The sequence below is a fragment of the Sphingomonas sp. UYEF23 genome (assembly GCF_040546165.1).
Lineage (GTDB): Bacteria > Pseudomonadota > Alphaproteobacteria > Sphingomonadales > Sphingomonadaceae > Sphingomonas > Sphingomonas glacialis.
The window spans coordinates 1-109,050 of the sequence record NZ_JBEPNG010000005.1 but is presented as its reverse complement, the minus strand read 5'-3'; the positions used below and the strand labels follow the sequence as shown (position 1 = coordinate 109,050).

Genomic DNA, 109,050 nt, shown 5'->3' with positions numbered 1-109,050 from the left:
CCAGGTGATTGGCTAATGGCGTCCTTAGCGTGATCGATCAAAGCGGGGTCTGGGTTCACTCTCTTTGCCATAAAGGAAAAGTAGAACGAAAAGGGAACGAATGGCAACCGATTCGATGGTTTGTGGTGAGCACTCGCGGTCATGCCGAAAGCCGATTATCCGCTATCGGGCGGGAACGCGGACGGGTAGGAAACGCCCACTTGCGGACGTCAATAATGCGCCTAACACCGGGACATTCTGCGAAATGGGAGGCTGGCTTTGTTGACGTTTGCTGTTGCTCTAGCGATTTCGGCTCTGACCCCTATTCCGCTGAAAGCTGGCAATAACCCGATACGCAACATCGCCGGAGACGGGGTGGATGGGAGCATCTCTCTTGAATGGCGCGACAATGATAATGCGTGGGGCTACAGCATCATGACGGTTAGGGTGGGAGGGTCGATCGCATCGGTTGATGAAAAAGACAGATTCGTAGATAGGCCGCATACGGACGGAGACGCCATTACTTCAGCGCGTTTCGCCCGAGCCCGCTACAAAGGCCGATTGACTACCTTCGCCTTCGTCGCTGATCGCCAAATAGTGGAGAGCGTTCCCGCTCCTGCAAGTACAATTATAAAGAGCTATGTTCTCGTTCGGAACTTAAACGGGGTGGGAACGCCGTATCAGTTCGTGCAAATCCGTCGTTCGCAGCCCATAACGCTCTACTGCAGCGCTGATATGGCCCTGAAGTCAGAAATTGGGTTTCCATTGCGTCCAAGTTATTCGGGGCCAAAGACACCTGACGGCTGCTATAGGTAACGTCTGCTCTCCACCAGATTTGGACTTTCGGACACTCAAAAATGCCCCCTCCGCATGTGTGAGGATGACCAGAAAAGTTGGGTCCTGACTGAATCGACCGGATTGCGGCCCCGTCGATCTATCTAGGTCCTCGGCTTATCACGGGTGCCGCTAACAGCCATGCGGCTCGGCAACCGGTTGTCGTTATCGTTGGCTAGAACGTTTTGACCCGATTTGAGCACGCAAACCTGTAGGCCGTGCGAAAGGTCTTCGCGTCGATATCAATGCCGGACATCGCTTCGCCCTCGATCATGTTCGGTGCATCTGAATTGGGGGAGGCGATAAAGCGTTTGAAGCCGGTATAGCCGCCAAACGAGTTTCTCGAATTGACTTCGCCGCAAAGCATCTGCGCGCCACTTGCCAGCCCGCTAACAAACTCGTTCCGGAATGTGGCGGATTCAGCGTCCTTAAGCCCAGCCTTAAGGTTCATTTCCGCCTCGACCTTTGTATCGATCTCTTTGACCCCCGGCGCAGGCGCGTCAATCGCAGCCACGATCGGCGCTGGCGCTGGCACGGGCGTTTTAGATGGCTCTGCAGGATTGAAGATCAACCATATTATTAGCACCACAGGGATGGCCGCGAATGTCCCCCAGCAAACGTTTTTCACGGATTGCGGCGTATCGAAGCAAAGTTCCCAAAACGTCTGCCGTCCCTGCTTATCCATATTGCCCCACTTTTAACGGGCAGCAACCGCGCCCCAAATGCGACCCGTTATGTCCCCATCATGGGGACGCTGACAAGTAGGGATATCTGCACTGCCTCATAATGACTGGGGCAACGAATGCAGCGCGGATGGGTGGTTTCACCCGACTATCGAACGCTAATCGACACGCTGGCATTGCTTCGTCGCGAGCTTGGTATCAGCCAAAGGGAGCTAGCCCGGCGCATTGGCAAGCCACCCTCGTTTATTAACAAAACCGAATTGTTTGAGCGTCGGCTCGACGTGTTAGAATTCATCGTCATCGCGGAAGCGATGGACCGCAAGCCGGACCAACTTCTTGGTGCCTTGCGGACAAACCTTTCCGGTGTGATCAAACTGTAATCGAACCGGAGCGCCTAAGGCTATGATGGGGCCGAGCGCTTTTCGATCCGCTGAATCGCCGCACGAGATACTCCGTGTGCATTCGCTAGGACGCCCAAGGAGATGCCCTGTGCGCGCTTAGCGAGGATTTCAGCCTGCTCGGCCTTAGATAGCGCCTGTGGCCTTCCTAGGGCCTTCCCTGCGGCTTTCGCGCGCGCAAGGCCCGACTGTGTTCGCTCGATCAAAAGGTCGCGTTCAAACTCTGCAACCGCAGCGATAACGCCCATCGTCATCTTGCCCGCCGCACTGGTAAGATCGACGCCACCGAGGGCTAGGCAATGAACGCGTACACCTTCCCCTTCAAGGCGCTCGACTGTGGTACGCACGTCCATAGCGTTCCTGCCTAGGCGATCCAATTTTGTGACGATCAACACATCGCCATGCTCAAGCCGATCGACCAGCTTGGCGAACCCCTTGCGCTCAAGCGCCGCCACCGATCCGGAAACAGTTTCGGTGATGATACGCTTGGCATCAACGGCAAACCCTGCGGCTTCAATCTCACGAACTTGGTTGTCGGTCGTTTGGTCGCCCGTGCTGACACGGCAATATGCAAAAACACGGCTCATAGTCGTTACCCTGTATCGAATCGGTGTAACGGAACTAGCTGGTGTATCGAAAAGAGTCTAGGCAATATTCGATACAGTCAGCGTCGATGTATCGAAACCGACCGAATCCGAGCCTCTTATGTGTGCCTATGAGACTCAGGTCCGGATGCGTGCTATTCAACCGACTTGCTACGTTTCGGTGGAATGCCCCCTCGCCTCTTCATTTTGAATGCAACCCGAAAGATGTCAGGAAAGTTAATTTTCCCATTGGATCTTGTCTCCAAAACGCTGATGAGTTCTAAACTCTCGATGAGTGCAGCCTCATCAGAGTCCAAACGCTCTGCCAAAGATGGGGGTAACGCTTCAATGTTAGATCGAAGAGCCAGAAAAAGAGGAAGAGGGCCCATCTTGTGGCTGGCAGATTTCAAGCGATCTGCTGTGTTGGAGTCCTTCCAAATGGCCATCAAAACGTCACGATAGATAGGTGTCTCGACGCCTGCTAAAGGCCCTTTAATATAATCGATCCACCAGTAATCTTGTTCAAGGTCTGCTACTCGATTTACCGACGCTTCAGCAACGCCATTGGAAATACCTTTGTAGTCTATAACATTTTCCGAACCAATTGTTTCGTATTCAGCAGCCTTTCGAACTGCGGTTAAAAAGCCTCGGGGTGTCGTCTCGCCACTAGCATCGGCGAGATGCTGAATAAGCCAGGAATAAGTGGCACCGCGCTTTTTATCGCGCCCCATCCATTCGCCAGCCATCCGATTGAATATCTGGCGCTGAATGTCAGGATACTGGACCAGATCAGGCCGAAACTGGCCCGATGTTTCTCTAAAAAGCCTGACCGGCTGTCCAATAAACTCTAAAAGAGCCGCACGAGTCTCAGGCTCCCTCCACAGATGAAAAAACATAAGCGCATAAAGATCTCGAAAAGACCACTCGATTGCTACACGCTCAGCACGAAGTTTTGAGGCATCCGGAAATCGGAATAGTGTTGTATCCTCAAACTGGTCAGGCCTCATAAAGATTTTCATCTTCGTGTTCCTAAGACTCTTGGCGATCACAGCCAATCGCAACAATCCCTCGGTCCGCGTGCGTATTTGCGACCAATCACCGCCCAGCGTGTCCAAAGCATCGAACATAACGACCAAAGGACGCCGCTCACGCTCCGCGTCTAACTCGCGAAGCAGATTATCGCCCTTTTCCGCATTATCGCTAAGCCATTTGGTCAAACCTACCAAATCACTAGTGATGCCAAGATCCGAATTTTTCCCGTAAGCGCGAAGTAGTACCGCCTTCCATACGGTCAGCGCGTCCTGTCCACCCTCTAAGGCCGCTGTTAAGACGTCGGTCGATGGGGCGTGCTCATCAGCAAACGCCCCCCGAAAACCAAAAACGGCTTCGATGTTACGAAGTTCGTCCAGTCCATAGGTCGAGGCGGCTACACCCCTACCCTCTTTGGACCACAACGCATGAGACCAGAAGGTTTTGCCAACACCTCGATTGCCCACGACAATCGCACGGGTTAAATCGAATACATTGCGATGCCCGCGCGGCGCAAAGATCTCGTTCGGGCGCGGAACGCTGTTCGCCTTCCAAGCTGCCCCCGGAGGGAGCCTAAGCAGTGCCTCTCGCAGCATTTCGGTCGGCGTCACAACTCCAAGTCCACTTCTTCGTCAATCTTCCGAGCGTCGAGTCCCAATGCAGCAGATGCATTTGATAAGAACGTACCGAACGAGGCGGTATAATAGTCTGCTTGAAGAAGCCCCCTGTCTCTTACCGGGTCAACGTCGACAAATGATCCATTTAAGAAAATCGGCCACGCAGAATGTGGAGCATCTTCATCATCTAAGCTGTAGTTGAAAACACCAGAGTCATAGTCATATTCATAAAATGTTTCAGCGAGAACGTCGTATAACGCGTCGTTAAATGAAACTCGCGCTTCTTCGGAAACTCCTGCCTTCGCATGCACAAAAGCGACACGCTCCCGCCAATCATCGCCCGCGTCAACAGGAAGGGTTGATAGGTGCCCAAGCAGATAGCGATAGCCCTCAAATGTATGGGGATGATTTGTCCCGAAGAACAGGTTTACTCCTCCCAGCGCCAGTAGTGGCCCAGCAGTAACCTCGGCGAGCCCTGCACGGGCATCTACAAGTATCGCGTCATAATGGCCTTGGTTGGCGAAACGCTCGATCATATCGCGAACCTGCTCTCCTAACGATGCAGTCCCCCCATCCTTTTTTGGTTTTTCGAGCAATGCACGAGATAGCTTGGGTATCATCCCGGCCGGGTTATCCATCGTACGCTGCCCAGCCGCTGGGATAAGGTCTACTCGCCCCTGTCCGGCAGACCTGTCAGTCAGAATGCTAAGACCGACAAAATTACCAAGATCGCGGTCATCAATTCCATTGAGTCCTAACTCAGTCAAGTAATCAATAACACCAAAATCAGGACGTTCGTCGTCAGAAAACAGCATCGAAGCCAGTCCTGGGGCCTCAAGATCTAGGTCAACAAGAAGAAGGTTTTTACCCTGCTGAGACAGGTACAGAGCCAATGCAAAAAGTGCGGTCGTCCTTCCAACGCCACCTTTCAAGCTGCTGAACACCATAATCGGAGGCAGCGATTTGCTATGGAGAGCTGGCGTCCTTAGCCAGTCCCGACCGTAAAAGCGCCGATCGACTAGTTTTATGGTTTCATATTCGGCGCTCATGTCATTCAAGACTATTGCGTCAGTTTTGGTCGCGCCAGCGACAATCACAGCACCCGGCGCGTCAGGCAGCTGTAGCAGCCCGCCAAAAGAAATGTGATTGCCAAACTTATCGGCAGCCCGCTTGTTGAACTGCTTTAAATCTCTGACACCAATCTTCTTTTCGGAATAGAACGACAGACGACCAAAACCATCCCGGAGAAATACTCCATTACGATAAATAGATTCGTCAAGATTACTCCAAATATAGTTAGCAATGACATCTATCGCGCTATCAAAACTGATATCATCAAGCATCGTCATATGCCAACCTCACCAAAAACCTGGTTCGTTTGCTTAAACCACTTATCGTATTGACGCTTTGTCTGAGGGGCGGATGGCTGATCTCGATACCGCATCTTGACCGTCCACCCCTGCAAAAAGGATTTATCGCCCACGAGTTCGAGCATGCGGCCAGCTAATATACCCTCGCCTTGCGCTAGGAGAGCAGGTCCAAGTTCGGGAAAATGCAAGTAAAGAGGATCAGGCCCAACATCGGCTTTCTTCCTACTTTTTAGGCGGCGTTGGCGCACAAGGGGAAACCCGGATACTTGTAAATGGGCCTTTAAGGCGCATTCGGCCGCCAAGCCAATAAGATAGCTAGCCTCTCCGTGCTCCTTGGTATGACAAAGCTTCTCGGCGCATCGCTTGTGCCGCGCAGCTGCCCTACCCAAGTCCATCGAAACTCCCGTTCTTCGTTGCTGTCAGCCTCGGCGAGGGTAGAGCAGAAATGTGACGCTTTCGCAAAGCTCCTACCGCGACGCCATAGGATAACGTGCCGCACGAGCGCGCTCAACCTCGTCAGCGACATGTTGGACGCATTGATGGACGGATATTACGGACCGCAAAATTATATTGTATCTTCAGCTACTTGCGGCAGCAGCTGGCGGAGACGGAGGGATTCGAACCCTCGGTACCAGTAAACCCGGTACGGCGGTTTAGCAAACCGCTGGTTTCAGCCACTCACCCACGTCTCCGGATCACGGCGAAGGCGGGCTATAACCGCGCTTTGCTGCCACGGCAACCGCTTGTGCGCATGTTGCTCGCCGCGGAATCGATTCCGCTGGTCGCGACGGCGCCGCTCGTTCATTGGCGCGACAGCCAGGACGGCGCTATCATGGCGCAATTGCAGCCCCGGGGGAGAATGACGATGCACTTGCGCTGGACCAGCGCGCCGAGGATTGGCGCTGCAATCCTGCTCACGCTGGCGACCGCGGGAGCCCCGCTTGCGGCACAAGTGCGCACGATCGATCCCAACCAGGCGATCGATTCGGATCTGCGCCAGACGCAGCCGAAAGCGCAGCCGCAGCGCCGGACGCCCGCCCCGCCCCCCGCTCAAGGCGATCCTGTCCCGCTGGCCGACACGCCGCGCTATCCCGACGCGCCAGGATCGACCGAGCCGGTCGAGTCCGGATCCAGCGGATCGTCCGCGGGCAGCCCCACGGGAGCGCCGGCAGGTACGAACGGATCGGCACAGGACGTCGCGCGCGACGGGGCAGAGGTCGAATCGGCCGACAGCCAGACCTTCCAGAAGCAGGAATTGCTGCGCGCCGCCGAAGGCACCTTCGGCAAGGGCGCATCGGGGCTCGCCGGCATCCTCGAGCGCACGCTCAAGGAGCAGGGCTATCCCAACGCCTATATCGCCGGGCGCGAGGCGTCGGCGGCGGTCGTCGTCGGCCTGCGCTATGGCAAGGGCGAGATGTTCCACAAGGTCGAGGGGCGCCAGCCGGTCTATTGGACCGGCCCGTCGGTCGGCTTCGATCTGGGCGGGGATGCCAACAAGGTGTTCGTGCTGGTGTACAACCTCTACGACACCGCGGACCTGTTCAAGCGCTTCCCGGCGGCCGAGGGTCGTGTGTATTTCGTCGGCGGGTTCGCGGCGACCTATCTGCGCCGCGGCAACACGGTGCTGATCCCGATCCGGCTCGGCGTCGGATGGCGGCAGGGCGTCAATCTGGGCTATATGAAGTTCAGCCGGACCTCGAAATGGTTCCCGTTCTAAGCGCAGCGCGGCAGGCCGCAAAAGCGGCCTGACTCGCGCAAGCTCGGCCGGCGGGGCCCGCCCCGACCGACGGCATGGGCTTTGCCCATGCCCGACAAGCGCGTAACGTCCCCTGCGTGACCACCACCCGCCAGATCCTCCGCGCCCTGCTCGCCGCCGCTTATCTCGCCGCTGGCATCCTGCACGTGTTCGTGCCCAAACCCTTTCTCGGCATCACCCCGGACTGGGTCCCCTTCCCCGCCCAGGTGATCCTGCTGACCGGCCTGTGCGAGATCGCCGGGGCGATCGGCCTGTTCGTGCCGCGGCTGCGCTGGTGGGCGGGCGTTGGCCTCGCCGCCTATGCGGTGTGCGTCTATCCCGCGAACGTGAAGCACGCGCTCGATTTCATCGAAACCGGCCGCGGCGGGCTCGGGCTATGGTACCATATCCCGCGGCTTGCGTTTCAGCCGGTGATCGTGTGGTGGGCGCTGTTTGCCGGTCGCGTGATCGACTGGCCCTTCCCGCGACGGAGCGCAGCATGAGCGATATCGACGACACCATCATCGACACGCCCGAGGGTCCGATGACCTGGGCCGCCTGGAAGAAGAAGAACCCGGTGCAGATCCCGTCGCGCCGCACCAAGGGCAAGGACCTGCCCGTCAAGGTGAAGCGCTTCACCGAACCGAAGTGACGCTCGGTTAGCCGATGAAGCGCCAGCCGAGCGTCTGGCCGGCGTGGAACGGCACGACCGCAGTGTCACCCGCGCCGATCAGTTCAGGAACCGCCTCCTCGCGCCGCTCGAGCGTGATCGTGCCCTCGTTGAGCGGCAAACCGTAGAAACGCGCGCCGTGTTCCGAGGCGAAACCCTCGAACCGGTCGAGCGCATTTTCCTCATCGAACACTGCGAGATAGCTTTCGAGCGCGTACGGCGCGTTGAAGATGCCCGCGCAGCCGCAGGACGCTTCCTTGCGCGCGCGGCCATGCGGGGCGCTGTCGGTACCGAGGAAGAAGCTCGGCGACCCCGACACCGCCGCCGCGCGTACCGCGAGGCGATGGCGTTCGCGCTTGATCACCGGCAGGCAATAGGCGTGCGGCTGGAGCCCGCCATCGAACATTGCGTTGCGATTGAGATGGAGATGCTGCGGCGTGATCGTCGCGGCGATGTTGGCCCCCGCGTCGCTCACGAACGCGGCGGCCTCGGCGGTCGTGATATGTTCGAGCACGATCTTCAGCGCAGGATAATCGCGCACCAGCGGCGCCAGCGTCCGCTCGACGAAGATTGCCTCGCGATCGAAGATGTCGATTTCGCGATCGGTCACTTCGCCGTGGATCAGCAGCGGCATGCCGATCCGCTGCAGTGTCTCGAGCACCCCCGACAGCGCGCGGATGTCGGTGACGCCGTGCGCGGAATTCGTGGTCGCATGCGCCGGGTACAGCTTGCACGCCGCCCACACGCCCTCAGCATAGCCGCGTGCGATCTCCTCGGCGTCGGCCGCATCGGTGAGGTAGCAAGTCATCAACGGGGTGAAATCGGTCCCCGCGGGCAAGGCGGCGAGGATCCGCTCGCGATATGCCTCTGCCGCCGCGATCGTGGTCACCGGCGGGGTCAGGTTCGGCATGACGATCGCGCGCGCGAACTGGCGCGCGGTGTACTGCGCAACCGCGGCGAGCATCTCGCCATCGCGGAGGTGGACATGCCAGTCGTCGGGGCGGCGGATCGTGAGGCGCTCGGTCATGCCGACCGCCTAGCGCGCGGCGCGGCGAATCGCCAGCCGCGTATTGCCGCTACCCCTCGCCGCCCCTACCTCCATGCCATGAATGCCACCATGCTCGCCGATCGATCGCTCCTCCGCCTGTCGGGGGAGGATGTCCGCGGCTTCCTGCAGGGGCTCGTCACCGCCGACATGGCCGGCCCCTTCCCGGCCTGGGCCGGCTTGCTGACGCCGCAGGGCAAGGCGCTGTTCGACTTCGTCGTCTGGACCGACGGCGACGACGTCCTGCTCGATTGCGAGGCGAGCGTTGCCGAGGCATTGCGGCGGCGGCTGTCGATCTATCGCCTACGCCGCGCGATCACGATCGAGCAGACCGATGGCGCAGTGCATTGGTCGCGCGAGCCTGGCCAGGGCGTGCCCGATCCCCGGCTGGCCGCACTCGGCTATCGCTGGCTGGGCGAGCCGGGCGAGGCAGCAACCGGCTGGCATGCGCATCGCCTGTCGCTAGGCGTTGCCGAAGGCGAGGCCGAGCTCGGCAGCGACAAGACGCTGTGGCTCGAGGCGAACGCGCGCGAACTGAACGGCGTCAGTTTCACCAAGGGCTGCTATGTCGGCCAGGAGAACACCGCGCGGATGCACCATCGCAGCAAGGTCAACCGCCGGCTGGTGGTGGCACCGCTCGGCGAGCCGGGCGAGCGCACCCGCGCCACCTATCCCGACCTCGGCCTGATGGTCGAACTGCGCCGCGTCGAAGCGCTCGGCGATGCCGTGGTGCCCGATTGGCTAGCGACGGCGTTAGCGCACGCCGACGCCTAACGCCAACCGCCCCGTCACCGCCCGATCGAGCTGTATGCGAACCCGGCGCGCTCGGCATCGCTCGGCGGATAGACGTTGCGCAGATCGACCATCACCGGCGCCGCCATCGTCGCCGCCAGCCGCTTGAGATCGAGCGCGCGGTAGATGTTCCACTCGGTCACGATCACGACCGCGTCAGCGCCCTGCGCGGCGGCATAGGCGTCGCCGCAATAGGTGATGTCGGGCATCATCGTCTTGGCGATCTCCATCCCTTCGGGGTCATGCGCGCGCACCGTGATGCCAGCGTCGAGCAAGCTCTGGACGATCGCCAGGCTCGGCGCATCGCGCATGTCGTCGGTATTGGGCTTGAACGTCAGCCCCAGCACCGCGACGGTCTTGCCGCGCACGCTCGTCCCGTCGCCGCCGCCGAGCGCCGCGATCACCTTGCGCCCCATCGCACGCTTGCGCGTATCATTGACCTGGACGACCGCCTCGACGATCCGCACCGGCGTTTCGTAATCCTCGGCGGTCTTGAGCAAAGCGAGCGTGTCCTTGGGGAAGCACGAACCGCCATAGCCAGGCCCGGCGTGGAGGAACTTCGAACCGATCCGGTTATCGAGCCCGATCCCGCGCGACACGTCCTTGACGTTCGCGCCGACCGCTTCGCACAGATCGGCGATCTCGTTGATGAAGGTGATCTTGGTCGCCAGGAACGCATTGGCGGCATATTTGATCAGCTCGGAGGTCCGTCGCCCAGTGAACAGGATCGGGCTCTCGTTGAGATACAGCGGGCGATAGACATCGCGCATCACTTGCTGCGCGCGCGGATCCTCGGTGCCGATCACGATCCGGTCGGGCCGCTTGAAGTCGCCGATCGCGGCGCCCTCGCGCAGGAACTCGGGGTTGGAGACGACCGCGATCGGAAAGTCGCCGGCGAGTTCGGTGAGAATCTCCTCGACCTTGTCGCCGGTGCCGACGGGAACGGTCGACTTGGTGACGACCACGACCGGCCCGTCGATCGCCTCGGCGATCTCGCGCGTTGCGGCGAACACATAGCTCAGGTCAGCATGGCCGTCGCCACGGCGCGACGGTGTTCCCACCGCGATGAACACCGCATCGGCCCCGGCGACCGCAGCCTTGAGATCGGTCGTGAAGCGGAGCCGCCCCGCCGCGACATTGCTCGCGACGAGCGTATCGAGACCGGGCTCGAAGATCGGCATCTTGCCCGCCTCGAGTGCCGCAATCTTGGTCTCGTCCTTGTCGACGCAGATCACGTCATGGCCGAAATCCGAAAAGCATGCCCCTGATACCAGGCCGACATACCCCGAGCCGATCATCGTAATCCGCATGAAAAGTCCTCAAATCTCGCAAGCGCACCACAGTCCGGAGGCACACAGAGGGGCGCTCCACAACTGCCGCTCTAGCCGATCATGGCGGTATTGCCAGCCCGGCGCGATCGCTCGCCGGCCTCACATGTACCGTGCCACCGGCGCACAAAAAAGGGGAGACCGGCTTGCGCCGATCTCCCCGATTTCTGACCAAGGTCAGGTCTGGGCTTAGTTGCCCGAACCCGGACCGTAGGACACTTCGACGCGACGGTTCTGCACTTCGCGAACGCCATCGGCGGTCTGGACGCGCAGATGGGCGGGATCTTCACCGAAGGCTTCGGTGCCGATCGAGCCATCCGGGATCGAATGGGCGGTCATGTACGCACGAACCGCGTCGTTGCGGCGCTGCGACAGGCCGACGTTGTACTTCGGCGTACCCGAACGGTCGGTGAAGCCAGCAAGCATGACCTTTGCGTTACCGCAGTTCTGGTACTGCGCGATTGCGCCGTCCAGGATCGAGGCTGCCTCAGGCGTGACGTCCGACTTGTCCCACTCGAAGAACACGATGAACGGTCCAGGCGAGCAAGGCGTCGCGACAACCGGAGCCGGCTCAGGCGGCGGCGGGGGAGGCGGCGGCGGGGGCGGCGGCGGCGGCGGCGGAGCAGCAGGCTCGCCGAAGTTGTACGTCAGACCTGCGAGCAGGCTGTGCGTACGATAGCGACCGTTGTAGCCACGACCCGCGACGTCGACCAGCTTGACGTTGTCGGCGGTGAAGAAGCGATACTTGATCGACGCATCGACGTGCTTCGTGATCGGCGCGCGAACGCCGGCGAGGCCCTGATACGCGAAAACCGTGTCGCTGTCGTTGAGCAGGTTCTGCAGGCTGTTGATGCCGAAGCGCTCCTTGACGCGTGCAACACCGACACCGCCGCCGACGAAGCCCTGGATGCCATCATCGTCGCCGAAGTCGACAAGGCCGTTGACCATGAAGCTCAGTGCGGTCGTGCGACCACGAGCGAACTGGTACGTGCCAGCCGGGTAGTTGCCAACTGCGCCCGACGGGATGAGACCCGGGGTCCTGACCGACGAACGATAGTCATCGACCGATGCGCTCTTGTAGCCCACTTCGGCTTCGAGGCGGAACATGCCAAGGTCGTAACCGATCACGCCATCGACGTCGTAGCCGTAGCGATGATCGACGGTACCGGCGCTCTTCACGTTGTTGATATCGAACTTGATATCTTCCACGAGCACTGCACCACCGTCGACGCCGACATACCAGGACTTATCCCGGGCCAGCGCTGGTGTGGTAACGAGAGCAGTGGAGGCAAGCGCTATGGTAACGGCTAGCTTCCGCATAAAAATCCCCTTCATCTGGTTGTCACTCGGACAGCGCAAACCCTCTACCGAATGGAAGGTTTCCACGCAAGCGCACAAATGTCCGGACTGTTGCTGATTTAACACAGATTTAGTGGGAACCGTCAGCGATTTTCGATGCTACGCGGCAGCAATGAGTCCAAGCGTTTGAAGTGCCGCCAGAATCGTTGTGATCGTGGTGCGCGCCTCGGCGTCGATCGTGCTGCCGTTCGCAGGTGCAGCAATGGCCGGCCGCGGGGGCCCGAGCATCGCAAACCCGCCGAGGATGAGGTGCGACGCAGCAAGCGTTCCGACCGTCCAACGGCTGCCATCGAAACGCGCATCGGTCCGATCGGCTTTGCTCCACACCAGCATCCCGGGTTGCGGCGCAACGAACCGCCAGCCCCCCGCGGTCCAGCCGGCCAGCGCCTGCGCCTGCCCGCGCCAAGCGCCGCGCGGGGCTGCGCCAACGATCCAGCATGCGCCCGGCAACAGCGCCTCTGGCGGCGTGTCGAGCCCGACCGCCTCGACGCTCGCCTGCACCGCCATGTCGAGCAACGTCAGGGCCTCGTTGTGCGAAAGCTCCTTCTGCGCCTGCCCGGGCTGCAGCAAAGGCAGGCCCAGGCGCGTGCTTGTCTCATCGCTCATGCAAATCTCCTGTCATCCGTTCCCGTCGGGAATCGTGATCGTTGCGCCGTCGGATTCGCCGTGTGTGCCGATCTGGACGACGCGCAACACGACCCCGCCCCCTCGGTCCGCGGACGCCACGACGACACGCGGTTCGTGCGTCTCGATCAACGTCGTAGCGCCATCGCCGCGCAGCAGCGTGACGCGATACGCTTCGCGCTCTTCGCCTTGCGGAACATCGATCCCATCGCTCCAGCGCCACCCGTTTCTGCTGCGCCGCACCCAAGTTACATGCGCATCGCCCGCCCCGCTTTCGCGCCAGCGGAGATGGACGGGGGACGGCGGCACGACCGAAGTTCCGCGCACCGTCACGCGCGTCGCAACCGGTCCGTCGATGTCGCCGGTCCCCGACGCGAGAAGGCGAAGGTCGACTCCCAACGCGGCGAGCGGCAGGTCGAGCGAAAGAGCCGATTCGGCCTCGATCAGCACGAAGCGATCGCCGATCGCCTGCCCCCCCATCGCCGCCTCGGTCCCCCGCCGCCCGCGCCACAGCCCCGCCAGCCGCCAGCGCCGCGCGCCGATCTGGGTCGCGGTCGAAAATTGCAGCAGTTCATTGCCCACCAGCGCGAGATTGGCGCCCGCGTCGAGCGCGCGCGGATCGGCGCTTTCGAGCGTCATCGCCGGGTAAGCGAGATCGACCTCGAACGCCTGCGCCTGATCGGCGATCGCACTCGACCCGCGCCCCGGTAGGCTCGCCAGCCGCCCCATGGTTCCTGGCGCTGCGGTCGATCCCAGCGGCGTCCAGCGCGCCCCGCCGTCAAGGCTGTAGAGCAACGCCGCACGCCGCCAGCCCGGCTGCGTTCCGCCGGCGACGATCGTCACGCGCGGTGCCGACAGCAGCGCGTCGTCGAACGGCAAGCTCTCGAACACCTCGATCACCGTGGTTCCCGTCACCACATCGGGCGCCGCCAGCACGCGCCCCGGGCTCGCCGCCACCGGCAGCGTCCCGCCCGCGAGCCGCACGCAGTCGAGCGACAGAACCATCTTTTCGAGCGACCAGCCCGTGACGCGCCACACCCCCGCCACTCCGGCGATCGTGACGCACGCGCCGGGCACCACGTCGAGCGCGTCCCAGCCGAGCGTCACGCTACGCCGCTCGCGCCCCGCCTCGCCGCGCGCGAGGATGCCTTGCGCAAGCGTCTTGGCGGTTCCCGCATCGATCGCGGCGGGCAGCTCGATTCGATCCTCGCGCCGGCCCGCGCCGGGCCGCCGCACACTTTGCAAACCTATCTGGTACTCCCGCGCCGGATCGTAGTGTGACAGCGTCACTTGCCGCGGCACGCTGTCAATCGCAGCGACCGCGCGGTGGGGCTTGCCGGTCGAAGCGCCCGCACCGCGCGTCTCGCCATTGGCGATCTCGCGCTCGGGCATGGTCCCTGCGCGCATCGCCACCGCCCCGCCGATCGGCGCGAACCATGCGCCCCCGGCCTGGGCCAGCGTATCGAGCACGCTGCCGACACTGTCACCATACGCCGCAAAGCCATCGAGTGGCTGGACCGCGTCTGCCGCGATAACGCTCCCGTCGGACAACGCCTCGGCGATCATGCCGACCGACACCGGCGCACCATCGCCGATCACTTCGAAGGTCAGCGACGGAATGCGATTGCCATAATCGGCGAGCTGGAGCGTCTCGAACACCGCATAGGCGATCCCGCGGTGCGCCGCCGCGAACCCCACCCCCTCGGCCGCGGCGATCAGCGGATCGACCGGCTGGTCCTCGCCCCCCAGATGCAGCCGAAACCCCGTCGAAACCTTGAAGTCGCCGCCACTGCCGCGCAGCAGATTGCCATCCGCCCAGATCCGCCCGACCCCGACGATCGGCCGCCCCGACAGCGCTACCGCGAACGATGCCGCATAGCTGTAACGCGTGACGCTCGGCTGGCCCTTGCCGGTGCTGCTCTTCGATCGGCTCTCGATCAGATCGGTCGACCAGATCACGCACCCGCCGACGCGCATCGTGCCGAACACCTTCTGCAGCGGCGTGCCGTAATTCGACGTCTGCAGGTGCAGCGACGCCAGCCGCGGCCCCTCCACGCCCTTGGGCCGCATCAGCACGTCGCGATCGACCACGCCGCCGAGCGCCGCACCGAGCACCGCCCCGATCGGCCCGCCGAGCGCGCGGCCCACCACCGAAAGCACCAACGTCGCCATTTCAGTCTCCTGTCACGCGCCAGCAGCCGAGCATCGGCCACGGCGCCGCCCCCGGCCGCGCGACGACTCGCCGGAGCACCGCATCGGCATGGATCAGTCCGCCAGGCACGAGCACGGCCAGATGAAATTGCGCCGGCCCCGCCGCGAACAGCGCGATATCCCCCGGCGCCGGGTCGCCCACACGCGCCAGCCCGCTCGCGTCGAAGCGCGCGATCAGTGTAGCGGCGTCGCCGCCCCGCAGCGCGTAATCTCCCGGAATGTCCCCGTCGAAGCCACCCGCCCGCGCCGCGAGCGCCGCCACCCCAACGCAGTCGAGCCCATGCGCGGGAACACGCCCCTGTAACCGAAACCCGACCCCGATCAGCGCCTCCGCCGCCGCCACGACAGCCGCCGCGCGCGTCATGCCCCGGGATAGCGCGTCAGCAAGTCGATCCCCGGCAGGAACGGCTCGCCGCGGAAGTTGACGGCATTGGCAAAGCGCCCGGCACAGGTCGCCAAGCTCTTGTCGCACCCCTCGATCAGCTCGACCAAATCCCCCACCACAACCGGCAGCGCGGGGTCGATCCGCAGCGTGACGCTGCTCCCGTCGGACACCGCAATCGCCCCCTCGAGCCCCGAATTCTCCCCGCCGATCCAGCGCAGCAGCCCCCCGCCATACGCGTTGGCGACCGGCTCGGCGGCGTCGAGCGTCACCCCCCGCTCGTTCCACGCAACCACCCGCGCATAGCGCCGCCGCCCCGCCATCGCGACGCGACAGCGCGCGTCGCCGAGTTCGGCACGACATTCGGGCGAGGTCGCCTCGACCACGGGCCGGTCGAGCGCCGCGGTCGCACCGCGCAATTCGGCGGTAAAGCCGTGCGCGTCGCTCTCGACCGCACCGATCGTCCCCTCGCCGAGCGGCACGCGGCGCGGATCCGCCCCGCTCCAGTCTACCGCGAACAGCTGGACGCGCGCGCCATCCCACCGCCCGGCGAGCAAATCACGCGCGCCGATCGCCGCACTGGTCAGCGCGCCGGTAATATCCATCGTATCGGCATCGAGCCCGTCGCTGCGCTTGATCGCCGAGGGCGTCATTCCCGGCGCGGCGGCATGGACGAGCCCGTCGATCGCCAGATCGCGGTCATGATCGGTCAGCCCGATCGCCACGCCATCGCGCCGCTCGATCCGCCAGCACAAGGCGAGCGTGGTGAGGGGGCCGGTGAGCAAGGACATGAAGTGTCTCCAGAATCCCTCTCCCTTTGGGAGAGGGTGGCCGAGCGCAGCGAGGTCGGGTGAGGGCGGTCCACGCCGGGAGGCCCCACACGCGCACTGCACGCTACTCCCGCACCTCGATCAGCGGCACGCTGGTCGTCGCGCCCGCCAGGAACGTCGTCCGAGTGACGCTCAGCGTATCCTCGGCAAAGCGCACCGCCACGTCGAACAAAAACCCCGCGCGCACCGCCACCCCCACGCCCGGCGCCGCATCGAGCATGACACGCCCCCCCGCCGCGAGCGTGAACCGCGTCGTCTCGACCCCATCGACCGCAACGCGCACGCTCCCCGCGACCGGCCGCGTGATCCGCCGCACCGCGTCGCCATAGTGTTTGACGAGCGCGAAGCTGACCGTGACGCCGTCGCCCTCCCCCAGCAGCTGATCACTCGCCCCAAAGCTCGCCCCGCTCGAGGAAAAATCGAACGGATCGCGCAAGCGAAACCCACGCGCCGGCCCCATCCGCGCCCGAAAGAAGCCGAGCAACGTCGCGATATCCGCCTCCGATCGCACCCCCGGCGCAACATCGTAGCGCGTCCGCGCCTCGGCCCAGCTCGCATTGCGCATTTCCTGCCCGCCCGCGCTCGTGACGATCGCAGTCGAGAATTGCGGCGTCACCTCGGCCTCGCGGCCCAGCGCAAGCGGGAACAGCACATCGTCGAACGGCACCACCGCATCCTCCTCGGTCTCGAAATGGACGAACCCGTCGCGCAGCACTTGCGGCAGCGCCCAGACGAAGGTCGCCGCCACCCCGCGCGCGCGCGCCGCCTCGGCCGCCGCCGCAATCGCCCGCCACTGCGCCCGCTGGTCGCTGCGCAGCACGAAGCCCGCAAAATAATGCGTCTGCGCCGCCGCATAGCCGAGCCGCGCCTGCGCCACCGCGACCGCGCGCGCCGTGCCCGCGACATCCCCCGCGGTCACGAAATCATAATCCTCGAGCTGCAGCACATCGAACGCCGGCCACGCCCAGCCGAGCGGCACGTTGGCGCGCTTCAACTCGGGCGCATCACGCGCCAGCACGCTCGGCAAATAGACCAGCAGATGCGTCTCGACCGCTGGCGCCACCGCCCTCACCGCCGCGACCAGCGCCGCGGTCGAGGCCGCGAGCAACGCCCCAGCGGCATCGAGCAGGTCGCGCTGCGCCGCGTTGCTCACCGCATGGACGCCGGCAATCTCGACAGCCCCGCCCAACGCCTCCCGAGCGCTCGCATCGTAGAGACACGGCCGCCCGTCGGCGAGCACCCACCACCACGGCTCGCCAACCTGGAACTTGGGCGCGAGCCCCGCCGCGAGCGCGATCTCGATCACCGCCACCGCAACCGCGCGCAAATACGCCATCGCCCCCGTGCTCGCTGGCGACAGCAGGCACGACGGCGGATCCCATCCGGTCAGCGCCGGCGTGCCATCCCAGGCGCGCTGCTTCCAGTCGCTCCAGCAATGCGCGTCGAACAGTTCATAGCTGATCGACCAGATCACCTCATACCCGAGCGCCTTCGCGCGCACCGCGAAATCGCGCTGCCACGCCGCCGCCGCGACATTGAGCACGCCCCCCGCCAGGCTCACGTAAAAGCCGCCCGAACTGGCCTCGACCCGCAGGAAGTGGCTCATCCCGAGATAGTGGACGATGCGCCCGCGATAGCCGAGCAGCAGCGCGTTCCGCAGCAGCCGCTCGGGCGTGAGATTATAGCTGTCGTCATACCCGCTCGCGATCTGCAGCCCGTGTTCGGGCACCACGACATCGCCGATCGCGATCACCGCACCCGCTCCCTCGCAGCGAAGCGCGCTCAGCTCGACCCACGCCTCCACCGGCGCGGGCAACGCCGCACTGCCGCGTTCGACGAATCCCGGCGGCACGAGCGAAACGAACATCCGGTCGACATCGCCCGCCCACACCGGATCGGCTTCGTCGGGCAGCCGATAGCCGCCGTCGAGCGCCGCGAAATCGAGCGTGATCGTCGCATCCTCGGGCGTGCCGTTCGCATAATTCCACAGCCGCACATACCAGGCGCGCGCCGCGCCGCTCGCATCGCGCCCCTCGATCGTCAGCACCGGACCGTTGACTTGATCGAGCGCCACCACCCCGTTCGCACGCCAGCGGAACGACAGCCGACAGCCGCGAAAATCGCGCGCCGTCTCATAGCGCAGCAGCGAATGATCGTGGCTATCCTCGGCCTCCCAGATCAGCCCCGCCAGATCCCCCGCGGTGTAGAACACCGCATCGACACGCAAAGCGTCGGCGGCGGTGGTGGTCACCGCCGCCATCATCGGCCGCGGAAAATTGACCGTCCAGAAGCGCGGATCGAAGCGTGTCATCACGCTCTCGCTCTGGATCGTGCGGTCCCGTGCAAGCCAGAATGGCATAAAAAGCCCCTCCCCTTCAGGGGAGGGGTTGGGGTGGGGCCGTAAAGACCCCGACCACCCAGCACGTCCCCACCCCCAGCCCCTCCCCTGAAGGGGAGGGGAGTCGATCTTACGAAAGCGCCGCCTTCACCGCGCGCGCCACCTGCCGGCTCGACGCGGCGAGCGCTTGCGGCGCATCGCTCCCGCCCTGCACGGTGATCGACACGCGCACATCGCGCGGCCCACCCGCGCCGCCGCTTGCGACGATGCTCCCGCTCGTCGTGGGCACGAACAGTTCGGGCCCACGCTCGCCGACGATATAGGGCCGCGCCGGCGACACCGGCCCGCCCGTCGCACGCCCGGGCGATCCGCCGATCAGCCCGCCAAGCACGCCCAGCAGACTGTCGCCCCCACCCCCACCCCCGCCGAGCAAGGCGCTCAACCCGCTCCGCACCGCCGCCGCGGCGATATCGCCCAGCACCGACAGCGCGACCTTGCGCAGATCCTCGAAGCCGAGGCTCCCGCCCGCCAAAGCCTTGCCCAGCGTGGCCTCGATCGCGCGCCCGGCGCGGTCGACCCCACTCACCAGCGGCCCGTCGAGGCTCGCGCGCATCGCATCGATATCGCGCGCAAAGCCCACCGTATCGGCGCGCACGCCGACGACCAGCCGTTCGATTTCATCGTCCATCGGGAAACGCCTCCTGCAATCGCGCGCGCGTCGCGGCATCGGGCGGATCGACCGCCGCATCCCCGCCGCGCAGCACCGCCACCACACCGGCCAGTTCAGCGGGTGTCGCACGCCAGAAACGGTCGGGGCTCCACCCCAGCACCGCACCCGCCAGCCCCGCGAGCCGCGCCGCGGCATCGGCGAAGCACGCCATCACCGCCCCGCCAGGATCTGGCCGAGCAACACGCGCAGCACCGGCGTCGCCGCGGCGAGCCCCTGCTCGACCAGCGCCTCGCCGAACTGCGCGCGCGTGATCGCGGCGGGCGTCTCCCCCCGGCAATGCCAGAACAAAGCGACCAGCTCGCCGAGCGACAAGGCCCCCGCCGCCGCGCGCTCGACCAGCGCGAACAGCGGCCCGATCTCGCCCTCGGCAGCGACCAGTGCCGCAAAGCTCGGCCGCAGCACGATCGTCTCGCCCGCGATCCGCACCTCCGCCTCGCCGCGCACCGGGTTTGCGAGCGCGCTCATGCCGCCACCACCGCGCCCGAACTCTCGAGGCTCAGCGTGTACGACCGCTCGCCATTGTAATCCCCGGCATAATCGAGCCGCGTGACGAGGAACTTGCCCGACAGCGTCTCGCCGCTCTCGAAGCTCAGCCGATAGTCGTCGATCACTCCGGCGAGGGCATTGCCCTTGATCCGCAACTCGGCCGCCGAGCCGGTAAAGATCCCCGCCCCCGACACGCTGACGCTGCGCACCCCCGCCCCCGACAGCAAGTCGCGCCACCCGCCCGAATCCTTCGAGGTGATCGCCACCATCTCGCCATTGAGGCTCAATTGCGTCGTCCGCAGCCCCGCCACCGTCGCATAGACGATCGGACTGCCGCCATTGCCGACCTTCAACAAGAAGGCGCTCCCGCGTTCTGCACTCATTGCTGTATCTCCTTATGATGTTCGACATGCCGCTCGTGCGTCGCGTGGAATGGGTTCGCGCGGAGACGCGGAGACGCGGAGATGACGCGCCCGGCTCGGACCGGACGCGTCCCAAAATCGTTGGTGGCAGGCACGCCGGGCACCCCAAGCGCGACATCTCCGCGTCTCCGCGTCTCCGCGCGAACAAAACCGCTGTCGAAACGCGGAACCGCCGAGCGGCACCCTACCCCTCCGCCAACACCCGCACGCGATATTCGACGCTCGCGCTCCAGGCGCCGGGCGCGCCGCCCCCGATCCGCGATCGCACCAGCACCACGCTCGCCAGCCGCCACCCGGCAAGATCGCGCGGCAGCGCCTCGATCGCGGCGCCGACCGCCGCGCACAGCGTATGAAGCCGCGCCGGCGCGTCGCCCGCATCCCGCAAAGCGACCAGCACCCGCAGCTCACGCCCGGCGCGATCCTTGACGCTCCAGTCGCCGCTCATCAGCTCGCCGAGCATCGCATAAGGCGGCGTCGCCTTGACGGGCGGACCGAGATACACGCCGTTGAGCCCCGCCACCCCGCGCAGCGCGTCGAGCGCCGCCGCCTGCACCACGCTTTCCGCGCTCATGCGAGCAGACTCCCGATCCAGCGCAGTCGCGGATCGTCGGGCGCGATCCGCCCCGACAGCACGACATGCTCGCCCTCGATGCTGATCGCGACGCCCGGCAAAGCGCTGCGCAGCGCCTCCGCCACGCGCACCCGCGCGCGCTCGGCCGCCACCGCACCCGCCGCGCTCCCGCGCGCCTCGAGCGCGCTCAGCATCGCACCGACCCGCGCAGCGTCACGCGCCGAAACGGCCGCCACAACGCCGTCACCGCAGCCGGCGGCGCGACACTCGCATCGCGCTCATCGAACAGATACGCCGCGAGCAACGCGACACCCTGCCGCAGCGGAGCAGGCAGCCCCGCCCACTCCACCGCGATCCCCGCCGCATAGCGCACGACCACCAGCCCCCCGCCCCCCACGCGCACCCAGCCATCCCCCGCCGCATCGATGTCGATCGCATACCGCTCAGCCGAGAGCGCACTCCCACCGCGCGTCTCGACCGCGCTGATCGCGCGCACCGGCCGCGCGCCGAGCCGCTGCCAGCCGCCTCGCGCCGTCACGCTCTCGCGCAAGGCCCGCGCGATCATCACGCGGCCAGTGAATTGCTCGGCGAGCCCCAACGCACTTTCGGCAAAGGCGGCGATGAGATCATCCTCATCGCCACTCGCCACGCGCAGAACCGCCTTGACCGCCGCCACCGCCAGCGCACGGTCGTCCGCCCCAAGCGTCACCGCGCCCGGGCCATTGTCATCGATCATGGAATGTCTCCTCTCTCCCTCTCCCAGCGGGAGAGGGAAGGGGCCCGCTCGGCGCAGCCGAGTGGGAAGGGTGAGGGCAGATCGGGCGCGCCACGTCCCCGCCCTCACCCGACCTCGCTGCGCTCGGTCACCCTCTCCCACCGGGAGAGGGAAACCGGCTCAGCTCACCGCGAACTTGAGCAGCTTGATCGCCTCGCTGTTCGCCACGCACCCGCCGATCCGCTTGGTCGCGTAGAAATTGACGAACGGCTTGTTGGTGTAGGGATCGCGCAGGATCACCGTCTCGCTCCGCTCGGCGATGAGATACCCCGCCTTGAAATTGCCGAACGCGATCGCACAGCTGTTCGCCGCAATATCGGGCATGTCCTCGGCCTCGATCACCGGATAGCCGAGCAGGCTCGCCGGCGTCCCCGCGACGAGGCTCGGGCTCCACAGGAACGCGCCGTCGCTGGTCTTGAACTTGCGGATCCGCGCGAGCGTGCTCGCATTCATCACGAACACCGCGCCCTGCCGGTATGGCCCGCGCAGGGCCTGGACGAGATCGACCAGCCGATCCTGCGGGTTCGCCGCGAAATCGCCCGCCGCGCCGCTCGCCAGATATTGCAGCGTCCCGAAGGCACGCGCGGCATCGCCGGTCGCCGCGATCGGCGCCTGCAGGAAGCCCTTCGGCCGGTTGACGCCCGATCCACTGACGAACGCCGCCCCCTCGGCCCGCGCGAATTCGGTCGCGATCTCGCCCGCCAGCCACTCCTCGACATCGAACGCGGCGTCGTCGAGCATCGCCTGGCTCGCGCTCGGATTGGCGTAGAGCTCGCCCATCGGCGGCGCGATCTCGGTGAAGCTCGGCGTTCCCGTGCCGCCGCGCGCATCGGTCTCCGCCGCCCAGCCCGACGGCGTGCCGCCCGTGGTCACGAGCTTGCGATACCCCGCACTTCCCACGCGCACGACATTGGCGACGCCGCGGATCGGCGAGATCGCGGTGAGCGTCGCGTCGATCTGCGCGTCGATCTCGCGCGGGATCGCATAGCCGCCGGCATCGCCGCTGACGCTGCTCAGCGCCTTGATCTCGAGCGTCGCGCCCGAGCGGACGAACCCCGCAAACGCGCCCTCGCCCCGCGCTCCTGCCCGCTCGAGCAACGGCCGCTGCATCGCCTCCATGTCCTGCGCCGCAAAGCTGTCGAGCGCGTCGTGCGTATCGGTCATGCTGGTCTCCTTGGTGTTGAAAAGGATCGGGCGACCACGTCCTCGGTCACCGCGCACGAAAAAGGGGCGCCGCAAGCGCGACGCCCCTTCTGCTGAACTCGAGCGGTGCCTCGGCACCGCATCATGCCATCACGCTTGCTTGACGTTCTCCGCGCGTGGCCCCTTCGGCCCCTGGCCGACGTCGAACGTGACCTTCTCGCCCTCGCGCAGATCCTCGTAGCGCACGCCCTCGACGCTCGACATGTGGAAGAACATGTCGGTGCCCGATGCGTCGGCGATGAAGCCGAAGCCCTTGTCGGTCAGTCGCTTGATGGTGCCTTCAGCCATGATCGTTCCTTCGCTCCGCGCGCCGCCGCCCGGGATCGGGAACCGCGTCGGGATGCATCGGCGTAGCAGCATCGGCGACGCGATGCACTCGCGCGGCGGGGTGCATCGGCGATGCGACCAGGCTGACTTCGACCAGCTCGAGCGCGGTCAGCTCGCGCACCCGCCCCCCGCCCAGCCGCGGCCGCACGCCGCGCGCGCGTTAGCCGATCGACAACCCCGCCACCGCCCCGCTGCGCACCAGCCCCGCAAGCTGCGGATCGTCGACTCGCGCGACCACGCGCAGCCCACGCGCATCGGTCGCGATCCGCTCGATCGCACCGACCGGGACGCCGCGATGCTGCCACAGCAACGGCACGCCCGCGCTCACCCCGGCAAACGCCCCCGCGCGGATCACGTCACCCCCGCGATCGACCGTATCGAAGATCGCGGCATAGCCCGCAAAGCGCACGCCGTCGCTCACTTGACCAGATCCCAGAACCCGAACTTGACCGCGAGCCCCGTCAGCAGCAGCGCCGCCGCGATCCGCACCACCCAGCCGACCACCGCCTTCCACACCGAGCGCTTGGCATCGCGCCACGCGCCGAGCAGCGCGCGCAATTCGGCCATGTCCTTGGCGGCATCGGGGTCATCGAGCCCGAGCCGCGCCAGCGCGCGCGCCGCCGCCAGCTCGCCGCCTTCCTCGGCGATCGCGCGCAGCGTCGCCAGATCGGCGCCTTCCTGCGCGCCCTGCGCCAGCAATTGCGCCAGCAGCGTACCCTCTGCGAGTGCCATAAAGAATCCTTTCGAAACGCCCTCTCCCATCGGGAGCGGGAAGAGGCCCGCGCCGAAGGCGTGGGAAGGGTGCGGGCAGAGGTCAGGGATCGAAGGTCCGCGCGCGAGGCGCCCCCTCACCCCCCGATCGCCCCGCGCTGCGCCCCGCCGTCGCCCGGAGCGGGCTGGGTTCCGAGCCCGACCATCGCGCGCTGTTCGTCGCGCGTCAGGAACGGCGCCGCGCTCACTTGCGCCCACAGCCGTTCGCGATCCTCGGCAAGCGCCGGCACGCGGTCGAGCGCCACGCCAAGCGTCGCTCCCGCGAACCAACCCTCGACGCCTTGCGCGAGCCCGGCGAGGATCGTCCCCGCGAGCGGCAGGATCGCCTGGCGCCACAAGGCGCGGTTGGCTTCCTTGTAATTGGCATAGGTCGCATCGCCCGGCAGCCCGAGCAGCATCGGCGGCACGCCGAAGCCGCACGCGATCTCGCGCGCCGCCGCCGCCTTCATCTCGGCAAAATCGAGATCGGCCGGCGTCAGGCTCAGCGCTTGCCATTTCAACCCGCCTTCGAGCAGCATCGGCCGCCCGGCATTGCGCGCGCCGGCAAAGCTCGCATCGAGCTCGTCGCGCAACCGCGCGAACTGCTCGCCCGACAGCGCCGATCCGTCGCCCGGATCATAGACCAGCGCCCCCGATGGCCGCGCGGCATTGTCGAGCAGCGCGGTGTTCCACGCCGCCGCGGCATTGTGCAGCGCGATCGCGCCCGCCGCCGCGCCGAGACAGCCGAGCCCGTAATGATCGTCGAGCGGATGGAACGCCTTGATATGGACGATCTGCGGCCGCGGATCGTCGGCGACCAGCCGCACCGATTGCGTGCCCACGCCGTAGCGATACGCGACCGGCCACCCCCCGGCATCGGCCTCGACCGTGACGCGCTCGGGCCGCAACGCGAACAGCTCGACCAACCGCCCCTGCGCGTCGGTCAGCAGTTGGACATAGGCATTGCCGTGGAGCAGCAACTGCGCGGCGAGCGTCGCAGTCAGCGCTTGCCCGGCCGAGCGCGCCTGCACCAGCCGCACCAGCTCGGGCGTCCCGTCGAGCGGCGCCTCGCCGAGCGCATCGGCGATCATCCGCACCGACCGCTGCGCGACCGCGTTGCGCAGATACAGCGCGCGCACCTGTTCCTGGTAACTCGCCGGAATCGCGCCCGCGCCTTCAACGAAGCGCGAACTGCGACGCGCCTCGAGCACCGGACGCGACTCATCGCGCCCGGCCTTGCGACCGAACAATTTCATGCTGATCTCCTGCTGCTTCGCCCGCCCGCGTGCGGGAGGGGCGCCTTCTTGCTCCCCTCCCGCAAGCGGGAGGGGCTGGGGGAGGGCCTGTCCTTACCCTGCGCGTGGCGCCCGCGCGGCTACCCCCGCGTCGCGAACCAGATCACGTGGCGCGGCCCCTTGCCGTTCTGCCGCGCCTTGACGACGACTTCCTCGACATGGAACCCCGCCCCCTTCAACCGCGTGACGAAGCGCGGATCGGGCCCGGCCGACCACACCGCGAGCACACCCCCCGGCCGCAGCGCCTCGCGCGTGATCTTCAGCCCGCGCGGCGCATACAGCCGGTTGTTCTCCGCGCGCACCAGCCCGTCGGGACCGTTGTCGACATCGAGCAGGATCGCATCATAGCCCCCCGCCCCCTCGCTCGCGCCCGCCGCGATCGCGGCGGCGACATCGCCCTCGAACACGCGTGTGCGCGGATCGTCGAGGCAGCCGTCGGTCACCGCCGCCATCGGCCCGCGCGCCCAGGCGAGGATCTCGGGCACCAGCTCGGCGACCGTCACCTCGGCCTTCGGCCCGACCTGCCCGAGCACCGCGCGCAGCGTAAAGCCCATGCCGTACCCGCCGATCAGCACGCGCGGCGCGGCGACCTTGGCGATGCGCGCGCACGCCAGCGTTCCCAGCGCCTCTTCGGAGCCGTTCATCCGCGTGCTCATCAATTCGTTGCGATCGACCACGATCATGAAGTCCGCGCCGCGCGCATAGAGCGTCATCACGTCCCCACCGGGGATTTGCGCGCTGTCGATCAATTCCCGCGGCACCATCGCTGCGCTCCTTCATGCTCGGGCCAAGCCTGGCCGGGCCGCCGGGCCATAAGCCCAGAACCCACGAAACGAAAGGCACCGAGCGCGCCAGGCCACATACCCATGCTCCCGATCGGCCGATCGTGCGGCTGCGGCAGGCTGCGTTTTACAGTCCCGTCGCCCGCCTCCCGGCCCCCTCGAGCCCATGGCGCAACCCCGCCGCCCCGCGGTGCCAAGGCCGCACCCCGCCGACTCACCACGGCCGCACCCGCGCCACCTTGCGCTTGACGATCATCAGCTCGGTCAGCGCCCACACCAGGGCATCCGCGCGATCGGGCGATCGCCCCGGCCCGCGATACGCCCCGCCGACCACCAGCCCGCACAATTCGGCCTCGAGCGCGGCAAACACCCCGACATGCGCCACCTTGCCGCGTTCGTAGAGTGTCGCGACCGGCTCGGCCCGCGCGCCCTTGCCGAGCTTGGCATGGACCAGCGCGAGCGGCAGCGCGGCATCGGCGGCGAACAGCACGCTCGCCACCATCTGCCCGCCCTGGTTCTTCTCGGCGATCACGCGGTCGGCGCCGTGCCGCGCCGCACACGCCACCACCGCGCGCGCCCACCCCTCGGGCGAAAGCCCCGCAACGCTCGCATCCTCGAGCACATAGCCACGCCCGTCGCGCCCGAGCGCGACCGCGACGATCCCGCACGCGTCGCCGCTCCCATCGGCACTCCCCGCCGGCGGATCGACCGCGACCACGACGCGCACACTCTCTGGCGCGGCATCGACCCGGCAATCGTCGAGCATCGCGCGCGTCCACAGCGCACCGTCGAGATCCTCGATCAGCTCGCCCGCAATCTCCTGCCGCCCGAGCCGCGTCCCGCCGTATTGCGCCTCGATCGCCGCGAGAAAGGCATCGGGCAAATGCGGGTTGTCATGGCTGCTGCCCCGCGTCTCGACCGTCCCCGCCGCGCCCATCACGCGCTGCAGCAGCGGGACGGAGCGCGGCGTCGTCGTCACCACGACGCGCGGATCGCTGCCCTGCCGCATCCCGAGCATCAGATTGTCCCACGCCGCATCGCCGTAACGCCACTTGGCGAGCTCGTCGCACCACGCGATCTGATGCTCGGGCCCGCGGAGTTTCTCGGGTGCCGCCGCCGAGAACACCGCCGCGACCGCCCCTGACTCGAATTCGACGACGCCATCGGCGCGGCGATAGGCGGTCCGCTCGCCACCATGCGCGACGCTGAGCAACCCCGCCTCGCCCTCGATCATCACGCGCCGCACATCCTCCTCGGTCGCGCCGACCAGCGCGATCCGCGCCTTGGGATGCGCGCGCGCCATCGCGCTGACCCATTCGGCCCCGGCGCGCGTCTTGCCGAAGCCGCGCCCTGCGCGGATCAGCCAGACGCGCCACGCACCCGGCGGCGCGAGCTGTCCGGGATGCGCCCAATAGCGCCACGCATTGTTCAGCGTGCGCAATTGCGGGCGGCTCATGCGGTCGAGGATGGAAATCTGGTCGGCACGGTCGAGCGCGGCGAGCTGATCGAGCAGCGCGTCGAGATCGGGGCCGGCATCTGCGCGCCTGCGCTTTGCCCGCGTCATGCCAGGCCACTCCGCGCGCGCCGCCGGGCGCGCGCCGCAAGCTTGGCGAGCAAGGCATCGCGGACTTCCTCGATCGTCGTATGCTTGAAGGCGAAGGGGGTGCGGCGCCGCGCGTTGTGCGGCGTGTCCGCGGCACGCATCGCCTGATGCTGGCGCACCAGCTTGAGCGCCGCATCCGGATCGATGGGCGCCGCCGCGACCGCGTCCGGGTCGCCGATCATCGATCCGTCGTCGCGCTGCCCGAGCGCGAAAGCGAGCACTTTGGTCTCGAGCAGCTCGTATCCGAGGTCGATCGCCTCGCGCCACTGTTCGGCGAAGGCGGCGTCGCGGCGGCGCAGCGCATACACTCCGCTCGCCGAACTGCCGACCGCCTTGGCCGATTGCGCGATATTACAGGTCGCAGCGAGATGATCCAGGAACGCCACGCGCCTGGCGATGGTCCATCCGTCACCGCGCGTCGTGTAAACACGGCGCGGCTTGCCCGTGGTTGCAAGCGTGCCGAGCGTATCCGTACCCAGCGCCTCAGCGTCCTTACCGGTCGCCTCCCCCGTCATCGCGCTCTCCCATCGCTGCCGCAGCGCCAAACAAAAGGGGCCGCAGGCGTTTCCGCCCCGGCCCCTCAAGGTCGCAATTCTGCATCGTTCCTGTTATGTACCAAAACAGCGCGACGATGTCAAGCGGTTTGTACCGCTTTGGTTCGCTTTAGCGGCAGCGGACCTCGCTGTTGTTCTGGTCGACGCTCTTGCCGAGCACGCCACCGGCAATCGCGCCGAGGATCGTGCCGACGCCGCGCGAATGGCCGCCTGCAATCACGTTGCCGAGCGCACCGCCACCGACCGCGCCGACGATCAGGCCCGTCGTGCCGTCGTTGCGCTTGCAGTAATAGCGGTCGTCGCTGCCGCGATAGATGCGGTCGTCGCTGCTCAGCACACGCTCCTGATAGCGCGTCGGATCGGCGCGATAGTAGCGCGTCGGGTCATAGCCCGCCTCATAGCGGTCGTCGTAGCGCGGATCGGCATACCTCGGGTCGGCATAGCGCGAGTCGTTATAGGCCGGGCGAACGTCGCGATACCCACGCGCGCGCGCTTGCTGGTAGCGATCGAACTCGGCCCGGAAGATGCCGAGCTCGGTGTCGAGACGCTGCTGCGCCTGGGCGAAGCGCTGATCTTCGGCCTGGGTCTGGGCGAGCGCAGGCGTAACGCCGGCAAGCAACAGCGCGAACGCGGGGACAAGAGAAGCGAGACGGCGCATAGGGACCTCCAATTGGTTACGGCACGATAACGACTCGACCCCGCTTTGGTTGCGACCGAACCGGCCCAATCTCAGACGATCGCGTCGACCACCCCGCGCCACGCCGCGACTTCATCGTCATGGCGCGTCGTCACGGTGACGGGCCCGGCTGTGCGCGTCGCGAGATGAATATCGACCGAACCGAGCCATTCGACCGTCGCATTGCCCGAGAGGCGCACCATCCCGTCCTCGCGCGCCTCGGCACGGACCAGCCCGCCGCGATTGTGCACCGTGATCTCGGTGCCGAAGCCGCAGCGCCGCGTCAGGCACGCGGCATAGGTCGATGCCGCCATCGCGCTGCCGCAACTGTCGGTGAGGCCGACGCCGCGCTCGAAGGTGCGCACGAACAGCAGATTGGCGCCGCGCACTTCGACGAACGAGACGTTGGCGCGGTTGGGCAGCCAGTCGGGCGCCGCCTCGCATTGCGTGCCGAGCGCGACGAGCTCCGCCTCGTCGATCGTCTCGACGAAGCAGACCAGATGCGGGTTGGGAATCGCCACTGCGGTAAACACGCGCTCGCTGCCGAGCGGCGCGATCGGCGCCTCGACGATCCGCGCGACGCCGATGTGCATCGGCCAGTGCGACACGTCGAGATCGACCGGGCCGGCCACCTCGCGGATCGTCACCACGCCCGCGGCAAGATCGGGATCGCGCGAGACGTGCGCGTCGGACGTCTTGAGCCGCACGCGCGCCTCGTCGATCCCCAATGCCTCGAAACCGGCGCGCGCGACGCAGCGCAAGCCGTTGAGGCACGTCTCGGCCTCGCTCCCGTCCGAATTGAACATCCGCATCCCGAACTCGTGCGTCGCATCGCCCGCGGTGAGCAGCAGTAATCCGTCGCCCCCCACACTCCCGCCGCGATCCGCGAGCGCGACCGCGACGCGCGCCCATTCGTCTTCGGACAGCGCGAGGTCGCGCGCGTCGATCAGCGGGAAATCATTGCCCGAACCGTGGCATTTGAGAAAGTCGATCTGCATAGTCAGCGCCTTAGCGGGTGCACGGGGACGGCAACAAGCCGCGCGCGACGACTCGCGCGCAACGGACGGCGAGCGCCGCGTGGGTCAGAGCCGGACGCAATAGCCGATGTCGGGCTTCGCTTGTCCCGCGACCTGCAACCGCCAGATCCGCTGGAGCGCATCGATCCCGCTGTCCTCGGCGACTTTCACCAGCCCCGCCGCAAGCTCGACAAAGCCGTCCCACTGCGCCGCGACCGCCACGTTGAACGCGTCCTGCCCGATCTCGCCGATCAGCGTCGTCGCGGCGTCGGGCGCAAAGAACCAGACGGGCTTGGGCGCGAGCGGCAGCGGGGACGCGGTGGCGGCGTCGTGATGCGTCACCCCGACGCGCAGGCTGTGCGCGATCCGCCCCGCCAGCCGCGCATAGACCGCCTCGAGCACGGCGGCATCGCCGGCAAAATCGATCAGCACGCTCGGTCCCGTCGGGGCGAGCGTATCGATCGCATCATAGGCGAGCATGCTGTCGTACAGCCCGGTGCCCTCGACAAAGGCAACGTTGGCCGCTGCGGTCAGCCCGATCCGCTGCAAGCCGGGGCTGCGCGCCCGCAACACATAGGCGGCGGCGAGCGCGGTCTTGCTCGATGCGCTCGTCAGCACGACGCTGTGCGCGCCGTGGTGGTCGGCACGGCGCAGCGCGTCCTCAATCAGGAAGCTTGTCAGGAACAGCGGCTCGAACAGCATCCGCAGCGCCTCGCGCTCGGGCGTCGCGGGCAGTTCGGCGCCGAGCCGGCGATATTGGTTGTAGACCGCGCTCATCGGCTGGCGGTGCGGCGCCATGTCGCGGAACAGCCCGCGGCCGATCTTGCCGGGCGTGACGAGCAGGTGCGATGCCATCGGCATGAAACCATAGACGCGCTCGCCGACCGCGATCTCCGCGCAGCGCGACGCGACGACGCGCGCAAAGCCCCAGGCCGGCACCACGCCCCACCCCTCGGGCGCGGGGAAGAATTTCCAATAGCCGACGGTCTCGCCGACCACGCCGTAGGTCACGGTATTGGCGGTGATCGCGATCGCCTCGACCTGGAGCAGCACCTCGCCCGCGCCCGGGTCCGACACGAGCGTCTCGTTCACCGCCAATTGGTCGAGCGCATCGCGGCGCACCAGCATTTCGCGCTTGATCGGCATGGCAGTCTCCTCGTTGCGTCGGCGCACCTTGGCGTGCCGCGCGGTGCGAGGCCAGCGTTATACCGGGTGCGTAACGTCGTGCAGCATCGGCACCCCATAGGACCATGCCGCGGCTGCGCACCTTGGCGTGGGCCTCGTCGGCTGGAGCTCCTGCGCCAGAGCGAGCTGCTCGGCCAACACCAGCGCGACGAGTTGCGAGCGGTACAGCTTTTCGAGATCCTCGTGCATCGCGCGAATCGAATCGCACAGTGCCAGTCCGGCCAGCTCGAGCTGCGTGTTGATCTGGTGTTGCAAGTGCGCGGCATGGGTCGACAAGGGCATGCCGCGGGTTTCCGTGATAGGAATGAGGGAAACGTGCGCGAGCGTGGTTAAGAGCCGCGCCACGCCGCTTCATCGCAGACCGTAGAAATCGGCCAGCCGGTCGAGCGCGAGCGTCAGCACCAGCCGCCCCGCGCGCTGTGGCCAGCCGAGCGCCTTTTCGGCGACCGGCAGCCCCTCGCCCGCGCACACCACGCGCCAGAGTACATCGCTCAACCCCTTGCCGACCGCCGCGATCGCCGCGTCGAATCGCCGCTTGGCGGCGATCTGCGCAAGCGTCGGGTCGAGCGCATCGCTCCCGCCATCGACGCGCGCACTCCAGGTCATCGTGACTCGCGGCGCAATCGCCGCGCGCTCGTAATCGGCGCGCAACCGCTCGCCCGCCTCGAACTGCCGCGCGTCGACCAGCCCCCGCGCCCGCAGCCAAGCGAGCGGCGACTCGGCCTGGTTGACCGTGACCCGGCGCCCTCCCTTCGCCGCTGGCGCGTCGCCCACCACACCGTCTATGAAATTGCGCTCAACCAGCTCCCGCATCGTTCCGCTCCTTGCTCGAGTCGCGTAGGGGATTGCCATGCGCGCGCGCTTGTAGGACAGCGAAAAAACCGATCTGGTTAGGAGCTTGCCGATGATCACCGCGATTCGCGAAGTCCGTCGCGCCAAGGGGATGACGCTCGACGACGTCGCCCGCGCCTGCGTCCCGCCAACCACCGCCCAGACGATCGGCCGCCTCGAAACCGGAACGCGCACAGTTTCCGTCGCCTGGCTAAACCGTATCGCAGCAGCACTCGGCGTTCAGGCGGCCGATCTCGTCACGCTGCCGGACCGCGCCGACATCGCCGTCGCTGCGCTGCTTGATCCAAGCGGCGCGCACGCTCCGCGTCAGCCCGCGACGATCGTCCCACCAACCGCCGCGCCAGCGCATGTCGCGGTCAGTGTTCAGGCCGGGGTTGGCGAATATCGCGCGGGCGACCAGATCTGGTGCGCGCGGATCGCACCCGATCGCTTTGCCAGTGCACTCAATCGCGACGTGCTCGTCCCGCGCCCCGCCGGCCGCTTCCTGTTCGGGCGACTGATCGGACGTGAGGGGCCAGAACCAGCCGGCGGCGGCGGCAAACTGCATCTGCTCCCGCTCGGACCGGGGTCGCGCCAGCAAGTCGTCGCCGACCCGGCATGGATCGCGACCGCCGTCACCTTGGTGCGCAGCCTGTGATGCGCGCTCTGCTGCTCGCCGCCCTCGCCGCGCTGCAAGGCGCCGCCGCGCCCGCGCCCGTCGCCACGCCTGCGCCGATCACGCCCGAACCGGCGCGCATCCTCGCAAACTATCCGCACGACACCAGCGCGTTCACCGAAGGCCTGCTGATCGACCGCGGCACGCTTTACGAAAGCACTGGCCGCGAGGGTCAATCCGACATCCGCCGCGTCGACTTGACGAGCGGTCGCGTCCTCGCCCGCGCGAAGCTCCCGCCCGCGCTGTTCGGCGAGGGGATCGTCGCGTGGCGCAACGACCTTTTCAGCGTCACCTGGCACGGCGGCCAGGGCTTCCGCTGGAGCTTGCCCGCGCTCAAGCGCAGCGGCGGCTTCCGCTATGACGGCGAAGGCTGGGCGATGACCGAGGACGGCCGCAACCTGATCCTGTCCGACGGGACGCCCGTGCTGCGCTATCTCGATCCCAAGACGCAGAAGGTCGTGCGCCGGCTCACCGTGACGCTCGGCGGGCGACCGCTCGAACGGCTCAACGAGCTCGAATATGTCGATGGCGAGATTCTCGCGAATATCTGGATGACGCGCTACATCGTGCGGATCGATCCCGCCGACGGGCATGTCCGCGGCGTGATCGACCTCGCGCCGCTGATCGCGCAGGTGGGCATAACCGATCGCGATTCGGTACCCAACGGGATCGCGTACGATCGTGCCGCGCATAAGCTCTACGTGACGGGCAAGAACTGGCCGCGCCTGTTCGAGATCGCACGGCCCCAGCGCCCGTCGTAACGCACGCCGGGAAGGCGGGAACGGCAACGCCGCCCCGCCCCATCCCCTCAGCAGCTGCAGCCGAAGCTCTTTTTGAGGATGAGCTTGCCGGCGACCGACAGCGTGACCTGGACGCCGCACGGGATGCCCCATTTGGTGCAAATGTCGAGGCACGCCTGCACCGCGGTGCCCTCGGGCACCCAGGCAGGAACGGTGAAGCACTTGCTGCCTATGCCGAGCGGCAGGTTGATGCAGACCTTGTGGTTCTTGACCGTGACACTGATGCACTGCGCCCCGATCATCATCGCGCCGTCGGTCAGTTCCATCGCGCCGGGGGCCAGGCTTGCGTGCAGCTCATCGCTATGCGCCTTCGCGGCCGCCAGCGATTGCTTGATGATCTCCGAATCGAATGATGCATGCTCGTGCGTCGCCATGATGATCCTCCTTGTTTTTGCCAGGTTTTGGCAGCGACAAGTCTATCAAGGCTTTGAACACGACTGAGCGGAGACGCACCCATTTCGGCGGGAAGCGACGCGCGTGTGGCAAGGGGAGGCGGTGGGAATGGTGGGCGATGACGGGCTCGAACCGCCGACATTCTCGGTGTAAACGAGACGCTCTACCAACTGAGCTAATCGCCCCAATCGCGCTTTGGCGCGTCGGTGGAGCGCGACTGCCACGCCTTGCGGCGCAAGGCAAGCCGGCCGAGCGCCAAAGCTGCTAGCCGAGCGCCATCCCAGCGGCCCGCAATGCCGCGAAATAGTGCCGCATCCCCATACTCGCGCGCCGCGAAAGGCCCATGAACGCGCGGCGGCGGTCGAAGGGATCGGGACGGCGTTCGAACAGCCCCGCTTCGGTCATCCGTGCGATCCAGCGCAGCGCGGTCGTCGGCGCCACCGCCGCGGCGATGCACAGGCTCGATACCGAGACTTGCGCTCGCTCCAATTCGGCGGCGAACAGATCGAGCAGCATGTCCCAGGCAGGGTCCTCGAACAGTCCTGCGCCGAAATGCTGGTCGCGCAAGCGTCGCGCGCGAATCGCCTTGCGGATGTCGCGGGCGGCAATCTCCACGGGCGGCGCGTCGATCGACTGCGTGCGATACGACAGCGTCGGCTCCTCGACGCTGCGCGCGAAGCCAGGATCGGCATGGGGTGCCGGGTCATCGCGCGTCAGCCGCGCGAGCGTTTCGGCAATCCGCGCGACTTCTTCGTGCAGGCGCCGCAGTCGCGTGGCTTCGCTCTCGCGCACGACGTCATAGGCGCGCTCGCCGTGCCCGCTGGCGGCCAGACACAGCGCGACGACGCGATCGGCGAGTGTCGGGCCACATAGCAGATCGACGCCGGCCCCGGTCAGCGCCCCTGCAACCAGATCGATCTGGCGCGGTTCGATTGTCGCGACGATGCGGGTGGTGTCGCGACGCGCGATGCCGTCGAGCACCGGCAGCACATGGGCGAGCACCGCATCGTCGACTCCGGCAGCTTCGGCGAGCACGATTCCGACCGCGCCTTGCTGCTCGAACCGGTCGAGCGCGTCATCCCAGCCAACGCGGGCGAGCAAGCGTCCTTGCGCCGCGGCGACCGCATCCTCGGCGTTTCGGACTGCGTCCTGGTCCGCGATGATCAACACGCCCCCGCCCGAAGCGCCGCGGGCGGACCAGTTCGTCGATTGCGTGATCGCCATCATGCTCGCCCGCCCCCAATGCCCGGCGGATGCCGTGCCGACATCCGCAAATTACGCATTACTCCGAAACGGGGTAGCCTAAGTCACGCCGATTCGGGGGTAACCGCCGCGGTGCTCAGGGATCGAAGCAGCAATCAGATCCGAAACGGACGAGACCGCTTTGGAACGCCCCAGACAATCCCGCCGGATCGGCGCGCCCGCTATTCGATCGCCTTGACGATTTCCTCGACCATCTTCTTGGCGTCGCCGAGCAGCATCATCGTATTGTCCATATAGAACACGTCGTTGTCGACGCCGGCATAGCCGACCCCGCCCATCGAGCGCTTGATGAACAACACGGTCTTGGCCTTTTCGACGTCGAGCACGGGCATGCCGTAGATCGGCGAGGTCTTGTCGGTCTTGGCCGCCGGGTTGGTGACGTCGTTGGCGCCGATCACGAAGGCGACATCGGTCTGCGCGAATTCGGAGTTGATGTCCTCGAGCTCGAACACGTCGTCATACGGCACGTTCGCCTCGGCGAGCAGCACGTTCATGTGCCCAGGCATACGTCCCGCCACGGGGTGGATCGCGTATTTCACGCGGACGCCATGTTCCTTGAGCTTGTCGCCCATCTCGCGCAGCACGTGCTGCGCCTGGCTCACTGCCATGCCGTAGCCCGGCACGATGATGACCTGTTCGGCCTGGCCGAGCAGGAAGGCGGCGTCCTCGGCCGACCCGCGCTTCCACGGCCGGTCGCTCGCCGCCGCGGCAGCACCGCCCGCGCTATCCCCGCCAAAGCCGCCCGCGATCACGGAGATGAAACTGCGGTTCATCGCCTTGCACATGATGTAGCTGAGGATCGCGCCCGACGAGCCGACCAGCGCACCGGTGATGATCATCGCCGTATTGTGCAACGTGAATCCCATCGCCGCCGCCGCCCAGCCCGAATAGGAATTGAGCATCGACACGACGACCGGCATGTCCGCGCCGCCGATCGGGATGATCAGCAGGAAACCGATCACGAAGCTCAGCAGCGTGATCGTCCAGAAGATCCACGGGGCTTGGTCCTGCGTGAAATAGGCGATCAGGCCAAGGATCGCGGCGAGCACGCCGAGGTTGATGACATGGCGCCCCGGCAGCATGATCGGCTTGCCGCCCATGTTGCCGTTGAGCTTGAGGAAGGCGATCACCGAGCCCGAGAAGGTGATCGCGCCGATCGCGACGCCGAGACCCATTTCGATCCGGCTGACCGGGAAGATGTAGGCGAGCGGGACGCCGGTGTCGGTGACAAGCATCTGCGCGATGCCGAACGCACCGGGGTTGAGATAGGCAGCGCACGCGACGAGCACTGCAGCCAGACCGACCAGCGAATGGAACGCCGCGACGAGCTGCGGCATGTCGGTCATCGCGATGCGGCGCGCCGTGGTCACGCCGATCACCGCGCCGATGCCGATCGCGGCGAGGATCTCGACGAAGGTCAGCGCATCGATGCGCGACAGCATCGCGACATAGTCGAAGCCGGTGTCGGTCGTCCCGACCGCGAGCGTCTGGATTGTCGGGACGTGCGTGATGAGCGTCGTCACCACCGCGATGGTCATGCCGATGATGCCCATGCGGTTGCCGCGCTGCGAGGTCGCCGGGCTCGACAGCCCGCGCAGCGCGAGGATGAAGCACACCCCGGCGACGAGATAGGCGAGCGATGCCCAGGGATTGACCGTTAAATGTTCCACGTGTTCGAACCCCTTACCGTCACCCCGGACCTGTTCCGGGGTCCACCGCGCCATTTGCCCCAGCGTCAGTGGATGAGTGGACCCCGGCACAAGGCCGGGGTGACGAAATTAGTGTTTCGCCGCCGCCGGCGCCTTCTTCTTGTACATCGCCAGCATCCGCGCAGTGACCGCAAAGCCGCCGAAGATGTTGACGCTCGCCAGCACCACCGCGAGCAGCCCGAGCCATTTCGACGTAGCCCCCCCGCCGCCGATCCCGGCCGCGGCAGCTGCAATCAGCGCGCCGACGATGATCACCGAGGAGATGGCATTGGTCACCGCCATCAGCGGCGTGTGGAGCGCCGGCGTGACCGACCAGACGACATAATAGCCGACGAAACAGGCCATTACGAAGATCGAGAGAATCGAGATGAAGTCCATAGTCAGTCCCCCAGTCGGTCAGGCGGCGGCGCGGCGGGGTTGCGGGACGGGACGCCCCATTTCCCGCGCCGCCTCGATCCAGCACCCGATCGCGTCGTAGATATTGTCGAGCGCCTCTTGCGGGGTCTCGCCGTCGGAACGGCAGCCCGGAAGTTCCGGGGCAACCGCAGTATAGCCGCCGCCATCCGCGGCGGAGAGCGGCAGGATGTCGACTTCGTAATCGAACGGATTCATCTCCGTAATCCCTGCACTGCGTCGACGAACCGTACGAGCTCCCGAATGTAGATCGGCTTGATCGGCCGATGCGCCGGGATCGTCAGGATTTCGGGTCGCTCGACATGCTTCACCTTATAATGTGACCCCTTGCGCGGTGGCGTGCAAGCGATCCCGAACCCGTCGCACAGCGCCGCCACATCCTCGATCCGCCAATCGCGCGGGTTGGCGCGCATGCGCTCGAGGAGTTTGTCGGCATTGGCCACGAGCCCGCATCATCCCAGCAACCGCGCGTTGACGACCTTGCCACCCTGCGTCAGCCGGATCGCATCGCCGATCTCGGTGTCGAGCACGGGCTTGCCGGCCTCCTTGTCCCAGAAGGCATTGAGGAAATTGTACAGGTTGCGCGAGAACAGCGCCGACGCATCGGCCGCAAGCCGCGACGCCACGTTGCGATAGCCGACGATCGACACGCCGTTGACCACGACCACCTCGCCCGCAACCGCGCCCTCGACATTGCCGCCCGCCTCGACCGCGAGATCGACGATCACCGAACCCGGCTTCATGCTCGCCACCTGCGCCGCCGAGATCAGCCGTGGCGCGGGGCGCCCCGGGATCAGCGCGGTGGTGATGACGATATCCTGCTTGGCGATATGGCCGGAGACCAGTTCGGCCTGCGCCGCCTGATATTCGGGGCTCATCTCGCCGGCATAGCCGCCCGAGCCCTCGCCCTCGATGCCAGCGACGTTCTCGACGAAGATCGGCTTGGCGCCGAGCGACTGGATCTGCTCCTTGGTCGCCGAGCGCACATCGGTCGCCGAGACCTGCGCGCCCAAGCGCCGCGCGGTCGCGATCGCCTGCAGGCCGGCGACGCCGACGCCCATCACGAACACCCGCGCGGCCGAAACGGTGCCCGCCGCGGTCATCATCATCGGGAAGGCGCGGCCATAGACGCCCGCGGCGTCGAGCACCGCCTTGTACCCGGCGAGGTTCGACTGCGACGACAGGATATCCATCGACTGCGCGCGCGTGATGCGCGGCATAAACTCCATCGCGAGCGCTTCGAGCCCGGCGGCGGCATAGCCGTCGATCCGCGCGCGGTCGCCAAACGGGTTGAGCCCGGCGACGAGCCAGGCGCCCGGCGCCACGCCCGCGAGCGCATCGGCCGCAGGCCCCTGCACGCCAAGCACGATCTCGGCCCCCGCGAGCGTCGCCGCGCGATCAGCGACGGTCGCGCCAACCGCCGTATAATCGGCATCGGCGATCGACGCGGTCGCGCCCGCGCCGATCTCGACGGCGACGGTCGCGCCGAGCGCCAAGAATTTCTTGACCGTTTCTGGGGTCGCGGCAACGCGGCGCTCGCCCTCGACGGTTTCGCGGAGGACGGCAATCTTCATTCTACTTGCCCGAAACCAGCCACACCACCACGAAAGCGATGATGAAGACCGCGACCGCGCCATATTTCATGACGCTCATGACCTTGTCATAGGTCGCGCGGTGGACCTGCATGTCATTCTCGGCAGCCATCGTTCCATCCCCTGCAAGACGGGGTAGTCCCCCGGTTCGTCCTTGTGCTTAGCTTGCACACGCCTGCGCCTCAACCCCCGCGCATTCGCATTGCCAAACGCGCGTTTGTGTCCCGCGCGTCCCATGGCGGGGCGTTTAAGGGCGCTTTCACACCTTGGCGGTATGCTTTGCACTGGATTTGACACGAATGGGATGGACGCATGACGCGTAACAGACAGCGGCTGCTGATGTTGATCGACGACGAGCCCGCACAGCGGCGGCTCGTCGCGGCGATCGCAGCGCGGCGCGGCTGGCGGGCGGTGTTCGCCGCCGATGGCGAGATGGCGATCGCGATGCTCGGTACGCAGGACGGGATGCAGCTCGACGCGATCCTGCTCGACCAATGGGCGCCCGAAGCCGACCCGACCGCGCTGATCGACGAGATCCGCCGCCGTCGCCCCGCGCTCCCGCTGCTGCTGCTCACCGCCAACGGATCGGTGGCACAAGCCGTCGCGGCAATGCGCAGCGGCGCGACCGATTTCCTCGTCAAGCCACTCGCCCCCGAGCGGCTTCTCACCGCGCTCGACGCCGCGGTCGCCGGCAAGGCGGCAGGCGAATTGCGCCCGCTCACCGAAAAGATCCCCGCTTTGCTCGCGTTCGACGAGATCGTCGGCTCGGCGCCCGATTTCCGCGCCGCGCTCGCCATCGCCGCCAAAGCGGCCCGCGCCCGCGTTCCGGTGCTCGTCGAGGGCGAGAGCGGCGTCGGCAAGGAAGTCGTCGCCGAGGCGATCCACGCCGCGTCCCCCCGTGGTAAAAAGGCGATGGTCGCGATCAACTGCGGCGCGCTGCCGCCGAACTTGATCGAGTCCGAGCTGTTCGGGCACGAGAAGGGCGCGTTCACCGGCGCGTTCGAGCGCAAGATCGGGCGCTTCCAGGAAGCCGATGGCGGCACGCTGTTCCTCGACGAGATTGGCGAGATGCCGCTCGAGGCGCAGGTCAAACTGCTCCGCGTGCTGCAATCGGGCGAAATCCAGCCGATCGGCGCGCGCCACACGCGCGAGGTCGACGTCCGCGTCATCGCCGCGACCAACAAGCGGCTGATCGAGGAAGTCGAGGCCGGCCGCTTCCGCGAGGACCTCTATTATCGCCTCAACGTCGTCCAGGTGACGATCCCGCCGCTTCGCGAACGCGCCGGCGACATCCCGGCGCTCGCGCGCCATTTGCTCGCGCGGATCGCCGAGCAGCCGGGGCTTCGCCCGCTCGGTATCACCGACGATGCGCTGGCGCTGCTCGGGCGATACGATTGGCCGGGCAACGTCCGACAGCTTCAGAACGCCCTGTTCCGCGCGGCGGTGCTGTGCGACGGCGCGGCGCTGACGCGCGTCGATTTCCCGCAGATCGCAGCGCTCGGCGGACAGCGTCACACCACGCCGACCCCCATGCCGATGGCGACGAGCGGCGGCGTTACGCTGTTCCACGCCGATGGCAATCTGCGTGCGCTCGAGGAGATCGAGGCCGATGTCATCCGCCTCGCGATCGGCCATTATCGCGGGCGCATGACCGAGGTCGCGCGGCGGCTCGGGATCGGGCGATCGACGCTATATCGCAAGCTCGGCGAGCTCGGAATCGACAATCCCGCCGCCTGACCTGCCTTTCGCCACAACGATTCGTCGCAAATTTCGTCCCGCTACGGACACACCCGCGCCTCGGAGAGTTGGTACGGGAAAGGAGTATGTATTCTCATGCGTAACAAACTGATCCTCGCCGCGCTGACCGCTGCCACCCTCGTCCCCAGCATGGCACCTGTCGCCGCGTCTGCGCAGAGCTACGACGATCGTCGCGACGACGATCGTCGCTATGACCGTCGCGACGATGACCGCCGCGACAACCGCCGCGACGAGCGTACCTATCGTGGCCAGGATGGCCGCTATTACCCCTGCAAGCGCAGCAGCGGCACGACCGGCGCGGTTGCCGGTGGCGTTGGCGGTGCGGTTGCGGGGAATGTGCTCGGTGGCGGTCTGCTCGGGACGGTCGCTGGCGGCGTCGGCGGCGCGCTGCTCGGCAGGACGCTCGACAAGCGTCATGACGCGGCCCAGAACCGCAAGAACGGATGCTGATCGGATCCGGGTGGTAGCCTGAGGCTACCGCCCGACCAGGGCGCGGTCACGCAGACCGCGCCATACTCGCATCGCCTGGACGGTTTCGGGTACATCGTGGACGCGCAGCAGCTGCGTGCCCGCCATCACCCCCGTCAGCGCGAGCGCAATCGATCCCCCCAGCCGCTCGGTTGCCGGTGCTTCGTTCGACAAAGCTCCGATCATGCGTTTGCGGCTCGCGCCGAGCAGGATCGGACAGCCGAGCCCGTGAAAGATGGTCAGCGCATTCATCAGCGCCAGATTATCGGCGAGCGATTTGCCAAAGCCCACGCCCGGATCGACGATGATCCGCGACCGCGCGACCCCGCCCGCCACCGCCGCGGCAATCCGCGCCTCGAGCCAGTCGAACACCTCGACCACGACATCGCGATAGCCCTCCCCGCCATGCGGTCCCTTGGCCGGATCGGGTGAGTGCATCAGTACCACCGGACACCCCGCCTTGGCGACGACGTCGAGCGCGCGATCATCCCACAGCAATGCCGCGACATCGTTGACGATCGCCGCCCCCGCCGCGAGCGCCGCCTCCATTACTGCGGCCTTGCGCGTGTCGATCGACACCAGCGTACCCGCGCGCGCGAGTCGTTCGATCACAGGCACGACGCGCGCGATTTCGTCGCCCTCCCACACCGTCGCCGCGCCCGGCCGTGTCGATTCGCCGCCGACGTCGATCAGCGCCGCCCCCGCCGCCGCCATTGCGACACCGGCGCTCGCTGCTGCTGCAGGATCGTCCGACACGCTTCCGCCATCGGAGAAACTGTCGGGCGTCACGTTGAGGATGCCGCACACCGACGGCTGATCGAACCGCAGCGTCCGCTCGCCGAGCGTGAGCGCGGCGCGCGGGGCGATAATCGCTGCGTGCAGCCGCGCCGCGCGGTCGTCGCGCAGCAGCGTGGCGAGATCGGCGATCGGCACCGTCCGGCGATGCCCGTCCTCGATCACCTCATAGGCCGAGAACCACAGCATCCCGCCAGCCAGCCGCGCGACCTCGCCGTCGCGGTCGACCGGCGTGTCGACGAACTGGATCGGGCGGAGGTGGAGACTGCTCATAGATCATCCCGTCGCCCCGGCGGAGGCCGGGGCCGCTGCGTTTGACGCGAAACCCCTGTTGACGCGAAACCCCTGTTGACGCGAAACCTCTGTCGCGCGCAACTGCCTGGCGGCCCCGGCCTACGCCGGGGCGACGCCTAGATCTGCGTCGCCAGCAGATAGGTCTGCCGCAGCGTATCGATCGGCTTAAGCCCCTCGGGCGTCTCGTGATGCCAGAAGGTCCAGCCATTGCACGCCGGCGCCCCCTGCAACACCGAGCCGAGCTTATGGATCGACCCCGTCTGGTCGCCACTGATGACCGAGCCATCGGCGCGCACCGTGACACTGTAACGGCGCTTGGCATCGACCAGCACTGCGCCCGCGACCAGCATACCATTCTCGACGATCGTACCGAAGGCGACGCGCGGTGCGGCCTTGGGGCTCTGCATCGTCTTGAGGGCCGATTCATCGAGCGGCAGCGCCGCCGCGATGCGTTCTTCGGCCGCCGCGATATAGTTGCTCTCGCGCTCGATCCCGATCCAGTGCCGGCCGAGCCGCTTGGCGACAGCCCCCGTGGTGCCGGTACCGAAGAACGGATCGAGCACCACGTCGCCGGGCTTGGTGCACGCCAGCAAGATACGATAGATCAGCGCTTCGGGCTTCTGCGTCGGGTGAACCTTGACGCCGTCGCGCTTCAACCGCTCCTGCCCGCCGCAGGTGGGGAATTCCCAGTCGGAGCGCATCTGCAGCTCGTCATTGAGCGTCTTCATGCTGCGATAGTTGAAGGTGTAGCGCGACTTCTCGCCCATCGACGCCCAGATCAGCGTCTCGTGCGCGTTGGTGAAGCGCGTGCCCTTGAAATTGGGCATCGGGTTGGTCTTGCGCCAGACGATGTCGTTGAGGATCCAATAGCCCAGATCCTGGATCGCCGCGCCGACCTTGTAGATGTTGTGATACGATCCGATCACCCAGATCGCGCCATTGTCCTTGAGGATGCGCTTCGCCTCGGCGAGCCATTCGCGCGTGAACTTGTCATAGGCGCTGAGCGAATCGAACTTGTCCCATTCGTCGGTGACCGCATCGACATGGCTGCCATCGGGCCGCGACAGGTCGCCGCCGAGCTGGAGGTTGTAGGGCGGATCGGCAAAGATCAGGTCGACCGACTTGGCCGGCAGCGCGCGCATCGCAGCGATGCAATCGCCGCGCAGGATCTGGTCGAGCGGGAGCTGCACCGGTGCCTCGACCGCGCGCGGCGCTGCCGTCCTAATCTTCTCCAAAACCCCCATCGTCGTCGTCCCTTCGTGTGTGACGGGCATCCCTGCCAGCAACGAGACTCGCGTCAAGCGAACATTGGTTAACGAAAACCTCTGCCAAAAGGTTAATTTGTTGGAACATTTCGGGAAATGATCCAGATATTGAGTCCGCACTTATCCACAGGCGCAACCGCTGGGGTGTGACGCAAAAGACTCGGGCGATGCTATTTCCGCGGCGATTTCGCGCGCGCCGCGTCGATCACCGCGTCGACCTCAGCGACGACGCGCTCTGGCTTGATTCGGTGGATGTAATGCGAGGTGCCATCGACGATGCGGTTGGTGCCGATCGTCGACAGCGCAGCCAACCGATCATGCTCCGCCCCCCAGATCGCGGCCATGCGTGGCAATTCGGCGCGCGCGGCGACCAGATCGGGCGGCAGGTCCGGGCCATCCGACGCGGTCAGCACGCGCAGCGGCATCGCGCCATAGCGTCGGTGCGGATCGACCATCATCGCGCTGCTACGGTCGAACGATTCGCTCAGCGAGACCTGCGTGGCGAAGCGCCTTGGATCATAACTGAGCGCGGTAATCGTAGCACTAAGAAGCGGCGAAAAATCCGCCGGATACTTAACGCAGCGCCCGATCTCGGTCGAACTGTGATCGGGCTTGGCGACCAGGTCGGCACAATGCCGCATCGCGCGCAGGCCGCCCGCTTCATATTCGGCACCGGCAGCGGTAAAGCCCGGAAGCTCGCGCGCGAACCGCGCGCCCTGGTCGGGGAAGCTCGGATCGACCAACACCATCCCGACGACCTGAACGCGGTGCCGGTCGGCGAAGCGCAGCGTCTCATACGCGCCCATCGAATGACCGACCAGCACATAGGGCCCAGTGATCCGCCCGCGCCGCAGCGCCGCTTCAAGATCGGCGACGGTGGCATCGACGGTTTGCGGTGCCTTGCTCGGGCTGCTCAGCCCGAACCCGGCGCGGTCCCAGGCGCACACACGACTATGCTTTGCGATATCCGGCTGGACCAAGCCCCACGAGACGCCCCAATCGCCCAGGCCCGCGGTCAGGATCACCGTCGGACTGCCAGTGCCCATGCAGGTGAGGTGAATCGTCCGCCCGTCCGTCAGACGGATCGAATACGCCGCGCTGGCATAGGCGTCGAGCGCCGGGTTCGTTGCCGGTTTGGGAGCAGGAACTTGCGCACCGGCGCTGGAACCCAGCAGCAGGAGCGCGCTCATGAGGATGTGACTGAGGCGCTTCATCTGGACCCTCCGATGCCTGAGGCTAGCCCAGCGCGTGCAACAGATCGCACGCCGCCGCAACGGGTGCGAAGCTGCGCCGATGCAGCGGACACGGCCCGTGTTCGCGCAACGCTCGCAGATGATCGGGCGCGCCATAGCCCTTGTTGCTGTGCCAGCCATAGTGCGGATAGGTCTCGGCATAACCGAGCATCAGCGTGTCGCGCGTGTGCTTGGCGATGATCGACGCAGCGGCGATCGACAGGCTGATCGCGTCGCCCTTCACGATCGGGGTGGCAGCGAAGCCCCATTTGGGCAGCCGGTTGCCATCGACCAGCACGTGACCCGGCGCGCAGCCGAGCGCTTCCACCGCCAGCGTCATCGCCTTCATCGTCGCCCAGTAGATGTTGAGCGTGTCGATTTCGTCCGCCTCGACAATGCCGATACCGACCAGCGCGCAGCCATGCAGGCGGTCGTGCAGCCGCGCGCGTTCGGCGGCGGGCAGCTTCTTTGAATCGTTGATGCCGCGCGGGATGCCCTTGGCCGGCAAAATGACGGCGGCAGCCACGACCGGCCCGGCGAGCGGCCCGCGCCCGGCTTCATCCACGCCCGCTACGGGAGCGAGGCAGAGCTTTTCGTGTTTGAGGCTGGGCATGGTCAGCCCTCCAGTTCTTCGAACGGATTAACCCCGAGCGAATGCCCCATCGGCCCATGACCCTGACCGAGGCCAGGCGCTGAAATCAACGCGATGCGCACGAATCGAACGGCTTGGCGAAAGGCCGCTGATATATCGAGACCTTGTGCCAGCCCGCACGCCAGCGCGCTGGCGAAGGTGCAACCGGTGCCGTGGGTGTCGTCGGTATCGATGCGTTTCGCTTCGAGCCGATCGATTTCACCGGTCGGCGACAGCAAACGATCGACGATCCAATGTCCGTCGGAATGACCACCCTTGGCGACCAAGTGGCAACCATGCGCTAGCACCGCCCCCTCACCGCCAAGCGCTGCCAGTTCGGGCAGATTGGGCGTTACCACAGAAGCGAGCCTCATCAGCCGCTCGAACGCCGCAATCGTCTCCGCATCGGCCAGCACATCGCCACTGGTCGCGACCATGACGGGATCGAAAACGATCGGCACGTCGAGCTTTTCCAACACATCCGCCACCGCATGCGCGGTCGCCGCCGATCCGATCATCCCGATCTTCACCGCATCGACGCCGATATCCGACACGCACGATTCGATCTGCGCGATCACCATGTCGGTCGGCACTGGCAGCACGGCCTGAACGCCGAGCGTATTCTGCGCGGTGATCGCCGTGATCGCGGTCATCGCATGGCCGCCGAGCATCGTCACCGTCTTGATGTCGGCCTGGATCCCGGCGCCACCGCCCGAATCCGAACCGGCGATGATCAGGATGCGCGGCGTGGCAGCGCGGCTCATTGCGGCCGCTTGAAGCGCCGCACGGTCGATGCGGGGTGCCGCTCGAGCAAATCATCGACGCGCGCGGGGCGATCCATCAGCTCGCCGCCGCAATTGGGGCAACGGTCGTCGGCCTTTTCGGCGCATTGCGCGCAAAAGGTGCATTCGAACGAACAGATGAAAGCCCCCGCCTCATCGGCCGGGAGATCGGTGCCGCACCGTTCGCAATCGGGGCGCATTTCGAGCATCGTGTCTTCCTTTTCCCCTCGGCCTCTCCTGACCCCCCCGCTTGCGGGAGGGGTTAGGGAAGGGGCTGGCCTAGCAAAGAGGCAGCATCGCATGCCGCACTGCCCTCCCCCAGCCCCTCCCGCAAGCGGGAGGGGAGCAGAAAGTCGGGGGAGAGCTTTCAGCCAGCCGCGACGCGCACCGCTTCGCAGATCCGATCGACCACCGCTTCGACCTGCGCGGGGTCGTCGCCTTCGGCCATCACGCGGATCACCGGTTCGGTGCCCGACGGACGGATCACCAGCCGCCCCCTGCCCTTCAGCTCGACCTCGGCCTGCGCGATCACCGCCTTGACCGCCGCGTCGTCGAGCGGCTTGCCACCCGCAAAGCGCACGTTCTTGAGCAATTGCGGCAGCGGCTCGAAGCGATGCAACAGCTCGCTCGCCGGTGCGCCCGCCCAGGCGAGCTCGGCGAGGATCTGCAGCGCCGCCACCAAGCCATCGCCGGTCGTCGCATAATCCGACAGGATGATGTGCCCCGACTGCTCGCCGCCGACATTGTACCCCTGCGCGCGCATCGCCTCGAGCACGTGGCGATCGCCCACGCTCGTGCGCACCATGCCGATACCCTGCGCCGCAAGGTGCCGCTCGAGCCCGAGGTTCGACATCACCGTCGCGACCAGCCCGCCATTCTTCAACCGCCCGCTGCGCGCCCAGCCACTTGCGATCGTCGCCATCAGCTGGTCGCCATCGACGACATGGCCCTTTTCATCGACCACGATCAGCCGATCGGCATCGCCGTCGAGCGCAATGCCGAGGTGCGCGCCCGTCTTCACGACGGTCTCGCACAGCAGCGTCGGCGCGGTCGAGCCGACCCCGTCATTGATGTTCTTGCCGTTCGGCGTGACACCGATCGCGACGACCTCGGCCCCCAGCTCCCACAAGGCGGTCGGCGCGACACGGTACGCCGCGCCATTGGCGCAATCGACGACGATCTTCATCCCGTCGAGACGCATATTCTCGGGGAAGGTCGATTTGGCGAAATGGATATAGCGCCCCTGCGCATCGTCGACACGCCGTGCGCGACCGATTTCGGGGGCGGGCGAAAGATCGATGTCGCCGTCGATCAACGCCTCGATCGCGAGTTCGTCGGAGTCCGAAAGCTTGTAGCCATCGGGCCCGAACAGCTTGATGCCGTTGTCGAAATACGGGTTGTGGCTCGCCGAGATCATCACGCCGAGATCGGCGCGCATCGACTGCGTCAGCATCGCGACGGCGGGCGTCGGCATCGGCCCGAGCAGCACGACGTCCATCCCGACCGAGGTGAATCCCGCGACCATCGCCGATTCGAGCATGTACCCCGACAGCCGCGTATCCTTGCCGATCACGACGCGGTGGCGGTGATCCCCGCGCCGGAAGTGCGCGCCCGCGGCCATCCCGACCTTCATCGCCATCGCCGCGGTCATCGGCGTTGTGTTGGTAAGCCCACGAATCCCATCGGTGCCGAAATATTTTCTTGCCATGCGCGCGCGTCCATTCGGTTATGCGGGTTCCTCTTTGGGGCGTTCGACCGCGTCCCGCAATGACAAGGGCGAGCATGTCGGCGAAGTTGAACACCCCATCGACCCGGATTTTGCTGTCGCTCGTGGCCGGGCTCGCGCTCGGCACCGCGCTCGCAGCAGGGCTGCCGGGCGCCGTCCCGACCGTCACGGCGATTGCCGGACCGATCGGTTCTGCGTGGCTCAACGGCTTGCAGATGACGGTCATTCCGCTCGTCTTCGCGCTGCTCGTCACCGGGATCGCCGAGACGACAGCGGCGGCGCAAAGCGGTGCGATCGCCGCGCGCTCGATCGCGATCATCCTCGTCGTGATGATCTCGAGCGCGGTCGCCTCGGCGATCCTCACGCCGCTGTTCCTCCGCATCGTGCCGATGCCCGCTGCATCGGCCAAGGCGCTGCGGGGTGCGCTGGTCGATGCAGCGCCCGCCGGCCCGGTGCCGCCGCTCGGGGAATTCCTCGCCGGCATGGTGCCGAGCAACGTCGTCGCCGCTGCTGCCAACGGCGCGTTCCTCTCGCTGATCCTGTTCGCGCTTGTCTTCGCCTTTGCGCTCACCAAGATCGATCGCACCGGCCGCGACATCCTGACGAGCTTCTTCGCGGCGATCCGCGATGCGATGCTGGTGATGATCGGCTGGATCATCTGGATCGCGCCGATCGGCGTCTTCGCGCTTGCGCTGAGCGTTGCAGCCAAGACCGGCACCGCCGCGGTCGGCGCGCTGTTCCATTACGTCGCGACGGTCTCGGCCGTCGGAATCGTCGTCAGCCTGTTCGCGCTACCGCTCGCGGTGTGGGGCGGACGGATCGCGCTTGGCCGCTTCCTGCGGGGCTCGGCACCCGTGCTCGCGGTCGCGCTCAGCACGCAAAGCTCGCTCGCCAGCCTTCCCGCGATGCTGCGCAGTACCGAGGCGCTGGGCGTTCCCGTCGCCACCTCGGGCGTGGTCCTGCCGCTGGCCGTCGCGATGCTGCGTGCGACCGGGCCGGCGATGAACCTCGCGGTGGCGATCTATGTCGCGGCGTGGTTCGGCGTGCCGCTGACCTTCGCGACGCTCAGCGCGGCGACCGCGATCGCGGTGCTCACCTCGCTCGGGTCGGTCAGCTTGCCGGGGCAAGTGAGCTTCATCAGCGCGATCGCGCCGCTCGCGGTGACGCTCGGCGTGCCGGTCGCGCCGCTCGGGCTGCTCGTCGCGGTCGAGACGATGCCCGATATCTTCCGCACGCTCGGCAACGTCATCTTCGACATGGCGGTCACGCTGACGGTGGCGGCGCGGAGCACCGCCGCGCCAGAAACCGCTGCCGATGCGCTGCTGCGCGATCCCGCCTAGCGGCGCAGCATGGCTTTCTTGAGCCGGGCGTGCGCCGACGCCTTGATCTGGCACACCCGCGCCGCGCCGACACCGATCACCGAGCCGATGTCCTCGAGGTTGAACTCCTCGACATAATACAGCTGGATGACCAGCGCCTCGCGCTCTGGCAGGCTGGCGATCGCGGCGATCAGCGTGTCACGCTCCTGCTCGTCGGAGAGGTGGGCGAACGCGTCGGGCTCCTCGCTCGCGAACCACGGGCCCTCGTCCGAATACACATCGTCGATCGGCTCCATGCGCACCGGCTGGGCATTGGCGTAATCGAGCCGGAGCTTCTCGGGCGTCACGCCGATCCGCGCGGCGACGAGCGCCGCCTCGGGCGCATGGCCGAGTTCGGTGGTCAGCATCGCGACGGTTTCGGCATACAGGCGTTTCCTTTGCATTGCGCCGCGCGTGATCGTCGCGCTGCGGCGCAGCGCGTCGATCATCGCGCCGCGCACGCGCGTGGCGAGATATTGTTCGAAGGTCACTTGCCCGCGATCCTCGAACGCAGCGGCCGCTTCGACCAGCGCGACCATCCCGGTCTGAACGAGATCCTCGACCTCGACCGCCGACGACATGCTGCCATGGATATGCCGCGCGATCCGCCGGACGAGCGGGAGATGCTTGCGCGCCAGCACGTTCATGTCGGGCGCGGCGGTGCGGCCATAGACCAGCGGCTGGGCGTCGGCGAAAAGCGCGGGGTTGGGCTGTGCGGTCATGCTGGGAGCGCTCCGGCTGCGCCGATAACGGCGACGACTTCGACCGATTTGTCCTCGGGGACTTCGAAGAAGCTCATCACCGGGATATCGGGCAGGCAGGTCTTGACGAGCTTGCGGATCGCGACGCGGATCGCGGGCTGGACGACGAGCGCGAATGGCTTGGCTTCGTTGATCAGCGGCTGCGCGGCGTTCTGCAGCGCATCGACGATGCGGCGGCCGAGATCGGGCTCGATCGTATGGCGCTTCGATGGATCGCCGCGCATCGCCTGGCCGAGCAGCCCTTCGAGCTGCCCCTCGAGCGTCATCACGCGCAGCGGCTCGCGCACGCCGCACAGCTTGCCGATGATCAGCCCGCCGAGCGCCGGGCGGATCATCTCGATGATCTCGTCGGCATCGAGCGTCTTCTGTGCCGCGACCGCGATCGCGGCGGCGATGCGGCGGAATTCCTTGAGCGGCACGTTCTCTGCCAACAGCCCGCGCAGCACCTGGGTGAGCGTGGTGAGCGGCAGCGGATTGGGCGAGAGCGACGCGACCAGGTTCGCCGCGCGCTCCTTGAGCCCGTCGAGCAGCGCCTGGACTTCGTCGGGGCCCAGCAGTTCGGAGGCATGGACGCCGAGCTGATGGTTGAGATGCGTCGCCATCACCGTGCCCGGATCGACCACGAGATAGCCGGCACCTGTCGCGGCATCGGCGTCGCTCGGCGCGATCCACACCGCGTCGAGCCCGAAGGTCGGATCCTTGGCGCGCTTGCCCATCAGCCCACCGACCGCCTGGCCGGTATCGAGCGCGAGCATCTCGTCGGGCGAGACGCTATCCTCGCCGACGACGACGCCGCCGACGATGATGCGATAGGCGAACGGCGCGAGGTTGATGTCGTCGCGGACGCGGACCTGCGGGATGACGAAGCCCATGTCCTTCGACAGCTGGCGCCGCACGCCGGTGATCCGCCCCATCAGCGGCGCACCGCGGCGCTCGTCGACCAGCGGCACCAGGCCGTAGCCGATGTCGAGATTGACCTGCATCGTGTCGGCGACTTCGTCCCAGCCGATCTTCGAATAATCGATCGGCTCGGCCGGCACGATCTCGACCGGCGCGGGGCGGCGCGAGGCCTGGCGCATCTTCCACGCGGCGAAACCGGCGAGGCCAGCGGCGGGCAGGATGATGAGGTGCGGCATCCCCGGCATCACGCCGAGCAGCCCGAGGATGATCGCGACCGGGGTCCAAGTCCGCGCCGAGCCGAACTGGCTGCCGATCTGGCCCGCGAGATCCATCGTCGACTGGACGCGGGTGACGATCGCGGCAGCGGCGATCGACAGCATCAGCGACGGGATTTGGGCCACGAGCGCATCGCCGATCGCGAGCAGCACGTAATTGTGCGCCGCGGCCGCGATCGTCATGCCGTGGCTGACGGGACCCAGGATCAACCCGCCGACGATGTTTGCGGCGAGGATCAGCAGGCCAGCGACCGCGTCGCCTTTCACGAATTTCGACGAACCGTCCATCGAGCCGTAGAAATCGGCCTCGGTCGCGACTTCGACGCGGCGCAGCTTGGCTTCCTCCGGCGTGATCAACCCGGCGTTGAGATCGGCGTCGATCGCCATCTGCTTGCCCGGCAGCGCGTCGAGCGTGAAGCGCGCCGACACTTCGGACACGCGACCCGCGCCCTTGGTGACGACGATCATGTTGATGATCACGAGGATCGCGAAGACGAACAAGCCGACGACATAATCGCCGCCGATCAGGAAGGTGCCGAACGCCTCGATCACATGGCCAGCGGCGCTCTCGCCCTCATGCCCGTGGACCAGCACGACGCGCGTGGAGGCGACGTTGAGGCTGAGACGGAACAGCGTCGCGAACAGCAGGACGGTCGGAAAGGCCGAGAAATCGAGCGGCTTTTGGGCGTTGAGGCTGACCATCAGCACCGCGAGGCTGATCGTGATGTTCATGATGAAGAACACGTCGAGCATCGCCGCCGGGATCGGCACGACCATCAGCACGACGAGCAACAGGATCGCGACGGGGAGCGCTGCCGAACGCAGCAGCGGCAGGATCCCGCCCGCCTTTCCGGCGGGAGCTGTCAGAGCAATCGCCACTTAGTTACGCCCCCATCTGCGCGAGCAACATGTACGCGAGCCGCGCGTTCGCCGGCGTCGGACGGAGCAAGCTGGCGGCTGAGTTCGATGCCATCTGCGTCGTCGAGCTGCCCATCGCGCCGCCCAAGCGCTCGAGCGTCGACTGCGCCCAGATCGTCGCGTCCGAGGTCGAGGTTTCGGCGTTGCCGGGGATGACGTCGGCGCCCCACGAACCAAGCCGCGTCGCGGCAAGGCCCGACGTTGCGGGTGCGCTGGCGCCCTCGATGCTCTTGCCGAGCTTGGCCGAGAAGCGGCTGTAAATGTCGGAGAGCGATCGCGCGCTGCCATCGGAATTGAAGAACACGCCGCGATTTGCGCGTGCGGCGACGGGGAACATCGCCGCGCCGCTCTTGTCGGGATTGGCCTGCATCGTCGTCAGGAACGAGCGCGCGCCGCCGAGACCGAGGAAATGCGCCATGTAGAGATCGGTGCCGGTCGCGGTTCGCCCGGTCGCGCTTTCGAGCGCATCCTTATTGTCGCTGGCATGTTCGGCCGCCATTAGCGACGCCGCCGCCGGATCGTTGCGCAGCGCGAGGATCGCGCGCTTCATCGTCGGATCGGAGACCGTGGCATGCCCGCCGGCACCCGTCGTAATCGCGTTGGCGGCCCAGGCGAGGCCGTTCTCGGCGCCGTGCGCTTTCACGACGCGCAACCAGCTTTGGTCGACGAACTGGTACAGCCCGCGCGCACTCGACGTCCCGGCCTTGGCCGAGGCATTCAGTCCGCTCTCGAGCTTGGCTTGCCCCAGCAGATAGTTGAAGTCGATGCCGGTCTTCTGACTGGCATTGGCGATGGCGTTGCGGATCGCACCGCCAGCGCCGGTCGCATCGACCGCCCCGTTCAGAATGGAAAGTGGATTGAAAGGCATCGGACCCCTGCTTGCGCGTCTTCACGGCAAGCACAGCAAGGGTCGTGCCAAGATGCTTAATCAGGCGTAAGCGGCGAGCCCCATGCCGGGGCGATAGACCGTTCCGGGGCCCGACCCGGTCGCGACACCGGCAGACCCGGTCAAGGTTTGCAGGCGGCGGCGAACATTTGCCGCCATCAGATTGACGTAGATCCGGCAGGTTTCGTTCAAGCGATGCGCTTCCTCGGCAAGCGCGCGCAGGTCGTCGCCGGCGGGCGCCTGGCCGAATGCGGCAACCGCCTCGATCGCGGCGAGCTTGTCGGCGGTCGCGCGCTCGAGCGCGGCGACGTCGTTGACCTTCAACGCACCGATCTCGGCATGGAGCGCTTCGATCACGCCGATCAGCGCGTCGCGCCGCGTCGGGACGCTCATTTGTTCGGGCTCCAATACAGTTTCAAAGCGAGCATCCGGTCGGCAATCGTTTCAGGGGAGATCGGGTACGTTCCGTTGCGCACCGCACGGCGGACTTCGTCGACGCGCTCGGTCTCGGCGGCGCTTGGCTTGCCGAAGTCGAAGGCGATCGCCGACAGCTCGCGCTGCTGGGCCACCGCGTCGCTCCGCCGCTCGACCGTCGCCGCGGGCTTTGCTGCAGCGGCTACCGGCACGACCAGCCGGTCGTGCGGTGTGACTGCCTTGGATCCGATTGCATCTACCATGTCTGCACCTTCGCGGTTCTCGCTGACATAGAGAGGAACGACCGATGCGCGCGGACCTTAAGAAAAGATTTCGCGCTTTTTTGGCGGTGCCGCTTATTCGGTCCAGCCCGGCAGCGTCGCGCGGCCGCTGTCGATCGCGACCGCCTGGATCGGTGCCTTGGCGGCGTCGATCTTGACGAGGAAGCGCCCGCCCGCGACGGCATCGCCGACCGCGATGCCGTCGCGCGTGATCGAGAAGCCGCGCGACCCCGCACTGATCGTCACCGGATCGCCGCGCTTGATGACATAAACGGGGCGCGCCGCGCTGACTTCGCTTGGCGTCAGGACGAGCGGCGCGGCACCCTTGGGCGCCGCCACGGGCAGCTTCATCGGCACATACATCCGCCATTCGGGCCCGGTGCACGTCACGACGACGGCATCATGCACCTCGGAGCGCCACGCCAGCGACACCATCGGACAGGCGGCCAGCTTCAGTCGGCTGTCGATCGGCGTGCGCGCGCCCCCTTCGTCGCCAATGCCGTGCCCGGCAAAGGCGGTCACGGCGCGGTCGAGCGCGGTGGTATCCTGGAAGGCCCGCGGCGCTGTCGCGGCGAGCGGCGCGGCGACGGCGAGCAAGAGCAAGGGGAGACGACGAATCATCGCGGGGTCCTTTGAGGCGGCAAATTGGGGTTGCCGGGCGGCAAGCGCGTGCCGGCCCCGGCAAAGCCGGTGGAGACAGTCACCGATCGGCCCAGCGGTCGCGCGGTGGAGACGATCGTGAGGCGATCGGCGGGAACGGCATGCGCGACGAGCAGCAGCGTCGCCACCGCGCGCGCGCGATCGGCGGCGAGCATCGCGCCGCTCCCGGTGACGGGGTCGACATCGCCAGGCGAGCCATCGACCGCTCCGGCGATCCGCAAGGTCACCCGGCGGTCGCGCGTTGCCTCGCGCGCCCAGGCAATCAGCGCATCGGGCGACTGCGTCGCCACTGCCGAGCCCGGCGCAAAGCCGCGCAACGCGCCGACCGACACCGCGATCGGATCGGCGGGCTCGGTCCGCGCGCTGTCGCGCACGCCGAACCCCTCGCGCAGGCCCTTGGCGAGCGCATGCCGGTCGAGCGTCTGGCTCGCCTGGAGAAACACGAAGAAGCCGATCAGCAGCAGCGCCAGATCGGCGAGCGTCATCAGCCACACCGGCCGGCTCGAACCGAGCTCGGGCAGCGCATCCTCGAAGGCAGCTGCGGTCATGCGACTTCCATCAGCGCGGCACCGCGCGGACGCTCGCGCGCGGCGAGCGCGATCAGCGGCGGATCAAGCCGCAACCGCTCGATCGCCTCGTCGCGCGCCTGGCGGCGCAACCGCGCGGCGATCGGCGCAAGCATGAGATTGGCGAGCACCGCGCCATAAAGCGTGGCGAGCAAGGCGACCGCCATCGCCGCGCCGATCGCGGCGGGATCCTGCATCTTCACGAACATGCCGACGAGGCCGATCAGCGTGCCGACCATGCCCATCGCCGGTGCGGTCTCGGCCGCGCCCGACCAAAGTTCTGCGGACGCTACGGCGCGTTCGGTGCGCGCACGGCGGCGCTGGCGGAGCAGTTCGGCGACATCCTCGGGCGTCGCGCCGTCGACGATCGCGGCGACCGCGGCGGCGATGTCGGGGTCGGCGATGACGGAGCGGTCGAGCGCCATCACGCCGTGGCGCTTGGCGATGCGGCCGAAGGCAGCGATCTGGTCGAGCAAAGGGTCGGCATCGAACCGCGCCCCGGCAAGTGACCCGAGCGCGGCAAACCCGCCCGCCAAGTCGCGCGCCGGCGTGCGCAGCACCATCGCCGTGAGCGTCCCCCCACCGACGATGGCGAAAGCGAGCGGATCGAGAAAGGGGGCAAGGAGCGCTGTCATCGCGGGAGTCACTGCAAGGCGCGGGCCAGTTTCACCCCCGCGTCGCCCCGGCGCAGGCCGGGGCCGCCATGGAACCGCGCACGGCGTCACCCGCGCGCTACGCCGGCTCTCTCATGTCGCAGCGGCCCCGGCCTGCGCCGGGGCGACGACCGGCAATCGCATTGCCGCCCTCCGGCAAGCGTTTGCCGCCCGCTCCCGCCGAATGCCGCATTTCACGCCCATACTCCATTTGGCACGCCCCTTGCTGATACCCCTTCGCGCAATAAGGCGCTGGAGACGGGCGATGCCCAACGACAGTTTGTTCGGAGTACATGGGTCAGCCCTCGAAGTGCGTTCGCAGCGCATGGGCGTACTCGCGTCGAACATCGCCAACGCTTCGACCCCGGGCTTCAAGGCGCAGGACGTCGATTTCCACACCGCGCTCGCCGCGGTCGAAAATGCCGGCGGCGGCAATGCGAGCATCACCGGCGCGCTGCAATATCGCGTGCCCTCGCAGCCTTCGCTCGATGGCAACACCGTCGAGCTCGCGACCGAGCAGACCGCCTTTGCCGAGAACGCCGTCGCCTATCAGACGACGCTTTCCTTCCTCAACGGGCGGATCAGCCAGATCACCCGTGCACTGCGAGGCGAATAGAATGGCCGATCCTCTCACGATCTTCCAGGTCGCCGGGCGCGCAATGTCCGCGCAGCTCGTGCGGATGAACACGACCGCGTCGAACCTCGCCAATGCCGGTTCGGTCACGACCAGCGCAGAGACCGCCTACCGCACGATCAAACCGATCTTCCGCACGCAGTACGACAAGGCCTCGGGCCTCGCGACGGTCAACGTCGAAAGCATCGTCACCGCCGGCGAGACGCCGTCGAAGCATTACGATCCGTCGCATCCGCTCGCCGACAAGGACGGCAACGTCTGGGAATCGGCGGTCGATGAAACGCGCGAACTGGTCGACATGATGGAGACCTCGCGCACCTACCAGAACAATGTCGAGGTCATGCAGACGGCGAAATCGCTGATCCTCGATACCCTCAAGATGGGACGCTAACATGGCCAGCACCTTCGATTCCACGCTCTCCAGCCTCGGCATCAGCGCGACGAAGTCGACTTCGGCCGCAGCGGCCACCGCCAAGTCGACCTCGCTTGGCACGTCGGATTTCCTCAAGCTGCTCACCGCGCAGCTGCAGAACCAGGACCCCTTCTCGCCGACCGACAACAGCCAGATGGTCGCGCAGCTCGCGCAGATCACCAGCACCTCGGGCATCGCCGACATGGGCACGACCTTGAAGGCGATCCAGACCAAGCTCGGCGCCACCAGCACCGCCGACGCGCTGTCCTATGTCGGCAAGACGATCCTCACCGAAGGCAGCACCGCCTACGGCCGGACCAGCGGCGGCATCGCCGGCGCGGCCGAGATCGACGGTGATGCGAGCGCAGTCCGCGTCGCGATCAAGGATGCCAACGGCCAGTTGCTCAACACGCTCGACCTCGGCGCGCAGAAGGCCGGCACGATCAATTACGACTGGGACGGCAAGACCGCGAGCGGCACCGACGCCGGCGCCGGCCCCTTCACCGTCTCGGTCAGCGCGAGCAGCGCCAGCGGCAGCGTCGCCGGCCGCAATCTGGTGTGGGCGCCGGTCTCCACCGTCTCGGTTCCCGCCACTGGCAGCCCGACGCTCACCGTCCCCGGTGTCGGCCAGGTCGCGCTGAGTGCGGTTCGCCAAGTCGGCTGACGCCCTTCCCCCGCTTTCTTCCCAGATTTTCAGGAGCCCGCCATGTCCTTCTACACCTCGCTCAGCGGCCTGCAGGCCGCGCAGACCGAACTCTCGACCGTCAGCCACAACCTCGCCAACGTCTCGACCGACGGCTTCAAAAAGAGCCGCACCAATTTCGCCGACGTGATCGCCTCGAGCATCGCGACCGATCCGACCAAGCTCGTCGGGTCGGGCGTGGTCGTCAAAGCGAACCAGCAGCAATTCACGGAGGGTAATCTCAAGACCACCGGCGGCGCGCTCGATCTCACGGTGACCGGCGACGGCTTCTTCACGGTCAAGACCGCCGGGCTCAATCCCACCACCGCCTATACCCGCAACGGCGGCTTCAAGGTCGATCCAGCGACGCACAACATCGTCGACGCGCAAGGGTCGGCGCTGCTCGGCTATCCGGTCGATGCCAAGGGCAACGCCACCGCAACGGGCGCGGCGGGGCTGAGCGCGCTCAACCTGGCCGAGACGAGCGGCACCCCGGTGGCGACCGGCAAGGTCGCGCTCGGCGTCAATCTCTATGCCGCCGCGAGCGTGCCGTCCGCAACGTTCAGCCCGACCAACGCCGCGAGCTACAACAGCACGACGACGTCGACGATCTACGATTCGTCGGGCAAGGCGAGCACGCTCACGAACTATTACGTCAAGACCGCGGACAATGCCTGGACGGTGCACAGCTTTGCCGGCGACAAGGAATTGACCGTCGGCGGATCGACCGCGGGAACGCCCGTGACGTTCGGCAGCGACGGCAAGCTCACCGCGCCGACCGCGGCGATCGCCTATGACGCCTTCATGCCCGGCACCGGCGGCGTCTCGCAGACGCTGACGGTCGATCTGGCGGGTTCGACGCAAGCCTCGACGGCGTTCGCGGTCAATACGCGCAGCGTCGACGGGTCTTCGGTCGGCATGCTCGCCGGCGTGGCGGTCGATACGCAGGGCATCGTCTCGGCCAATTATTCGAACGGCGACACCGTCGCGCTCGGCAAGGTCGCGCTCGCCAATTTCGCCGATCCAACGGGCCTTCGCCAGATGGGCAACAGCTATTGGTCGGCAAGCGGCGTTTCGGGCCAGGCGACGCTCGGCGCCGCCAACGAGAACGGCTTCGGCTCGATGCTGTCGGGCACGCTCGAGGGGTCGAACGTCGATATCACCGAGGAACTGGTCAATCTGATCGCGGCGCAGCGCAACTTCCAGGCCAACGCCAAGGCGCTCGATACTGCCAGCCAGATCTCGCAGACGATCATCCAGATTCAGGGCTGATCGGGAGGCGATTGGAGTAGCGCATGGACAAGCTGGTCTACACCGCGGCCTCGGGGCTCAAGGCGCATCTCGCGTCGCAGGCCGCGATCGCCAACAATATGGCGAACGCCTCGACGATCGGTTTTCGCGCCGATCGCGTCGTGTTCGACCGGCTGTCCTTGCAAGGCTCCGATTTCGACACGCGTACGCCCGCGTCGGCCGAAGTGGTCGATGCCGATCGCAAGGCCGGCACGATCCAGCAGACCGGGCGTCCGCTCGACGTCGCGGTGGCGAGCGACAGCTGGCTGACCGTCCAGGCGACCGACGGGACCGAAGCCTATACGCGCCGCGGGGATCTGGAAATCGCGCCTTCGGGCGTGCTCCAGACCGGCGACGGCTTCCCGGTGATCGGGTCGGGGGGCCCGATCACCATCCCGCCGGCACAAAGCGTCAGTATCTCGCAGAGCGGCGAGATCTCGATCATTCCGATCGGCGGCGACATCAAGAATCCGCAAGTGATCGACACGCTCAAGATCGCCAGCGCCAAGGGGTCGGACACCGTCAAGGGCACCGACAATCTGCTCTACGTGCGCGGCGGCGGCGTGCTCCCCGCCGATGTCGACGCGAAGATCGAGAGCGGCGCGCTCGAGGGATCGAACGTCAACATGACTCAGGCGCTGGTCGACATGATCGAGAACCAGCGCAGCTACGAGGTCCAGGCCAATCTGATGAAGTCGGCCAAGGACATGGATGAATCCAGCGCATCGCTGATGCGGCTGCCAAGCTGAAGAAGGAATAGACCATGGGTAGTGCAGCCATGCAGATCGCGCGGACTGGGATCGATGCCCAGGACATGCGCATGCGCGTCATCTCGAACAACCTCGCGAACGTGAACACCACGGCGTACAAGAAGGACCGCGCCGCGTTCGAGACGCTCGCCTACCAAACGGTGACCGCGCCCGGAGCGCCGAGCTCTTCGGAATCGAAATACGCGACGGGGCTCAACCTCGGCACCGGCGTCAAGATCCAGGGCACCGCGCGGATCGATACGCAAGGGTCGTTCCAGCAGACCAACAACAGCCTCGACATGGCGCTCGACGGCGACGGCTATTTCCAGGTCCAGCTGCCCGGCGGCACGCTCGGCTACACCCGCGCGGGCAATTTCTCGCGCAGCCCCGAGGGCCTGCTGGTGACGAGCGAGGGCTATCAAGTCCAGCCCGGCATCACGATCCCCGAAGGCGCGACCGCGATCACCGTCGGCACCGACGGCACCGTCTCGGCAACCGTCCCCGGCCAGTCGGCCTCGACCCAGCTCGGGCAGATCCAGGTCGCGAGCTTCCCCAATGCCGCGGGCCTGCTGTCGAAGGGCGACAATTACCTCGCCGAGACTTCGGCGTCAGGTGCGGCCAATCTCGGCATCGCGGGCCAGGAAGGCCGCGGCAACATCCGCCAGGGGCAGCTCGAAGGATCGAACGTCAATGTCGTCGAGGAGCTGGTCGACATGATCGAGACGCAGCGCGCGTATGAGGTGAATTCGAAAATGATCACCGCGACCGACGAGATGCTGAAATATGTTAACCAAAATCTGTGATGGTTAACACCATGGCATCCTTCTCACTCCGAATCGCCTGCGTCCTGACGCTCGCCCTCGTGCCGACGGTCGCACAAGCGAACCTGTTCGGCGGCAAGAAGAAGCCCCCGGTCGATTTCTCGGCGGCACTCCCCGCAGCCGAGCCCGAGGCGCCGCTGGTGGCGAACGGGTCGATCTTCCAGGCGAGCACTGGCTATGCCGCGCTCTACGAAGGCACGCGCGCGCGCCGCGTCGGCGATCCGCTGACGATCGTGCTGGTCGAGGCGACCGCTGCCTCCAAATCCGCCAATTCAAAGCTCGGCTCGAGCGGCGGCCTCAGCCTGATCCCGCCGACAACCGGCCGGCTCGCGCTGTTCCAGGGCACCGACGTGTCGATGAGCGGGTCGCGCAATTTCAACGGCAGCGGTGCCGCCGACCAGTCGAACAGCCTGTCGGGCGAAGTCAGCGTGACGGTGAGCAAGGTGCTCTCGAACGGCACGATGCTCGTCCAAGGGCAGAAGCGCGTCACGCTCAACCGCGGCGACGAGTTCGTCCAGATCAAGGGGCTGGTCCGCTCCGCCGATATCGACGCCAACAACCGCATTCCCTCGACGCGCGTCGCCGACGCGCAGATCGCCTATACCGGCAAGGGCGACGTGGCGCGCGCGAGCCGCCAGGGCTGGCTGAGCCGCTTCTTCTCGGTGGTGAGCCCGTTCTGATGACCCTTTCGCGCGCCCTCCCCCCCGTCACCCCCGCGAAAGCGGGGGTCCCGCTCCCCCTTCGGACCGCGGGCAAGAAGCGGGACTCCCGCTTTCGCGGGGGTGACGGCTGGAAGCTGGTGCTCGCTTTCCTTTTCGCCGTGCTGTTTGCCACCCCCGCCTCGGCCGACCGGATCAAGGATCTCGGCGGCTTCCAGGGTATCCGCACCAACCAGCTGACCGGCTACGGCATCGTCGTCGGCCTTCCCGGCACGGGCGACGACAATCTCGAATACACCATCCAGTCGATGAAGGCGGTCGCCTCGCGCTTCGGGCTGCAATTGCCCGCAAACGTCAACCCCGGCCTCAAGAACGCCGCCGTCGTGATGATCACCGCCGATCTGCCGCCCTTTGCCAAGCCCGGCCAGAAGCTCGACATCACCGTCGCCTCGATGGGCAAGGCCAAGTCCTTGCGCGGCGGCGCGCTGATCATGACCCCGCTGCTCGGCGCCGATAACCAGATCTATGCAATGGCGCAGGGCAATCTCGCCGTCGGTGGCCTCGGTGCCGAGGGCAAGGACGGTTCGACGATCGTCGTCAACATCCCCTCGGCGGGACGCATCCCCGAAGGCGCGACGGTCGAGCGCGCCGTCGCGACCGGGTTCGAGAACACGCCCACCCTGACCTTCAACCTCGCACGCGCCGATTTCACGACGGCGCAGAACGTCGCCGGCGCGATCAATTCGCGGCTCGGCGCGGGCACCGCGCAGGCGACCGATGCCGTCTCGGTCGCGGTCCGCGCGCCGGTGGGCGGCGACATCCGCGCAACGCTGATGAGCGAGATCGAGAACCTCGACGTCGTCTCGGCCGAACCCTCGGCAAAAGTAATTGTTAATGCCCGGACGGGAACGGTCGTTATCAACTCTGCGGTCCGCGTCGGCACCGCCGCGGTGACACACGGTAAGCTGACGGTGCGGATCGACGAAACCGAAAAGGTCAGCCAGCCCTTGCCGTTCAGCCAGGGCCAGACCGCCAAGCAGCAAAAGTCCGCAGTTGCGGTCGACGAGGAAAAGCACCCGATGTTCCTGCTCGAGCCCGGCCCCAAGCTGTCCGACGTGGTCAAGGCGGTCAATGCGATCGGCGCCTCGCCGGCCGATCTGGTCGCGATCCTCGAAGCGCTCAAGGAAGCCGGCGCGCTCAAGGCCGAGTTGATCGTGCTATGAGCGACGTTCCCGCCATCACCCCGATCCCGGGCCCGACGACAGGCATCAGCGTCGACACCAGCCGCTTGCAGAGCCGCGCCAATCTCGAGGCCGCCGGCAAGAAGTTCGAAGCGGTGTTCACCGGCATGATGGTCAAGTCGATGCGGTCGACGCATCTCGCCGAGGATGGCCTGTTCGGCTCGAAGGGCATGGATACCTTCAAGGAAATGCAGGACACGCAAGTCGCGCAGAACATGGCCGAGCATGCGCCGCTCGGCATCGGCAAGGCGATGACCGCGTTCCTCGCCAAGTCGCAGGCCGCCCTGCAGCCCGCCGCCGAGCCGCCGGCTGAGGGCAAGACGCCGTGAGCGACCTGCTCAGCATCGGCGCGAGCGGGGTGAAGGCGTATCAGACCGCGCTCACCACCGTATCCGAGAATATCGCGAATGCCGCGACGCCGGGCTATGCCAAGCGGACCGCGGATTTGCGCGAAGTCGCGCCCGCACTCGGCATCGCGAGCGGCGGCAAGATCGCGGTCGGGCAAGGCGTCATCGCCGCCGGAATTACGCGCTCGGCCGACTCGCTGCGCGCCGCCGACGTGCGCAACGCCAGCGCCGATCTCGCGCGGACCGACACCAGCGTCGAATGGCTCGGCCGCATCCAGAGCGCGCTGACCGGCAACCAGGTCGGCGAGCAGATCACCGGCTTCTTCAATTCGGCCAAGACCGTCGCCGCCGATCCCACCGCATCGGCGCCGCGCGCAGCGATGCTCGAACAGGCCAAGACCGTCGCCGCCAGTTTCACTGCAACGGGCAACGCGCTCGACAGCCTCGACGCCGATCTCGATACGACCGCGACGCAGGCGGTGACGACACTGACCGCGCTCGGCACCGCCCTCGCCAAGGTCAATGACGGGCTTGGCCGCGTACAACCCGGCTCGAACGGCGCGGCGCAACTCGCCGACCAACGCGATTCGATTCTCAATCAAATGAGTGCGATCAGCGATCTCTCGGTTTCGACCGACTCGGCCGGGCGCGCGAGCGTGAAGCTCGGCAACGGCGGCGGCCCGACGCTCGTCGCGGGCAACCAGTCGGCAAGCGTTGGCTTTGCGCGTGGCAGCGACGGGACCGTCGCCTTCACCGTTCAAGCCGCCGACGGCGTGGCGCCGGTGACCTCGTCGGGCGGCGCGCTTGCAGGCGTGGTCGAGGCCGCAGCGCGGATCGCCGATGCCCGCATCCAGCTCGGTGGGATCGCCAGCGCCTTCACCAGCGAAGTCAACGCCGTCCAGGCGGAAGGCAGCGACCTTACGGGCACTGCCGGCGCAGCGCTGTTCGCGACCGGCAGCAGCGCGACCGACATCACCGTCGCACTCACCGACCCGAACGGCATCGCCGCCGCCGCCAAGGGCGCGAGCCCGCGCGACAACAGCAACCTCGCCAATCTCGCCACGTTGCGCACCACCGGCGCGTTCGAGACCAAGGCTACCGCGCTCGTCTCGAGCAACGCCGCCACGCTCGCCAGCCGCCAGCAAGTCGCGACAGCGCAAGGGTCGATCCGCGACAATGCAATTGCCGCGCGCGACGCCGTATCGGGGGTCAATCTCGACAGCGAAGCGGTCGACCTGCTGCGCTTTCAGCAAGCCTATTCGGCGTCGAGCCGCGTGATCCAGGTCGCGCGCGACACGCTCCAGTCGATCCTCGACATCCGCTAGGACCCGCCATGCAGATCGGCACCAGCCAATTCTACGACACCGGAGCGTCGCAGCTGTCGAAGCTGTCGGCCAAGGCCGATACGCTCAACACGCAGATCGCGTCGACCAAGAAGTTCACCGATCCGTCCGCCGACGTGGTCGCGTACAACCGCCTTTCCACGATCAAACAAGCGACCGCCGACAGCAAGGCCTATGCCAGCAACGTGAGCATGGCGACATCGCTGCTGCAGCAGTCGGATTCGACGCTGAGCGCGATCGGCACCCAACTCCAGCAGGCGGCCGAGCTTACCACGCGAGCCGCGAACGGCACGCTCAACGACACCGACCGCAAGGCGATCGCGATCCAGCTGCAGAGCATCCGCGACGATCTCGTCAATCTGGCTGGAACAAAGGATGCGCGCGGCCAGCCGCTGTTCGGCGCGGCGACTGGAACCAATGCGTTGACCCAGGCCGCCGACGGCACGGTCAGCTTCGGCGGCACGGGCGAAGTCTCGGCGATCCCGATCGCCGACGGCACCAATATCCAGGCGACCGACAGCGCGCAGCGCGTGTTCGGCAACATCCCGACGAGCGGCGGCGGCACGACCGATGCGTTTGCGGTGCTCGCGAACTTCATCTCGGCGCTCAACGCGGGCGGCGACATTTCGAGTGCTGCGGGCACGGCGGCCGATGGACTCAAGGGCGCGATGACGCAGGTCAACGCGGTCCAGGGCTCGGTCGGCGCGCGCGCGGCGCGGCTCGACATCGTCTCGACGCAGTCGACCGACGCCGCCAGCGCGCGCGAGCTCGATCGCTCGGCGCTCGAGGATACCGACCTGTCGAGCGCGATCGCCGAACTGCAGAAGACGATGACGGTGCTTTCGGCAACGCAAGCAAGCTTCACCAAGCTCGGCTCGCTCTCGCTGTTCGATTACCTGAAATAAGCCGGTCTTCCGCCGGGAGCGCAAGCGATCGGCGCGGCTTGCCCCGCTCCTGAGGGCGATGGGGGTAAAACAAACCTTCGTTGGTTAACTGGTTGAACACCAATCCCCGCTAAGCCGTCATCATAGTCCGCAGGTCCACCCGACCCGCGTCAGCCAGGGGCCACCGCCACTCATGTTTCCGGTCATCGGCATAGTCGTTCTTCTCGTGATGATCTTCGGCGGTTTCGCGATCACCGGCGGCGCGCTCGGCCCCGTGATGGAGGCCATCCCGCACGAGATGCTGATCATCGGCGGCGCCGCAGTCGGCGCGCTCATCATCGGCAATTCGATGAAGGAGCTGAAGGCGCTCGGCGGCGGGTTGATGAAGGTCTTCAAGGGCCCGAAATACAAGAAGCAGGATTATCTCGACGTCATCTTCCTCGTGTCGAAGTTGATGAAGATGCTGCGCACCGAAGGCCCGATCGCGCTCGAACCGCATGTCGAGGATCCGGCTTCCTCCGCAGTGTTCGCCGAATATCCGCGGCTGCTGTCGGATCATGCGCTGACCAACCTGATCGCCGATACGCTCCGGCTCGTCGTCGTGTCGTCGGGCACGCTCGACGTCCATGCCGTCGAGGATGTGATGGACAACATGATCAAGACCCACCACCACGAGGTCGAGGGCCCGCAAGGCACGATCGCGACGCTCGCCGACGCGCTCCCCGCGCTCGGCATCGTCGCGGCGGTGCTCGGCGTGGTCAAGACGATGGGCTCGATCGACAAGCCGCCGGCGATCCTCGGTGCGATGATCGGCTCGGCGCTGGTCGGCACCTTCATGGGCGTTCTGCTCGCCTACGGCATCGTCGCGCCGCTCGCCAATCGCCTCAAGCAAGTGCTCGATGCCGATGGCGCGATCTACCATGTCGTCAAGCAGATCATCATCGCCTCGCTCCACGGCCACCCGCAGCCGCTCGTCATCGAAGCAGCGCGCTCCGGCATCGCGCATTCGAACCAACCCGGCTTCGCCGAGGTGTTCGACGGGTTGCGGGGGCGGTAATCGTGACGGATCTAACGCGAAGCCGCGAAGGCGCGGAAAAGGTTGGGCTCCCGCAGAGACGCGGAGACGCGGCGGCGTCGCACGTCGTTGCTTCGGCAGCGCAGCACCATTGCCGTGCGGAAGACGACAGCATGCTGACGCGCGCGCATCCTGCGTTGCGCGACCTGCGCGCTCTGCGCTGCCGCGCAAACGCCTCCTTCTTCCTCCGCGTCTCCGCGGTTCCACGTGGCTCCTCTTCGCTTCGCGCCTTCGCGCCGTCGCCTGAGACCCTTCCGACAGGCCGACGCTGATGGCCGCCGCCCGCGCCCCGCACGGCGCCAACGTGCCGCCCAAGATCATCTACAAGAAGATCTATATCGAGGGTCATGGCGGCCATCACGGCGGCGCGTGGAAGGTCGCCTATGCCGATTTCGTGACGGCGATGATGGCATTCTTCCTGCTGATGTGGCTGCTCGGTGCGACCAACGAAAAGCAGCGCAAGGCGCTCGCCGATTATTTCTCGCCGACGCTCGTCCAGATGAAGGAAAACAGCGCGGGCTCGAACGGCATCTTCGGTGGCGATTCGATGACGTCGAAGGACAATTACGCACACCGCGCCTCGCAGACCGGCACGCGCTCGATGACGATCCCGGTCGAGGCGATCGGCGGCGACCAGGTCGGCACCGGGCAGAAGGGCACGCTCAAGGACAAGGCGCTGACGACCGAGGATCGCAAGAATTTCGAGGCGATGAAGCACGCCATGACCAAGTCGATGGCGACCAACCCAGCCCTCGCGCGCCTCTCGAACCATGTCCGCTTCGTCAAGACCAATGACGGGATGCGAATCGATCTGCTCGACGATGCCGATTACTCGATGTTCGATCTCGGCACGACGCAACTCGATCCGCGCGCGTCGGCGCTGCTCGGAATGATTGCCAAATCGATCAAGGGCACCGACAACCCGATCATGATCCGCGGGCACACCGACAATCTGGGCTATGGCGATCCGCTCGCGATGAACAATTGGATGCTGTCGAGCGCGCGCGCCGAAGCGACGCGGCGCCGGCTCGCCGCGGGTGGGTTGCCCGACACGCGGTTCAACCGGATCGAGGGCGTCGCCGACCGCGAGCCGATGATCAAGGACAATCCCTCCGATCCGCGCAACCGCCGCGTCGCGATCACCTTGCTCTACCGAGTGACTGCTTTCGGGCAGTGATGCCGCGCAGGACCCAGATCGAGCGCTGGACCAGATGGAGCGTCCAGGCGGCGCTGGGGCTGCTGCTGCTCTACGGGCTCAGTTCGATCCCCGATCTGAACGCGCGATGGGGCATCACCGTCGCTTCGATCGGCGCGGTCGCCGGCTGGATCGCCCTCGCCGCAACCGGGTTCGACATCCTGCGCGAGCGCCCCGGCATCGGGCCGCTCGCCGCGCTGGCGACGACGCTGGTGGTGGTCCGCAGCGTCTTCGCGTTGCTTGCCGTCGGGCGCACATCGACCGGCGACCCCAACGCCTATCTCAATCTCGCCAAGGGCCTGCTCGCTGGCCACGGGCTGGTGATCCACGATCCGTTCTTCGGCTCGGCGTGGCGCGCGCTGTTTCCCCCGCTCTATCCGCTGCTGCTGGCAGGCTGGGGCGCGGTTTTCGGGTTCGACACGGCCGCTGTGTTGACGCTCGGCACGCTGACCGATGGTGCGACGGCATGGCTGCTGTTCGTCCTGGGGTCCCGGCTCGGCAGTGCGGTGGCCGGACGCCGCGCCGCCTGGCTCTATCTGATCTGGCCGTCGGTGCTGTTTTCGGCGCCGCTTGCACAGAAGGAGTCGCTGTGCGCGCTGCTCGTCCTCTTGCTGGCGCTCGCCTGGATCGATCGCCGCGCGGGCTGGCGCGGTGCGCTCGCGCTCGGGGTTCCGGCCGGGTTGCTCGCGCTGACGCAGCCGGGCGAGGCGCCGCTCGCCGCTGTGTTCGGGTTGGTGCTCGTCGGCCGGATCGGGCTGTGGCCGATGCTGCGCACGGGACTGCAAGGCGGCGTGGTCGCAGCGGTGGTGCTGGTGCCGTGGTGGGTGCGCAACTGGGCAGTGTTCCACGCTTTCGTCCCGCTCACCACCGCGAGCGGCGCGAGCCTGTGGATTGGCAACAATCCCGATGCGACGGGCAATTGGCAACCGCCGCCGCCCGCCCTCAAGGGGATCCCCGAGCTCGCTTACGGCAAGCGCATCGGCGCGATCGCGGTCGAGTGGATCCGTACGCATCCGGTCGGCTTCGTCCGGCTGACGCTGACCAAATTCGTCCGCGCGTCGGGCATTGCGCAGTTCGGCGTGACGCGGCTCGTCGCGATGGGTCCGCCGGTGCCACGCGTGCTCGCCGCCGCCCTGTGGCCGCTGTCGATGCTCGCGCATCTCGCCTTGCTCGGCGGCGCGGCGTTCAAGCTCGGACCGCGCCTGCCCTTCACGCTCGTGCTGCTGATCGCCGCCTGCGGGCTCCAATTGCTGCTGTTCGGCGTGTGGTTCGAATTCGGGGAACGCCACCGCGAATTCGTCACGCCGTTCCTGCTGCTCGCTTTATGCTGGTCGTTCGCGGCGCCAGCGGTTGAGAAAGCGCCTGCGACCCCCTAGCTTGGGGACGTGAAGAACGCCGTCACCGCCCGTATCGTCGACGGCATCGCCGCCATCCCGGCGGAAGACTGGGATGCCTGCGCCGGCACCGCCAATCCGTTCGTCAGCCACGCCTTCCTGTCGATCCTTGAATCGTCAGGCAGCGCGCGGCCGCGCACCGGCTGGCAACCGATCCCGATCATCGTCGACGGCGCCGACGGCAAGCCCGCCGCGATCGCCCCGGCTTATGCCAAGAGCCACAGCCAGGGCGAATATGTCTTCGACCATGGCTGGGCCGACGCGTGGGAGCGGGCCGGCGGATCCTATTACCCCAAGCTGCAGATCGCCGTGCCCTTCACCCCCGCGCCCGGCCCCCGGCTGCTGCTGCGCGATCCCGACCAAGCGCCCGCGCTGATCGCCGCGATCGAGGCGGTGACCGACCAGCACGGCCTGTCCTCGGCGCACGCCACCTTCGTCGCGCCCGAACAGCTCCCCGCATTCGAGGCGGCGGGCTGGCTGATCCGCGAGGGCACGCAGTTCCACTGGCAGAACCAGGGCTATGCCGATTTCGACGGATTCCTCGGCGATCTCGCCAGCCGCAAGCGCAAGGCGATCCGCAAGGAGCGCGCTGGCGCGGTCGAGGGCCTGACGATCCGCCATATCTCGGGCGCCGACATTACCGAGGCCGACTGGGACGCCTTCTGGGTGTTCTATCAGGACACCGGCGCGCGCAAATGGGGCCAGCCGTATCTGACGCGGCAGTTCTTCACGCTGCTCGGCCAGACGATGCCCGAGCGCGTCCTGCTGATCTTCGCCGAGCGCGACGGGCGCCCCATCGCGGGTGCGCTCAACCTGATCGGGGAGGACACGCTCTACGGCCGCTATTGGGGCTGCACCGAGGATGTCCCCTTCCTGCATTTCGAGCTGTGCTATTACCAGGCGATCGACGCCGCGATCGCGCGCGGATTGAAGACCGTCGAGGCGGGTGCGCAGGGCGAGCACAAGCTCGCGCGCGGCTATGTCCCCGTCCCGACCTGGTCGGCGCATTACATCCCCGATGCGGGCTTCCGCCGCGCGATCGCCGATTTCCTGGTGCGCGAGCGCGCCTCGGTCGAATCCGACCAGGAATTCCTCGGCGCGATGACCCCGTTCAAGAAAGGCTAGAACGGCGTCGGGCGCGGGCGGGCGGTCTTCAGCGCGGCGTCGCTGATCTCGATCCCGCGCTGGCTATGGTCGACGCGGAACAGCACGCTGCTTCCGTCGCGCCAGATCGGGATCAGCCCCTGGTTGAATTTGGCATCGTACGCCGGCGGACGGATCAGCCAGACATAGTCGAAGGCATTGCGCGGGAAGCGCGCCATCGCCTTGCTGATCGGGCGCCACCATTCGCGCGGGCATTGCACGCTCGTCACGATCTCGGACGGATCGTGCGCAAAGCGCTGCGCACGGACATATTTCACCGTGAGCAACTGCGCGCCCGCCATCGACCATTGATCGTTGGCATAGGCCGCGCGGCGCTCGAGCGCGATCGCGGGGAGATGTTCGAGCCGCGTCATTTTCCACGGCGCACCGCATTGCGCGCCGACGAAGGTGACGAGCTTGGCGCCGACCGGGAGATGATCGAGCGCCTTCAACTCGCGGTCGTAATCCTGCGCGAACATCCAGAAGCTCGCCGTACCCGCCGCGATCCGCACCAGTACGAAGGCGAGCCCGAGCGCCGCAATCGTCGCGCTGCCACGGATCGACAGGCCCTTTTTGGGGCGCACCGCGATCACCGCGATGGCGAGCATGAACGGCGCGAGCCGCATGTCGGCATAGGCCGATCCGAACACGATCCGCGGCAGCACGATGAACACCGCGAGCAGGAACAGCGCCGACAGGCCGAGATTGCGCGAATATTCGACGCTCGGATCGCGAAAGCCGCGGAACAGGATCAGCAGCAGGATCGCCATCCCGGCGAGATCGAAGGTGATCCAGCGGTCACGCAGCGCCATCGTCATATAGCCGATCTTGGCGCGCCAGTTAAACCAGTCGCCGGTCTGCCCGCCGACATGCTCGCCGCTGCGCCACACCACCATCAACACCATCGGCAGGGCGAGCGGAACGCAACCGACGCCGGCGCGCAGCCATGCCTTGATCCAGCTCAGCGGACCGCGATCGACCCGCGCATCATGCTGGCGGACCATTTCGGCCGAATACGCCAGCACGCCGAGCACGCCCCAGCCAAAGGTGTGCGCCACCCAGATGATACACGAGAGCGGCACGAAGATCGCCGCACGCAAGCCGAAGCGCTGGTGCCGCGCGAGCCGCAGCCACAGCGCGAACGCGTTGAGCGCGAGCGCCATCGAGAAGGCGAAATTGACGAAGCCGAACTGGAAGGCATAGCTGTATGCAAGCGGCAGCGCGAACACGGCGGTCGGCGGGATGCGCCCATGCACCTCGCGCGCGATCCACAGCAGCCCGGTAACCGTCAGCACCGGGATCGTCATCACCAGCAGCTTCACCGCGAGCTCGAGCCCGAACAGCTTGGCAAGCGGGATGATCAGGATGTCGATCCCGAGATTGCCGATCAGCTGCCAGTTGAAATTGTACCAGTCCGACAGCCACGGATATTCGTCGCGCGACAATTGCACGCGGTAGCGCCCCATATGGCCCGGCAGATCGACCAGCGGCGGGATTTCGGGACGCAGCAAGGGGATGATCGCAATCAGCGCCATCACCGCGACGAACCAGCGCGTCTGCCACCATTGTAGATCGGAAGAAGTCTCGTTCGGCATGCTAGCGCCTTACCGGCGAAACGGGCGGTGCGACAAGCGAAGTCGCGCCAGGCAGTGCAACACGAGCGGCCCGGTATGCGCCACGTGGTCGATCTGACCGGCAGGAGACGACACGGCGCGATGCCGATGGGCACGCCGTCGCGGTGATCGCGACACACCCGAACCAGCGCGCTTGCGAGCAGTGCGATATTGAGAAACCTTCCCGCATTTGCGGGGTCTTACTGCGGTGGCGTTTGCGAAAACAAGCGTGCTTCGACGCGGTAGAGGGCAAACGCCCGGCCGGGCGGCGCGATCGGCACGAGCCAGTTCGGCGCATGGCCCTGCCGAATGGCATAGGCGAGCGAGGTGCCGCCGGCCGAACCGAAGCTGTCGCCGCACAGCGCAACATACTGCACGTCCCAGCCGCGTGCGATCGCCGCGGCCTGCGCCGGGGTGCCGACGAAGAAGCGATAGACCGCGAGGTTGCCCGCAGCATTGCGATGATAGGGCGCACCGACAACGCTCAATTGCGTCGCGCCGATCGCATAGGCGCCGAGCTCGAGCGGCGCGAGCAAGCCACCGGGGGGCAGACGTCGCAGCATCGCGAGTGTCGCTGGCGCGGTGCAGCTGTCCGCCGCAGTCTCGCGGACGCTGCGGCTCGCGACGAATGCCTGCGCGGCGATCGGATACAGAATCCCAGCCGACGTGATCCACGCCCCGGCCAGCGGCAGCACGCCACGTGCGCGCGCCGCAGCGATCACCGCCGCAAGCCCGGGCGCGGCCAGGATCGCACCGGCATATGCACCGCGCATCTGCGCGCAGCTCAACAGCAGCGCGGCAAGCTGGACGATCAGCAGACCGGCCCAACGCTGGTCGCGCGTCGCATACAGCCGCCAGCCGCTCGCCAGCACGCCCGCGACCATCATCCCGGCATAGCCGATCACGGTCGGCAGCGTCGCTATGGTGACCGACCGCGCGTCGGCAATCTCGGCGCGCCACAGTTGGACGAGAATCGGATCGATGCCGCCATCCGGTACAAGGCATTCCGGCGCGACCAGCACGATCCCCGTCGCGACCACCGCGATGATGATCGTCCCCAACACCGCACGCGTCGCCGGGCTGGCGATGTCGCGCGCGGCGAGCGCCATGCCCATCGGCGCGAAGGCCGCGATTACCGCGGCGCGCCAGGCGGTCATGGTGAAGCCGTCGCACGCTGCATAAGTCCACACGAGCGGCCGGAATACGATCGACGCCGCGAGCAGCCCCGCGCCGAGCCCGATCCCCAGCCCCATCATCCGGTCGTCGGCGCCGCTGCGCGCGCGCAGCCATTCGATCGCCATCGCACCGCCGACCGCCACGATCAGCGGGGTGCACTCAACCCCGATGACAAGGCTCGCCGCCCCCGCAAGTCCGGCGACCAGGCCCGGTTCGATCGCCGCCCGCGCGACGAGCGCGCGCGCCATGACCAGCACCAGCACGATCTGCAGCCCGTCGGCGTCGATCCTGCCGGGCAGAAAGATCGTGGTTGCGGGAAAGGCGATCGCAGCGACGACGGTCGCGGTGCGCGCGATCGCGCTGCCGCCGAGCGCGCGCGCGATCCGTGTGACGAGCAGCAGCGCCGCAGCGAACAGCGCGGTCGGCCAGACGATCACGGCGATCATTTCGGCAAGCGGCGCGCCGGTGATCGGTGCGAGCGCAGCGATGATCGCGCCCGGCGCGAGGTCGGGCAGACGCGACCATTCCAGCGCAAGTCCGGGCGCAGCACCGAGCCGGTGCTGACGCAGATCGGCAAACCCCTGCCCCGCCAGCCAGTCGCGAATCTGCTGAAGCCGCAGCATGGCGTCGGCGTCGGGAAGGTGCAGTGACGAAAGCAATCCCCGGTCGCAAAACGCCCAGACCGTACCCAGCAGCGCCGCCAGCGCGAGCGCACACAGTGCGTCGCTCCGGCGGGCCAATCGGGATTCGCGAGCGTCCATCGCGACCGACTTAGGCGAACGGGGTTAAGGCGAAGTTAGATCGCGCCGTTTTCGCGCGTCACTTGACCCCATCCGCCTGTTGTCAAACGCTTAGGCGCGATCACGCCGCCCCAGAAGCCGCAACCGGAGCGCCTGCAACTTGATGAAGCCAGCCGCATCGCGCTGGTCGTACGCGCCCTGATCGTCCTCGAAGGTGACGACCTTCTCCGAATAGAGCGAGAAGGGCGACTTGCGCCCGGTGACCGAGACATTGCCCTTGTAGAGCTTGAGGCGGACGGTGCCCGTCACCTTGCTCTGGCTGTGGTCGATTGCCGCCTGCAGCATCTCGCGCTCGGGGCTGAACCAGAAGCCGTTGTAGATCAGCTCGGCATAGCGCGGCGCAAGCTCGTCCTTGAGATGCGCCGCGCCGCGGTCGAGCGTCAATTGCTCGATCCCGCGATGCGCGAGGTGATAGATCGTGCCGCCCGGCGTCTCGTACATCCCGCGCGACTTCATGCCGACGAAGCGGTTTTCGACCAGGTCGAGCCGGCCGATACCGTGGCGCCGGCCCATCTCGTTGAGCGTCTCGAGCAAAGTCGCCGGTGACATGCCGACGCCGTTGATCGCGACGCCGTCGCCGCCCTCGAAATCGATCGTGATCGTCTCGGGCTCGTTCGGCGCGTCCTCGGGATTGACCGTGCGCGAATAGACGTAATCGGGAACCTCGTCCCATGGATCCTCGAGCACTTTGCCTTCGGACGACGTGTGCAGCATGTTGGCGTCGGTCGAGAACGGCGCTTCGCCGCGCTTGTCCTTGCTCACCGGGATCTGGTGCTGTTCGGCAAACTCGATCAGCTTGGTGCGGCTGGTCAGATCCCATTCGCGCCACGGCGCGATCACCTTGATGTCGGGCGCGAGCGCGTAATAGCCGAGCTCGAAGCGGACCTGGTCGTTGCCCTTGCCGGTCGCGCCGTGGCTGACCGCGTCGGCGTTCAGCATCTTGGCGATCTCGATCTGGCGCTTGGCGATCAGCGGCCGCGCGATCGAGGTGCCGAGCAGATACAGCCCCTCATAGAGCGCGTTGGCGCGCATCATCGGGAAGACGTAATCCTTGACGAATTCCTCGCGCAGATCGTCGATGAAGATGTGCTCGGGCTTTACGCCGGCCGCTTCTGCCTTCCGCCGCGCCGGCTCGAGCTCTTCGCCCTGGCCGAGATCGGCGGTGAAGGTGACGACCTCGCAATTGTAGGTCTGCTGCAGCCACTTCAGGATCACGCTGGTATCGAGCCCGCCCGAATAGGCGAGGACGACGCGGTTGATCTGATCAGTCATGCGAGCGAATCCTTCGGTTTTGGCGCGGGTGCGCCCTATGCGACCAGCGCGGCAGGTGCAACCGTCGGGGAGCGCATCGCGCGCTCGCCCTCGAGCATATAGTCGCGCGTGATCGGCAAGACATGGCGGTTCTTGGCGAACTGGACTTGGTAATTGACCATGCTGCCGTAATGGAACGACTGCCCCGCCCCGGCGAGGTAGAATTGCCACATGCGATAGAAGCGCTCGTCATACAGAGCGATGATCTCGTCGCGCGCCGCGACGACGCGGTCGTACCATTGGTCGAGCGTGTAGCCGTAATGCAGCCGCAGCACTTCGATGTCGGTGATCATGAAGCGCAGCCCTTCGTTCGCCGCGACGATCTCCGACAAAGCGGGATTGTAGCCGCCCGGGAAGATGTATTTCGCGGTCCACGAATCGGTCACGCCCGGCCCGCCGGCACGACCGATCGTGTGGAGCAGCATCACGCCGTCATCGGTGAGCAGATCGCGGCACTGGCGGAAGAAGGTGGTGTAATTGGCGGGACCGACATGTTCGAACATGCCGACCGAGACGATCCGGTCGAACTTCCCCGTGACATGGCGATAGTCGATCAGCTCGAACTTGACCTTGTCCGCCACCCCCGCCGCGTCTGCCCGTTCGCGCGCGACCTTCAACTGCTCCTCGCTGAGCGTCACGCCGAGCACTTCCGCCCCGGTCTGCTGGTGCAGGTACAGCGCCATCCCACCCCAGCCGCAGCCGATGTCGAGTACGCGCGTCCCTGGCGCGAGCGCGAGCTTGGCGGCGATATGCGCCTTCTTGTCGTCCTGCGCCCGCTCGAGCGAGTTGGCCGGATCGGTGAAATAGGCGCAGCTATATTGCCGGTCGGCATCGAGGAAGAGATCGTACAGCCGGTCCGACAAATCGTAATGATGCGCGACGTTGCGCTTCGACTGGCGCGCCATGTTGACCCGTCCGAAGCGCAGCGTCACCGCCTGCACCGCGCGCCGCAGCGGCGACGCGGCGAGCCCGTTCTGGCCGGCCTCCCACGGATCGTTCTTCATCAGCAGCTTGACGAGATCGCGCGCGTCACCCTGCTCGATCACCATCCGCCCGTTCATATAGGCCTCGCCCGCGCCGATCCCCGGATCGCGCACGATCGCGGCGGCAGCGCCGGCATCGGTGAAGCGCAGGACGATATCGGGGAAACCCGGTGTCGCGGTGCCGAAGGTGCGGGTCTTGCCATCGGCATGATGGAGCGTGAGCGTGCCGCGCTTGACGCGCTTGGCGAGGAATAAGTCGATCAAAGCCATAGCTGCGCGTATTTAGCGATTAGATGCCGGCATACCAATCGTAATCGATCGCATCTTCCCAATAGCCACCCTTGCCCTTGCCGATCCCGGCGAGCGAAGCGACCGCGTCGATCTGCATAATGTACTTCGCTTGCTTGTAGCCGAGCTGCCGCTCGACGCGCAGTCGCACCGGCGCACCGTGGCCGACGTCGAGCAGATGCCCGTTCATCGCCCAGGCGAGGATCGTCTGCGGATGGAAGGCATCGATCAAGTCGATCGACTCATAATAATGCTGACCCGAGAACAGATCGGCGCAGGTGAACACGACATAGCGCGCGGTGGTGCGCACGTCGGCCGCCTTGAGGATCGTGCCGAGCAGCGGGCCGTGCCACTGGCCGATCGCACTCCACCCCTCGACGCAATCGTGCCGCGTGATCTGGCTCCGCGCCGGCATCGCCTGGAGCTGCGCGAGCGACAGCGCGAGCGGCCGGTTGACCAGCCCGCCGACCTGCAGCCGCCACTGCGAAAACTTGTCCGCGACCATCGCGGTGTAATCGGGCGTGTTGGGGTTGCGGGTGCCATTTGTGCGGAAGAAGGGCGACATCTGGTCGGGGCGATATTCCTTCGCCAGGCTGCCGCGGTTCGATAATGCGCGCTGCAACCCCTCGTTGATCGTCTCGCCCGAGAACAGGATCTTGCGCAACGCAGGTGTGTTCGCGACCTGATCGCACCCGCTCAGCAGCGCGCCCGCGCCGAGCGCGCCGGTGGTGAGCAAAGCGCGCCGCGTGATGATACCGCTCATGCCGCTTCCTCCGCACGGTCTTCGGGCACGCGCCACCAGCCCGTCAGCATCGACTTCACCTCGGGCCAGGCGCCCGCGAGGATCACGAGCACGAGGTGCACGATGATGAACACCACCAGCCCCGACGCGGCGATGAAATGCACCGACCGCGCCGATGCGCGCCCCCCGACGACCGCGAGCAACCACGGCCACGCAGCGGTCATCGCGGGCGACAATGCGAGCCCCGAGACGATCATCGCCGGGATCAGCCCGAAGATCGTGAGAGCGTAGGACAGCTTCTGGAAGATGTTGAACGCCGCCGGATGCTTCGGATCGTGGAAGCGGAAGGCGAGATGCTCCTTCAGATCGAACCACAAGTGCGACGGCGCCAGCTCCTTCAGGCGGATCCGAAGATCCTTCTGGAAATGGCGGTTGAGCAAGCTCGCGACCATGAAGGCGAGCAGGCCGAAGCCAAAGACGAGTGCGAACAGCAGATGCCAACGCCGCGCGATCGCCAGATTGTAACCCGCCGGGATCGTCAGATAGGACGGCATATGCGGCGGATTGAACCACGAATGATCCGAATTCGCGCCATATTCGCCCCAATAGAGGTGCGGATGCGCGTTAAGGATCGTCAGCCCGCTGCCGATCATGATGACGATCGTCACCGCATTGACCCAGTGCCAGACCCGCGTCGCGAGGCGATGGCGATAGATCGAGGTGCTCGCGGGAACGGCCGTGGGCGAAGCGGGTTGTCCCGGGGTTGGCTGGGGTGCGTCGGTCATGCAGATCCCTATTCGCGCCACACGGCGGCTCGGTTACACCTTAGTCGCAGCGACGCGCCGACGAAACCGCAAACACGACAGCACATATGAGCCAAGGGCCGCCCGATCATGTCAGACCTGCATTTCTACGAACCGCGCAACGGCCATGCCGCTGTCCCCGGCCTCGCGCACGATCCGCTCAATTCGATCGTCGCGCCGCGCCCGATCGGCTGGATCAGCTCGCTCGCCACCGACGGCACACGCAATCTCGCGCCGTATAGCTTCTTCACGCTGCTCAACTATCGCCCGCCGATCGTCGGCTTCGCTTCGATCGGCTGGAAGGACAGCGTCGCCAATATCGCCGCGACGGGCGAATTCGTCTGGAATCTCGCGACGCGCGAGCTCGCCGCGCCGATGAATGCAAGTGCGGCGATGGTCGCGGCCGGCGTCGACGAATTCGAGCTTGCCGGGCTCGAGGCCGCGCCCTCGCGGATCGTCGCGCCACCCCGCGTCGCGGCGAGCCCCGTCGCGTTCGAGTGCCGCCACACCCAGACGCTGCGCTTGCAGGGCATCGATGGCGCCGAGATCGACACCTGGCTGATCCTCGGCGAGGTCGTCGGCATCCACATCGCGCCGCAGCTGATCGAGGATGGCGCTTATCGCACCGCCGCAGCGCATCCGATCCTACGCGGCGGCGGCCCGGCCGATTATTTCGAGATCAGCGACGACACGCGCTTCGAGATGCGCCGGCCAGGGTAACGCTATACCCCTCCCCTTCAGGGGAGGGGCTTACGCACCTCAGCGCGTCGGCACGGGCTCCGGGCCCGAATAGTCGTAGAAGCCGCGCCCGGTCTTGCGGCCGAACCAGCCCGCCTCGACATATTTCACCAGCACCGGCGCAGGCCGGAACTTGGGGTCGCCCGTCCCTTCGAACAGCACGCGCGTGATCTCCAGACACGTGTCGAGCCCGATGAAATCGGCGAGCGTCAGCGGACCCATCGGATGGTTGAGCCCCAATTGGCACGCGAGATCGATGTCGCGGATCGTCGCGACGCCTTCGCCAAGCGCGAAGCACGCTTCGTTGAGCATCGGCATCAGCACGCGGTTGACGATGAAGCCCGGCGCATCGTTGGCGCGCACGACCTGCTTGCCGAGCCGCCCCGCATAGGCCTCGACCGTCGTCACCGTCGCATCCGACGTGGCGAGACCGCGGATCAATTCGATCAGCCCCATAACCGGCACCGGATTGAAGAAATGCACGCCGACGAAGCGCGCCGCATCGGGTGCCGCCTGCGCGAGCCGCGTGATCGGGATCGACGAAGTGTTCGAGGCGAGCACTGCATCGTCCGACAACACCTTGCCGACTTCGGCGAAGATCGCGCGCTTGATCTCCTCGCGCTCGGTCGCCGCCTCGATCACCAGGAACGCCGGGCCCATTGCCGCGACGCTCTCGACCGGCTCGATCAGCGCGAGCGCGGCGTCGCGCGCCTCGGCGGTGATCTTTTCCTTGGTGACGGCGCGGTCGAGCTGCTTGGCGATCCCCGCCTTGCCCGCCTCGGCGCGCGCGAGGTTCATGTCCGAAAGCAGCACGCGGTATCCGGCTTGCGCCGAAACCTGCGCGATTCCCGCGCCCATCTGCCCTGCCCCGATGACTCCGACCGTATCCATGCGTCCGCTCCTATCCGTTTGACGCGTCGATAGCGGATTTGGCGCGGCGGGGAAGGTCTTACGGTGCGAGCCGTGCCGCCTGCGCTTCGGCGAGGATCACCGCGAACTTGCCCGCGGGGTCGGTCCATTCGGCGATCGGCGTCCACCCGCCCGCGCGCAGCAGGATGCGCGCGTCGCGCGCGCCGTATTTGTGGCTGTTCTCGGTGTGGATCGTCTCGCCCGCGGTCATTTCGAACGGTCGCCCCTCGATCGTGAAAGCCACGTCCTCGGTCGCCTCGAGATGCATCTCGATCCGCGCACGATCGTCGTTCCAGATCGCGCGGTGGCGGAAGCGCTCGACCGGGATCGTGCCGGCAAGCTCGCGGTTGATCCGCGTCAGTAAGTTGAGATTGAACGCCGCGGTGACGCCCTGTGCGTCGTCATACGCCGCCTCGAGCGTGGCCGCGTCCTTGATGCGGTCCATCCCGATCACGAGCATCGCGCCCTCGCCGAGCGATTCCTTCATCGCGCGCAGCAGATCGACGCTCGAATGCGGGATCATGTTGCCGATCGTCGAGCCGGGGAAGAAGCCGAGCTTGGGCGTCGCTGCGACCTGCATCGGCAAGGCGATCGGATGCATGAAATCGGCCTCGACCGGAAGCACGTCCAGCCCGGGAAACGCCGAGGCCAGCCCCGCAGACGATTCGCGCAGGAAGTCGCCCGAAATGTCGATCGGCACATAGGCCGCAGGCGCCACCGCCTGCAGCAGGATCGGCGTCTTGGTCGACGATCCCGAGCCGAATTCGACGACGGCACGCCCCTCACCGGCACGCGCCGCAATCTCGGGCGCGCACGCGCGCAGGATCGCCGTCTCGGTCCGTGTCGGATAATATTCGGGGAGATCGGTGATCTGCTCGAACAGTTCGGACCCGGCGCGATCATAGAACCAGCGCGCTGGGATGGCACGCGGACGCATGTCGAAGCCCCGCAATACATCCTGGCGAAACGCCGGGTCGGCCAGCGACGCCTGGCCGTCCTCGATTTCCTGCTTCAACATCTCAAAGGTCTTTCGCGAGCCGCACGCCGGTGAATTGCCACCGCTGGTGCGGGTAGAAGAAATTGCGGTAGCTGGCGCGTGCATGCCCGCGCGGTGTGGCGCAGGAGCCCCCGCGCAACACGCACTGGCCGCTCATGAACTTGCCGTTATATTCGCCGACCGCGCCTTCGATCGCGCGGAAGCCGGGATACGGGCGGAAGGCGCTGCCCGTCCATTCCCACACATCGCCGAAGAATGCCGGACCGCCCGCCGATGGCCGCGGCTCGACCGGGCCGGGGGCGTCCATCTGATTCCCGCCGGCGGAATCGTGCGCGCTCGCCGCAACCTCCCATTCGGCCTCGGTCGGCAGCCGTGCGCCCGCCCAGCTGGCATAGGCGTCGGCCTCGTAGAAACTGACGTGCGTGACGGGCGCGGCAGGATCGATCGCGCGGCGTCCGTCGAGTCCGAAGCGCGTCCATCCCGACTCGCCCTGCTCCCAATAGAGCGGCGCGACGATGCCCTCGCGCTTGACCCACGCCCAGCCGTCCGAGAGCCAGTGGCGCGGCTCGGCATAGCCGCCATCAGCGATGAACGCGGCCCATTCGCCGTTGGTGACGGTACGGTCGGCGATGGCATGCGGGCTGAGCAGCACGGCGTGGCGCGGCCCCTCTGCATCGAACGCGAAGCCGTCGCCGTCATGCCCGATCTCGGTCACCGCGGCCGGGCCTTCGATCCAGCCGATCGGACCCGGCATCGCGACGGGCACCTTGCGCGCGGCGGGCCAGATCGCGGGCTCGATCGGATTTTGCGCCATCAGATGCAGGATATCGGTGACCAGCAGTTCCTGGTGCTGCTCCTCATGATGGCAGCCGAGCGCGATCAGCGCGCGCGCCGCTTGCGGAAGATCGGGCAAGGCGGCCAGCACCGCCGCATCGACATGCGCGCGATAGGCGAGGATCTCGTCGAGCGCGGGGCGCGTCACCATTCCGCGCCGGTTGCGCGCATGGCGCTGCCCCTCGGCTTCGTAATAGCTGTTGAACAGGAAGGGGAAGCGCGCGTCATAGAGCGTGTAGCCCGCCACGAAATCGCGCAGCACGAAGGTTTCGAGAAACCAGGTCGTGTGCGCGAGATGCCATTTGGCGGGGGAGGCATCGTCCATCGACTGCGCCGTCGCATCGGCGTCGGACAACGGCGCGACCAGGCCGACGGTCAAGCCGCGCACCGCTTCGAAGCGGGTGGCAAGACCCGCAGGGTCGGGCATCGGGGCGGTCTGCGGTTGCGTCGTCATGTCACCATTCCCCCGTATGACCCGCGCCGTCACCTTGACGGACAACGAGTCCCGGCAGCGCTGGTGCGATTATCGCGTCGCGCCGGGTCGCCAAAGAACGTCGCCACCCGCCTTTTGGTTCACTGCGCGAGCCGCAACGAAAAGATAATCCGAGAGCCGGTTCAAATAGGCGAGTGCGAGCGGGTTGATCGCGACCTCGCGCGCAGCCGCGACGCCAGCGCGTTCGGCGCGCCGGACGGTCGCGCGCGCGACGTGCAGCGCCGCCGCCGGGGCGGTGCCGCCGGGCAGGATGAAGCTCGTCAGCGCGCCCAGTTCGGCATTCATCCGGTCGATCTCGTCCTCGAGCCGCGCGACCTGCGACGCGACGATGCGCAGCGTCATCTCGGACGGCGCGAAATCGTCATCCTCCCCCGCGCTCGGGGTGGCGATATCGGCGCCGAGGTCGAACAAATCGTTCTGGATCCGCTCGAGCAACGCCGGCAGCCAGGCGAGATCGAGCCCGGCGCCGCGCAAGGCGACGACTGCGACACCGATCGTGCTGTTCGCTTCATCGACATCGCCGATCGCCGCCATCCGCGCGGCGTCCTTGGGCGTGCGCGATCCGTCGACGAGGCCCGTCGTGCCGTCATCGCCGGTGCGCGTATAGATTCGGTTGAGCTTGACCATGCTGGATTCCCCCGAGAGCGAGCGGCTCAGCTCTTGCCGGCGAGCCACATCAGCAGGACGACCAGGAAGATCGCAATCGCCTGGAACATCACGCGATATTGCATCATCTTGTTCGACTTGATCGACGAAGCGGAGACGGCATCGTTCGCCGTCCCGTCGCGCAGATCCTGGCTGGCACCGAGCAGGAAGACCACCAGCCCGCGCACGAGGACGACAACCACCGCAATCATCGCGGCGACCAGCAAGATGGTGAGAAATGTGCTCATGCAGGCAATCTAGGCGTTCGCTGCGACAAAGCCAATGCCCGCGCGCAGCGATGCCGCAAGCGCAGGCCCATCCTCGCCAGCCAGGCGCAGGCTTTCGAGCGTCGGCGCGTGATTGCGCTTGGCGAGGCGCGCGCCATCGGGCCCCGCGATCAGCGCGTGGTGGTGATAGACCGGCGTCGGAAAACCGAGCAGCGCCTGGAGCAGGCGGTGGACATCGGTCGCGCCGAACAGATCGACTCCGCGCACGACATGGCTGACGCCTTGCGCGGCATCGTCGATCGTCACCGCAAGATGATAGCTCGCGGGCGCATCCTTGCGCGCGAGGATGACGTCGCCGTGCGAGAGCGGATCGGCGACGACCGTGCCGGCGATTTCGTCGGTCCAAGTCAAATTTACGCCTCCCCTCCCTGGACGGGAGGGGATCGAGGGGTGGGTCGGCCCGGAGTGGGGCGCAACGCCCGCCTCTAGCCAACCCACCCCCAGCCCCTCCCTTCCAGGGAGGGGAGGCGCGAGGGCGAGCGCCTTGGCCATATCGAGCCGCCATGCGAAGCGGTCCCCGTGCGCGACCCGCGCCGCGACCGCATCGGCGTCGAGCGCACGGCACGTCCCCGGATACACCGCCTCGGGCCCATGCGGCGCGCTCAAGCTCGCGGCGATTTCGGCGCGGGTGCAGAAGCACGGATACAGCAGCCCCATCCCCCGCAACCGCTCGAGCGCGGCGGCATAGACATCGAGCCGCGCCGATTGGAACAGCACCGCTCCGTCCCACGCCAAACCGAGCCAGCGCAGATCCGCCTCGATCGCCGCGACATGCTCGGGGCGGCTGCGGGTGCCGTCGATATCCTCGATCCGCAGCAGAAACCGCCCGCCCGCCGCCCGCGCGCGGTCGTGCGCCTGCACCGCCGAATAGGCGTGCCCCAGATGCAGCCGCCCGGTCGGGCTCGGCGCAAAGCGCGTGACGACCGAGGCCACGCGCGCACTTGACCGCGAGTCGGTCGCCGTGCTGAAATCGGAGGAGACGGGTAGCGCTGTCATGACAGCGTCATCCTAATGGGCTTGAAGCCCCGCAGGAAGCGCCACTCAGTGGTAAAGGAGGGGCCGAAGTGTACCATCCCGATCTGATCCGCCACCCCGATGGCTGTCCCGCGCTCGTGCTCAACGCGGACTACACCCCGCTGAGCTATTATCCGCTGTCGGTCTGGCCGTGGCAGACCGCGATCAAGGCGGTGTTCCTCGACCGCGTCGACATCGTCGCCGAATATGAGCGCGAGGTGCGCAGCCCGACGCAGCGGATCAAATTGCCCTCGGTGATCGCGCTCAAATCGTATGTTCGCCCCAGCGCCTTCCCCGCCTTCACGCGCTTCAACCTGTTCCTGCGCGACAAGTTCGTCTGCCAATATTGCGGCGCGGGCAACGATCTGACCTTCGATCATATCGTCCCGCGCGCGCAGGGCGGCCGCACGACGTGGGAAAATGTCGCCACCGCGTGCTCGCCGTGCAACCTCAAAAAGGGCGGGCGCACGCCGAAACAGGCGGGGATGCCGCTGCATATCGACGCGATCCGCCCGACCAGCTGGCAGCTGCAGGAACACGGCCGACGCTATCCGCCCAATTTCCTCCACGATACGTGGCACGACTGGCTGTATTGGGACGTCGAGCTCGAGGCCTGAGCTGCCGGCGGTGCCGAAACGACAGTGCCGGAACGATCGGCGTGGCGCGCCGTTCACCCCCCAACGGGAGAAAACAATGCGCCGGCTGATGATCACGACCTGTCTGTTGCTTGTGGCAGGATGCGAATCCAAGCCGACCAATGACGAATATGCCGCGAATTTCGTGCCCCCGACGCTGCTCAAGCGCGCCGAATATGAAACGCTGCTCGAATCGCGCTGGACGCGGCTCGACCGCAATCTCGACGGCGCCATCGCGCAGTCCGAGGTTCCGGTTAAATATGCCAAGCGACTGAACGCGCTCGATGCCGATCACGACGGCAAGATCACCCACCGCGAATTCATCAGCGGGAGCCTCGCGCGCTTCGACCGCGAGGATGCCAACCACGACGGCTTGCTGACCAACGTCGAGAGCAGCGCGGCGCGTACCGCCGAGGATGCTTCGAACAATGCGTCGTCCGCCGCAGCAGTGAAATAATCGACAAGCGATTGACCGCGCCGCTGCCGCAATGCAGCATGAAACCATGGCTGACCTCCCCGGAATCGCAAACAATCCCGACATTCGTTTTCTGGGCAAATTGCTCGGCGACGTGATCCGCAATTATGGCGGCGAGGCGCTCTACGCGCGGACCGAATCGATCCGTGCCGCCTCGGTCGACCGCCATCGCACCAAGAATGGCGACGGGGGGCGCGAGGCCGATCTCGGCCTCGATGCGCTGAGCCTCGACGAGACGCTCGATTTCGTGCGCGGCTTCATGCTGTTCTCGATGCTCGCCAATCTTGCCGAGGATCGCCAAGGCGTCGCTGCCGAACAGGGCGCCGATCTTGCCGCCGCGCTCGAACGGCTCGCCGGCGAAGGGATCGACAAGGCGCAGGTGATGGACTTGCTCCACCATGCGCTGATCGCCCCCGTCCTCACCGCGCATCCGACCGAAGTCCGCCGCAAGTCGATGATCGACCATCGCAACCGGATCGCGGCGCTGATGCGGCTGCGCGATGCCGACGTCCACGAGACGCCCGATGGCGACGACGTCGAGGAAGCGATCCTGCGCCAGATCGCGCTGCTGTGGCAGACGCGTGTGCTGCGCCGCGAACGGCTCTACGTCACCGACGAGGTCGAGATCGCACTGTCGTATCTGCGCGACGTCTTTCTGCCCGCGCTGCCCGCGCTCTACCAGCGCTGGGACCGCGCGCTCGGCGAGCGCGTGCCGAGCTTCCTCAAGCCCGGCAGCTGGATCGGCGGCGATCGCGACGGCAACCCGTTCGTCACCGCCGACAGCCTGAAGACCGCGCTCGCCAAGGCAAGCGAAGCGGTGCTCGGCTATTATCTCGACGCGGTCCATGCGCTCGGCGCCGAGCTGTCGATCTCGACCAATCTCGCGCCCGCCGACGACGCGGTGATCGCGCTCGCCGATGCCAGCGGCGACACCGCCGAGAGCCGCAGCGACGAGCCGTATCGCCGTGCGCTGTCGGGCATCTACGCGCGCCTCGCCGCGACGCATCTCGCGCTCACCGGCAAGCCGGCGCCGCGCGCCGCTGCGCTCAAGGGCGAACGCTATGCCGATCCACAGGCGTTCCGCGCCGATCTCGTCACGATCGCGCGTGCTTTGCGGTCCGGTGGCGGCGCGCTGTCGTCGGGCGGGGCGCTCGGCCGGTTGATCCGCGCGTGCGAGACCTTCGGCTTCCATCTCGCGACGCTCGACCTGCGCCAGAACAGCGCGGTGCACGAACGCGTCGTCGCCGAACTGCTCAAGGTGGCGGGTGTCGAGGCGGATTATCTGTCGCTCAACGAATCGCAGCGTGTCTCGTTGCTGCGCCACGAACTGTCGAACGCGCGGCCGCTCGCCAGCCCGTTCGCCGATTATTCGGACGAGACGAAGTCCGAACTCGCGATCGTCCGCGCCGCCGCCGAGGCGCACGCCACCTACGGCCCGGCGTGCATCGTCCAGCACATCGTCTCGATGGCGCAATCGGTGTCCGACCTGCTCGAGCTCAACATTCTGCTCAAGGAAGTCGGCCTCTATCGTGGCGGCGCGACGCCTAGCGCGGCGATCATGGCGGTGCCGCTGTTCGAGACGATCGGCGATCTCGAGGCCGCCCCCGGCATCATGACCGAATGGTTCTCGCTCCCCGAAGTGCGCGGCATCACCGCGGCGCGCAGCTTCCAGGAAGTGATGATCGGCTATTCCGACAGCAACAAGGATGGCGGCTATCTCACCTCGACCTGGAGCCTGTCGAAGGCCTCGACCGCGCTGAAGGGCGTGTTCGCCGGCGCGGGTGTGGGCATGCAGCTGTTCCACGGCCGCGGCGGCGCGGTCGGGCGTGGCGGCGGCTCGGCGTTCGCGGCGATCCGCGCACAGCCGTCGGGCACCGTCCAGGGCCGCATCCGCATCACCGAGCAGGGCGAAGTGATCGCGGGCAAATATGGCACGCGCGACAGCGCGATCACCAATCTCGAGGCGATGGCGTCGGCGACTTTGCTCGCCAGCCTCGAGCCCGATGCGCTTTCGGCCGCCGACACGCGGCGTTTCTCGGCGGCGATGGACACGCTCTCGGCCTCGGCCTTCGAAGCGTATCGCGGGCTGGTCTATGGCACCGAGGGCTTCCGCACTTTCTTCCGCCAGATGACGCCGATCGTCGAGATTGCCGGCCTCAAGATCGGCAGCCGCCCGGCGAGCCGGACCAAGTCCGACAAGATCGAGGATCTGCGCGCGATTCCGTGGGTGTTCAGCTGGGCGCAGGCGCGCGTGATGCTGCCGGGCTGGTACGGCGTCGGCCAGGCGCTGAGCAGCTTCGAGGACAAGGGGCTGCTCGCCGAGATGGCGCAGGGCTGGCCGTTCTTCGCCGCGAGCCTTGCCAATATGGAGCAGGTGATCGCCAAGTCCGACATGGACATCGCCGCGCGCTACGCCACGCTGGTCGAGGACCGCGCGCTGGCCGACGCGATCTTCCCGCGGATCGTGGGTGGCTGGCAGCAAGCGCATGACGGCTTGCTCGAGATCACCGGGCAGACGCGGCTGCTGCAGGCGCATCCCGCGCTCGACGCGTCGATCCGGCTGCGGCTGCCGTATATCGAGCCGCTCAACCTGCTCCAGATCGAGCTGATCAAGCGCCGCCGCGCGGGTGACGAGGACGAGCGGATCGGCGAAGGCATCCTGCTGTCGATCAACGCGATCGCGACCGCGCTGCGCAACAGCGGCTAACCTGAAAGCCCCTCCCCTTCAGGGGAGGGGCGCAACACCTACGCTACCGCTGGTCCGCCAATCGCGGCCGCGTCACCCACCGGCGCATCGACGACCTCGCCGCGCGAATAGAGCCCGGTCAGAATCCCGGCACCGATCACATGCCCCGCCATCGCATTGAGCACCGCCCCGCGCCCCGGCCCGTCGCCGAGATCCTCGGGCGAGCAATCGAGCGCAAACAGCTGGAAGACGTAGCGATGCTCGCCATGCCCGCTGGGCGGATCGGGCGCGAGCCAGCCCTGCGACAGATACGAGTTGATCCCGATCGCACCCGCCGCGCCGTCGGCTGCGATCGCGCCCTCGGCGAGGCCCGTCGTCGCGACGTTCATGCCCCACAGGATCGCGTGCACCAGCGGCGCCGGAGTCGGCGAATCGGCATCCTCGACGATCAGCGCTAGGCTCTGCGTCCCGGCGGGCGCATCGGCCCAGTGGAGCGGCGGCGAGACGCCGGCGCCATCGGCGGTGAAGCGCGCCGGCATCTCGGCGAAATCGCCGAACGCCGGGCTGCTCAGCGCAATCTCGACCGCGCCGACGCCGAGCGCGGGATGGACGATCGCGAGATGCTCGGCACCGGCGCGGATGTTGTGCAAACTGGCGCCAAGCCATTCGGGGACATGTTCGAGCATCGCTGCGGCCTTTCAAAAGCTTGAGACAACCAAGCCCTCGGGCGCCGCACAGGTTCCGCCCGCGTCACAAAAACGGCGCGGCGATCTCGTCGCGCACCCGCGCGAGCTTGCCGGTCGCGCGGTCGAGCATCGCCCAAGTCGTCACCGCCTCGACCTTCACCTTGCCGTCGGCCCCGGTGAAAAGCACCGCGCGGTCGAACCGTGCGCCCTTTGGCGCCGCGGCAACCCAGGTCTCGCCGGTTACCGTCTCGCCGACGCCGACATTGCCGCGATAATCGACCTCGTGCCGCGTCACGACCCAGACATAGGCGTCGCGATGCTCGGGCAGCGCCTGCGCCATCCAGTGCGCCACCGCGATCTCCTGGATCCAGCGCACCCATACCGCATTGTTGACATGGCCGAGCTCGTCGATGTCGGCGGCGCTCGCGGTGATCGCCTGCACGAAGCGGCTCACGTCGCGGCTTTCCCGCGCGTGCGCCACCAATGGATCGCCCCGACGATCGCGGCGACAGCGACGACCGCGCCGCCGACGATCAGGATCGCATGCTTGTCGGGCAGGAAGCGCTCGATCAGTTTTTCGAAACTGTGCCCGAACAGATAGCCGATTCCGGTGAAGACGATCCCCCATACCACCGCCGCGATTGCATTGATCAGCAGGAACAGCCTGGTCTCGACCCTGGTCGTGCCAATCGCGATCGGGCTGATCGTGCGGAAGCCGTAGATGAAGCGGAAGGCGAAGATGAAGCCGATCGGATAGCGTTCGAGCAATCCCAGCGCGCGCGCGAAGATCGGGCGCTGCTGCTGGCGTTTGACCCACGCCTTGCCACGGAAATAGCGCCCGGCGCTGAAGAAGATCTGGTCGGCGACGAACGACCCTGCCGCCGCCGCTGCCATCGCACCGGGAAGCGGGAGCAGCCCCTTGTGCGACAGCAACCCACCCGCGACGACGACGGTCTCGCCCTCGATGCCGGCGCCGAGAAACAGCGCAGCCAGCCCATATTTCGCAATGATCGTTTCGATCGACACTAGCGTACGCCGCCTCTCGCTTCAGTCCCCACCGTCATCCCCGCGAAAGCGGGGATCCCGCTTCTTCTTCGCGAACCGGGCCAGGCAGCGCGACCCCCGCTTTCGCGGGGGTGACGGAGGAGGAGCACCACCGTCATCGCAGCTAAGCCTCGACGCCCAATTGCCACAGCACGAAGGCATGCTCCTCGGCCGCTTCGCGCAAGCTTTCGAAGCGCCCCGACTTGCCGCCATGCCCAGCGCCCATATTGGTCTTGAGCAGCAGAACATTGCTGTCGGTCTTCACGCTGCGCAGCTTGGCCGCCCATTTCGCGGGCTCCCAATAGGTCACGCGCGGATCATTGAGCCCGCCGCTGATGAACATCGGCGGATAGGCCTGCGCCTTCACTTGGTCATAGGGCGAGTAGCCGCGGATCAGCTCGAACGCCGCCTTATCCTCGATCGGGTTACCCCATTCGGGCCATTCGCCCGGCGTCAGCGGCAGTTCGGCATCGAGCATCGTGTTGAGCACGTCGACGAACGGCACGTCGGCGATAACCGCGCCCCACAGGTCGGGATCGGAATTGACCACTGCCCCCATCAACTCGCCACCGGCCGAACGCCCCGCGATCGCGATCTTGCCGGCCGAGGTCCAGCCGCCCGCGATCAACCCCTTCGCCACATCGACGAAATCGTTGAAGGTGTTGGCGCGCTTCTCGAGCTTGCCGTCGAGATACCATTGCTGGCCGAGATCGTCGCCGCCGCGGATATGCGCGATCGCATAGGCAAAGCCGCGGTCGAGCAGCGACAGCCGCCCGGTCGAGAAGCCCGGCGGGATCGCATAGCCGTACGCGCCGTACGCATAGAGATAGATCGGCCGGCTGCCGTCGCGCGGGAAGTCCTTGGGGTAAACGATCGACACCGGCACCGCGGTGCCATCACGCGCAGCGATCTTGAGCCGCTCGGTGCGATATTTGTCGGCGTCATAGCCCGACGGGATTTCCTGCACCTTGAGCGTCGTCAGCGTGCCCGTCGCGACGTCGTAATCATATTCGGTGCCCGGCGTGACCATCGATTCATAGCCGACGCGCAGCACGTCCATCGCATATTCGGGATTGTTGCCGAGGCCGGCATCGTAGCTCGCCTCGGGAAACACGATCCGCTGCGGTGCGATGCCCTCGTCGTAGCGGTGGATCTCGATCTGATCCAACCCGTCCTCGCGCCCGTCGACGATGAAGAAATCGCGGAAGCAGTCGATCCCCGTCATGTAGAAATGCTTCGACGGGCCGATCTTCTCGACCCACTCGCCCGGCGCCGAGATATGCGCGGTGCACAGTCGGAAATTGGGGTCGGTGTCGTTGGTGTGGATGAACAGCGTGTCGCCGTGCATGTCGACATCGTATTCGCGCCCGACCTTGCGCGGCGCGACGCACAAAGGCGTCGCTAGCGGGTCGGTCGCCGGGAGCAGGTAGATCTCGCTCGTCACATGGTCGCCGCTCGACAGCACGATCCACTTTCGGTCGCTGGTCTCGCTGACGCCGACGCGGAAGCCTTCATCGGCCTCCTTGAACAATTCGACATCATCGGCGACCGGCGTTCCCAGCCAGTGCAGCCTCGCATTGTCGGTGCGCCACTGCTCGTTGGCGAGGCCGTAGAGGAAACCCTTATCGTCGGCGGTCCAGACGATCTCGGACAGCATCCCCGGAATGACGTCGGGCAAATGCTCGCCCGTGGTCAGATCCTTGACGCGCACCTCGAACCGCTCCGAGCCATTGTCGTCGATCGCATACGCGAGCAGCCGCCCGTCGTTCGACACCGAGAAAGCGCCCAAACGAAAATATTCCTTGCCCTCGGCCAGCGCGACTTCGTCGAGGATCAGGTCGGGCTCGCCCCCGCCGACGGGCTTGCGCCACCATTTGCGATACTCGCCGCCGGTCTCGAACGAAGTCCAGTACAGCCAGTCGCCATCCTTCTGCGGCACCGACGAATCGTCTTCCTTGATGCGCGCCTTCATCTCGGCGTAGAGCCGGTCGATCAGCCCCTTGTGCGGCGCCATCACGGCTTCGAAATAGGCGTTCTCGGCCGCGAGATAGGCGAGCACGTCCGTATCGTCGACCTCGGGATAGTTGGGGTCCTTCAGCCACGCGTACGGGTCTTCGATGGTCACGCCGTGTGCGGTGAAGCTGTGGGCGCGAGTCTGCGCGACGGGCGGGGTAAGGTCTGTCATCCCCAATCCCTACCCGCTCCCGGCGGGACAAGTCGAGATGCGTGCGCTTGGGCGACCCGGCTCAGGCCGCGCGCCGTCGATCTGTCCGACCGGAGTGACCGCCACTCCGACATCCGCTTGCGTCGCGCTGCGCTCTCTTTTCGGCGCGCATCGCCAGCGACGGGACGAGACCTCCAGCAGCAACCCACATTCTTAGGATCGCGCGTCCGCAGGCGAACCGGGCACGCCTGCGGGGATGGATGCCGTCGGCCCTGTCGCGCCCGGGCGCGATCTGGCAAGGTTGCGCTTCGTCCCGCCCGATCCGTCAGGATAGGCTGCCTCGCAACCGAACGCCCTCCCCGCTTCCCGCAACCACGAGAAAACGCATGTCGATTCATTCCACCCGCCTCGCCGCCCTTCGTGCCCAGCTGGCGCACGACCGTCTCGACGGGTTCGTCGTCCCGCTGACCGATGAGCATATGAGTGAATATGTCGGTGCCTATGCGCAGCGCCTCGCGTGGCTGACGGGGTTCCAGGGATCCGCCGGGAGCGCGGTCGTGCTGACCGAGCGCGCCGCGATCTTCACCGACGGACGCTACACGCTGCAAGTCCGCGAGCAGGTCTCGGCCGACGACTGGGCCTATGTCGCCGTTCCCGCGACGAGCATCGCGGCATGGCTCGGCGAGCATGCGCCGGCCGGCGGGCGGATCGGCTATGATCCCTGGCTCCACACCCGCGGCTGGGTCGACGACACGCGCGCCGCGCTCGCCGCGCGCAGTGCCGAACTCGTCGCGGTCGAGGCCAATCCGATCGATGCCGTCTGGAGCGACCGCCCCCTCGCCTCGGACGCGCCGCTCGTCGTCCAGGACGAAGCGCGCGCCGGCGTCGGCTCGGCCGCCAAGCGCGCGCAGATCGCCGACTGGCTCGCCGCGACCAAGGCCGACGCCGTCGTGCTGACCGCGCTCGATTCGATCGCCTGGGCGCTCAACGTGCGCGGTCAGGACGTCGCGCACACGCCCGTCGCGCTGGCCTACGCGATCGTCGATGCCGACGGCACCGCCGACCTGTTCGTTGCGCCGGAAAAGGTCGGCGACGCGGTGCGCCAGCATCTCGGCAATGCGATCCGCCTCCACCCGCGCAGCGCCTTTGCCGACGCGCTCGGCCGCTACGCCGGCAAGCGCATCGCCGCCGATCCCGAGCGCGCGGTCGCCGCGATCTTCGACCGGCTCGATCAGGGCGGCGCCACGGTGCTCGCGCTGCGCGACCCCGTCGTGCTCGCCAAGGCGGTCAAGAACCGCGTCGAGATCGACGGTCACCGTGCCGCCTCGGCGCGCGATGGTGCCGCGCTTGCGAAATTCCTCCGCTGGGTCGAGGCCGAGGCGCCCAAGGGCGGGCTCGACGAACTGGCGTGCGTGGCGAAGCTGCAGACGTTCCGCGAGGCGACGGGCGTGCTGCTCGACACCTCGTTCGACACGATCTCGGCAACGGGCGCGCATGGCGCGAGCCCGCACTATCACTCGACGCCCGAATCGAACGCGCCGCTCGAACTGGGGCAGCTCTATCTCGTCGATTCGGGCGGGCAATATGCCGACGGCACGACCGACCTGACGCGCGTCCTGCCGATCGGCGAGCCGACCCCCGAAATGTGCGATCGCTTCACACGCGTACTGCAGGGCCATATCGCGCTGGCGACCGCAGTCTTCCCGCACGGCACGACCGGCGGGCAGCTCGATCCGTTCGCGCGGCGGCCGCTCTGGGCGGTGGGGCTCGATTATGCGCACGGCACGGGCCACGGCGTCGGCGCCTATCTCTCTGTGCATGAAGGGCCGCAGCGGATCGCGCCGCCGACCTATCCCGGCGGCGGCCCGGCCGAGCCGCTGCGTGCCGGCATGATCCTCTCGAACGAGCCCGGCTATTACAAAGCGGGCGAATACGGGATCCGGATCGAGAATCTGATCCTGGTCGAGGAGCGCGGCTTTGCCGAGGGCGCGACGATGCTCGGGTTCGAGACGCTCACTTTTTGTCCGATCGAACGCTCGCTGATCGTCACCGGGATGCTGAGTGCAGCCGAACGCGCGTGGCTCGATTCATACCATGCCCGCGTCGTCGCGGTGATCGGCGATCATCTCGATGCCGACGAGCGTGCCTGGCTCGCGGCGAAATGCGCGCCTATCGCGTGACATCGTCGTCGCGCGGCGCCGCGTCGAGCGCCCGCTCGCGCCCCTTGCGGCGCTTGAGGTTCTCGCGCAGCGCCGCGGCCAGCCGCGCCGCTTTCTCGTCTTCTTTTGTGCTCACCGGTGAAACGCTCCTTGACAATCCCCGCGCCAACCGCTCTTAGGCCGCTTCCGCAGACGCCGTAAGGTGCTTTGCGGACATGCTGCCGTAGCTCAGTGGTAGAGCGCATCCTTGGTAAGGCTGAGGTCGTGAGTTCAATCCTCACCGGCAGCACCAGTTTTTAAAGTACATTCCTACGTTGGGTCTGACAATTTGCCTTCGGGCAAGGCTGCCGCAGCGCCTTCGTCGGTCGGCGGTGCCGCTCGTATGGAATACGGTCACACCGAAAACTCGTTTCAGTGCCGCTACGCCACGGGCGAGGACGGACAGAACGACGCCCGCGTTGCGGCGGAGAAGCCGCGTCGATCGGCAACCGCTTCGGTTTTGCCGACTATCGGGGCAACCACCAGTTCCTTTCGACAGCCGACCTCGCCATCGCCGACCGCGCGTCGCTGCTCTTGATGGACTATTCCGCCCGACGCCGCCTCACGATAATCGGCCCCGCACACTAAACCCGTCAGCGTCGTAGCCATGATCATCCGACCGCCGAAAGCTTGGTACAGCGCCGGCCATCGCCGCCGGCGCTGGACGGGGCATCGGTCCTAGAGGTTTCGTTAACTAACAATCCTTAGAAATGGCATGCACAATTCGGGACGACGCGAAAATGCATACAGCTCTCAGTCTTATGCAAGCATCCCCGGCTAAGCACGCCGTCCCGCGGCCTTGGCTCTCGGTCATTCTGCCCGTCTATCGTGGCGAGGAATGGCTGGAACGGACGCTGTCGTCGATCGCCGCCGATTCCGATCCCGGCATCGAGGTCGTGGTCATCGACAGCAGCCCCGAAGACGGATCGATGGCCATCATCCGCCGCTTCGCGGACCGGCTGAACTTCCGGTTCGTCGACCCCGACGGCATCGACGGCTGCTCGCCCAAAACCAATCTCGGTGTCCGCCATGCCAGCGCCCGGCACGTCACCTGGCTATGCCAGGACGATCTGTGGCTGCCAGGCCGCGCCGCGGCAGTGCGGCGCTGGATCACCGGACGGCCGGACGCGGCGCTGCACCTCGCGCCGACCGCGATCATCGACAAGGACGACAAGGTTCGCGGTATCTGGCGGTGTCCGCTGGCTGACGGCGAAGCGCCGGTCGAGCGGAGCGCGTTGCTCGAAAAGCTGCTCGTCCAGAATTTCGTCGCGGTGGTGAGCCCGGTCATCCGCCGCGACGCCTGGCTCGCTTGCGGCGGCCTCGACCTTGATCTGTGGTACACCGGCGACTGGGATCTGTGGATCAAGCTCGCGCTGCATGGCGAGGTCCTCTATCACGACACCGTCACCGCCGCCTTTCGCATTCACGGGTCGTCCGCCACCACGACCGGCAGCCGCGCGGCGAGCAATTTCAAGGCGCAGCACCGCATCGTCGTCGAGCGTCACATCGCCGCTGTTCCGCAAGGCCGTCGCGCACAGGTACGCCGGCTCGCCAATGCCTCGATCGCCGTCAATTCGGCGCTCGCCGACGCGGCGAACGGCCAGTTGCGCGCGCTTGGCGCAGCGCTGCTGTCGGTGCTTCGGCTCGGGCCCGTCGGGGCCGGACGCTATATTCATCGATCGCGCATCATCGAGCGCGTGCTGCCGCGCCTGCGCGCCAAATCCGCAGGAGTGCTGTGACGATGCCTATCGGGCCCACCGTGCGCCGCATGTTCGGTCGGCACGAACATCTCGTCGCCGCCCTCTATCGATCGGTGTTCATCGATATCGACGCCTATTGTCGTCAAATCGGCGCATGGGTGCCGCAGGCGCGCAGAATTCTCGAAGTGGGATGCGGCGAAGGTGCGGTTACCGAACGGTTGGTACAGCTGTACCCCGACGCGGAGATCATGGCGATCGACGTGACGCCCAATGCCGGACGCTTGTTTCGCGGATGCCGCGAGCGCGTTTCGTTCGAGGAGAAGACCGTCCAGGCGGTCGCGCTCGAGCAGCCCGGACAGTTCGATCTCGTCATCCTGTCCGACGTGATCCATCATGTTCCGACAGCGATCCGCCGCGAACTGCTGGCGGCAGTGCGGCGGACTGTTGCGCCCGACGGAGCGCTTGTTTTCAAGGATTGGGAGCGGACGCCTACCCCGATCCACTGGCTTTGCCACGCCGGAGATCGATGGCTGACGGGCGACCATGTCCACTATCTCTCCAAGCCCGACGCTGATGCGATGCTCGCCGAAGCCTTCGGCCGCCGACCGATCGTGGCGGAGGCGCGCGTGCGGCCGTGGCGCAACAATTTCGCAATGCTGGCCCGCGCGTGATCTGGCAGACGATCCGGTGGCAACCGCTCCGCTATCTGGCAGGCGGAGCCTTTTGCGCGCTGGTGCACAATGTCATCGTGATCAGCGCCACGCAGTGCGGGATCGCGTATCCCGTCGCGCTCATCCTCTCCTTCGGCGTTACGACGCCGATCGGCTACCTGATCCACAGCGCGTTTACCTTCGAGCAAGCGCGTTCCTGGATCCGGCTGCAGCGTTTCATGCTTACCGCGATCATGGGATTTCTGGGCTCGACGCTGCTGATGGTGCTGCTCTGCACGGGGCTGCGCGTCCCGGTAATCGTGGCGACGCCGGTAGCCACCGTGCTCTTGTTCGTGTGGAATTTCACGTCGGCACGCTGGGCGATCCTCCAACGGCGCTAGCCGACGGGCGGTCCGGGTGTAGCATCGCAGGGCATCGTCCTGTATCGAAACGCCAAATCGGGCGGGGAGTTTGATATGAAGGCTGTGATCCTCGCCGGCGGTCTGGGGACGCGCATCTCGGAAGAAACCCATCTCCGCCCGAAACCGATGGTGGAGATCGGCGGCAAGCCGATCCTGTGGCACATCATGAAGATCTATTCCGCCCACGGAATCAACGACTTCGTGATCTGCTGCGGCTATAAGGGCTATATCATCAAGGAATATTTCCTGAACTACATGTCGCATGTCTCCGATCTCACGATCGATCTGGCACGCAACGAAACCACCTACTCCAACCGCCGCGCCGAGCCCTGGCGGATAACCCTGGTCGATACCGGCGAAGCGACGATGACCGGCGGGCGATTGCGCCGCGTCGCAGACCATGTCCGCGACGAGGCGGCGTTCTGCTTCACCTATGGCGATGGTGTCGCCGACATCGACATCACCGCCTCGATCGCGTTTCACAAGGCGCATGGCAAGGCGGCGACGATCACCGCGGTAAAGCCGGCGGGCCGATACGGCGCGCTCGAGACGACCGGCGATCAGGTCATGGGCTTTGCGGAAAAACCGCGCGGCGACGGGGGCATGATCAACGGCGGCTTCTTCGTGCTCAACCCCAGCGTCATCTCGGAAATCGCGGACGATGCGACGACCTGGGAGGCCGCCCCGCTCGAGACGCTCGCCGCCAAGGGCGAGTTGATGGCCTATGCGCACGATGGCTTCTGGCAACCGATGGATACGATGCGCGAAAAGCAGCAGCTGGAAGAGATGTGGGCGACCGGCCGAGCACCGTGGCGGACATGGTGATGCTGGCTGACCCGTCCTTCTGGCCCGGGCGTCGGGTTCTGCTGACCGGCCACACCGGCTTCAAGGGGGGCTGGCTCGCGATCCGGCTCGCCCAGCTTGGTGCCGAGGTGACGGGGCTTGCGCTGGCTCCCTCGACGACGCCCGACCTATTCTCGCTGGCCCGCATCGCGGATGGCCTTACGCATCGCGAATGCGACGTCCGTGATCGCGCCGGCGTTGCCGACTTGGTGCGCGCCGCGCGCCCCGAAATCGTCCTGCATCTGGCCGCCCAGCCGCTGGTGCGCGCAAGCTACGCCGATCCGCTCGCGACCTTCGCGACGAATGTGATGGGCACCGCCCATCTCCTCGACGCTTGCCGCGACAGCGCCGGCCTGCGGGTGATCGTCGTCGTCACCACCGACAAGGTGTACCGCAATCTCGAGCATCCCTATCCCTATCGCGAGAGCGACGCGTTGGGCGGGCACGACCCCTATAGCGCGAGCAAGGCGTCGGCCGAGATCGTCACCGCAAGCTATCGCGACAGCTATCTGGCGGGCGCCGGCATCGCCGTCGCAACCGCACGCGCGGGCAATGTCATCGGCGGCGGGGACTGGTCGGACGATCGACTGCTGCCCGATGCGGTGCGGCATTGGCAGGCAGGCGCCGTGCTGGACGTACGCCGCCCCGACGCGGTCCGTCCGTGGCAGCACGTCCTCGAGGCCGTCCATGCCTATCTCCAACTGGCAGAGGCGTTGTGGCAGCAACCCGCATTGGCCGGCGCCTATAATTTCGGACCGGAGACCGGTGACGCCGCGTCGGTGCGGACGGTGGTTGATCTCGCCCGCGCGGCCTATGGGCGCGGCGAAGCGCGCTTCGGTGCGGTCGAGCCGGGACCGCACGAAGCCGGCTGGCTGAGTCTGGAGATCGCCCGAGCGCGCGCCGCGCTGGGCATCGTGCCGCGCTGGACATTGGAGGAGGCGGTACGTCGCACGATGGTCTGGTACCGCGATCTTCACGACGGCGCCGACGCCCGTGCGCTGTGCGAAGCGGACATTGCGGCATTCGGGGCAGCGCGATGAGCCGCTTTACCGTCACCGAGCTGATGCCTGGCGGGCCGCGCCTGGTCGTCCGTCATCCGGTGGGGGATCCGCGCGGCGCCTTCACACGCCTGTTCTGCGACGATGATCTGCTCGCGGCCGGCTGGAGCGGGCCGATGCGCCAGGCGAACCACAGCCGGACCGAGCAGGCCGGCACGGTTCGCGGCATGCATTTCCAACGCGCGCCGCATGCGGAGACCAAGCTGGTGCTGTGTCTAAACGGCACCGTCTGGGACGTGGCGACCGACATTCGCCCCGACTCTCCCACCTTTCTCACTTCGGTCTCGGCCGAATTATCAGCGGACAACAATACCGCGATGCTGATTCCGCCGGGCTTTGCGCACGGCTTCCAAACGCTGACCGACACGGTCGATCTGCTCTATTTCCATTCGGCGAGCCATGTTCCCGAAGCGGAAGACGGCCTTAATCCGCTCGACCGACGCCTTGCGATACCGTGGCCGCGGGAGGTCACGATCCTGTCTGAGCGCGATCGCTCGCGGCCGATGCTGACAGACGATTTTCGGGACGTAATGCTGTGAAATGTCGCCACTGCGCCGCGCCTTTGCAGGCGCCCTTCCTGGACCTCGGCAGTGCGCCGCCGTCCAATGCCTATCTTTCGGCGGATCGGCTCGACGCGCCCGAGACGTGGTTCCCGCTGCGCCTGCTGGTGTGCCATAGCTGCTGGTTGGTGCAGACCGTCGATTTCACCAGCCGCGACGCCTTGTTCACCGCCGACTATGCCTATTTCAGCTCCTTCTCGCAAAGCTGGCTCGACCACTCCAAGCGGTATGTGGCGGACATGACCGAACGGTTCGGCCTCGATGCGGCGTCGTGCGTGGTCGAGGTCGCCGCCAATGACGGCTATCTCCTGCAATATGTCCGCGACGCCGGCATCCCCACCTACGGCATCGAGCCGACCGCCAGCACGGCGGCCGCCGCGCGTGCGCGGGGCATCGAGATTGTCGAGGCCTTCTTCGGCGTTACGCTCGGCGAGACACTGGCCGCCGAAGGGCGTGATGCCGACCTAATCATCGCCAATAACGTGCTGGCGCATGTGCCCGATATCAACGATTTCGTCGGCGGCTTCGCGCGGTTGCTCAAGCCGACCGGCGTTGCCACCTTCGAATTCCCGCATTTGCTGGAAATGGTTTCACGCAACCAGTTCGATACGGCGTATCACGAGCATTATTCCTATCTCTCGCTGACGGCGGTCGCGCGGATCTTCGCGGCGAACGGCCTTTCGGTGTTCGACGTCGCGCGCCTTCCGACGCATGGCGGCAGCCTGCGCGTCTTTGCTCAGAAGGCGGGCGGGCCTCATGCCGTCACCCCGGCGGTGACGGCACTGCTCCAGACCGAGCAGGATGCCGGCATCACGACCCCCGCATTCTACGCGACGTTCCAACGCTCCGCGGAAACGGTGAAGGACGATTTGCTCTCGTTCCTGCTGGCGGCGCGGCGCGACGGGTTGAAGGTGGGCGCCTATGGCGCTGCCGCCAAGGGGAACACCTTGCTCAACTTCGCCGGTATCCGCCCCGATCTTCTTCCCTATGTGGTCGATCTCAATCCAGCGAAGGCGGGATCGTACATGCCCGGCAGCCGGATTCCGATCGTCGCCGAGGATCGACTGCGGGCCGACCGGCCCGACCGCATCTTGATCCTGCCGTGGAACCTGCGCGACGAGGTCGTTGCGCAACTCGCCTATGCGCGGGAATGGGATGCCCGCTTCGTGGTGGCGGTGCCCAGTCTCCAGCTGATCTGATGCGGGTCCTTCTCACCGGCGCCAGTGGCTTCATCGGCCGCGCGGTGGTGCCGCTGTTGCTGGAGGCGGGTGTCGAGGTCCACGCGCTGGGCCGATCGCCGGTCGATCATGCCGGTGTCATCGATCATCCGGCCGATCTGTTGGCCGGTGTCGATCGCAGCATGATCGAGGCAATCGGCGCGACCCACCTGCTCCATCTCGCCTGGGAGGCGAGGCCCGGCTTCTGGGCGGCCGCCGAGAACCTCGATTGGGTGGCGGCATCGATCGGCCTCGTCCGCGCCTTTGTCGCGGGCGGCGGCCGGCGCGCGGTCGTTGCGGGCAGCTGCGCGGAATATGACTGGACGGGGTCGGGCCGGCTCGAAGAAGCCATCTCGCCGATACGGCCAGCGACCCTCTACGGCACGGCGAAAGCGAGCCTCCACGCGGTCCTCGCAAAGGCGGCCCCCGGGCTTGGTCTTTCGCTCGCCTGGGCGCGGATCTTCTTTCCCTATGGCCCCGGCGAGCGACCCGAACGATTGCTCGGCTCCCTGCTCGAAGCGGCGCACAGCGGCGACGTCGCCAAGGTATCCGAGGGTTCGCAGCGACGCGATTTCATCCACGTCGAGGATGTTGCGGCCGCGCTGGTGGCGATCCTCGCCGCACCGGTCGAGGGCGTAGTCAACGTCGCGAGCGGGAAGGCCGCGACCGTCCGACGCTTCGTCGAGATCGCGACGCAGGCAGCCGGATCGGCCGATCGCGTCGCCTATGGGGCGATCCCGACTCGTCCGGATGATCCGCCCCTGATCGAAGGCGCGATCGACCGCTTGCTCGCCGAGACCGCGTATCGCCCCCGCTTCACGCTGGAGACGGGTTTGGCCGACGCCGTTGCCCGTTTTGGCGTCTCGCCGCCGACCTCTGACTAACGCGCCGGCTTCCGTCGTTAGCCGCGGCCGAGCGTCGCGATCGGGATCGTCATGCCGCGATCCGGTCGATCGGGACGGCGCTTGCGACAAACGCGTCCTGGCGCGCCGTTGCGACGAAGCGCGCTTCGTGCCCGGCGATGATCGCCAGCAGGAAGCCGCCGATGATCGTCTGCAACCCGGTCGCGCCCAGCACGCACGCGAGGATCAGCGGCAGCGGTGTGGACAGCGCGGCAAAGTCTCCGTTCGACCACTCCCACGCGACCGCGCCGAGCCCGCACCCCGATACGAGCAGCAGCGCAGCACCGGTAATCAGCATCGTCTCCAATGTCAGCAGCCGGGCATAGCGGCGCACGATCTTCGGCATGCGCCGATACCCCTCGTTGACGCTGTGAAGATGCGTCGCGGCGGCCATGACGGCCGAAAGATGCCCGATGCAGAACAGGAATCCGGCAACGAGCGACCAGCTCGTGCCGAACGCACCCGTCCCGGGGAGAAGTCCCAGCATATGCGCGAGCGCTATGGCGAGGATGACTGTCGCGACGCCCATCGCCGCGAGCGCCGGAATCCCGAACAGCCATGTCGGGCTGAGCATCAGCAAATAGCGCAGATGCCGCCACCCGTCGCGCCACGGGCGCAGATGCGGCGCACGGTCACGCAAATCGACCGAAAGGGTTGCCGGCGTCTGTTCGATACGGATTCGCTTGAGGCTGGCTTTGACGACCATTTCGCTGGCGAATTCCATGCCGGCCCCGGTCAGGCCCAGCGCAACGAACACATCGCGGCGAATGGCGCGCAGCCCGCAATGCGCATCCTCGATGCCCGACCGGAACAGCAGGTTGAGCACACCGGTGAGCAGCGGGTTGCCGATATAGCGATTCTTCCAGGGCATCGCGCCCGGTGCGATGCCGCCGGCGAAGCGCGATCCCATGCACAGGTCGGCACCCGCCAGGAGACGCGCGATCATCGCGACGCCATCGGTAAAATCATAGCTGCCGTCGGCATCGCCGATGAGGAGATAGTCACCGAAGGCGGCGTGCCCGCCGCCGATGATCGCCGCACCGTAGCCGCGCTCCGCAATCGCCACGACGCGCGCACCGCACGCGGCCGCGATCGCCTGGCTGCCATCGGTCGAGCCGTTGTCGGCGATGAGGATCTCGCCGCTGATCCCGAACTCGCGCTCGATCGTGTTCAACGCATCGCGCGCATTGGCGATGCAGTGCGGCAAGCTGATCGCTTCGTTGAGGCACGGCATCACGATCGAGATCGCAAGCGGCATGGCGGCTGGCGGGAGCGTCTTGTCGAACCGTTGAACGAACATGCATGGCCTCCGCTGCGCTCATCTCGGGCTAGCGGACAATGGTTAACCAACCGCTACCGCATGGTCGGGCGGCCAGCCGCAATCGACGTCGCCGCTATTGCTTCTCCCGACATTTGACTAACCCAACGCTGCTCGGACAGGGTGAACGCGTCGTTTGGCTTTCCCTGGTCGATCGGCCACGCCACCGTGTCAGGAACTTCGATGCAGACTATGATCGGTGCGCCCAAGCGACAGCCAAAACCGCTTGGATCGCTGGACCTCGCGGCGCTGATGCTGCTTCCGCTGGTCGCGCGTGCGGCGACGACGACCGGCAATCTTTTCACACTGTACCAAGTGCAGACGCAGGACATCGCCATCCTGCTCGCGCTGCCAGTCCTGCTTTTCATCCTCCAGCGTTTCGCCCCCGCATGGCGCCTGCCGGATCGAGCACCGAGCGTGCGGGTCGTTCTGGTCGCCAGTGTCATCATCGCACTGGTGCTTGGCTGGGGCGCCTACGCCCTGCTCTTTGATTTTCCGATCTCGGGCGACGAGCGCATGGTCGTTTTTGACATGCAGGTCTATGACAAGGGGCGGCTCGCAGCTCCCTTAGCCCCGCAGTGGCGACCTTTTGCGGGTGCGCTGGTGCCCGCATTCCTCCTGAACGCGGAATCGCCGACCGCAATGGTCTCCGGCTATTTGCCGGTCAACGCACTGTTGCGTCTTGTCTTTTCCAAGATCGCCGACCCGGTGTTCTACAACCCCGCATTGGTGGTGTTCGGCGCGGTGGCGCTGCTCGATCTCGCCAAGCGCCTGTTCGGCGCAGATAACCGCGCGATCTGGGTCACGCTGATCGTCTATTTCACCTCGAGCCAGATGCTCGTCAACGCGATGACCACCTATGCGATGACGGGCCATATGGCGTTGAACCTGATCTGGCTGGCCGCGTTTCTGCGCGGCGGTCGTTGGGGGCATGCCGGCGCGATCGCGATCGGGTTCCTCGCGACCGGGCTCCACCAACTGGTGTTCCACCTGTTCTTTGTCGCGCCGTTCATTGTCTGGCACCTCCGGCTGGGCAGATGGCGGCTGTGGCTGCTGTACTGCGCTGCCTATTGCGCAATTGCCGCGTGGTGGATCGGGTTTCCGTTGATTGCGGCGTTGCAAACTGGCGCATCCGCGCATCCGGACCCGAGTGGCAGCCGGTTCCTCGACAAGGTCATACCGCTGCTCCTGGTTCGCGATCCGCTGACGTTGTCATGGATGATGCTGAACATGCTGCGCTTCGTCGCCTGGCAGAACCTGGCGCTGCTCCCGCTCATCGTGGCGGCGGTGCCCGTCGCCCGACGTGGCGGACTGGCCGCGCCGATGCTTCTCGGGATCGCGATCTGGCTGTTGTTCGTGGGATTTACCCTGCCATACCAGGGTCACGGCTGGGGATATCGCTATCTGCACCCCTATCTCGGCAGCTTCGCGCTGCTCGCGGGGCTGGGCTATCAGCAGCTGGCGTTGAAAGCGCCGCAGCGGACCGACGGTATGGTCATCCTATTGAGCGTGCTGACGCTGGTGCCGGCGATGCCGATCCTAATGCTCCATGCGCGGTGGTTCGCGGAGCCGCAAGTGCGGCTCGATCGTGTCATCTCGACGAAGCAAAGCGACTTTGTGGTGATCAATACAGATCCGCCAAGATCAACCAGCGACGGGCGCTGGGCGATAAGCGCGGTGGATCAAGTCGGGACGGACCCGGATCTTACCAACCGGCCGTTGCGCTTCGCCAGCCATGCCCTGAACCGCGAAATGGCGGTCGCGCTCTGCCGCCGTGGTACGGTCAGTGTGGTCGACTGGCCCGAAATGCACAAACTCGGCTTCGGCCTCAACGTTATCGGTAGCGAGCGGAGATTTGATGCACTGCAAAATCTCTTTCGAACCGAGGGGTGCCTGAAACCGTAACTTCGACCAACCGCGCGAAGATCGGTAGCCCACGCCCATAGCGGACGCTTTCAAGAGGGAAACTTCAGCGGCAATCGGCCTTGAAGGTCCGACAGGGTTTCTCGAGGTTGCTGTGCGCGCAAGTGCGATCAGCGGATGAGCTGCAACGCTTCGCGATCGGCGGTCGCCGCAGCCAATTCGGCACGAGCAGACGCGATCCGCGCCTGCGCGTCGACCAGGCGCACGCGCGCGTCGGTCGCGGTTTCCTCGCGCTGGTTGACCAGGAAGAAATCGGCCGATCCAAGCTCGAACCGACGGCGCTCGGCCGTCGCCAGGCGTTCGGCCAGTTGACGCTCCTCGTCGGCAATCGCGGCCAGCCGCTCGGCGGCACCGACCGCGATGACGATACCCTGAACCTCGACGGTAATCTGGTCGCGGAGAAAGCGACTGCGCTGGCCGAGCGCCTCGATCTCGGCGCGGGCTTCGGCAACGCGGCCCTTGGCGGCGCGGTTCTGCAGCGGCACGCTGAACCGGAAACCGACGGCAGCCTCAAGCGGCGTCCTGTTCGGGCCGCCCAGACCGACCGACCCGACATCCTTGCCGACTTCGCCGCGCAGGTCGAGGCGAGGCGACAGATCGTTTTCCGCCAGGGTCAGCCGCGACGTCGCCTGGTCGATCCGCGCGAGCACCGCGCGATAGTCGGGCCTCTCGACCGGTCCCGCGCGCGTCGTGGCGATAGAAAGCGCGGCCAGCGCGCCGGCATCCTCCGGCAGGCGATCCTCCGAAACCGTCACAGGCGCCCCCGCTTCGTCGCGCAGATAGAGCGACAGCGCATTGGCCGCGCCCGCGACGTCCTGTTCCGCACGAACCGCTAGCGCACGTCGCCGCACGAGATTCTGATCGTTCTCGACGAGCAGGATGTCGGGGCGCGCACCGAGCGTCACCAGACGGCCGATAGCGCTGCGGCGGCGCTCCGCGAGGTGCAGCAGATCGCGATAGGCGCGCATGCGCAAGCCGGCCGCGACCCAGGCTTGATAGGCGTCGACTGCGCGGCGCTGCACGCCGATCGCAACCATGTCCGCCTCGAACCGCGCGACGTCGATATCGGTGCCGGCGATGGTGCGCCGGGTGCGGCGTTCGTCGATCACGCGGTCGCGCAGCAGCGCGAACAGCGCGCCGACCTTCGCCTCGCCGAGCCGGTTGGTATAGGCCTGGTCCTCATACACAGGAAAAGTGCCGCGCGACGCGCGATAGCCGCCATAGACGTAACCGCCATTGCCGGTGAGCGGTCGTGTCGCGCGCGCTTCAACGACGGTGCCGTCATAATAGCCCGCGACGCGCGACCGCGCATCCACGTCGAACACGGTGTCGAAGGCGCCCTCGGCGGAAAGCGCGCGCCCATCCGCCTGACGCACCCGTGCCAGTGCCTCTACGATCTGCGGCGCGGACCGCGCGGAGGAGCGCAGCACCTCGTCGAGCGTCAGTGGCGCGACCTGCGCCGATGCGACGCCAGACCACAGCATGAGGAGCAGCGGGACGATGCGCAGCAGGGCGATGACACGCGTCACTTCTTTGCCTCCGCGTCCTTGCCGGTTTCGTCGACGCTGGGCTTTGCGGGCGGCTTGGGTTGCGCCTTGCTGGACGCCGCGCCGCGCTGACCGAATTCCAGCGGAAAGTCGTTAAGCTGTCGCCACACTTCGTAGCCGACGAGGACGGTTTCGCCCTGCACCCAACCGCGCACTTTTCCGCCTGGGCGGACGAAGGTGCCGGTTGGCCAAGCCGGTTTGCCGGGTCGCGGTTCGACAAGGATGCGGAAGGCGCCGTCGGGGGCGGCATTGGGATCGATCATGCGAACGCGCCCGTCGAACATGCCTTGCGCGACCGATGGCCAGCCACTGAACTGGATTGCGGGCCAGCCCTCGAACTCGAGCCGCACCGGACGACCGGGGCGGATCAGCGGCATGTCGCGACCATCGACGTACAGCTCGACCGCGCGCTCGACGCGCTCGGGCGCGATCACGGCCAGCACCGTGCCGGGCGATACCAGCGCGCTGCCGCTCGCGGCGTTGAGCTGCTGGACGCGGCCGTCGCGCGGGGCGCGGACGAGTTGCGCCGACTGCCGCCTGAGCTGGATATCGATCCGGTTGAGTTTGGCGCGCGCTTCGGCGAGCTTGGCGCCGGCGTCGGCGACCTTGATCTGCGTCTGCTCGTAATCGCGGCGGGCGGCGAGCCCCTCGGCGAGCAGCTGCCCGGTGCGCGCAACATCGATTCCGGCGACCGCGCGGCTTTGCTGGATCGCGGCGATCTCCGCCTGCACTTGCGCGCGTTCGGCCCCCAGGCGCGCGAGCAGGTCTGGGTCGAGATCGACGACGCGTGCGATCGGATCCCCGCGCCCAACGTGCTGGCCGTCCTGGACGTACCAGCGCTCGACCTTGCCCGGAACCAGCGCGGTCACCGGTTGCTGTCGGTCGCCGGGATCGAGCGCGACGACCCGCCCCGTGCCGTTGGCGGTCTGCACCCAGGGGACCAGCGCCATGATCGCCGCGGCGATCGCGATGCCCAGCATGAGCATCCACGCCACGGCCGACGCCACCCGCGGCGCGCGCATTGCGGCAAGCGTCTGGAAATGCGCGAGGCGATCGGGCTTATACGACATTGCCGGCTCCATGCTGGGTCGCGGCGACCAGCGTTGCACAATTGTCGAAGCGTCGCTGCCGATCGGGTTCGAGATGGAACCAGCCGTCGAGCGCGATATCCTCGGGCCGCCCCGTGCACAGCAAGACCGTCGTACCGGCCGCCTTGAGCTGGCGCAGCACCTCGGCCAGGCGGCTCGTCGGGATCAGATCGTAGAGCTGCGCCAGCATCAGGACGTGCGGGCGCACCAGCAGCGCATTGGCGAGCTTCAGCGCCATCACCTCGCCGATCGACAGCGGATAGCCCGATGCCGCCAGCGGTGTATCGAGCCCGTGCGGCAGCCCGGCGATGCGGTCGCGCAAGCCGACCGTCTCCAGCGCGTCGAGCATGACGGTGGATGTCGACGCAGCCGCAGCGAGAGTCAGATACTCGCGGATCGTGACCTCGACGATGCTCGGCCGGTCGAGCACCATGACCTCGGATCGCAGCCGATACATGTCGAACGTCGCCATGTCGGCACCACCGACAGTGACCAGGCCGCGCTCGGGAATCACATGGCGTTTGAGAACCATCGCCAACAACCGTTCGGCACCCCCGTCGGCGCGCGTAACGAGCTGTTCGCCCGCCGCGAGCTCGAAATCGAAGCGCGCGCCCTCGATCACGACGCGGTCGAGCCGCACCGCACCGTCGCCGGGCGACTGCCCCACCGCGACGACCGCGCTCTCCTGCGGTATCGCGTAGAGCAGCGACAATTCCTCCGCGCTCGCCACCAGATCGTAGAGCGTGTCGAGATACCAGCCGAGCTGCGACACGCCGTAGAACACGCCGCCTAGGATCAGCTCCGCCGCGACCAGCTGTCCGATCGACAACTCTCCGCTCAAAATGAGGGTGCCGCCCAGCGCCAGCAGCGCCGCGCTGGCAAAGGCATAGAGGAGCAGGAAGGCGACCGTCTGCGTGAAGCTGTAACGGAAATAGCGCCGATGGCGATCGACATAGGTGGCGGTGACGGCTTCCGAACGGTCCATCGCGAAATCGAAATGGCGGCTCGACTTGTAGAAGCCGTTCGACCCGCCGACGCTTTCGAGCCAGCGCGCGGCGTCGTGCTTGGCATGGCTCAGCGCGACCGCCGAACGGATCGAGCCGCGCGACCAGATCAGCCAGATCGCTAGGATGACGAGCAGGAGGATCGCGTTGAAGGCGAGGAAGAAGGGATGGTAGAAGCTGGTGACGATGAGGCCCACCGCCGATTGCAGGATGATCGTGAACGCGCCGATGACCAGGCTCGGCACCGCTTTCTGCACGATGACGAGGTCGAAATAGCGATTGAACAGGTCGCCGCGATTCTGGTCGGCGAAGAACGGGTTCTGGGCATGGACCGCGCGGACGGTGATCTCGGCGACGATCCGCGCGAACAGCCGACGCTCGAACAGCGCCATCATCCAGAACCGCATGGCGCTGAGCCCCGCGACCACCAGCAGCAGCCCGAGCAACAGCCCCGCCAGCGTCCATAACGGTGCTGGCATCGCGGTGTAGGCGACGCTGTTGATCAGCAGCTGCACCGAGATCGGCGTGGCGAGCGACAACAGGCTGATCGCGACGCCGTAGACCATCGTGAGACGGACGTACGCCATGTCAGGCCCGACAATCTCTGCCAGCCACCCGACCGCTGAACGCCATCCGATGTGTTCGCCTGCCATGTGCCCCTCGCGTATGATCGAAGCCGAGTATCTCCCATTCGCGGCATTAGGACAATGCAGCGTGGCTTATGATATCAATAGGAATATCCTATGCGAAAACAGCCCGTAGCAAGCCGGCGATCAAGCCATAGGCCGGTGCGCGCCCGGCACCGTGTCGCCACAGCAGTCCGATATCTCTGTAGTAGCGGCTCCCCTTTATCGGCCGCACGACGACGTCGTCGCCTTCGCGAACTTCCTGGCGGACGTAGAGTTCGGGTAGCAAGGCAAGCCCCATGCCCATGCCCGCCATCTGGCGGATCGCATCGAGGCTGGTCCCTTCGTAGTCACGTAATACGTTGGCGCCCACATCGATCGCGATCGCCGCGACCTGTTCGGCCAGCCGATATTCGGGTTGTAGCGTCAACAGGCTGGTGCCGCGCAGATCGGATGGTGCGATGATCGTCTTTGCCACGAGCGGATGATCGGACGCCATCGCGACGTACAAAGGTTCGCGAAAGAGGCGCTCGCTGTGGAACGCGCCGCCCGTCACGGGCAGTTGCGCCAGGATCAAATCGTGGACGCCAGTGGCAAGTCCGGTCGCGAGTGCGGTCGGCAGGCCCTCGCGGACATGGACACGGAGCGTGGGATGCTCGCGGTGCAGCCGCGCGACCAGCGCCGGCATAAGATACGCGCCGAGCGTCGGCGACACACCGAGCCGGATCGTGCCGATCAAGGGATCGGCCGAACTTGCCCTGAAATCTTCGAGGTCGACAACATCGAGCAGGATGCGCCGTGCCCGGTCGAGCAAGTCGCGTCCCAGCGGGGTAAGGATTGCCGGACCTCCCCGCTCGAACAACGCTGCCCCGATGATGGTTTCGAGCGCGCGGATCTGTTGCGAGAGCGACGGCTGGGAAACGCCCATCCGCTCGGCTGCTCGCGTGAAGCTGCCCGCTTCGGCCAGCGCGACGAAATAGCTGAGGTGACGAATCGTGGTTTTGGGGAACGGCATGACCCACGCTATCGCGTTAGGCCGTCTGCGCGCACCCCCTGATGGTTGAACGGCGTAGACGCGCGCATGTCAGGGAATGCCGGTTGCCGGATCAGGTTGCCGTGGCCGACACGCTGTACGACGAGTTGGTCCACGGCGAAGCGGCGGAGATACAGGTAACGCTTATCGAGGGCATGGCTGTACATCCGGACGGTGCACACGGCCCGTAGTAAGCGTGGCGTAGAGGCCGCGCCTCAAGCGGCTTTCGCGAGCATTTGATCGTTCGGCGACTGCCAATTCCATGGCAGCAGTTCATCCCAGCGC

General features: G+C 66.6%; 117 protein-coding genes, 3 tRNA genes and 1 pseudogene (1 of these 121 only partly in view). 41 read left to right on the top strand and 80 right to left on the bottom strand.

Annotated features, from left to right (window positions below; all coding sequences use genetic code 11):
- On the bottom strand, positions 1 to 143 hold the 5' portion of the coding sequence (locus ABIB28_RS11185) for a DUF6771 family protein (RefSeq protein WP_354288185.1). The gene continues 136 nt to the left of window position 1, outside the view; only the first 143 of its 279 coding nucleotides appear in the window; its start codon is at positions 141 to 143; its stop codon lies beyond the left edge, outside the window.
- Between the two features lie 115 nt (positions 144 to 258).
- Between ABIB28_RS11185 and ABIB28_RS11180 the strand changes: the two genes are divergently transcribed.
- Complete coding sequence (locus tag ABIB28_RS11180) at positions 259 to 795, top strand: hypothetical protein (protein WP_354288184.1); 537 nt, start codon at positions 259 to 261, stop codon at positions 793 to 795.
- Between the two features lie 193 nt (positions 796 to 988).
- On the opposite strand, the gene ABIB28_RS11175 is transcribed toward ABIB28_RS11180, so the two are convergent.
- On the bottom strand, positions 989 to 1,498 hold the full coding sequence (locus tag ABIB28_RS11175; protein ID WP_354288183.1) for a hypothetical protein: 510 nt from the start codon (positions 1,496 to 1,498) through the stop codon (positions 989 to 991).
- A gap of 117 nt (positions 1,499 to 1,615) precedes the next feature.
- Here ABIB28_RS11175 and ABIB28_RS11170 point away from each other — a divergent pair, with 117 nt between their 5' ends.
- Entirely contained in the window at positions 1,616 to 1,876 is a 261-nt protein-coding gene (locus ABIB28_RS11170; RefSeq protein ID WP_354288182.1) for a helix-turn-helix domain-containing protein, read from the top strand.
- A gap of 20 nt (positions 1,877 to 1,896) precedes the next feature.
- Here the strand turns inward: ABIB28_RS11170 and ABIB28_RS11165 are convergent, their stop codons facing one another.
- The 4 genes from ABIB28_RS11165 to ABIB28_RS11150 all read right to left on the bottom strand — a co-directional run bounded on the left by ABIB28_RS11165 (position 1,897) and on the right by ABIB28_RS11150 (position 6,186).
- Positions 1,897 to 2,481: a recombinase family protein gene (locus tag ABIB28_RS11165; protein WP_354288181.1), complete on the bottom strand. Its 585-nt coding sequence runs from the start codon at positions 2,479 to 2,481 to the stop codon at positions 1,897 to 1,899.
- Positions 2,482 to 2,633: 152 nt separating this feature from the next.
- A complete protein-coding gene (locus tag ABIB28_RS11160; protein WP_354288180.1) occupies positions 2,634 to 4,118 on the bottom strand; it encodes a hypothetical protein in 1,485 nt (494 codons plus the stop codon).
- Positions 4,115 to 5,473, bottom strand: a complete 1,359-nt coding sequence (locus ABIB28_RS11155) for a tyrosine-protein kinase family protein (protein WP_354288179.1) — start codon at positions 5,471 to 5,473, stop codon at positions 4,115 to 4,117. The genes ABIB28_RS11160 and ABIB28_RS11155 overlap by 4 nt, the downstream gene beginning before the upstream one ends.
- A gap of 620 nt (positions 5,474 to 6,093) precedes the next feature.
- Positions 6,094 to 6,186 (bottom strand) — tRNA-Ser (locus tag ABIB28_RS11150).
- A gap of 167 nt (positions 6,187 to 6,353) precedes the next feature.
- Here ABIB28_RS11150 and ABIB28_RS11145 point away from each other — a divergent pair.
- The 3 genes from ABIB28_RS11145 (at position 6,354) to ABIB28_RS11135 (ending at position 7,881) form a co-directional block, all read left to right on the top strand.
- The gene (locus ABIB28_RS11145; protein WP_354288178.1) at positions 6,354 to 7,211 is read left to right on the top strand and encodes a DUF1134 domain-containing protein; all 858 of its coding nucleotides are present in this window, start codon (positions 6,354 to 6,356) and stop codon (positions 7,209 to 7,211) included.
- A 116-nt stretch (positions 7,212 to 7,327) separates the two neighbouring features.
- A complete protein-coding gene (locus ABIB28_RS11140; protein ID WP_229839447.1) occupies positions 7,328 to 7,732 on the top strand; it encodes a DoxX family protein in 405 nt (134 codons plus the stop codon).
- Positions 7,729 to 7,881, top strand: coding sequence for a hypothetical protein (locus ABIB28_RS11135; RefSeq protein ID WP_165954556.1), 153 nt, complete (start codon positions 7,729 to 7,731; stop codon positions 7,879 to 7,881). Before ABIB28_RS11140 ends, ABIB28_RS11135 begins: the two co-directional genes overlap by 4 nt.
- Positions 7,882 to 7,888: 7 nt before the next feature.
- On the opposite strand, the gene pyrC is transcribed toward ABIB28_RS11135, so the two are convergent.
- Entirely contained in the window at positions 7,889 to 8,926 is a 1,038-nt protein-coding gene (pyrC, locus tag ABIB28_RS11130; protein WP_354288177.1) for a dihydroorotase, read from the bottom strand.
- 78 nt (positions 8,927 to 9,004) lie between these two features.
- On the opposite strand from pyrC, the gene ygfZ reads away from it, so the two are divergent.
- Complete coding sequence (ygfZ, locus tag ABIB28_RS11125) at positions 9,005 to 9,718, top strand: CAF17-like 4Fe-4S cluster assembly/insertion protein YgfZ (RefSeq protein WP_354288176.1); 714 nt, start codon at positions 9,005 to 9,007, stop codon at positions 9,716 to 9,718.
- 14 nt (positions 9,719 to 9,732) lie between these two features.
- Here ygfZ and ABIB28_RS11120 read toward each other — a convergent pair whose 3' ends face one another.
- The 27 genes and pseudogenes from ABIB28_RS11120 to ABIB28_RS10990 all read right to left on the bottom strand — a co-directional run bounded on the left by ABIB28_RS11120 (position 9,733) and on the right by ABIB28_RS10990 (position 31,996).
- The gene (locus ABIB28_RS11120; RefSeq protein WP_354288175.1) at positions 9,733 to 11,046 is read right to left on the bottom strand and encodes a UDP-glucose dehydrogenase family protein; all 1,314 of its coding nucleotides are present in this window, start codon (positions 11,044 to 11,046) and stop codon (positions 9,733 to 9,735) included.
- Positions 11,047 to 11,253: 207 nt separating this feature from the next.
- A complete protein-coding gene (locus tag ABIB28_RS11115; protein ID WP_354288174.1) occupies positions 11,254 to 12,384 on the bottom strand; it encodes an OmpA family protein in 1,131 nt (376 codons plus the stop codon).
- Positions 12,385 to 12,522: 138 nt separating this feature from the next.
- Complete coding sequence (locus ABIB28_RS11110) at positions 12,523 to 13,029, bottom strand: DUF2793 domain-containing protein (RefSeq protein WP_354288173.1); 507 nt, start codon at positions 13,027 to 13,029, stop codon at positions 12,523 to 12,525.
- 12 nt (positions 13,030 to 13,041) lie between these two features.
- Positions 13,042 to 15,219 carry a GTA baseplate fiber-binding domain-containing protein gene (locus tag ABIB28_RS11105; RefSeq protein ID WP_354288172.1) on the bottom strand — a complete coding sequence of 726 codons (2,178 nt, stop codon included), beginning with the start codon at positions 15,217 to 15,219 and terminating at the stop codon, positions 13,042 to 13,044.
- A 1-nt stretch (position 15,220) separates the two neighbouring features.
- Complete coding sequence (locus ABIB28_RS11100; RefSeq protein WP_354288171.1) at positions 15,221 to 15,622, bottom strand: peptidoglycan endopeptidase; 402 nt, start codon at positions 15,620 to 15,622, stop codon at positions 15,221 to 15,223.
- Positions 15,619 to 16,431 (bottom strand): phage/gene transfer agent baseplate hub protein, encoded by an 813-nt coding sequence (locus ABIB28_RS11095; protein WP_354288170.1) that lies wholly within the window; start codon positions 16,429 to 16,431, stop codon positions 15,619 to 15,621. The genes ABIB28_RS11100 and ABIB28_RS11095 overlap by 4 nt, the downstream gene beginning before the upstream one ends.
- Positions 16,432 to 16,534: 103 nt before the next feature.
- Positions 16,535 to 18,829, bottom strand: a complete 2,295-nt coding sequence (locus ABIB28_RS11090; protein ID WP_354288169.1) for a DUF2460 domain-containing protein — start codon at positions 18,827 to 18,829, stop codon at positions 16,535 to 16,537.
- Between the two features lie 109 nt (positions 18,830 to 18,938).
- Positions 18,939 to 19,496, bottom strand: coding sequence for a tail tape measure protein (locus ABIB28_RS11085; RefSeq protein WP_354288168.1), 558 nt, complete (start codon positions 19,494 to 19,496; stop codon positions 18,939 to 18,941).
- The gene (locus tag ABIB28_RS11080) at positions 19,486 to 19,689 is read right to left on the bottom strand and encodes a phage tail assembly chaperone (RefSeq protein ID WP_354288167.1); all 204 of its coding nucleotides are present in this window, start codon (positions 19,687 to 19,689) and stop codon (positions 19,486 to 19,488) included. Before ABIB28_RS11080 ends, ABIB28_RS11085 begins: the two co-directional genes overlap by 11 nt.
- Positions 19,689 to 20,003, bottom strand: coding sequence for a gene transfer agent family protein (locus tag ABIB28_RS11075; RefSeq protein WP_354288166.1), 315 nt, complete (start codon positions 20,001 to 20,003; stop codon positions 19,689 to 19,691). Before ABIB28_RS11075 ends, ABIB28_RS11080 begins: the two co-directional genes overlap by 1 nt.
- Positions 20,000 to 20,407, bottom strand: a complete 408-nt coding sequence (locus ABIB28_RS11070) for a phage tail tube protein (RefSeq protein WP_354288165.1) — start codon at positions 20,405 to 20,407, stop codon at positions 20,000 to 20,002. Before ABIB28_RS11070 ends, ABIB28_RS11075 begins: the two co-directional genes overlap by 4 nt.
- Before the next feature lie 223 nt (positions 20,408 to 20,630).
- Positions 20,631 to 21,017, bottom strand: coding sequence for a tail completion protein gp17 (gp17, locus tag ABIB28_RS11065; protein WP_354288164.1), 387 nt, complete (start codon positions 21,015 to 21,017; stop codon positions 20,631 to 20,633).
- On the bottom strand, positions 21,014 to 21,211 hold the full coding sequence (locus tag ABIB28_RS11060; protein ID WP_354288163.1) for a hypothetical protein: 198 nt from the start codon (positions 21,209 to 21,211) through the stop codon (positions 21,014 to 21,016). The genes gp17 and ABIB28_RS11060 overlap by 4 nt, the downstream gene beginning before the upstream one ends.
- Complete coding sequence (locus tag ABIB28_RS11055) at positions 21,205 to 21,753, bottom strand: head-tail connector protein (RefSeq protein WP_189677029.1); 549 nt, start codon at positions 21,751 to 21,753, stop codon at positions 21,205 to 21,207. Before ABIB28_RS11055 ends, ABIB28_RS11060 begins: the two co-directional genes overlap by 7 nt.
- 159 nt (positions 21,754 to 21,912) lie before the next feature.
- On the bottom strand, positions 21,913 to 22,956 hold the full coding sequence (locus ABIB28_RS11050) for a phage major capsid protein (RefSeq protein WP_354288162.1): 1,044 nt from the start codon (positions 22,954 to 22,956) through the stop codon (positions 21,913 to 21,915).
- 129 nt (positions 22,957 to 23,085) lie between these two features.
- Positions 23,086 to 23,283: a cold-shock protein gene (locus ABIB28_RS11045; RefSeq protein WP_133191666.1), complete on the bottom strand. Its 198-nt coding sequence runs from the start codon at positions 23,281 to 23,283 to the stop codon at positions 23,086 to 23,088.
- Positions 23,276 to 23,731 (bottom strand): annotated as a pseudogene (locus ABIB28_RS11040) (HK97 family phage prohead protease). The gene ABIB28_RS11045 and the pseudogene ABIB28_RS11040 overlap by 8 nt, the downstream one beginning before the upstream one ends.
- A gap of 8 nt (positions 23,732 to 23,739) precedes the next feature.
- Positions 23,740 to 24,054: a DUF6127 family protein gene (locus tag ABIB28_RS11035; protein ID WP_133191664.1), complete on the bottom strand. Its 315-nt coding sequence runs from the start codon at positions 24,052 to 24,054 to the stop codon at positions 23,740 to 23,742.
- Between the two features lie 116 nt (positions 24,055 to 24,170).
- Positions 24,171 to 25,328, bottom strand: a complete 1,158-nt coding sequence (locus ABIB28_RS11030) for a phage portal protein (RefSeq protein ID WP_354288161.1) — start codon at positions 25,326 to 25,328, stop codon at positions 24,171 to 24,173.
- 119 nt (positions 25,329 to 25,447) lie between these two features.
- Positions 25,448 to 26,131, bottom strand: coding sequence for a spermidine synthase family protein (locus ABIB28_RS11025; protein ID WP_354288160.1), 684 nt, complete (start codon positions 26,129 to 26,131; stop codon positions 25,448 to 25,450).
- A gap of 232 nt (positions 26,132 to 26,363) precedes the next feature.
- Positions 26,364 to 27,713, bottom strand: a complete 1,350-nt coding sequence (locus ABIB28_RS11020) for a DNA-packaging protein (protein ID WP_354288159.1) — start codon at positions 27,711 to 27,713, stop codon at positions 26,364 to 26,366.
- Entirely contained in the window at positions 27,710 to 28,267 is a 558-nt protein-coding gene (locus ABIB28_RS11015; protein ID WP_354288158.1) for a hypothetical protein, read from the bottom strand. The genes ABIB28_RS11020 and ABIB28_RS11015 overlap by 4 nt, the downstream gene beginning before the upstream one ends.
- A gap of 148 nt (positions 28,268 to 28,415) precedes the next feature.
- Positions 28,416 to 28,964: a glycine zipper 2TM domain-containing protein gene (locus tag ABIB28_RS11010; RefSeq protein ID WP_322160871.1), complete on the bottom strand. Its 549-nt coding sequence runs from the start codon at positions 28,962 to 28,964 to the stop codon at positions 28,416 to 28,418.
- Positions 28,965 to 29,035: 71 nt separating this feature from the next.
- Entirely contained in the window at positions 29,036 to 29,980 is a 945-nt protein-coding gene (gene dapF / locus ABIB28_RS11005) for a diaminopimelate epimerase (RefSeq protein ID WP_354288157.1), read from the bottom strand.
- Positions 29,981 to 30,064: 84 nt separating this feature from the next.
- Positions 30,065 to 31,144: a DUF2855 family protein gene (locus ABIB28_RS11000; protein WP_354288156.1), complete on the bottom strand. Its 1,080-nt coding sequence runs from the start codon at positions 31,142 to 31,144 to the stop codon at positions 30,065 to 30,067.
- Positions 31,145 to 31,201: 57 nt separating this feature from the next.
- A complete protein-coding gene (locus ABIB28_RS10995; RefSeq protein WP_165954421.1) occupies positions 31,202 to 31,465 on the bottom strand; it encodes a hypothetical protein in 264 nt (87 codons plus the stop codon).
- Between the two features lie 69 nt (positions 31,466 to 31,534).
- Positions 31,535 to 31,996 carry a DUF6456 domain-containing protein gene (locus ABIB28_RS10990; protein WP_354288155.1) on the bottom strand — a complete coding sequence of 154 codons (462 nt, stop codon included), beginning with the start codon at positions 31,994 to 31,996 and terminating at the stop codon, positions 31,535 to 31,537.
- A gap of 91 nt (positions 31,997 to 32,087) precedes the next feature.
- On the opposite strand from ABIB28_RS10990, the gene ABIB28_RS10985 reads away from it, so the two are divergent.
- Positions 32,088 to 32,672 carry a helix-turn-helix domain-containing protein gene (locus tag ABIB28_RS10985; protein WP_354288154.1) on the top strand — a complete coding sequence of 195 codons (585 nt, stop codon included), beginning with the start codon at positions 32,088 to 32,090 and terminating at the stop codon, positions 32,670 to 32,672.
- Positions 32,672 to 33,451, top strand: coding sequence for a glutaminyl-peptide cyclotransferase (locus ABIB28_RS10980; protein WP_502958236.1), 780 nt, complete (start codon positions 32,672 to 32,674; stop codon positions 33,449 to 33,451). Before ABIB28_RS10985 ends, ABIB28_RS10980 begins: the two co-directional genes overlap by 1 nt.
- 47 nt (positions 33,452 to 33,498) lie before the next feature.
- Here ABIB28_RS10980 and ABIB28_RS10975 read toward each other — a convergent pair whose 3' ends face one another.
- The 9 genes from ABIB28_RS10975 to ABIB28_RS10935 all read right to left on the bottom strand — a co-directional run bounded on the left by ABIB28_RS10975 (position 33,499) and on the right by ABIB28_RS10935 (position 38,973).
- The gene (locus tag ABIB28_RS10975) at positions 33,499 to 33,864 is read right to left on the bottom strand and encodes a hypothetical protein (RefSeq protein ID WP_354288152.1); all 366 of its coding nucleotides are present in this window, start codon (positions 33,862 to 33,864) and stop codon (positions 33,499 to 33,501) included.
- Between the two features lie 128 nt (positions 33,865 to 33,992).
- A tRNA-Val gene (locus ABIB28_RS10970) sits at positions 33,993 to 34,068 on the bottom strand.
- A 79-nt stretch (positions 34,069 to 34,147) separates the two neighbouring features.
- A complete protein-coding gene (locus tag ABIB28_RS10965) occupies positions 34,148 to 35,107 on the bottom strand; it encodes a hypothetical protein (RefSeq protein WP_354288151.1) in 960 nt (319 codons plus the stop codon).
- 200 nt (positions 35,108 to 35,307) lie between these two features.
- Positions 35,308 to 36,816, bottom strand: coding sequence for an NAD(P)(+) transhydrogenase (Re/Si-specific) subunit beta (locus tag ABIB28_RS10960; RefSeq protein ID WP_354288150.1), 1,509 nt, complete (start codon positions 36,814 to 36,816; stop codon positions 35,308 to 35,310).
- Positions 36,817 to 36,924: 108 nt separating this feature from the next.
- The gene (locus ABIB28_RS10955) at positions 36,925 to 37,233 is read right to left on the bottom strand and encodes a proton-translocating transhydrogenase family protein (RefSeq protein WP_140852216.1); all 309 of its coding nucleotides are present in this window, start codon (positions 37,231 to 37,233) and stop codon (positions 36,925 to 36,927) included.
- Positions 37,234 to 37,251: 18 nt separating this feature from the next.
- Complete coding sequence (locus ABIB28_RS10950) at positions 37,252 to 37,467, bottom strand: type II toxin-antitoxin system HicB family antitoxin (RefSeq protein ID WP_133191648.1); 216 nt, start codon at positions 37,465 to 37,467, stop codon at positions 37,252 to 37,254.
- The gene (locus tag ABIB28_RS10945; RefSeq protein ID WP_354288149.1) at positions 37,464 to 37,712 is read right to left on the bottom strand and encodes a type II toxin-antitoxin system HicA family toxin; all 249 of its coding nucleotides are present in this window, start codon (positions 37,710 to 37,712) and stop codon (positions 37,464 to 37,466) included. Before ABIB28_RS10945 ends, ABIB28_RS10950 begins: the two co-directional genes overlap by 4 nt.
- A gap of 9 nt (positions 37,713 to 37,721) precedes the next feature.
- A complete protein-coding gene (locus tag ABIB28_RS10940; RefSeq protein WP_354288148.1) occupies positions 37,722 to 38,843 on the bottom strand; it encodes an NAD(P) transhydrogenase subunit alpha in 1,122 nt (373 codons plus the stop codon).
- A 1-nt stretch (position 38,844) separates the two neighbouring features.
- Positions 38,845 to 38,973, bottom strand: a complete 129-nt coding sequence (locus tag ABIB28_RS10935) for an aa3-type cytochrome c oxidase subunit IV (RefSeq protein WP_133191646.1) — start codon at positions 38,971 to 38,973, stop codon at positions 38,845 to 38,847.
- A 200-nt stretch (positions 38,974 to 39,173) separates the two neighbouring features.
- Here ABIB28_RS10935 and ABIB28_RS10930 point away from each other — a divergent pair, with 200 nt between their 5' ends.
- Both ABIB28_RS10930 and ABIB28_RS10925 read left to right on the top strand, forming a co-directional pair.
- Positions 39,174 to 40,598, top strand: coding sequence for a sigma-54-dependent transcriptional regulator (locus tag ABIB28_RS10930; RefSeq protein WP_354288147.1), 1,425 nt, complete (start codon positions 39,174 to 39,176; stop codon positions 40,596 to 40,598).
- A gap of 96 nt (positions 40,599 to 40,694) precedes the next feature.
- Positions 40,695 to 41,069, top strand: a complete 375-nt coding sequence (locus ABIB28_RS10925) for a hypothetical protein (RefSeq protein ID WP_354288146.1) — start codon at positions 40,695 to 40,697, stop codon at positions 41,067 to 41,069.
- A 24-nt stretch (positions 41,070 to 41,093) separates the two neighbouring features.
- On the opposite strand, the gene folP is transcribed toward ABIB28_RS10925, so the two are convergent.
- The 7 genes from folP to glmM all read right to left on the bottom strand — a co-directional run bounded on the left by folP (position 41,094) and on the right by glmM (position 47,794).
- Complete coding sequence (gene folP, locus ABIB28_RS10920) at positions 41,094 to 42,155, bottom strand: dihydropteroate synthase (protein ID WP_354288145.1); 1,062 nt, start codon at positions 42,153 to 42,155, stop codon at positions 41,094 to 41,096.
- A gap of 137 nt (positions 42,156 to 42,292) precedes the next feature.
- On the bottom strand, positions 42,293 to 43,420 hold the full coding sequence (locus tag ABIB28_RS10915; RefSeq protein WP_354288318.1) for a site-specific DNA-methyltransferase: 1,128 nt from the start codon (positions 43,418 to 43,420) through the stop codon (positions 42,293 to 42,295).
- A gap of 191 nt (positions 43,421 to 43,611) precedes the next feature.
- A complete protein-coding gene (locus ABIB28_RS10910) occupies positions 43,612 to 44,655 on the bottom strand; it encodes an alpha/beta fold hydrolase (protein WP_354288144.1) in 1,044 nt (347 codons plus the stop codon).
- 22 nt (positions 44,656 to 44,677) lie between these two features.
- The gene (rnhB, locus tag ABIB28_RS10905; RefSeq protein WP_354288143.1) at positions 44,678 to 45,286 is read right to left on the bottom strand and encodes a ribonuclease HII; all 609 of its coding nucleotides are present in this window, start codon (positions 45,284 to 45,286) and stop codon (positions 44,678 to 44,680) included.
- A 2-nt stretch (positions 45,287 to 45,288) separates the two neighbouring features.
- Positions 45,289 to 46,068 (bottom strand): bifunctional hydroxymethylpyrimidine kinase/phosphomethylpyrimidine kinase, encoded by a 780-nt coding sequence (gene thiD, locus ABIB28_RS10900; protein ID WP_133191640.1) that lies wholly within the window; start codon positions 46,066 to 46,068, stop codon positions 45,289 to 45,291.
- Positions 46,065 to 46,295 (bottom strand): DUF1272 domain-containing protein, encoded by a 231-nt coding sequence (locus ABIB28_RS10895; RefSeq protein ID WP_133191639.1) that lies wholly within the window; start codon positions 46,293 to 46,295, stop codon positions 46,065 to 46,067. The genes thiD and ABIB28_RS10895 overlap by 4 nt, the downstream gene beginning before the upstream one ends.
- A gap of 158 nt (positions 46,296 to 46,453) precedes the next feature.
- Positions 46,454 to 47,794, bottom strand: coding sequence for a phosphoglucosamine mutase (gene glmM, locus ABIB28_RS10890; RefSeq protein WP_354288142.1), 1,341 nt, complete (start codon positions 47,792 to 47,794; stop codon positions 46,454 to 46,456).
- A 74-nt stretch (positions 47,795 to 47,868) separates the two neighbouring features.
- On the opposite strand from glmM, the gene ABIB28_RS10885 reads away from it, so the two are divergent.
- The gene (locus tag ABIB28_RS10885) at positions 47,869 to 49,152 is read left to right on the top strand and encodes a dicarboxylate/amino acid:cation symporter (protein WP_354288141.1); all 1,284 of its coding nucleotides are present in this window, start codon (positions 47,869 to 47,871) and stop codon (positions 49,150 to 49,152) included.
- Here the strand turns inward: ABIB28_RS10885 and ABIB28_RS10880 are convergent.
- The 8 genes from ABIB28_RS10880 to ABIB28_RS10845 form a co-directional block, all read right to left on the bottom strand.
- Positions 49,149 to 49,892 carry a sigma-70 family RNA polymerase sigma factor gene (locus ABIB28_RS10880; protein ID WP_354288140.1) on the bottom strand — a complete coding sequence of 248 codons (744 nt, stop codon included), beginning with the start codon at positions 49,890 to 49,892 and terminating at the stop codon, positions 49,149 to 49,151. The two genes, ABIB28_RS10885 and ABIB28_RS10880, sit on opposite strands and share 4 nt — an antisense overlap.
- Positions 49,889 to 51,940, bottom strand: a complete 2,052-nt coding sequence (flhA, locus tag ABIB28_RS10875; RefSeq protein WP_133192176.1) for a flagellar biosynthesis protein FlhA — start codon at positions 51,938 to 51,940, stop codon at positions 49,889 to 49,891. The genes ABIB28_RS10880 and flhA overlap by 4 nt, the downstream gene beginning before the upstream one ends.
- A 49-nt stretch (positions 51,941 to 51,989) precedes the next feature.
- Positions 51,990 to 52,892 (bottom strand): lytic transglycosylase domain-containing protein, encoded by a 903-nt coding sequence (locus ABIB28_RS10870; protein WP_354288139.1) that lies wholly within the window; start codon positions 52,890 to 52,892, stop codon positions 51,990 to 51,992.
- A 60-nt stretch (positions 52,893 to 52,952) separates the two neighbouring features.
- Positions 52,953 to 53,303 carry a flagellar protein FlgN gene (locus ABIB28_RS10865; protein ID WP_354288138.1) on the bottom strand — a complete coding sequence of 117 codons (351 nt, stop codon included), beginning with the start codon at positions 53,301 to 53,303 and terminating at the stop codon, positions 52,953 to 52,955.
- The gene (locus ABIB28_RS10860; protein ID WP_133191633.1) at positions 53,300 to 53,587 is read right to left on the bottom strand and encodes a flagellar biosynthesis anti-sigma factor FlgM; all 288 of its coding nucleotides are present in this window, start codon (positions 53,585 to 53,587) and stop codon (positions 53,300 to 53,302) included. Before ABIB28_RS10860 ends, ABIB28_RS10865 begins: the two co-directional genes overlap by 4 nt.
- Before the next feature lie 93 nt (positions 53,588 to 53,680).
- Positions 53,681 to 54,226: a flagella basal body P-ring formation protein FlgA gene (locus ABIB28_RS10855; RefSeq protein ID WP_206365609.1), complete on the bottom strand. Its 546-nt coding sequence runs from the start codon at positions 54,224 to 54,226 to the stop codon at positions 53,681 to 53,683.
- Positions 54,223 to 54,813 (bottom strand): flagellar motor protein MotB, encoded by a 591-nt coding sequence (locus ABIB28_RS10850; protein WP_354288137.1) that lies wholly within the window; start codon positions 54,811 to 54,813, stop codon positions 54,223 to 54,225. Before ABIB28_RS10850 ends, ABIB28_RS10855 begins: the two co-directional genes overlap by 4 nt.
- Complete coding sequence (locus ABIB28_RS10845) at positions 54,810 to 55,466, bottom strand: MotA/TolQ/ExbB proton channel family protein (RefSeq protein WP_354288136.1); 657 nt, start codon at positions 55,464 to 55,466, stop codon at positions 54,810 to 54,812. Before ABIB28_RS10845 ends, ABIB28_RS10850 begins: the two co-directional genes overlap by 4 nt.
- A gap of 283 nt (positions 55,467 to 55,749) precedes the next feature.
- Here ABIB28_RS10845 and flgB point away from each other — a divergent pair, with 283 nt between their 5' ends.
- From flgB to ABIB28_RS10770, 15 genes are all read left to right on the top strand, one after another.
- Positions 55,750 to 56,100, top strand: a complete 351-nt coding sequence (flgB, locus tag ABIB28_RS10840; protein ID WP_133191630.1) for a flagellar basal body rod protein FlgB — start codon at positions 55,750 to 55,752, stop codon at positions 56,098 to 56,100.
- Between the two features lies 1 nt (position 56,101).
- A complete protein-coding gene (gene flgC / locus ABIB28_RS10835) occupies positions 56,102 to 56,509 on the top strand; it encodes a flagellar basal body rod protein FlgC (protein ID WP_133191629.1) in 408 nt (135 codons plus the stop codon).
- 1 nt (position 56,510) lies between these two features.
- A complete protein-coding gene (locus ABIB28_RS10830) occupies positions 56,511 to 57,194 on the top strand; it encodes a flagellar hook assembly protein FlgD (RefSeq protein WP_322160913.1) in 684 nt (227 codons plus the stop codon).
- A gap of 42 nt (positions 57,195 to 57,236) precedes the next feature.
- On the top strand, positions 57,237 to 58,484 hold the full coding sequence (locus tag ABIB28_RS10825; protein ID WP_354288135.1) for a flagellar hook protein FlgE: 1,248 nt from the start codon (positions 57,237 to 57,239) through the stop codon (positions 58,482 to 58,484).
- A gap of 23 nt (positions 58,485 to 58,507) precedes the next feature.
- A complete protein-coding gene (locus ABIB28_RS10820; protein ID WP_189676999.1) occupies positions 58,508 to 59,251 on the top strand; it encodes a flagellar basal body rod protein FlgF in 744 nt (247 codons plus the stop codon).
- A gap of 14 nt (positions 59,252 to 59,265) precedes the next feature.
- A complete protein-coding gene (flgG, locus tag ABIB28_RS10815) occupies positions 59,266 to 60,054 on the top strand; it encodes a flagellar basal-body rod protein FlgG (protein ID WP_010184707.1) in 789 nt (262 codons plus the stop codon).
- Positions 60,055 to 60,065: 11 nt separating this feature from the next.
- On the top strand, positions 60,066 to 60,752 hold the full coding sequence (locus ABIB28_RS10810) for a flagellar basal body L-ring protein FlgH (RefSeq protein WP_354288134.1): 687 nt from the start codon (positions 60,066 to 60,068) through the stop codon (positions 60,750 to 60,752).
- Between the two features lie 119 nt (positions 60,753 to 60,871).
- Positions 60,872 to 61,954, top strand: coding sequence for a flagellar basal body P-ring protein FlgI (locus tag ABIB28_RS10805; RefSeq protein ID WP_354288133.1), 1,083 nt, complete (start codon positions 60,872 to 60,874; stop codon positions 61,952 to 61,954).
- Positions 61,951 to 62,301, top strand: a complete 351-nt coding sequence (locus ABIB28_RS10800) for a rod-binding protein (protein WP_133191624.1) — start codon at positions 61,951 to 61,953, stop codon at positions 62,299 to 62,301. The genes ABIB28_RS10805 and ABIB28_RS10800 overlap by 4 nt, the downstream gene beginning before the upstream one ends.
- Complete coding sequence (gene flgK, locus ABIB28_RS10795; RefSeq protein ID WP_354288132.1) at positions 62,298 to 63,644, top strand: flagellar hook-associated protein FlgK; 1,347 nt, start codon at positions 62,298 to 62,300, stop codon at positions 63,642 to 63,644. Before ABIB28_RS10800 ends, flgK begins: the two co-directional genes overlap by 4 nt.
- An 8-nt stretch (positions 63,645 to 63,652) precedes the next feature.
- A complete protein-coding gene (locus ABIB28_RS10790) occupies positions 63,653 to 64,567 on the top strand; it encodes a flagellin N-terminal helical domain-containing protein (RefSeq protein WP_354288131.1) in 915 nt (304 codons plus the stop codon).
- A gap of 172 nt (positions 64,568 to 64,739) precedes the next feature.
- Complete coding sequence (motA, locus tag ABIB28_RS10785; protein ID WP_133191621.1) at positions 64,740 to 65,603, top strand: flagellar motor stator protein MotA; 864 nt, start codon at positions 64,740 to 64,742, stop codon at positions 65,601 to 65,603.
- A 289-nt stretch (positions 65,604 to 65,892) separates the two neighbouring features.
- Positions 65,893 to 66,798 (top strand): flagellar motor protein MotB, encoded by a 906-nt coding sequence (locus tag ABIB28_RS10780; protein ID WP_189676995.1) that lies wholly within the window; start codon positions 65,893 to 65,895, stop codon positions 66,796 to 66,798.
- Positions 66,798 to 68,192, top strand: coding sequence for a glycosyltransferase (locus ABIB28_RS10775; RefSeq protein ID WP_189676994.1), 1,395 nt, complete (start codon positions 66,798 to 66,800; stop codon positions 68,190 to 68,192). The genes ABIB28_RS10780 and ABIB28_RS10775 overlap by 1 nt, the downstream gene beginning before the upstream one ends.
- Before the next feature lie 9 nt (positions 68,193 to 68,201).
- Positions 68,202 to 69,335 (top strand): GNAT family N-acetyltransferase, encoded by a 1,134-nt coding sequence (locus tag ABIB28_RS10770; protein WP_354288130.1) that lies wholly within the window; start codon positions 68,202 to 68,204, stop codon positions 69,333 to 69,335.
- On the opposite strand, the gene ABIB28_RS10765 is transcribed toward ABIB28_RS10770, so the two are convergent.
- The 6 genes from ABIB28_RS10765 to ABIB28_RS10740 form a co-directional block, all read right to left on the bottom strand.
- Complete coding sequence (locus tag ABIB28_RS10765; RefSeq protein WP_354288129.1) at positions 69,332 to 70,948, bottom strand: hypothetical protein; 1,617 nt, start codon at positions 70,946 to 70,948, stop codon at positions 69,332 to 69,334. The two genes, ABIB28_RS10770 and ABIB28_RS10765, sit on opposite strands and share 4 nt — an antisense overlap.
- Positions 70,949 to 71,166: 218 nt before the next feature.
- Positions 71,167 to 72,765: a hypothetical protein gene (locus ABIB28_RS10760; RefSeq protein ID WP_354288128.1), complete on the bottom strand. Its 1,599-nt coding sequence runs from the start codon at positions 72,763 to 72,765 to the stop codon at positions 71,167 to 71,169.
- Positions 72,766 to 72,993: 228 nt separating this feature from the next.
- Complete coding sequence (locus tag ABIB28_RS10755) at positions 72,994 to 74,214, bottom strand: argininosuccinate synthase (protein WP_133191615.1); 1,221 nt, start codon at positions 74,212 to 74,214, stop codon at positions 72,994 to 72,996.
- 35 nt (positions 74,215 to 74,249) lie between these two features.
- On the bottom strand, positions 74,250 to 75,506 hold the full coding sequence (locus ABIB28_RS10750; RefSeq protein WP_354288127.1) for a class I SAM-dependent methyltransferase: 1,257 nt from the start codon (positions 75,504 to 75,506) through the stop codon (positions 74,250 to 74,252).
- A 19-nt stretch (positions 75,507 to 75,525) separates the two neighbouring features.
- Entirely contained in the window at positions 75,526 to 76,287 is a 762-nt protein-coding gene (locus ABIB28_RS10745) for a molybdopterin-dependent oxidoreductase (RefSeq protein WP_354288126.1), read from the bottom strand.
- The gene (locus ABIB28_RS10740) at positions 76,284 to 77,051 is read right to left on the bottom strand and encodes a cytochrome b/b6 domain-containing protein (protein WP_189676987.1); all 768 of its coding nucleotides are present in this window, start codon (positions 77,049 to 77,051) and stop codon (positions 76,284 to 76,286) included. The genes ABIB28_RS10745 and ABIB28_RS10740 overlap by 4 nt, the downstream gene beginning before the upstream one ends.
- 108 nt (positions 77,052 to 77,159) lie before the next feature.
- Between ABIB28_RS10740 and ABIB28_RS10735 the strand changes: the two genes are divergently transcribed.
- Positions 77,160 to 77,789 (top strand): flavin reductase family protein, encoded by a 630-nt coding sequence (locus ABIB28_RS10735; protein WP_133191611.1) that lies wholly within the window; start codon positions 77,160 to 77,162, stop codon positions 77,787 to 77,789.
- A 39-nt stretch (positions 77,790 to 77,828) separates the two neighbouring features.
- On the opposite strand, the gene ABIB28_RS10730 is transcribed toward ABIB28_RS10735, so the two are convergent.
- From ABIB28_RS10730 to ABIB28_RS10705, 6 genes are all read right to left on the bottom strand, one after another.
- Positions 77,829 to 78,698 (bottom strand): 3-hydroxybutyryl-CoA dehydrogenase, encoded by an 870-nt coding sequence (locus ABIB28_RS10730; RefSeq protein WP_354288125.1) that lies wholly within the window; start codon positions 78,696 to 78,698, stop codon positions 77,829 to 77,831.
- A gap of 58 nt (positions 78,699 to 78,756) precedes the next feature.
- Entirely contained in the window at positions 78,757 to 79,734 is a 978-nt protein-coding gene (gene egtD / locus ABIB28_RS10725; protein ID WP_354288124.1) for an L-histidine N(alpha)-methyltransferase, read from the bottom strand.
- Between the two features lies 1 nt (position 79,735).
- The gene (egtB, locus tag ABIB28_RS10720) at positions 79,736 to 80,974 is read right to left on the bottom strand and encodes an ergothioneine biosynthesis protein EgtB (protein ID WP_240699123.1); all 1,239 of its coding nucleotides are present in this window, start codon (positions 80,972 to 80,974) and stop codon (positions 79,736 to 79,738) included.
- Between the two features lie 96 nt (positions 80,975 to 81,070).
- A complete protein-coding gene (locus tag ABIB28_RS10715; RefSeq protein ID WP_322160938.1) occupies positions 81,071 to 81,667 on the bottom strand; it encodes a cob(I)yrinic acid a,c-diamide adenosyltransferase in 597 nt (198 codons plus the stop codon).
- 26 nt (positions 81,668 to 81,693) lie between these two features.
- Positions 81,694 to 81,933 carry a twin transmembrane helix small protein gene (locus ABIB28_RS10710; protein ID WP_354288123.1) on the bottom strand — a complete coding sequence of 80 codons (240 nt, stop codon included), beginning with the start codon at positions 81,931 to 81,933 and terminating at the stop codon, positions 81,694 to 81,696.
- A gap of 9 nt (positions 81,934 to 81,942) precedes the next feature.
- A complete protein-coding gene (locus tag ABIB28_RS10705) occupies positions 81,943 to 82,968 on the bottom strand; it encodes a glutamyl-Q tRNA(Asp) synthetase (protein ID WP_354288122.1) in 1,026 nt (341 codons plus the stop codon).
- A 68-nt stretch (positions 82,969 to 83,036) separates the two neighbouring features.
- On the opposite strand from ABIB28_RS10705, the gene ABIB28_RS10700 reads away from it, so the two are divergent.
- From ABIB28_RS10700 to ppc, 3 genes are all read left to right on the top strand, one after another.
- Entirely contained in the window at positions 83,037 to 83,603 is a 567-nt protein-coding gene (locus ABIB28_RS10700) for an HNH endonuclease (RefSeq protein ID WP_140852173.1), read from the top strand.
- Positions 83,604 to 83,691: 88 nt separating this feature from the next.
- Positions 83,692 to 84,078: an EF-hand domain-containing protein gene (locus ABIB28_RS10695; RefSeq protein ID WP_133191603.1), complete on the top strand. Its 387-nt coding sequence runs from the start codon at positions 83,692 to 83,694 to the stop codon at positions 84,076 to 84,078.
- Positions 84,079 to 84,124: 46 nt separating this feature from the next.
- Positions 84,125 to 86,803 carry a phosphoenolpyruvate carboxylase gene (gene ppc, locus ABIB28_RS10690; protein ID WP_354288121.1) on the top strand — a complete coding sequence of 893 codons (2,679 nt, stop codon included), beginning with the start codon at positions 84,125 to 84,127 and terminating at the stop codon, positions 86,801 to 86,803.
- A 38-nt stretch (positions 86,804 to 86,841) separates the two neighbouring features.
- On the opposite strand, the gene ABIB28_RS10685 is transcribed toward ppc, so the two are convergent.
- The 4 genes from ABIB28_RS10685 to ABIB28_RS10670 all read right to left on the bottom strand — a co-directional run bounded on the left by ABIB28_RS10685 (position 86,842) and on the right by ABIB28_RS10670 (position 90,697).
- Positions 86,842 to 87,468 carry a YbhB/YbcL family Raf kinase inhibitor-like protein gene (locus ABIB28_RS10685; RefSeq protein WP_354288120.1) on the bottom strand — a complete coding sequence of 209 codons (627 nt, stop codon included), beginning with the start codon at positions 87,466 to 87,468 and terminating at the stop codon, positions 86,842 to 86,844.
- A gap of 64 nt (positions 87,469 to 87,532) precedes the next feature.
- Positions 87,533 to 87,922: an acyl-CoA thioesterase gene (locus tag ABIB28_RS10680; protein WP_354288119.1), complete on the bottom strand. Its 390-nt coding sequence runs from the start codon at positions 87,920 to 87,922 to the stop codon at positions 87,533 to 87,535.
- Positions 87,919 to 88,494: a DedA family protein gene (locus tag ABIB28_RS10675; protein WP_354288118.1), complete on the bottom strand. Its 576-nt coding sequence runs from the start codon at positions 88,492 to 88,494 to the stop codon at positions 87,919 to 87,921. The genes ABIB28_RS10680 and ABIB28_RS10675 overlap by 4 nt, the downstream gene beginning before the upstream one ends.
- Before the next feature lie 142 nt (positions 88,495 to 88,636).
- A complete protein-coding gene (locus ABIB28_RS10670; protein WP_354288117.1) occupies positions 88,637 to 90,697 on the bottom strand; it encodes a S9 family peptidase in 2,061 nt (686 codons plus the stop codon).
- Between the two features lie 365 nt (positions 90,698 to 91,062).
- On the opposite strand from ABIB28_RS10670, the gene ABIB28_RS10665 reads away from it, so the two are divergent.
- Positions 91,063 to 92,856, top strand: a complete 1,794-nt coding sequence (locus ABIB28_RS10665) for an aminopeptidase P family protein (RefSeq protein WP_354288116.1) — start codon at positions 91,063 to 91,065, stop codon at positions 92,854 to 92,856.
- Here the strand turns inward: ABIB28_RS10665 and ABIB28_RS10660 are convergent.
- Positions 92,846 to 92,971, bottom strand: coding sequence for a hypothetical protein (locus tag ABIB28_RS10660; RefSeq protein ID WP_268249518.1), 126 nt, complete (start codon positions 92,969 to 92,971; stop codon positions 92,846 to 92,848). The genes ABIB28_RS10665 and ABIB28_RS10660 overlap by 11 nt on opposite strands.
- An 81-nt stretch (positions 92,972 to 93,052) precedes the next feature.
- Between ABIB28_RS10660 and ABIB28_RS10655 the strand changes: the two genes are divergently transcribed.
- From ABIB28_RS10655 to ABIB28_RS10610, 9 genes are all read left to right on the top strand, one after another.
- A tRNA-Thr gene (locus tag ABIB28_RS10655) sits at positions 93,053 to 93,127 on the top strand.
- 508 nt (positions 93,128 to 93,635) lie between these two features.
- Positions 93,636 to 94,613 carry a glycosyltransferase gene (locus tag ABIB28_RS10645; protein WP_354288115.1) on the top strand — a complete coding sequence of 326 codons (978 nt, stop codon included), beginning with the start codon at positions 93,636 to 93,638 and terminating at the stop codon, positions 94,611 to 94,613.
- 2 nt (positions 94,614 to 94,615) lie between these two features.
- A complete protein-coding gene (locus tag ABIB28_RS10640) occupies positions 94,616 to 95,245 on the top strand; it encodes a class I SAM-dependent methyltransferase (RefSeq protein WP_189676974.1) in 630 nt (209 codons plus the stop codon).
- Positions 95,209 to 95,625 carry a GtrA family protein gene (locus tag ABIB28_RS10635; protein ID WP_354288114.1) on the top strand — a complete coding sequence of 139 codons (417 nt, stop codon included), beginning with the start codon at positions 95,209 to 95,211 and terminating at the stop codon, positions 95,623 to 95,625. The genes ABIB28_RS10640 and ABIB28_RS10635 overlap by 37 nt, the downstream gene beginning before the upstream one ends.
- A gap of 75 nt (positions 95,626 to 95,700) precedes the next feature.
- Positions 95,701 to 96,471: a glucose-1-phosphate cytidylyltransferase gene (gene rfbF, locus ABIB28_RS10630; protein WP_322162085.1), complete on the top strand. Its 771-nt coding sequence runs from the start codon at positions 95,701 to 95,703 to the stop codon at positions 96,469 to 96,471.
- Positions 96,435 to 97,529 carry a CDP-glucose 4,6-dehydratase gene (gene rfbG, locus ABIB28_RS10625; protein ID WP_354288113.1) on the top strand — a complete coding sequence of 365 codons (1,095 nt, stop codon included), beginning with the start codon at positions 96,435 to 96,437 and terminating at the stop codon, positions 97,527 to 97,529. The genes rfbF and rfbG overlap by 37 nt, the downstream gene beginning before the upstream one ends.
- Complete coding sequence (locus tag ABIB28_RS10620; protein ID WP_354288112.1) at positions 97,526 to 98,086, top strand: dTDP-4-dehydrorhamnose 3,5-epimerase family protein; 561 nt, start codon at positions 97,526 to 97,528, stop codon at positions 98,084 to 98,086. The genes rfbG and ABIB28_RS10620 overlap by 4 nt, the downstream gene beginning before the upstream one ends.
- Positions 98,083 to 99,306 carry a class I SAM-dependent methyltransferase gene (locus tag ABIB28_RS10615; protein WP_354288111.1) on the top strand — a complete coding sequence of 408 codons (1,224 nt, stop codon included), beginning with the start codon at positions 98,083 to 98,085 and terminating at the stop codon, positions 99,304 to 99,306. The genes ABIB28_RS10620 and ABIB28_RS10615 overlap by 4 nt, the downstream gene beginning before the upstream one ends.
- Entirely contained in the window at positions 99,306 to 100,208 is a 903-nt protein-coding gene (locus tag ABIB28_RS10610) for an NAD-dependent epimerase/dehydratase family protein (RefSeq protein WP_354288110.1), read from the top strand. The genes ABIB28_RS10615 and ABIB28_RS10610 overlap by 1 nt, the downstream gene beginning before the upstream one ends.
- A gap of 49 nt (positions 100,209 to 100,257) precedes the next feature.
- Here ABIB28_RS10610 and ABIB28_RS10605 read toward each other — a convergent pair whose 3' ends face one another.
- Positions 100,258 to 101,526, bottom strand: coding sequence for a glycosyltransferase family 2 protein (locus ABIB28_RS10605; RefSeq protein ID WP_354288109.1), 1,269 nt, complete (start codon positions 101,524 to 101,526; stop codon positions 100,258 to 100,260).
- Positions 101,527 to 101,727: 201 nt separating this feature from the next.
- Here ABIB28_RS10605 and ABIB28_RS10600 point away from each other — a divergent pair, with 201 nt between their 5' ends.
- Positions 101,728 to 103,449 carry a hypothetical protein gene (locus ABIB28_RS10600; RefSeq protein WP_354288108.1) on the top strand — a complete coding sequence of 574 codons (1,722 nt, stop codon included), beginning with the start codon at positions 101,728 to 101,730 and terminating at the stop codon, positions 103,447 to 103,449.
- Between the two features lie 128 nt (positions 103,450 to 103,577).
- On the opposite strand, the gene ABIB28_RS10595 is transcribed toward ABIB28_RS10600, so the two are convergent.
- The 4 genes from ABIB28_RS10595 to ABIB28_RS10580 form a co-directional block, all read right to left on the bottom strand.
- Positions 103,578 to 104,951, bottom strand: a complete 1,374-nt coding sequence (locus ABIB28_RS10595) for a TolC family protein (RefSeq protein WP_502958239.1) — start codon at positions 104,949 to 104,951, stop codon at positions 103,578 to 103,580.
- A 41-nt stretch (positions 104,952 to 104,992) separates the two neighbouring features.
- Positions 104,993 to 106,084, bottom strand: a complete 1,092-nt coding sequence (locus ABIB28_RS10590; protein WP_354288106.1) for an efflux RND transporter periplasmic adaptor subunit — start codon at positions 106,082 to 106,084, stop codon at positions 104,993 to 104,995.
- On the bottom strand, positions 106,074 to 107,759 hold the full coding sequence (locus tag ABIB28_RS10585) for an ABC transporter transmembrane domain-containing protein (RefSeq protein WP_354288105.1): 1,686 nt from the start codon (positions 107,757 to 107,759) through the stop codon (positions 106,074 to 106,076). Before ABIB28_RS10585 ends, ABIB28_RS10590 begins: the two co-directional genes overlap by 11 nt.
- Positions 107,760 to 107,847: 88 nt before the next feature.
- On the bottom strand, positions 107,848 to 108,747 hold the full coding sequence (locus tag ABIB28_RS10580) for a hydrogen peroxide-inducible genes activator (protein WP_354288104.1): 900 nt from the start codon (positions 108,745 to 108,747) through the stop codon (positions 107,848 to 107,850).
- Between the last annotated feature and the right edge of the window lie 303 nt (positions 108,748 to 109,050).

What these genes read in the sequence shown, in the direction of transcription:
- ABIB28_RS11175 (WP_354288183.1), bottom strand. Translation starts at nt 1,498, where the DNA reads ATGGATAAGCAGGGACGGCAGACGTTTTGGGAACTTTGCTTCGATACG.
- ABIB28_RS11170 (WP_354288182.1), top strand. Translation starts at nt 1,616, where the DNA reads ATGCAGCGCGGATGGGTGGTTTCACCCGACTATCGAACGCTAATCGAC.
- ABIB28_RS11165 (WP_354288181.1), bottom strand. Translation starts at nt 2,481, where the DNA reads ATGAGCCGTGTTTTTGCATATTGCCGTGTCAGCACGGGCGACCAAACG.
- ABIB28_RS11155 (WP_354288179.1), bottom strand. Translation starts at nt 5,473, where the DNA reads ATGACGATGCTTGATGATATCAGTTTTGATAGCGCGATAGATGTCATT.
- ABIB28_RS11145 (WP_354288178.1), top strand. Translation starts at nt 6,354, where the DNA reads ATGACGATGCACTTGCGCTGGACCAGCGCGCCGAGGATTGGCGCTGCA.
- ABIB28_RS11135 (WP_165954556.1), top strand. Translation starts at nt 7,729, where the DNA reads ATGAGCGATATCGACGACACCATCATCGACACGCCCGAGGGTCCGATG.
- pyrC (WP_354288177.1), bottom strand. Translation starts at nt 8,926, where the DNA reads ATGACCGAGCGCCTCACGATCCGCCGCCCCGACGACTGGCATGTCCAC.
- ygfZ (WP_354288176.1), top strand. Translation starts at nt 9,005, where the DNA reads ATGAATGCCACCATGCTCGCCGATCGATCGCTCCTCCGCCTGTCGGGG.
- ABIB28_RS11120 (WP_354288175.1), bottom strand. Translation starts at nt 11,046, where the DNA reads ATGCGGATTACGATGATCGGCTCGGGGTATGTCGGCCTGGTATCAGGG.
- ABIB28_RS11115 (WP_354288174.1), bottom strand. Translation starts at nt 12,384, where the DNA reads ATGCGGAAGCTAGCCGTTACCATAGCGCTTGCCTCCACTGCTCTCGTT.
- ABIB28_RS11110 (WP_354288173.1), bottom strand. Translation starts at nt 13,029, where the DNA reads ATGAGCGATGAGACAAGCACGCGCCTGGGCCTGCCTTTGCTGCAGCCC.
- ABIB28_RS11105 (WP_354288172.1), bottom strand. Translation starts at nt 15,219, where the DNA reads ATGGCGACGTTGGTGCTTTCGGTGGTGGGCCGCGCGCTCGGCGGGCCG.
- ABIB28_RS11100 (WP_354288171.1), bottom strand. Translation starts at nt 15,622, where the DNA reads ATGACGCGCGCGGCGGCTGTCGTGGCGGCGGCGGAGGCGCTGATCGGG.
- ABIB28_RS11095 (WP_354288170.1), bottom strand. Translation starts at nt 16,431, where the DNA reads ATGTCCTTGCTCACCGGCCCCCTCACCACGCTCGCCTTGTGCTGGCGG.
- ABIB28_RS11090 (WP_354288169.1), bottom strand. Translation starts at nt 18,829, where the DNA reads ATGCCATTCTGGCTTGCACGGGACCGCACGATCCAGAGCGAGAGCGTG.
- ABIB28_RS11085 (WP_354288168.1), bottom strand. Translation starts at nt 19,496, where the DNA reads ATGGACGATGAAATCGAACGGCTGGTCGTCGGCGTGCGCGCCGATACG.
- ABIB28_RS11080 (WP_354288167.1), bottom strand. Translation starts at nt 19,689, where the DNA reads ATGGCGTGCTTCGCCGATGCCGCGGCGCGGCTCGCGGGGCTGGCGGGT.
- ABIB28_RS11075 (WP_354288166.1), bottom strand. Translation starts at nt 20,003, where the DNA reads ATGAGCGCGCTCGCAAACCCGGTGCGCGGCGAGGCGGAGGTGCGGATC.
- ABIB28_RS11070 (WP_354288165.1), bottom strand. Translation starts at nt 20,407, where the DNA reads ATGAGTGCAGAACGCGGGAGCGCCTTCTTGTTGAAGGTCGGCAATGGC.
- gp17 (WP_354288164.1), bottom strand. Translation starts at nt 21,017, where the DNA reads ATGAGCGCGGAAAGCGTGGTGCAGGCGGCGGCGCTCGACGCGCTGCGC.
- ABIB28_RS11060 (WP_354288163.1), bottom strand. Translation starts at nt 21,211, where the DNA reads ATGCTGAGCGCGCTCGAGGCGCGCGGGAGCGCGGCGGGTGCGGTGGCG.
- ABIB28_RS11055 (WP_189677029.1), bottom strand. Translation starts at nt 21,753, where the DNA reads ATGATCGATGACAATGGCCCGGGCGCGGTGACGCTTGGGGCGGACGAC.
- ABIB28_RS11050 (WP_354288162.1), bottom strand. Translation starts at nt 22,956, where the DNA reads ATGACCGATACGCACGACGCGCTCGACAGCTTTGCGGCGCAGGACATG.
- ABIB28_RS11045 (WP_133191666.1), bottom strand. Translation starts at nt 23,283, where the DNA reads ATGGCTGAAGGCACCATCAAGCGACTGACCGACAAGGGCTTCGGCTTC.
- ABIB28_RS11035 (WP_133191664.1), bottom strand. Translation starts at nt 24,054, where the DNA reads ATGGCACTCGCAGAGGGTACGCTGCTGGCGCAATTGCTGGCGCAGGGC.
- ABIB28_RS11030 (WP_354288161.1), bottom strand. Translation starts at nt 25,328, where the DNA reads ATGAAATTGTTCGGTCGCAAGGCCGGGCGCGATGAGTCGCGTCCGGTG.
- ABIB28_RS11025 (WP_354288160.1), bottom strand. Translation starts at nt 26,131, where the DNA reads ATGGTGCCGCGGGAATTGATCGACAGCGCGCAAATCCCCGGTGGGGAC.
- ABIB28_RS11020 (WP_354288159.1), bottom strand. Translation starts at nt 27,713, where the DNA reads ATGACGCGGGCAAAGCGCAGGCGCGCAGATGCCGGCCCCGATCTCGAC.
- ABIB28_RS11015 (WP_354288158.1), bottom strand. Translation starts at nt 28,267, where the DNA reads ATGACGGGGGAGGCGACCGGTAAGGACGCTGAGGCGCTGGGTACGGAT.
- ABIB28_RS11010 (WP_322160871.1), bottom strand. Translation starts at nt 28,964, where the DNA reads ATGCGCCGTCTCGCTTCTCTTGTCCCCGCGTTCGCGCTGTTGCTTGCC.
- dapF (WP_354288157.1), bottom strand. Translation starts at nt 29,980, where the DNA reads ATGCAGATCGACTTTCTCAAATGCCACGGTTCGGGCAATGATTTCCCG.
- ABIB28_RS11000 (WP_354288156.1), bottom strand. Translation starts at nt 31,144, where the DNA reads ATGCCGATCAAGCGCGAAATGCTGGTGCGCCGCGATGCGCTCGACCAA.
- ABIB28_RS10995 (WP_165954421.1), bottom strand. Translation starts at nt 31,465, where the DNA reads ATGCCCTTGTCGACCCATGCCGCGCACTTGCAACACCAGATCAACACG.
- ABIB28_RS10990 (WP_354288155.1), bottom strand. Translation starts at nt 31,996, where the DNA reads ATGCGGGAGCTGGTTGAGCGCAATTTCATAGACGGTGTGGTGGGCGAC.
- ABIB28_RS10985 (WP_354288154.1), top strand. Translation starts at nt 32,088, where the DNA reads ATGATCACCGCGATTCGCGAAGTCCGTCGCGCCAAGGGGATGACGCTC.
- ABIB28_RS10980 (WP_502958236.1), top strand. Translation starts at nt 32,672, where the DNA reads ATGCGCGCTCTGCTGCTCGCCGCCCTCGCCGCGCTGCAAGGCGCCGCC.
- ABIB28_RS10975 (WP_354288152.1), bottom strand. Translation starts at nt 33,864, where the DNA reads ATGGCGACGCACGAGCATGCATCATTCGATTCGGAGATCATCAAGCAA.
- ABIB28_RS10965 (WP_354288151.1), bottom strand. Translation starts at nt 35,107, where the DNA reads ATGGCGATCACGCAATCGACGAACTGGTCCGCCCGCGGCGCTTCGGGC.
- ABIB28_RS10955 (WP_140852216.1), bottom strand. Translation starts at nt 37,233, where the DNA reads ATGGACTTCATCTCGATTCTCTCGATCTTCGTAATGGCCTGTTTCGTC.
- ABIB28_RS10950 (WP_133191648.1), bottom strand. Translation starts at nt 37,467, where the DNA reads ATGAATCCGTTCGATTACGAAGTCGACATCCTGCCGCTCTCCGCCGCG.
- ABIB28_RS10940 (WP_354288148.1), bottom strand. Translation starts at nt 38,843, where the DNA reads ATGAAGATTGCCGTCCTCCGCGAAACCGTCGAGGGCGAGCGCCGCGTT.
- ABIB28_RS10935 (WP_133191646.1), bottom strand. Translation starts at nt 38,973, where the DNA reads ATGGCTGCCGAGAATGACATGCAGGTCCACCGCGCGACCTATGACAAG.
- ABIB28_RS10930 (WP_354288147.1), top strand. Translation starts at nt 39,174, where the DNA reads ATGACGCGTAACAGACAGCGGCTGCTGATGTTGATCGACGACGAGCCC.
- ABIB28_RS10925 (WP_354288146.1), top strand. Translation starts at nt 40,695, where the DNA reads ATGCGTAACAAACTGATCCTCGCCGCGCTGACCGCTGCCACCCTCGTC.
- folP (WP_354288145.1), bottom strand. Translation starts at nt 42,155, where the DNA reads ATGAGCAGTCTCCACCTCCGCCCGATCCAGTTCGTCGACACGCCGGTC.
- ABIB28_RS10915 (WP_354288318.1), bottom strand. Translation starts at nt 43,420, where the DNA reads ATGGGGGTTTTGGAGAAGATTAGGACGGCAGCGCCGCGCGCGGTCGAG.
- ABIB28_RS10910 (WP_354288144.1), bottom strand. Translation starts at nt 44,655, where the DNA reads ATGAAGCGCCTCAGTCACATCCTCATGAGCGCGCTCCTGCTGCTGGGT.
- rnhB (WP_354288143.1), bottom strand. Translation starts at nt 45,286, where the DNA reads ATGCCCAGCCTCAAACACGAAAAGCTCTGCCTCGCTCCCGTAGCGGGC.
- thiD (WP_133191640.1), bottom strand. Translation starts at nt 46,068, where the DNA reads ATGAGCCGCGCTGCCACGCCGCGCATCCTGATCATCGCCGGTTCGGAT.
- ABIB28_RS10895 (WP_133191639.1), bottom strand. Translation starts at nt 46,295, where the DNA reads ATGCTCGAAATGCGCCCCGATTGCGAACGGTGCGGCACCGATCTCCCG.
- glmM (WP_354288142.1), bottom strand. Translation starts at nt 47,794, where the DNA reads ATGGCAAGAAAATATTTCGGCACCGATGGGATTCGTGGGCTTACCAAC.
- ABIB28_RS10885 (WP_354288141.1), top strand. Translation starts at nt 47,869, where the DNA reads ATGTCGGCGAAGTTGAACACCCCATCGACCCGGATTTTGCTGTCGCTC.
- ABIB28_RS10880 (WP_354288140.1), bottom strand. Translation starts at nt 49,892, where the DNA reads ATGACCGCACAGCCCAACCCCGCGCTTTTCGCCGACGCCCAGCCGCTG.
- ABIB28_RS10870 (WP_354288139.1), bottom strand. Translation starts at nt 52,892, where the DNA reads ATGCCTTTCAATCCACTTTCCATTCTGAACGGGGCGGTCGATGCGACC.
- ABIB28_RS10865 (WP_354288138.1), bottom strand. Translation starts at nt 53,303, where the DNA reads ATGAGCGTCCCGACGCGGCGCGACGCGCTGATCGGCGTGATCGAAGCG.
- ABIB28_RS10860 (WP_133191633.1), bottom strand. Translation starts at nt 53,587, where the DNA reads ATGGTAGATGCAATCGGATCCAAGGCAGTCACACCGCACGACCGGCTG.
- ABIB28_RS10855 (WP_206365609.1), bottom strand. Translation starts at nt 54,226, where the DNA reads ATGATTCGTCGTCTCCCCTTGCTCTTGCTCGCCGTCGCCGCGCCGCTC.
- ABIB28_RS10850 (WP_354288137.1), bottom strand. Translation starts at nt 54,813, where the DNA reads ATGACCGCAGCTGCCTTCGAGGATGCGCTGCCCGAGCTCGGTTCGAGC.
- ABIB28_RS10845 (WP_354288136.1), bottom strand. Translation starts at nt 55,466, where the DNA reads ATGACAGCGCTCCTTGCCCCCTTTCTCGATCCGCTCGCTTTCGCCATC.
- flgB (WP_133191630.1), top strand. Translation starts at nt 55,750, where the DNA reads ATGCCCAACGACAGTTTGTTCGGAGTACATGGGTCAGCCCTCGAAGTG.
- flgC (WP_133191629.1), top strand. Translation starts at nt 56,102, where the DNA reads ATGGCCGATCCTCTCACGATCTTCCAGGTCGCCGGGCGCGCAATGTCC.
- ABIB28_RS10830 (WP_322160913.1), top strand. Translation starts at nt 56,511, where the DNA reads ATGGCCAGCACCTTCGATTCCACGCTCTCCAGCCTCGGCATCAGCGCG.
- ABIB28_RS10825 (WP_354288135.1), top strand. Translation starts at nt 57,237, where the DNA reads ATGTCCTTCTACACCTCGCTCAGCGGCCTGCAGGCCGCGCAGACCGAA.
- ABIB28_RS10820 (WP_189676999.1), top strand. Translation starts at nt 58,508, where the DNA reads ATGGACAAGCTGGTCTACACCGCGGCCTCGGGGCTCAAGGCGCATCTC.
- flgG (WP_010184707.1), top strand. Translation starts at nt 59,266, where the DNA reads ATGGGTAGTGCAGCCATGCAGATCGCGCGGACTGGGATCGATGCCCAG.
- ABIB28_RS10810 (WP_354288134.1), top strand. Translation starts at nt 60,066, where the DNA reads ATGGCATCCTTCTCACTCCGAATCGCCTGCGTCCTGACGCTCGCCCTC.
- ABIB28_RS10800 (WP_133191624.1), top strand. Translation starts at nt 61,951, where the DNA reads ATGAGCGACGTTCCCGCCATCACCCCGATCCCGGGCCCGACGACAGGC.
- ABIB28_RS10790 (WP_354288131.1), top strand. Translation starts at nt 63,653, where the DNA reads ATGCAGATCGGCACCAGCCAATTCTACGACACCGGAGCGTCGCAGCTG.
- motA (WP_133191621.1), top strand. Translation starts at nt 64,740, where the DNA reads ATGTTTCCGGTCATCGGCATAGTCGTTCTTCTCGTGATGATCTTCGGC.
- ABIB28_RS10780 (WP_189676995.1), top strand. Translation starts at nt 65,893, where the DNA reads ATGGCCGCCGCCCGCGCCCCGCACGGCGCCAACGTGCCGCCCAAGATC.
- ABIB28_RS10775 (WP_189676994.1), top strand. Translation starts at nt 66,798, where the DNA reads ATGCCGCGCAGGACCCAGATCGAGCGCTGGACCAGATGGAGCGTCCAG.
- ABIB28_RS10765 (WP_354288129.1), bottom strand. Translation starts at nt 70,948, where the DNA reads ATGCCGAACGAGACTTCTTCCGATCTACAATGGTGGCAGACGCGCTGG.
- ABIB28_RS10760 (WP_354288128.1), bottom strand. Translation starts at nt 72,765, where the DNA reads ATGCTGCGGCTTCAGCAGATTCGCGACTGGCTGGCGGGGCAGGGGTTT.
- ABIB28_RS10755 (WP_133191615.1), bottom strand. Translation starts at nt 74,214, where the DNA reads ATGACTGATCAGATCAACCGCGTCGTCCTCGCCTATTCGGGCGGGCTC.
- ABIB28_RS10750 (WP_354288127.1), bottom strand. Translation starts at nt 75,506, where the DNA reads ATGGCTTTGATCGACTTATTCCTCGCCAAGCGCGTCAAGCGCGGCACG.
- ABIB28_RS10745 (WP_354288126.1), bottom strand. Translation starts at nt 76,287, where the DNA reads ATGAGCGGTATCATCACGCGGCGCGCTTTGCTCACCACCGGCGCGCTC.
- ABIB28_RS10740 (WP_189676987.1), bottom strand. Translation starts at nt 77,051, where the DNA reads ATGACCGACGCACCCCAGCCAACCCCGGGACAACCCGCTTCGCCCACG.
- ABIB28_RS10735 (WP_133191611.1), top strand. Translation starts at nt 77,160, where the DNA reads ATGTCAGACCTGCATTTCTACGAACCGCGCAACGGCCATGCCGCTGTC.
- ABIB28_RS10730 (WP_354288125.1), bottom strand. Translation starts at nt 78,698, where the DNA reads ATGGATACGGTCGGAGTCATCGGGGCAGGGCAGATGGGCGCGGGAATC.
- egtD (WP_354288124.1), bottom strand. Translation starts at nt 79,734, where the DNA reads ATGTTGAAGCAGGAAATCGAGGACGGCCAGGCGTCGCTGGCCGACCCG.
- egtB (WP_240699123.1), bottom strand. Translation starts at nt 80,974, where the DNA reads ATGCCCGACCCTGCGGGTCTTGCCACCCGCTTCGAAGCGGTGCGCGGC.
- ABIB28_RS10715 (WP_322160938.1), bottom strand. Translation starts at nt 81,667, where the DNA reads ATGGTCAAGCTCAACCGAATCTATACGCGCACCGGCGATGACGGCACG.
- ABIB28_RS10710 (WP_354288123.1), bottom strand. Translation starts at nt 81,933, where the DNA reads ATGAGCACATTTCTCACCATCTTGCTGGTCGCCGCGATGATTGCGGTG.
- ABIB28_RS10705 (WP_354288122.1), bottom strand. Translation starts at nt 82,968, where the DNA reads ATGACAGCGCTACCCGTCTCCTCCGATTTCAGCACGGCGACCGACTCG.
- ABIB28_RS10695 (WP_133191603.1), top strand. Translation starts at nt 83,692, where the DNA reads ATGATCACGACCTGTCTGTTGCTTGTGGCAGGATGCGAATCCAAGCCG.
- ppc (WP_354288121.1), top strand. Translation starts at nt 84,125, where the DNA reads ATGGCTGACCTCCCCGGAATCGCAAACAATCCCGACATTCGTTTTCTG.
- ABIB28_RS10685 (WP_354288120.1), bottom strand. Translation starts at nt 87,468, where the DNA reads ATGCTCGAACATGTCCCCGAATGGCTTGGCGCCAGTTTGCACAACATC.
- ABIB28_RS10670 (WP_354288117.1), bottom strand. Translation starts at nt 90,697, where the DNA reads ATGACAGACCTTACCCCGCCCGTCGCGCAGACTCGCGCCCACAGCTTC.
- ABIB28_RS10665 (WP_354288116.1), top strand. Translation starts at nt 91,063, where the DNA reads ATGTCGATTCATTCCACCCGCCTCGCCGCCCTTCGTGCCCAGCTGGCG.
- ABIB28_RS10645 (WP_354288115.1), top strand. Translation starts at nt 93,636, where the DNA reads ATGCAAGCATCCCCGGCTAAGCACGCCGTCCCGCGGCCTTGGCTCTCG.
- ABIB28_RS10640 (WP_189676974.1), top strand. Translation starts at nt 94,616, where the DNA reads ATGCCTATCGGGCCCACCGTGCGCCGCATGTTCGGTCGGCACGAACAT.
- rfbF (WP_322162085.1), top strand. Translation starts at nt 95,701, where the DNA reads ATGAAGGCTGTGATCCTCGCCGGCGGTCTGGGGACGCGCATCTCGGAA.
- ABIB28_RS10620 (WP_354288112.1), top strand. Translation starts at nt 97,526, where the DNA reads ATGAGCCGCTTTACCGTCACCGAGCTGATGCCTGGCGGGCCGCGCCTG.
- ABIB28_RS10610 (WP_354288110.1), top strand. Translation starts at nt 99,306, where the DNA reads ATGCGGGTCCTTCTCACCGGCGCCAGTGGCTTCATCGGCCGCGCGGTG.
- ABIB28_RS10605 (WP_354288109.1), bottom strand. Translation starts at nt 101,526, where the DNA reads ATGTTCGTTCAACGGTTCGACAAGACGCTCCCGCCAGCCGCCATGCCG.
- ABIB28_RS10600 (WP_354288108.1), top strand. Translation starts at nt 101,728, where the DNA reads ATGCAGACTATGATCGGTGCGCCCAAGCGACAGCCAAAACCGCTTGGA.
- ABIB28_RS10595 (WP_502958239.1), bottom strand. Translation starts at nt 104,951, where the DNA reads ATGCTGTGGTCTGGCGTCGCATCGGCGCAGGTCGCGCCACTGACGCTC.
- ABIB28_RS10590 (WP_354288106.1), bottom strand. Translation starts at nt 106,084, where the DNA reads ATGTCGTATAAGCCCGATCGCCTCGCGCATTTCCAGACGCTTGCCGCA.
- ABIB28_RS10585 (WP_354288105.1), bottom strand. Translation starts at nt 107,759, where the DNA reads ATGGCAGGCGAACACATCGGATGGCGTTCAGCGGTCGGGTGGCTGGCA.
- ABIB28_RS10580 (WP_354288104.1), bottom strand. Translation starts at nt 108,747, where the DNA reads ATGCCGTTCCCCAAAACCACGATTCGTCACCTCAGCTATTTCGTCGCG.